The 115343-nt window shown below is 72.4% G+C and carries 103 protein-coding genes (1 of these 103 running past the window's edge); 67 read left to right on the plus strand and 36 right to left on the minus strand.

What is annotated here, in order from left to right; translation table 11 throughout:
* Positions 1–311 precede the first annotated feature (311 nt).
* Both AC4IJH_RS05585 and AC4IJH_RS05590 read right to left on the minus strand, forming a co-directional pair.
* Complete coding sequence (locus tag AC4IJH_RS05585; protein WP_490850387.1) at positions 312–1535, minus strand: MFS transporter; 1224 nt, start codon at positions 1533–1535, stop codon at positions 312–314.
* 126 nt (positions 1536–1661) lie between these two features.
* Positions 1662–2150, minus strand: coding sequence for an RrF2 family transcriptional regulator (locus AC4IJH_RS05590; RefSeq protein ID WP_490850388.1), 489 nt, complete (start codon positions 2148–2150; stop codon positions 1662–1664).
* A 163-nt stretch (positions 2151–2313) separates the two neighbouring features.
* On the opposite strand from AC4IJH_RS05590, the gene ftsY reads away from it, so the two are divergent.
* On the plus strand, positions 2314–3549 hold the full coding sequence (ftsY, locus tag AC4IJH_RS05595) for a signal recognition particle-docking protein FtsY (protein ID WP_490850389.1): 1236 nt from the start codon (positions 2314–2316) through the stop codon (positions 3547–3549).
* Positions 3550–3662: 113 nt separating this feature from the next.
* Here the strand turns inward: ftsY and AC4IJH_RS05600 are convergent, their stop codons facing one another.
* Positions 3663–4364, minus strand: a complete 702-nt coding sequence (locus AC4IJH_RS05600; RefSeq protein WP_490850390.1) for a bifunctional DNA primase/polymerase — start codon at positions 4362–4364, stop codon at positions 3663–3665.
* A gap of 459 nt (positions 4365–4823) precedes the next feature.
* On the opposite strand from AC4IJH_RS05600, the gene nsdA reads away from it, so the two are divergent.
* The 5 genes from nsdA (at position 4824) to ffh (ending at position 12469) form a co-directional block, all read left to right on the plus strand.
* On the plus strand, positions 4824–6299 hold the full coding sequence (nsdA, locus tag AC4IJH_RS05605) for a transcriptional repressor NsdA (RefSeq protein ID WP_490850391.1): 1476 nt from the start codon (positions 4824–4826) through the stop codon (positions 6297–6299).
* Between the two features lie 297 nt (positions 6300–6596).
* On the plus strand, positions 6597–7973 hold the full coding sequence (locus tag AC4IJH_RS05610) for an ammonium transporter (protein WP_490850392.1): 1377 nt from the start codon (positions 6597–6599) through the stop codon (positions 7971–7973).
* Positions 7970–8308 carry a P-II family nitrogen regulator gene (locus AC4IJH_RS05615; RefSeq protein ID WP_490850393.1) on the plus strand — a complete coding sequence of 113 codons (339 nt, stop codon included), beginning with the start codon at positions 7970–7972 and terminating at the stop codon, positions 8306–8308. The genes AC4IJH_RS05610 and AC4IJH_RS05615 overlap by 4 nt, the downstream gene beginning before the upstream one ends.
* A 46-nt stretch (positions 8309–8354) precedes the next feature.
* Positions 8355–10799, plus strand: a complete 2445-nt coding sequence (locus tag AC4IJH_RS05620; protein WP_490850394.1) for a [protein-PII] uridylyltransferase — start codon at positions 8355–8357, stop codon at positions 10797–10799.
* Between the two features lie 116 nt (positions 10800–10915).
* The gene (ffh, locus tag AC4IJH_RS05625; RefSeq protein ID WP_490850395.1) at positions 10916–12469 is read left to right on the plus strand and encodes a signal recognition particle protein; all 1554 of its coding nucleotides are present in this window, start codon (positions 10916–10918) and stop codon (positions 12467–12469) included.
* 178 nt (positions 12470–12647) lie between these two features.
* Here ffh and AC4IJH_RS05630 read toward each other — a convergent pair whose 3' ends face one another.
* The 9 genes from AC4IJH_RS05630 to AC4IJH_RS05670 form a co-directional block, all read right to left on the minus strand.
* Complete coding sequence (locus tag AC4IJH_RS05630; protein WP_490850396.1) at positions 12648–13181, minus strand: hypothetical protein; 534 nt, start codon at positions 13179–13181, stop codon at positions 12648–12650.
* Between the two features lie 146 nt (positions 13182–13327).
* The gene (locus tag AC4IJH_RS05635) at positions 13328–14479 is read right to left on the minus strand and encodes an alanine racemase (RefSeq protein WP_490850397.1); all 1152 of its coding nucleotides are present in this window, start codon (positions 14477–14479) and stop codon (positions 13328–13330) included.
* Positions 14480–14481: 2 nt separating this feature from the next.
* Complete coding sequence (locus AC4IJH_RS05640; RefSeq protein WP_490850398.1) at positions 14482–15795, minus strand: aminotransferase class V-fold PLP-dependent enzyme; 1314 nt, start codon at positions 15793–15795, stop codon at positions 14482–14484.
* The gene (locus AC4IJH_RS05645) at positions 15776–16735 is read right to left on the minus strand and encodes a phosphotriesterase family protein (protein ID WP_490850399.1); all 960 of its coding nucleotides are present in this window, start codon (positions 16733–16735) and stop codon (positions 15776–15778) included. Before AC4IJH_RS05645 ends, AC4IJH_RS05640 begins: the two co-directional genes overlap by 20 nt.
* Positions 16736–16741: 6 nt before the next feature.
* Entirely contained in the window at positions 16742–18130 is a 1389-nt protein-coding gene (locus AC4IJH_RS05650) for a YhfT family protein (RefSeq protein WP_490850400.1), read from the minus strand.
* 4 nt (positions 18131–18134) lie between these two features.
* A complete protein-coding gene (locus AC4IJH_RS05655) occupies positions 18135–18491 on the minus strand; it encodes a DUF2620 family protein (RefSeq protein WP_490850401.1) in 357 nt (118 codons plus the stop codon).
* Complete coding sequence (locus tag AC4IJH_RS05660) at positions 18488–18895, minus strand: transcriptional antiterminator (protein WP_490850402.1); 408 nt, start codon at positions 18893–18895, stop codon at positions 18488–18490. Before AC4IJH_RS05660 ends, AC4IJH_RS05655 begins: the two co-directional genes overlap by 4 nt.
* A gap of 130 nt (positions 18896–19025) precedes the next feature.
* On the minus strand, positions 19026–20015 hold the full coding sequence (gene yhfZ, locus AC4IJH_RS05665) for a GntR family transcriptional regulator YhfZ (protein ID WP_490850403.1): 990 nt from the start codon (positions 20013–20015) through the stop codon (positions 19026–19028).
* A 138-nt stretch (positions 20016–20153) separates the two neighbouring features.
* Entirely contained in the window at positions 20154–21026 is an 873-nt protein-coding gene (locus AC4IJH_RS05670; protein WP_490850404.1) for a class I SAM-dependent methyltransferase, read from the minus strand.
* A gap of 221 nt (positions 21027–21247) precedes the next feature.
* Here AC4IJH_RS05670 and proS point away from each other — a divergent pair, with 221 nt between their 5' ends.
* From proS to AC4IJH_RS05760, 18 genes are all read left to right on the plus strand, one after another.
* Positions 21248–22660 (plus strand): proline--tRNA ligase, encoded by a 1413-nt coding sequence (gene proS, locus AC4IJH_RS05675; RefSeq protein WP_490850405.1) that lies wholly within the window; start codon positions 21248–21250, stop codon positions 22658–22660.
* 253 nt (positions 22661–22913) lie between these two features.
* Positions 22914–23504, plus strand: coding sequence for a hypothetical protein (locus tag AC4IJH_RS05680; protein ID WP_490850406.1), 591 nt, complete (start codon positions 22914–22916; stop codon positions 23502–23504).
* 155 nt (positions 23505–23659) lie between these two features.
* The gene (gene rpsP, locus AC4IJH_RS05685; RefSeq protein ID WP_490850407.1) at positions 23660–24103 is read left to right on the plus strand and encodes a 30S ribosomal protein S16; all 444 of its coding nucleotides are present in this window, start codon (positions 23660–23662) and stop codon (positions 24101–24103) included.
* Positions 24104–24105: 2 nt separating this feature from the next.
* Positions 24106–24345, plus strand: a complete 240-nt coding sequence (locus AC4IJH_RS05690) for an RNA-binding protein (protein ID WP_005311361.1) — start codon at positions 24106–24108, stop codon at positions 24343–24345.
* Positions 24346–24438: 93 nt separating this feature from the next.
* A complete protein-coding gene (gene rimM / locus AC4IJH_RS05695) occupies positions 24439–25014 on the plus strand; it encodes a ribosome maturation factor RimM (protein WP_490850408.1) in 576 nt (191 codons plus the stop codon).
* Positions 25014–25862, plus strand: a complete 849-nt coding sequence (gene trmD / locus AC4IJH_RS05700; RefSeq protein WP_490850409.1) for a tRNA (guanosine(37)-N1)-methyltransferase TrmD — start codon at positions 25014–25016, stop codon at positions 25860–25862. Before rimM ends, trmD begins: the two co-directional genes overlap by 1 nt.
* Positions 25863–25992: 130 nt before the next feature.
* Positions 25993–26340, plus strand: coding sequence for a 50S ribosomal protein L19 (gene rplS / locus AC4IJH_RS05705; RefSeq protein ID WP_490850410.1), 348 nt, complete (start codon positions 25993–25995; stop codon positions 26338–26340).
* Between the two features lie 96 nt (positions 26341–26436).
* Complete coding sequence (gene lepB, locus AC4IJH_RS05710; protein ID WP_490850411.1) at positions 26437–27210, plus strand: signal peptidase I; 774 nt, start codon at positions 26437–26439, stop codon at positions 27208–27210.
* Positions 27203–28240 (plus strand): signal peptidase I, encoded by a 1038-nt coding sequence (gene lepB, locus AC4IJH_RS05715; RefSeq protein WP_490850412.1) that lies wholly within the window; start codon positions 27203–27205, stop codon positions 28238–28240. Before lepB (AC4IJH_RS05710) ends, lepB (AC4IJH_RS05715) begins: the two co-directional genes overlap by 8 nt.
* Positions 28182–29114 carry a signal peptidase I gene (lepB, locus tag AC4IJH_RS05720; RefSeq protein ID WP_490850523.1) on the plus strand — a complete coding sequence of 311 codons (933 nt, stop codon included), beginning with the start codon at positions 28182–28184 and terminating at the stop codon, positions 29112–29114. The genes lepB (AC4IJH_RS05715) and lepB (AC4IJH_RS05720) overlap by 59 nt, the downstream gene beginning before the upstream one ends.
* Positions 29115–29433: 319 nt before the next feature.
* Positions 29434–30192 (plus strand): signal peptidase I, encoded by a 759-nt coding sequence (gene lepB, locus AC4IJH_RS05725; RefSeq protein WP_490850413.1) that lies wholly within the window; start codon positions 29434–29436, stop codon positions 30190–30192.
* A gap of 203 nt (positions 30193–30395) precedes the next feature.
* Positions 30396–30872: an NUDIX hydrolase gene (locus AC4IJH_RS05730; protein ID WP_490850524.1), complete on the plus strand. Its 477-nt coding sequence runs from the start codon at positions 30396–30398 to the stop codon at positions 30870–30872.
* Between the two features lie 38 nt (positions 30873–30910).
* On the plus strand, positions 30911–31219 hold the full coding sequence (locus AC4IJH_RS05735) for a DUF2469 domain-containing protein (RefSeq protein WP_003965949.1): 309 nt from the start codon (positions 30911–30913) through the stop codon (positions 31217–31219).
* A gap of 296 nt (positions 31220–31515) precedes the next feature.
* Complete coding sequence (locus AC4IJH_RS05740; protein WP_490850525.1) at positions 31516–31962, plus strand: YraN family protein; 447 nt, start codon at positions 31516–31518, stop codon at positions 31960–31962.
* Positions 31962–33572: a YifB family Mg chelatase-like AAA ATPase gene (locus AC4IJH_RS05745; protein WP_490850414.1), complete on the plus strand. Its 1611-nt coding sequence runs from the start codon at positions 31962–31964 to the stop codon at positions 33570–33572. Before AC4IJH_RS05740 ends, AC4IJH_RS05745 begins: the two co-directional genes overlap by 1 nt.
* A 377-nt stretch (positions 33573–33949) precedes the next feature.
* Positions 33950–35116, plus strand: coding sequence for a DNA-processing protein DprA (gene dprA, locus AC4IJH_RS05750; RefSeq protein WP_490850415.1), 1167 nt, complete (start codon positions 33950–33952; stop codon positions 35114–35116).
* Between the two features lie 342 nt (positions 35117–35458).
* Positions 35459–36295, plus strand: coding sequence for an RNA polymerase sigma factor WhiG (whiG, locus tag AC4IJH_RS05755; protein WP_490850416.1), 837 nt, complete (start codon positions 35459–35461; stop codon positions 36293–36295).
* A 251-nt stretch (positions 36296–36546) separates the two neighbouring features.
* Positions 36547–37086 (plus strand): TetR/AcrR family transcriptional regulator, encoded by a 540-nt coding sequence (locus AC4IJH_RS05760; RefSeq protein WP_490850526.1) that lies wholly within the window; start codon positions 36547–36549, stop codon positions 37084–37086.
* A gap of 260 nt (positions 37087–37346) precedes the next feature.
* On the opposite strand, the gene AC4IJH_RS05765 is transcribed toward AC4IJH_RS05760, so the two are convergent.
* The gene (locus tag AC4IJH_RS05765) at positions 37347–38141 is read right to left on the minus strand and encodes a M23 family metallopeptidase (RefSeq protein ID WP_490850417.1); all 795 of its coding nucleotides are present in this window, start codon (positions 38139–38141) and stop codon (positions 37347–37349) included.
* 896 nt (positions 38142–39037) lie between these two features.
* Here AC4IJH_RS05765 and rpsB point away from each other — a divergent pair.
* The 9 genes from rpsB (at position 39038) to AC4IJH_RS05810 (ending at position 49025) form a co-directional block, all read left to right on the plus strand.
* Entirely contained in the window at positions 39038–39910 is an 873-nt protein-coding gene (rpsB, locus tag AC4IJH_RS05770; protein WP_490850418.1) for a 30S ribosomal protein S2, read from the plus strand.
* A gap of 109 nt (positions 39911–40019) precedes the next feature.
* The gene (gene tsf, locus AC4IJH_RS05775; protein ID WP_490850419.1) at positions 40020–40856 is read left to right on the plus strand and encodes a translation elongation factor Ts; all 837 of its coding nucleotides are present in this window, start codon (positions 40020–40022) and stop codon (positions 40854–40856) included.
* 163 nt (positions 40857–41019) lie between these two features.
* Positions 41020–41793, plus strand: a complete 774-nt coding sequence (gene pyrH, locus AC4IJH_RS05780) for a UMP kinase (protein ID WP_490850420.1) — start codon at positions 41020–41022, stop codon at positions 41791–41793.
* Between the two features lie 175 nt (positions 41794–41968).
* Positions 41969–42526: a ribosome recycling factor gene (gene frr / locus AC4IJH_RS05785; RefSeq protein ID WP_490850421.1), complete on the plus strand. Its 558-nt coding sequence runs from the start codon at positions 41969–41971 to the stop codon at positions 42524–42526.
* On the plus strand, positions 42526–43674 hold the full coding sequence (locus tag AC4IJH_RS05790) for a phosphatidate cytidylyltransferase (protein ID WP_490850422.1): 1149 nt from the start codon (positions 42526–42528) through the stop codon (positions 43672–43674). Before frr ends, AC4IJH_RS05790 begins: the two co-directional genes overlap by 1 nt.
* Before the next feature lie 79 nt (positions 43675–43753).
* Positions 43754–44860, plus strand: coding sequence for a dual-specificity RNA methyltransferase RlmN (gene rlmN, locus AC4IJH_RS05795; RefSeq protein ID WP_490850423.1), 1107 nt, complete (start codon positions 43754–43756; stop codon positions 44858–44860).
* Positions 44861–45150: 290 nt separating this feature from the next.
* Positions 45151–46242 (plus strand): thiamine ABC transporter substrate-binding protein, encoded by a 1092-nt coding sequence (locus AC4IJH_RS05800; RefSeq protein ID WP_490850424.1) that lies wholly within the window; start codon positions 45151–45153, stop codon positions 46240–46242.
* A 53-nt stretch (positions 46243–46295) separates the two neighbouring features.
* Positions 46296–47924 carry an ABC transporter permease gene (locus AC4IJH_RS05805; RefSeq protein WP_490850527.1) on the plus strand — a complete coding sequence of 543 codons (1629 nt, stop codon included), beginning with the start codon at positions 46296–46298 and terminating at the stop codon, positions 47922–47924.
* A gap of 36 nt (positions 47925–47960) precedes the next feature.
* On the plus strand, positions 47961–49025 hold the full coding sequence (locus AC4IJH_RS05810) for an ABC transporter ATP-binding protein (RefSeq protein WP_490850528.1): 1065 nt from the start codon (positions 47961–47963) through the stop codon (positions 49023–49025).
* On the opposite strand, the gene AC4IJH_RS05815 is transcribed toward AC4IJH_RS05810, so the two are convergent.
* Positions 49015–49695, minus strand: coding sequence for a response regulator (locus tag AC4IJH_RS05815; RefSeq protein ID WP_490850529.1), 681 nt, complete (start codon positions 49693–49695; stop codon positions 49015–49017). The genes AC4IJH_RS05810 and AC4IJH_RS05815 overlap by 11 nt on opposite strands.
* Positions 49696–49757: 62 nt before the next feature.
* The gene (locus tag AC4IJH_RS05820) at positions 49758–50945 is read right to left on the minus strand and encodes a sensor histidine kinase (RefSeq protein ID WP_490850425.1); all 1188 of its coding nucleotides are present in this window, start codon (positions 50943–50945) and stop codon (positions 49758–49760) included.
* 253 nt (positions 50946–51198) lie between these two features.
* On the opposite strand from AC4IJH_RS05820, the gene AC4IJH_RS05825 reads away from it, so the two are divergent.
* Both AC4IJH_RS05825 and AC4IJH_RS05830 read left to right on the plus strand, forming a co-directional pair.
* Complete coding sequence (locus AC4IJH_RS05825) at positions 51199–52512, plus strand: glycosyltransferase 87 family protein (RefSeq protein WP_490850426.1); 1314 nt, start codon at positions 51199–51201, stop codon at positions 52510–52512.
* A complete protein-coding gene (locus AC4IJH_RS05830) occupies positions 52509–53645 on the plus strand; it encodes a glycosyltransferase family 4 protein (RefSeq protein WP_490850427.1) in 1137 nt (378 codons plus the stop codon). The genes AC4IJH_RS05825 and AC4IJH_RS05830 overlap by 4 nt, the downstream gene beginning before the upstream one ends.
* A gap of 151 nt (positions 53646–53796) precedes the next feature.
* On the opposite strand, the gene AC4IJH_RS05835 is transcribed toward AC4IJH_RS05830, so the two are convergent.
* The 6 genes from AC4IJH_RS05835 to AC4IJH_RS05860 all read right to left on the minus strand — a co-directional run bounded on the left by AC4IJH_RS05835 (position 53797) and on the right by AC4IJH_RS05860 (position 60115).
* Positions 53797–54753, minus strand: a complete 957-nt coding sequence (locus tag AC4IJH_RS05835) for a DMT family protein (RefSeq protein WP_490850428.1) — start codon at positions 54751–54753, stop codon at positions 53797–53799.
* 133 nt (positions 54754–54886) lie between these two features.
* Positions 54887–56080, minus strand: a complete 1194-nt coding sequence (locus AC4IJH_RS05840; protein ID WP_490850429.1) for an LOG family protein — start codon at positions 56078–56080, stop codon at positions 54887–54889.
* A 63-nt stretch (positions 56081–56143) separates the two neighbouring features.
* The gene (locus AC4IJH_RS05845) at positions 56144–57316 is read right to left on the minus strand and encodes a hypothetical protein (protein WP_490850430.1); all 1173 of its coding nucleotides are present in this window, start codon (positions 57314–57316) and stop codon (positions 56144–56146) included.
* Positions 57298–58035, minus strand: coding sequence for an ABC transporter ATP-binding protein (locus tag AC4IJH_RS05850; RefSeq protein WP_490850431.1), 738 nt, complete (start codon positions 58033–58035; stop codon positions 57298–57300). Before AC4IJH_RS05850 ends, AC4IJH_RS05845 begins: the two co-directional genes overlap by 19 nt.
* A 224-nt stretch (positions 58036–58259) precedes the next feature.
* Complete coding sequence (locus AC4IJH_RS05855) at positions 58260–59621, minus strand: aspartate aminotransferase family protein (protein ID WP_490850432.1); 1362 nt, start codon at positions 59619–59621, stop codon at positions 58260–58262.
* Between the two features lie 2 nt (positions 59622–59623).
* On the minus strand, positions 59624–60115 hold the full coding sequence (locus AC4IJH_RS05860) for an Lrp/AsnC family transcriptional regulator (RefSeq protein WP_490850433.1): 492 nt from the start codon (positions 60113–60115) through the stop codon (positions 59624–59626).
* A 171-nt stretch (positions 60116–60286) separates the two neighbouring features.
* Between AC4IJH_RS05860 and AC4IJH_RS05865 the strand changes: the two genes are divergently transcribed.
* Both AC4IJH_RS05865 and AC4IJH_RS05870 read left to right on the plus strand, forming a co-directional pair.
* Positions 60287–61741, plus strand: coding sequence for a gamma-aminobutyraldehyde dehydrogenase (locus AC4IJH_RS05865; RefSeq protein ID WP_490850434.1), 1455 nt, complete (start codon positions 60287–60289; stop codon positions 61739–61741).
* Positions 61742–61829: 88 nt separating this feature from the next.
* Positions 61830–63020 (plus strand): polyamine ABC transporter substrate-binding protein, encoded by a 1191-nt coding sequence (locus AC4IJH_RS05870; protein WP_490850435.1) that lies wholly within the window; start codon positions 61830–61832, stop codon positions 63018–63020.
* 39 nt (positions 63021–63059) lie between these two features.
* Here the strand turns inward: AC4IJH_RS05870 and AC4IJH_RS05875 are convergent, their stop codons facing one another.
* A complete protein-coding gene (locus AC4IJH_RS05875) occupies positions 63060–64640 on the minus strand; it encodes a M4 family metallopeptidase (protein ID WP_490850436.1) in 1581 nt (526 codons plus the stop codon).
* 374 nt (positions 64641–65014) lie between these two features.
* Here AC4IJH_RS05875 and AC4IJH_RS05880 point away from each other — a divergent pair, with 374 nt between their 5' ends.
* Entirely contained in the window at positions 65015–66277 is a 1263-nt protein-coding gene (locus AC4IJH_RS05880; protein ID WP_490850437.1) for a beta propeller repeat protein, read from the plus strand.
* 45 nt (positions 66278–66322) lie between these two features.
* On the opposite strand, the gene AC4IJH_RS05885 is transcribed toward AC4IJH_RS05880, so the two are convergent.
* On the minus strand, positions 66323–67024 hold the full coding sequence (locus AC4IJH_RS05885; RefSeq protein WP_490850438.1) for a glycerophosphodiester phosphodiesterase: 702 nt from the start codon (positions 67022–67024) through the stop codon (positions 66323–66325).
* A gap of 20 nt (positions 67025–67044) precedes the next feature.
* Complete coding sequence (locus AC4IJH_RS05890; RefSeq protein ID WP_490850439.1) at positions 67045–68067, minus strand: adenosine deaminase; 1023 nt, start codon at positions 68065–68067, stop codon at positions 67045–67047.
* Between the two features lie 132 nt (positions 68068–68199).
* Between AC4IJH_RS05890 and AC4IJH_RS05895 the strand changes: the two genes are divergently transcribed.
* Complete coding sequence (locus AC4IJH_RS05895; protein ID WP_490850440.1) at positions 68200–69387, plus strand: DUF4190 domain-containing protein; 1188 nt, start codon at positions 68200–68202, stop codon at positions 69385–69387.
* Here AC4IJH_RS05895 and ybiA read toward each other — a convergent pair.
* Positions 69363–70061, minus strand: a complete 699-nt coding sequence (gene ybiA, locus AC4IJH_RS05900) for a riboflavin biosynthesis intermediates N-glycosidase (RefSeq protein ID WP_490850441.1) — start codon at positions 70059–70061, stop codon at positions 69363–69365. The two genes, AC4IJH_RS05895 and ybiA, sit on opposite strands and share 25 nt — an antisense overlap.
* A 205-nt stretch (positions 70062–70266) precedes the next feature.
* Here ybiA and AC4IJH_RS05905 point away from each other — a divergent pair, with 205 nt between their 5' ends.
* The 7 genes from AC4IJH_RS05905 to AC4IJH_RS05935 all read left to right on the plus strand — a co-directional run bounded on the left by AC4IJH_RS05905 (position 70267) and on the right by AC4IJH_RS05935 (position 78182).
* Entirely contained in the window at positions 70267–71811 is a 1545-nt protein-coding gene (locus AC4IJH_RS05905; RefSeq protein WP_490850442.1) for a gamma-aminobutyraldehyde dehydrogenase, read from the plus strand.
* A 48-nt stretch (positions 71812–71859) separates the two neighbouring features.
* Entirely contained in the window at positions 71860–73107 is a 1248-nt protein-coding gene (locus AC4IJH_RS05910) for a polyamine ABC transporter substrate-binding protein (protein ID WP_490850443.1), read from the plus strand.
* Between the two features lie 88 nt (positions 73108–73195).
* Positions 73196–74347, plus strand: a complete 1152-nt coding sequence (locus AC4IJH_RS05915) for an ABC transporter ATP-binding protein (protein WP_490850444.1) — start codon at positions 73196–73198, stop codon at positions 74345–74347.
* Positions 74344–75264, plus strand: coding sequence for an ABC transporter permease (locus AC4IJH_RS05920; protein ID WP_490850445.1), 921 nt, complete (start codon positions 74344–74346; stop codon positions 75262–75264). Before AC4IJH_RS05915 ends, AC4IJH_RS05920 begins: the two co-directional genes overlap by 4 nt.
* Positions 75261–76058: an ABC transporter permease gene (locus AC4IJH_RS05925; protein ID WP_490850446.1), complete on the plus strand. Its 798-nt coding sequence runs from the start codon at positions 75261–75263 to the stop codon at positions 76056–76058. The genes AC4IJH_RS05920 and AC4IJH_RS05925 overlap by 4 nt, the downstream gene beginning before the upstream one ends.
* Before the next feature lie 5 nt (positions 76059–76063).
* On the plus strand, positions 76064–77479 hold the full coding sequence (locus AC4IJH_RS05930; protein WP_490850447.1) for an NAD(P)/FAD-dependent oxidoreductase: 1416 nt from the start codon (positions 76064–76066) through the stop codon (positions 77477–77479).
* 250 nt (positions 77480–77729) lie between these two features.
* Positions 77730–78182 carry a hypothetical protein gene (locus tag AC4IJH_RS05935; protein WP_490850448.1) on the plus strand — a complete coding sequence of 151 codons (453 nt, stop codon included), beginning with the start codon at positions 77730–77732 and terminating at the stop codon, positions 78180–78182.
* Between the two features lie 185 nt (positions 78183–78367).
* On the opposite strand, the gene AC4IJH_RS05940 is transcribed toward AC4IJH_RS05935, so the two are convergent.
* Entirely contained in the window at positions 78368–79219 is an 852-nt protein-coding gene (locus tag AC4IJH_RS05940; RefSeq protein ID WP_490850449.1) for a phosphatase PAP2 family protein, read from the minus strand.
* 131 nt (positions 79220–79350) lie between these two features.
* Positions 79351–80700 (minus strand): 4-aminobutyrate--2-oxoglutarate transaminase, encoded by a 1350-nt coding sequence (gabT, locus tag AC4IJH_RS05945; RefSeq protein WP_490850450.1) that lies wholly within the window; start codon positions 80698–80700, stop codon positions 79351–79353.
* Positions 80701–80943: 243 nt separating this feature from the next.
* On the opposite strand from gabT, the gene AC4IJH_RS05950 reads away from it, so the two are divergent.
* From AC4IJH_RS05950 to AC4IJH_RS05975, 6 genes are all read left to right on the plus strand, one after another.
* Positions 80944–83187 carry a type IV secretory system conjugative DNA transfer family protein gene (locus tag AC4IJH_RS05950; RefSeq protein WP_490850451.1) on the plus strand — a complete coding sequence of 748 codons (2244 nt, stop codon included), beginning with the start codon at positions 80944–80946 and terminating at the stop codon, positions 83185–83187.
* Between the two features lie 334 nt (positions 83188–83521).
* Positions 83522–85165 carry a PucR family transcriptional regulator gene (locus AC4IJH_RS05955; RefSeq protein ID WP_490850452.1) on the plus strand — a complete coding sequence of 548 codons (1644 nt, stop codon included), beginning with the start codon at positions 83522–83524 and terminating at the stop codon, positions 85163–85165.
* Between the two features lie 173 nt (positions 85166–85338).
* Positions 85339–86784: an aldehyde dehydrogenase family protein gene (locus AC4IJH_RS05960; RefSeq protein ID WP_490850453.1), complete on the plus strand. Its 1446-nt coding sequence runs from the start codon at positions 85339–85341 to the stop codon at positions 86782–86784.
* A gap of 143 nt (positions 86785–86927) precedes the next feature.
* The gene (gene rpmF / locus AC4IJH_RS05965) at positions 86928–87098 is read left to right on the plus strand and encodes a 50S ribosomal protein L32 (protein WP_490850454.1); all 171 of its coding nucleotides are present in this window, start codon (positions 86928–86930) and stop codon (positions 87096–87098) included.
* 291 nt (positions 87099–87389) lie between these two features.
* Positions 87390–88727 carry a sensor histidine kinase gene (locus AC4IJH_RS05970; RefSeq protein WP_490850455.1) on the plus strand — a complete coding sequence of 446 codons (1338 nt, stop codon included), beginning with the start codon at positions 87390–87392 and terminating at the stop codon, positions 88725–88727.
* Positions 88702–89385 carry a response regulator gene (locus tag AC4IJH_RS05975; RefSeq protein WP_490850456.1) on the plus strand — a complete coding sequence of 228 codons (684 nt, stop codon included), beginning with the start codon at positions 88702–88704 and terminating at the stop codon, positions 89383–89385. Before AC4IJH_RS05970 ends, AC4IJH_RS05975 begins: the two co-directional genes overlap by 26 nt.
* A 72-nt stretch (positions 89386–89457) precedes the next feature.
* Here AC4IJH_RS05975 and AC4IJH_RS05980 read toward each other — a convergent pair whose 3' ends face one another.
* Both AC4IJH_RS05980 and AC4IJH_RS05985 read right to left on the minus strand, forming a co-directional pair.
* The gene (locus AC4IJH_RS05980) at positions 89458–90699 is read right to left on the minus strand and encodes an MFS transporter (RefSeq protein WP_490850457.1); all 1242 of its coding nucleotides are present in this window, start codon (positions 90697–90699) and stop codon (positions 89458–89460) included.
* A 150-nt stretch (positions 90700–90849) separates the two neighbouring features.
* Complete coding sequence (locus AC4IJH_RS05985) at positions 90850–91275, minus strand: Rrf2 family transcriptional regulator (protein WP_490850458.1); 426 nt, start codon at positions 91273–91275, stop codon at positions 90850–90852.
* Positions 91276–91515: 240 nt separating this feature from the next.
* Between AC4IJH_RS05985 and AC4IJH_RS05990 the strand changes: the two genes are divergently transcribed.
* The 7 genes from AC4IJH_RS05990 (at position 91516) to AC4IJH_RS06020 (ending at position 101145) form a co-directional block, all read left to right on the plus strand.
* A complete protein-coding gene (locus tag AC4IJH_RS05990; protein WP_490850459.1) occupies positions 91516–93441 on the plus strand; it encodes an acyl-CoA dehydrogenase family protein in 1926 nt (641 codons plus the stop codon).
* A gap of 154 nt (positions 93442–93595) precedes the next feature.
* Entirely contained in the window at positions 93596–94873 is a 1278-nt protein-coding gene (gene dxr / locus AC4IJH_RS05995; RefSeq protein ID WP_490850460.1) for a 1-deoxy-D-xylulose-5-phosphate reductoisomerase, read from the plus strand.
* Positions 94870–96174, plus strand: a complete 1305-nt coding sequence (locus tag AC4IJH_RS06000) for a M50 family metallopeptidase (protein ID WP_490850461.1) — start codon at positions 94870–94872, stop codon at positions 96172–96174. The genes dxr and AC4IJH_RS06000 overlap by 4 nt, the downstream gene beginning before the upstream one ends.
* A 252-nt stretch (positions 96175–96426) precedes the next feature.
* Complete coding sequence (ispG, locus tag AC4IJH_RS06005) at positions 96427–97581, plus strand: flavodoxin-dependent (E)-4-hydroxy-3-methylbut-2-enyl-diphosphate synthase (RefSeq protein WP_490850462.1); 1155 nt, start codon at positions 96427–96429, stop codon at positions 97579–97581.
* Between the two features lie 255 nt (positions 97582–97836).
* A complete protein-coding gene (locus tag AC4IJH_RS06010) occupies positions 97837–98682 on the plus strand; it encodes a GNAT family N-acetyltransferase (protein ID WP_490850463.1) in 846 nt (281 codons plus the stop codon).
* A gap of 122 nt (positions 98683–98804) precedes the next feature.
* Complete coding sequence (locus tag AC4IJH_RS06015) at positions 98805–99338, plus strand: GNAT family N-acetyltransferase (protein WP_490850464.1); 534 nt, start codon at positions 98805–98807, stop codon at positions 99336–99338.
* A 97-nt stretch (positions 99339–99435) separates the two neighbouring features.
* Positions 99436–101145, plus strand: a complete 1710-nt coding sequence (locus AC4IJH_RS06020; RefSeq protein WP_490850465.1) for a proline--tRNA ligase — start codon at positions 99436–99438, stop codon at positions 101143–101145.
* A 301-nt stretch (positions 101146–101446) separates the two neighbouring features.
* On the opposite strand, the gene AC4IJH_RS06025 is transcribed toward AC4IJH_RS06020, so the two are convergent.
* The 3 genes from AC4IJH_RS06025 to AC4IJH_RS06035 form a co-directional block, all read right to left on the minus strand.
* Positions 101447–102358, minus strand: coding sequence for an aminoglycoside phosphotransferase family protein (locus AC4IJH_RS06025; protein WP_490850466.1), 912 nt, complete (start codon positions 102356–102358; stop codon positions 101447–101449).
* Between the two features lie 120 nt (positions 102359–102478).
* A complete protein-coding gene (locus AC4IJH_RS06030) occupies positions 102479–102982 on the minus strand; it encodes a ferritin-like domain-containing protein (RefSeq protein WP_490850467.1) in 504 nt (167 codons plus the stop codon).
* Positions 102983–103167: 185 nt separating this feature from the next.
* Positions 103168–103692 (minus strand): hypothetical protein, encoded by a 525-nt coding sequence (locus AC4IJH_RS06035; protein ID WP_490850468.1) that lies wholly within the window; start codon positions 103690–103692, stop codon positions 103168–103170.
* A 269-nt stretch (positions 103693–103961) separates the two neighbouring features.
* On the opposite strand from AC4IJH_RS06035, the gene rimP reads away from it, so the two are divergent.
* From rimP to AC4IJH_RS06075, 8 genes are all read left to right on the plus strand, one after another.
* On the plus strand, positions 103962–104519 hold the full coding sequence (rimP, locus tag AC4IJH_RS06040) for a ribosome maturation factor RimP (RefSeq protein ID WP_490850469.1): 558 nt from the start codon (positions 103962–103964) through the stop codon (positions 104517–104519).
* 2 nt (positions 104520–104521) lie between these two features.
* On the plus strand, positions 104522–105514 hold the full coding sequence (gene nusA, locus AC4IJH_RS06045) for a transcription termination factor NusA (protein WP_490850470.1): 993 nt from the start codon (positions 104522–104524) through the stop codon (positions 105512–105514).
* A 121-nt stretch (positions 105515–105635) separates the two neighbouring features.
* Positions 105636–105932 (plus strand): YlxR family protein, encoded by a 297-nt coding sequence (locus AC4IJH_RS06050; protein WP_490850471.1) that lies wholly within the window; start codon positions 105636–105638, stop codon positions 105930–105932.
* A 159-nt stretch (positions 105933–106091) separates the two neighbouring features.
* Positions 106092–109205: a translation initiation factor IF-2 gene (gene infB / locus AC4IJH_RS06055; RefSeq protein WP_490850472.1), complete on the plus strand. Its 3114-nt coding sequence runs from the start codon at positions 106092–106094 to the stop codon at positions 109203–109205.
* A gap of 135 nt (positions 109206–109340) precedes the next feature.
* Complete coding sequence (locus AC4IJH_RS06060; RefSeq protein WP_490850473.1) at positions 109341–109634, plus strand: DUF503 domain-containing protein; 294 nt, start codon at positions 109341–109343, stop codon at positions 109632–109634.
* A gap of 66 nt (positions 109635–109700) precedes the next feature.
* Positions 109701–110156, plus strand: coding sequence for a 30S ribosome-binding factor RbfA (gene rbfA / locus AC4IJH_RS06065; protein ID WP_490850474.1), 456 nt, complete (start codon positions 109701–109703; stop codon positions 110154–110156).
* A complete protein-coding gene (gene truB, locus AC4IJH_RS06070; protein ID WP_490850475.1) occupies positions 110153–111082 on the plus strand; it encodes a tRNA pseudouridine(55) synthase TruB in 930 nt (309 codons plus the stop codon). Before rbfA ends, truB begins: the two co-directional genes overlap by 4 nt.
* Before the next feature lie 85 nt (positions 111083–111167).
* The gene (locus AC4IJH_RS06075) at positions 111168–111563 is read left to right on the plus strand and encodes a hypothetical protein (protein ID WP_490850476.1); all 396 of its coding nucleotides are present in this window, start codon (positions 111168–111170) and stop codon (positions 111561–111563) included.
* 85 nt (positions 111564–111648) lie between these two features.
* On the opposite strand, the gene AC4IJH_RS06080 is transcribed toward AC4IJH_RS06075, so the two are convergent.
* The 4 genes in view from AC4IJH_RS06080 to AC4IJH_RS06095 are tightly spaced (at most 23 nt apart) and all read right to left on the minus strand, a layout consistent with a single transcriptional unit that may run on beyond the window.
* The gene (locus tag AC4IJH_RS06080) at positions 111649–112839 is read right to left on the minus strand and encodes a hypothetical protein (RefSeq protein WP_490850477.1); all 1191 of its coding nucleotides are present in this window, start codon (positions 112837–112839) and stop codon (positions 111649–111651) included.
* A gap of 20 nt (positions 112840–112859) precedes the next feature.
* Positions 112860–113465, minus strand: a complete 606-nt coding sequence (locus AC4IJH_RS06085) for a hypothetical protein (RefSeq protein WP_490850478.1) — start codon at positions 113463–113465, stop codon at positions 112860–112862.
* Between the two features lie 23 nt (positions 113466–113488).
* On the minus strand, positions 113489–114208 hold the full coding sequence (locus tag AC4IJH_RS06090) for a hypothetical protein (RefSeq protein WP_490850479.1): 720 nt from the start codon (positions 114206–114208) through the stop codon (positions 113489–113491).
* Positions 114205–115343: the 3' portion of a hypothetical protein gene (locus AC4IJH_RS06095; RefSeq protein ID WP_490850480.1), read on the minus strand. Its footprint extends 157 nt past the window's final position; the window shows 1139 of its 1296 coding nt (coding positions 158–1296); the start codon falls outside the window, past its right edge; the stop codon is at positions 114205–114207. Before AC4IJH_RS06095 ends, AC4IJH_RS06090 begins: the two co-directional genes overlap by 4 nt.

Here is a 115343-nt window from a genome sequence, read left to right on the forward strand (position 1 = left end):
ATCGCACCGCCGGGAATACCGAAGACCACCTCCGCCCCGACCTCCTCCAACGAACGAATAAGCGACTGCGCACCCGTCATGGTGATTTCTTGGGAGTGCGGGGAGAGTTTTTGCTGATGCATGGGTTTGCCTTTTCTCGTTCGGTCGGTGAGGTCTTTTGCTGAGCGGGAAAACCGACCCCCGGGTCGGGGCCGGTTTTCCCGCTGTGCGGGCCGCGGAGGGGTGTCGCCGCGGGCCTCGCCGCCGTGCCGAGCGGTGTTTCAGCGGGCGGATCTCCGGCGGATGCCGGGAATTGGGGCGGGTTTCGGCCGCTATTTGCGCCGGGCGCCGGCCCGCCGGGTCACCAGGAGGAACAGCAGGGCGACCACGGCGATGGCGGTGCCCAGGAAGTACGTCGTGTCCACGCCCGACGGGAGCGTGATGCCGCCGAGGACGGTGCCGAGCCCGATGCCCAGGTAGATGGCGGAGGAGTTCAGCGACACCACCAGGGGAGCCTCCTGCGGCGCCGCGGCGATCAGCCGGTGCTGCTGCGGCGGCGTCTGGCACCAGCTGCCCGCACCCCAGCCGATCGCCAGGACGCCGACGAGCACCGCGAGGGACATGTGGGCGTTGGCCACCCAGCCCAGCAGGCCGAGCGAGGCCGCCATGACGATGTAGCCGATGGTCAGCACCCGCACCGAGCCCCAGCGGTCGGTCGCCCAGCCGGCCAGGAAGTTGCCGATGACCGCGCCCAGCCCGTACAGGAAGAGCATGAGCACGGAGCCGGACTCGGAGATGCCCACGGCCTCCAGGGCCGGGACGCTGTAGGCGTAGACGGTGTAGCTGGCGCCCATGCCGAGCACGGTCAGCGGCAGGACGCTGAGCACGGCGGGGCGGCGCAGCACGGCGAGGCGGGTGCGCAGCGCGACCCGGGGGTTGCCGGGCAGCTTCGGCATGATCAGTGCCACGCCGACGGCGATCACCAGGCACAGCAGGGCGACCAGGCCCAGGGCGTAGCGCCAGCCCAGGTAGTTGCTGGCGACGTTGCCGAGCGGGACGCCGAGCGCGGTGGCGATGGTGAGCCCGCCGATGACCACGGCGAGCGCTTTGGCGCGCTGGGCGGGTTTGACCAGCGCGGCGCTGACCGCGCCGGCGTTGGGGGTGAAGGCGGCGGCGCCGGCCGCGGCGATGACGCGGGTGATGATCAGGATGGCGAAGTTCGGCGCGAGGGCGGAGCCCAGGTTGGCCAGGCCCAGCACGATCAGCGCGATCACCAGCAGCATCCGGCGGGGCAGGCGCGCGGTGAGGGTGGCCAGGATCGGCGAGAGCACGGCGTAGGCCGCGGCGAAGACCGTGACCGACTGGCCCGCGGTGGCGGCGGAGACGTGCAGGGACTCGGCCATGGAGGGGAGGAATCCCGCGACGACGAAGGCGTCCGTACCCACGGCGAAGGTGCCCAGGGCCAGTACGAGCGTCGAGGCGAGACCGCGCGCGGGCTGCTCGGCCGGTTTGGTGGCCGGTGCCGACCTGTCGACTGAAATCGAGATATTTGACATCCAGGTTCTCCTCGGACTTCGGCGCTGGTACGGAGAAAGCGTTCGGTCAGCCCGGTGCGACGGCCGGCGGGTCGGGTGGACCGGCCGCCCGGGCGGGCGGGTCGTCGTACGGCGGGTGGGGCCGGGTCAGACGACCTTTGAAGCCAGGCGTGCGAAGAAGCGGCGGGTGCGCTCCACGGTGGCGACAGGGGTGGTGGCCATGACGTCGGCCAGGGTCTGTGCGGCGAGCTGGCGCCGCCAGGCCAGCTCGGCCTTGCGCATCGCGCCGGCGATGCCGCAGGGCTGGTGGAACTCGGCCGCCACCCCCTCCTCGCCCGCGCCGCGCCTGCGTATCTCGGTGCAGGCGAAGGCGTTGCCGGGGCCCTCGATCGCGACCATGACGTCCATGAACGTGATCTTCTCGGGCGGCCGGGCCAGCCGGAATCCGCCGCGGGCGCCGGGTGTCGAGGTCAGGATGCCGCCCCGGGTCAGCGCCTGCAGGTGCTTGTTCAAGTACGTCTGCGAGACGTCGAAGCACGCGGCCAGTCTGGCGGTCGGCACCGGTTCCTCGTTGCCGAGCCATGCCAGCACCAGACAGCAGTGCAAGCCCGTCTCAACCCCTGCGGCCATTCGCATAATCTAGATAGTACACATCCAGGTTAGGGGCGGCCCGATCTGCCGCCGGATATGTCAAGTCGCCGGGCGGCGGCTCCCCTTGGGAAGGGGGGCGCCGCCCGCACGCCACGGTTCGGCGGTGCCCACCCCGCACGGCGGGCGCGTGACCGATACTGGTCGGGTTATGGACATCGTCATCCTTGCTGTAGTCATCGCTGTGGTCGCGCTCGGCGCGATCAGCGGGCTCGTCGTCAGCAGCCGCAAGAAGAAGCAGCTGCCGCCGGCCCCGCCGACCACCCCGTCTGTCACCGCGCCCCCCGCCGAACCACAGGTCGGCGAGGACGCCGAGACTCCCCGCGACGAACCCCGTCGCACCATCGAAGAGGTGGACCTCCCCGCCGCCGAGGCCCCGGTGGCCGAGGCCCCCGTCGCGGAGCCGGAGGCGCCCGCCGCCCCGGCCGAGCCCGAGATCGAGGTCCCGGAGCCGACCGCAGGACGGCTCGTACGGCTCCGCGCCCGCCTCTCCCGCTCCCAGAACTCGCTCGGCAAGGGCCTGCTGACCCTGCTGTCCCGCGAGCACCTGGACGAGGACACCTGGGAGGAGATCGAGGACACCCTGCTGACCGCCGACGTCGGCGTGGCCCCGACCCAGGAGCTGGTCGAGCGGCTGCGCGAGCGCGTGAAGGTGCTCGGCACCCGTACCCCCGACGAGCTGCGCGCCCTGCTGCGCGAGGAGCTGCTGCGGGTCATCGGCACGGACATGGACCGCGAGGTCAAGACCGAGAACGCCATCGGCAAGGACGGCCAGGAGATCCCGGGCGTCGTCATGGTCGTCGGCGTCAACGGCACCGGCAAGACCACCACCACCGGCAAGCTGGCCCGCGTCCTGGTCGCCGACGGCAAGTCCGTCGTGCTGGGCGCGGCGGACACCTTCCGTGCCGCCGCCGCCGACCAGCTGCAGACCTGGGGCGAGCGGGTCGGTGCCCGTACCGTCCGCGGCCCCGAGGGCGGCGACCCGGCCTCCATCGCGTTCGACGCGGTGAAGGAAGGTATCGCCGAGTCCGCCGATGTCGTCCTGATCGACACCGCGGGCCGGCTGCACACCAAGGCCGGTCTGATGGACGAGCTGGGCAAGGTCAAGCGGGTCGTGGAGAAGCACGGCCCGGTCGGCGAGGTGCTGCTGGTCCTGGACTCCACCACAGGCCAGAACGGCCTGGTCCAGGCGCGGGTCTTCGCCGAGGTCGTGGACATCACCGGTGTCGTCCTGACCAAGCTGGACGGTACGGCCAAGGGCGGCATCATCGTCGCCGTCCAGCGCGAGCTGGGCGTACCGGTCAAGCTGGTCGGCCTGGGCGAGGGCGCGGACGACCTCGCGCCGTTCGAGCCGGAGGCGTTCGTCGACGCGCTGATCGGCGACTAGCCCGCCGAGTCACCGGCCCCCGCCGGGGGAGCCCGCCCGTGCCCCGCCGCATCCACTGCGGCGGGGCACTGTGCGTCCGGCGCCCCGTTGTCCGGGCCGGGGCGCCGGGGCGGTCAGAGGGGGAAGGCCTGCGGGGCCGGGGGGAGTGCGCCGCCGGCCGCGCGGTGGCAGACGTAGGCGAGGGTGCCCAGCAGGAGGCGGGCCTGGGGCGGGCAGCAGGCCGACTCCAGGGCCGGCGGGCGCAGCCAGCGCATCGGGCCCAGGCCGCCGAAGTCGCAGGGCGGCGCGGTGATGTGGTCGCCGGGCCCCAGCGGGCGCAGGTCGAGGTCGGCGTCGTCCCAGCCCATGCGGTAGAGCAGGTCGGGGAGGTCGGCGGCGGCGCCGGGGGCGACGAAGAACTGCGCGCGGCCCGTCGGGGTGGCCGCCACCGGGCCCAGCGGCAGACCCATCCGCTCCAGCCGGATCAGTGCGAAGCGCCCGGCCGGCTCCGGGACCTCCAGGACGTCGAAGGACCGGCCCACGGGGAGCAGCACGGCCGCGCCCGGGGTCTGCGCCCACGCGGCGGTGGTCTCCTCGAGGGTGGCGCCGGCGGGTACCACCGGCGCGAAGCCCAGCGGGTGTGCGCCGGGCGCGGGGCAGTCGGCCGCCCCGCAGGAGCAGTCCGTACGGCCGCCGATGCGCAGTGCGCGGGCGCCGGGGACGACGTCCCAGCCCCACAGTCCGGTGTATTCCGCGGCGGTCGTGCCCTCCGCGGAACGGGAGCGGCGCCGGGAGCCGGACCGCATGTCCCGGATGCCGCCGATCGTGAAGCCCATGCCCCCTCCAACGGGATGTGGATGCCGGTGGTTACGAGTCGGAACGCTGCCGTCACGCTCCGTCGGCCGGCGGTGCTCTCGGTGGTGCGGCGTAGCGCGCCGGGTGGTGCGGTGCGGCGTATGCGCCCACGCGCGCTTCGCTCCGCCCAACGCTTCTCGACCTGTGTCAAGTCAATCGCGAGGAGTGGCAGAGGAGTTCATTCGAAGGGGTGGCGAATGGTGGCGTTTCCTGGATCGCCCTCGCCGGAGGCGTGATCGTAGGATTACTTTCGGTGCACGGACCCCGTAGAGGCAGTACTCACACGGGTATGCCGGAGGCATGGCACCGACCGCGCCCGGTCGGTTTCGGTTGGCCGGTTTACGTGATCGGGTAGATGCTCCTGCGGACAGGTGACCTCAACACGCGGCATCCTGTTGTTGGTTCAGGAGCACAGCGGAAATCGGAATGGGGGCGTTCCAGTGGGCGGCAACGGCAGCACCGGCGTTGACAAACGCCCCAACGAGCAGTTGGGATCATGGTTCGTACGCAGCGGCTGGTCCAAGGGCGAGCTGGCGCGGCAAGTGAACCGGCGGGCCCGCCAGATGGGCGCGCACCACATCAGCACCGACACCTCGCGGGTCCGCCGCTGGCTGGACGGCGAGCAGCCGCGCGAGCCCATCCCGCGGATCCTGTCCGAGCTGTTCTCCGAGCGCTTCGGATGCGTGGTCGGCATCGAGGACCTCGGACTGCGGCCGGCCCACCAGTCACCGTCCGTCTCGGGTGTCGACCTGCCCTGGGCCGGACCCCAAACGGTCTCCCTCATCAGCGAGTTCTCGCGCAGCGACCTGATGCTGGCCCGGCGCGGCTTCCTGGGCACCTCGCTCGCGCTGGCCGCGGGCCCCGCCCTCATCGAGCCCATGCAGCGCTGGCTGGTGCCGGTTCCCGTGGGCCAGGGCGGCGAGATGCAGCCCGTGGCGGCCGACCGCACCCGGCGCGGCACCCGGCTGTCCAAGCCGGAGCTGGACCTCCTGGAGTCCACGACCATGATGTTCCGGCAGTGGGACGCCCAGTGCGGCGGCGGACTGCGCCGCAAGGCGGTGGTCGGCCAACTGCACGAGGTCACCGACCTGCTCCAGGAGCCGCACCCCGAAGAGGTCTCCCGGCGGCTGTTCAAGGTCGCCGCCGAACTCGCCGAGCTCGCGGGCTGGATGAGCTACGACGTCGGCCTCCAGCCCACCGCCCAGAAGTACTTCGTCCTCGCGCTGCACGCCGCCAAGGAGGCCGGCGACCGTCCGCTGGGCTCCTACGTCCTGTCCAGCATGAGCCGCCAGATGATCCACCTGGGCCGCCCCGACGACGCCCTGGAACTCATCCACCTCGCCCAGTACGGCAGCCGCGAAACGGCCACCCCCCGCACCCAGTCGATGCTGTATGCGATGGAGGCGCGGGCGTACGCGAGCATGGGCCAGCCCAGCAAGGTCAAACGGGCGGTGAGGATGGCCGAGGACACCTTCGCCGACGTGCTGCCCGGCGAGGGCGACCCGGACTGGATCCGCTTCTTCTCCGAGGCGGAGCTGAACGCGGAGAACGCCCATTCCTACCGCGATCTCGCCTACGTGGCCGGGCGCAGCCCGACGTACGCCTCGCTGGCCAACCCCGTCATGGAGCGCGCCGTCGAGCTCTTCGGCAAGGACGAGGAGCACCAGCGTTCCTACGCCCTCAACCTCATCGGCATGGCCACCGTCCACCTCCTGCAGAACGAGCCCGAGCAGAGCGCGGCGGTCGCGCGCCTGGCGCTCCCCCTGGCCAAGAAGGTCCGCTCCGAGCGGGTGAACACCCGGCTGCGCAAGACCGTCGACACCGCGGCACGCGACTACGCCACCGTCGCCGAAGTGGTCCAGCTCAGCGACGAACTCGCCGAGCACCTGCCGGAATCCGCCGCGGAGGCCGTCTGAGACGGCGCCCGTTGACTCCGGCCGCGGCCTCCACCCCGTACAGCCCGACTCGGCTCCCCCACGCCAGGTCATACGGGTGGTCGTCGCGGTCGGGCTTGCGGTGTGCGCGGGACGATAACGGGCCGGGGAGCGCTCCGTAGCGCAGTTCATGTCCGCGTAACACGGCAGGCGGGTTCGTCACTGGGGTGAAACACCTACGGGCGCTGGGCGAAACGGCGCTGCGACAAGGTCTTGGCGAAAGTCGGCCCTTCACAGCACCACGCCCGCACGGGCCGCATCGACGACGAGGAGACGCCGATGCCCCCAGGCATCCTGACGCTCGCGGCGGAAAAGGCGGAGCTCAGCCCGGCCAACACCGGGTTCATGCTGCTCGCCTCCGCACTGGTGATGATCATGACGCCCGGCCTGGCCTTCTTCTACGGAGGCATGGTCCGGGTCAAGAGCGTGCTCAACATGCTGATGATGAGCTTCATCAGTCTGGGCATCGTCACCCTCCTGTGGGTCCTGTACGGATTCGGGCTCGCCTTCGGCGACGACAGCGGCGGCGTCATCGGCTGGAGCGGTGACTTCGCGGGCCTGAGCGGCATCGGGCTGACCGAGCTGTGGGGCACCAGCACCGTGCCGGTCTACGTCTTCGCCGTCTTCCAGCTGATGTTCGCGATCATCACACCCGCGCTGATCAGCGGTGCGCTCGCGGACCGCGTGAAGTTCACCGCCTGGGCGCTGTTCATCGCGCTGTGGGCCACCGTGGTCTACTTCCCCGTCGCCCACTGGGTCTGGGCCGAGGGCGGCTGGCTCTTCGACCTGGGCGTCATCGACTTCGCCGGCGGCACCGCCGTCCACATCAACGCCGGCGCCGCGGCGCTCGGCGTGATCCTCGTCGTCGGAAAGCGCATCGGCTTCAAGAAGGACCCCATGCGGCCGCACAGCCTGCCGCTGGTGATGCTGGGCGCGGCCCTGCTGTGGTTCGGCTGGTTCGGCTTCAACGCCGGTTCCTGGCTGGGCAACGACGACGGGGTGGGCGCGGTCGCCTTCGTCAACACCCAGGTGGCCACCGCCGCCGCGATGCTGGGCTGGCTCGCGTACGAGAAGCTGCGGCACGGCTCGTTCACCACCCTGGGCGCGGCCTCCGGCGCGGTGGCCGGACTGGTCGCCATCACCCCGGCGTGCGGCGCGGTCAGCCCGCTGGGCGCGATCGCCGTCGGCGTCATCGCGGGCGTGCTGTGCGCCATGGCCGTCGGCCTGAAGTACCGCTTCGGCTACGACGACTCCCTCGACGTCATCGGCGTCCACCTCGTCGGCGGTATCGCCGGATCGCTGCTGGTCGGCCTGTTCGCCACCGGCGGCGTGCAGAGCGAGGCCAAGGGGCTGCTGTACGGCGGCGGCTTCGAGCAGCTGGGCAAGCAGGCCGTCGGCGTGGTGTGCGTCCTGCTGTACTCCCTCGTCGTCTCCTACCTCCTTGCCAAGGCCATCGACTCGGTGATGGGCTTCCGGGTCGGCGAGGACGAAGAGGTCTCCGGCATCGACCAGGCCGCGCACGCCGAGACGGCGTACGACTTCAGCGGCGTGGGCAGCGCGGGCGCCCGTACGACCCCGCCCGCCACCCCCGTACGCGCCGAGCCCGGCACCAGCGCCGCCGCACCGGCGGCCCCCGCGAAGAAGGTTGAGGCATGAAGCTCATCACGGCAGTCATCAAGCCGCACCGGCTCGACGAGGTGAAGGAGGCACTGCGCGACTTCGGCGTCCAGGGCCTGACCGTCACCGAGGCCAGCGGATACGGGCGCCAGCGCGGCCACACCGAGGTCTACCGGGGCGCGGAGTACACCGTCGACCTGGTGCCCAAGGTCCGCATCGAGGTCCTGGTGGACGACGCGGAGGCCGAACGCCTGGTGGAGGTCGTGGTCAAGGCGGCCCGCACCGGCAAGATCGGCGACGGCAAGGTGTGGAGCGTGACGGTGGACGAGGCGGTACGGGTGCGGACGGGAGAGCGGGGCCCCGACGCGCTGTGACGCCGCGGAGCGCCCGGCGGGCCGAGACGACCGAGGAGCAGCTGACGTGACGCAGACGGTGCGGGACGAGGGCGAGGCCGCGAGCGAGGGCGGATACGCCGCCGCGCGGGTGCGGCTGCTGCAGGGGGACGGGCCGGCCGGGCCGCCACGGCGCGCGGCGCTGGCACGGCTGACCGACGAGTGGCTGGCCGCACTGCTGGGGCAGGCGGCCGCTGCCACCGGAGTGCGGGGGGCCGCGCTGGTGGCCGTCGGCGGCTACGGGCGCGGCGAGCTGTCCCCACGCAGCGACCTGGACCTGCTCCTGCTGCACGACGGCCGGGCCGCCCCGGCCGCCGTCGCGGCCCTCGCCGACCGCCTGTGGTACCCCGTGTGGGACCTCGGCGTGGCCCTGGACCACTCCGTACGCACCCCCGCCGAGGCCCGCAAGGCCGCCCGCGCGGACCTCAAGGTCCACCTGGGCCTGCTGGACGCCCGCCACCTGGCGGGCGACGAAGGGCTCACCGCCGCGCTGCGCACCACCGCCTTCACCGACTGGCGCGAACAGGCCCCCAAGCGCCTGCCCGAACTCCACGAGATGTGCCTCGAACGCGCCGAAAAACAGGGCGAGTTGCGCCATCTGCTGGAGCCGGACCTCAAGGAGGCGCGCGGCGGCCTGCGGGACGCCGCCGCCCTGCGCGCCATCGCCGCGTCCTGGCTCGCCGACGCCCCCCGCGAGGGCCTGGCCGGGGCCCGCTCCCACCTGCTGGACGTACGCGATGTGCTGCACCTGCTCACCGGCCGCGCCTCGGACCGCCTCTCCCTGCAGGAACAGGACCAAGTGGCCGACACCCTGGGCCTGTTGGACGCCGACGCGCTGCTGCGCCAGGTGTACGAGTCGGCGCGCACCATCTCCTACGCCGCCGATGTGACCTGGCGCGAGGTCGGCCGGGTGCTGCGCGCGCGGTCGGTACGGCCCGTCCTGCGCGGACTGCTGGGCGGGCGCGGCGCGGCCCGCGGCGAGCGCTCACCGCTGGCCGAGGGCGTCGTCGAGCACGACGGCGAGGTGGTGCTGGCGCGCACCGCACGCCCCGAGCGCGACCCCGTACTGCCGCTGCGGGCCGCCGCTGCCGCCGCCCAGGCCGCACTGCCGCTGTCCACCCACGCCGTGCGGCGGCTGGCCGCCACCGCGCCCGCGCTGCCCCTCCCCTGGCCGCCCGAGGCCCGCGAAGAGCTGATCACGCTGCTGGGCGCGGGCGCGCACACCGTCCCCGTCTGGGAGGCGCTGGAGGCCGAGGGGCTGATCGCGCGGCTGCTGCCCGACTGGGAGCGGGTCAGCTGCCGCCCGCAGCGCAACCCCGTGCACCTCTACACCGTCGACCGCCACCTGGTGGAGTGCGCGGTGCGCGCGGCCGCCCTGACCCGCCGGGTGCACCGCCCCGACCTGCTGCTCGTCGCCGCGCTGCTGCACGACATCGGCAAGGGGTGGCCCGGCGACCACTCGGTGACGGGCGAGACCATCGCCCGCGACGCGGCCGCCCGGCTGGGCTTCGAGGCCGCCGACGTGGACGTGATCGGCCGCCTCGTACGCCACCACCTCCTGCTTGTCGAGACGGCCACCCGGCGCGACCTGGACGACCCGGCGACCATCGCCACGGTGGCCGGGGCGGTCGGCTGCGCCGGGACGCTGGAGCTGCTGCACGCGCTCACCGAGGCCGACGCGCGGGCCACCGGGCCCGCCGCCTGGAGCACCTGGCGCGGCGCGCTGGTGGCCGACCTGGTCCAGCGGGTCGCGTACCGGCTGGCGGGCGAGCCGGAGAGCGCGTCCGGCGCCGGGTGGGAGCCGTCGGCAGAACAGGAACGGCTGGCGGTGGAGGCCTGCCGTACCGGCGGGCCCGTACTGGCCCTGCACGCGCAGGCCGAGCCGCGGACCGCGCAGGACGATCCGCAGCCGGTCGGCGTCGAGCTGCTGATCGCCGTCCCCGACCAGCCCGGTGTGCTGCCCGCGGCGGCCGGGGTGCTGGCCCTGCACCGCCTCACCGTGCGCGCCGCCGACCTGCGGGCGCTGGACCCGATCGGGCAGGGCACGGTGCTGCTGCTGACCTGGCGGGTGGCGGCCGAGTTCGGTTCGCTGCCGCAGGCGGTGCGGCTGCGCGAGGACCTGGTGCGGGCCCTGGACGGCTCGCTGGACATCCCCGCCCGCCTCGCCGAGCGCGAACGCGCCTACGCCCGGCGCTCCCGCGGCGCCCTCGCCCCGCCGCCCCGGGTCACCCTGGCGCCCGGCGGCTCCAAGGTGGCCACCGTCATCGAGGTACGCGCCCAGGACGCGCAGGGGCTGCTGCACCGCATCGGGCGGGCGCTGGAGGAGGCGGGCGTACGGGTACGCAGCGCACACATCAGCACCCTCGGGGCCAATGCGGTGGATGCGTTCTATGTGACCGATGCGCGGGGTGAGCCGCTGTCGCAGGAAGCGGCGCGTGAGGTGGCTGCGGTGGTCGAGAGGGGCCTGCGGTGAGCGGGCGCGGCCTGTTCACGAAGGGGTTCGGTCACGCGATTCCCGCGGACTTTCCCCGTGCGGATACCCTGGGGACTCGTATCTGACCGCCCCTGACACGAGGATTCGCGACCGCCGTGTTCGACACACTTTCCGACCGCCTCGCAGCGACGTTCAAGAACCTCCGGGGCAAGGGCCGCCTTTCCGAGGCGGACATCGACGCCACGGCGCGCGAGATCCGTATCGCCCTGCTGGAGGCCGACGTCGCGCTGCCCGTCGTACGGGCCTTCATCAAGCAGGTCAAGGAGCGCGCTCTTGGCTCCGAGGTCTCCCAGGCGCTGAACCCCGCCCAGCAGGTCATCAAGATCGTCAACGAGGAGCTCGTCGGCATCCTCGGCGGCGAGACCCGCCGGCTGCGCTTTGCCAAGACCCCGCCGACGGTCATCATGCTCGCCGGTCTGCAGGGTGCCGGTAAGACCACCCTGGCCGGAAAGCTCGGCCGCTGGCTCAAGGGGCAGGGCCACGCCCCGCTGCTGGTGGCCTGTGACCTCCAGCGCCCCAACGCCGTCAACCAGCTGAGCGTGGTCGCCGAGCGCGCGGGAGTGGCGATCTACGCCCCCGAGCCGGGCAACGGCGTCGGCGACCCGGTCAAGGTCGCCAAGGACTCCGTCGAGTTCGCGCGCTCCAAGCAGCACGATGTCGTCATCGTCGACACCGCGGGCCGCCTGGGCATCGACCAGGAGCTGATGCAGCAGGCCGCGGACATCCGCGACGCGGTCAGCCCCGACGAGGTCCTCTTCGTCGTCGACGCGATGATCGGCCAGGACGCGGTCAACACCGCCGAGGCCTTCCGCGACGGCGTCGGCTTCGACGGCGTGGTCCTGTCCAAGCTGGACGGCGACGCCCGCGGTGGTGCCGCGCTCTCCATCGCGCACGTCACCGGCAAGCAGATCATGTTCGCCTCCAACGGCGAGAAGCTGGACGACTTCGACGCGTTCCACCCGGACCGCATGGCGTCCCGCATCCTGGGCATGGGCGACATGCTCAGCCTGATCGAGAAGGCCGAGCAGACCTTCAGCCAGGCCGAGGCCGAGAAGATGGCGGCCAAGCTGGCGAAGGGCCCCAAGGAATTCACGCTCGATGACTTCCTGGCACAGATGGAGCAGGTCCGCAAGATGGGCTCCATCTCCAAGCTGCTGGGCATGCTGCCGGGCATGGGCCAGATGAAGGACCAGATCAACAACCTGGACGAGCGGGACGTGGACCGCACCGCCGCGATCATCAAGTCGATGACGCCGGGCGAGCGCCAGGACCCCACCATCATCAACGGCTCGCGCCGGGCCCGTATCGCCCGTGGTTCCGGTGTCGAGGTCAGCGCGGTCAAGAACCTCGTCGAGCGGTTCTTCGACGCCCGCAAGATGATGTCGAAGATGGCCCAGGGCGGCGGCATGCCGGGGATGCCCGGGATGCCGGGCATGCCGGGCATGGGCGGCGGAAAGAAGAAGAAGCAGCAGCCCAAGAAGGTCAAGGGCAAGCAGCGCAGCGGCAACCCCATGAAGCGCAAGGCCGAGGAGGAGGCCGCGGCGGCCCGCCGTGAGCAGGCCCAGACCGGCGGCGCGTTCGGCCTCCCGGCAGGCCAGGACGCCAAGGACTTCGAACTCCCCGACGAGTTCAAGAAGTTCATGGGCTGAGCGCCCCGCGCGCATCCCCGGCACGGCCGAGCGAGCCCCCGTCCCGAATCCCGGGCGGGGGCTCGCCGCCGTCACGGAGCCCGCAGCGCTCCACTGGAAGCGGTCACGAGGCCGCAGGCCGGTGAGGGGCGGTCGCACAGCTCCCCGGGGGAAGGGCGCCGGACGTCGGCAAGGCCGCCTAGCGGGCGTCCCGCACCCCGGCGGCCCGCTGCCCCAGGAACCGCTCGACCGTCTCGCGGTGCCTGCGCTGCCTGCGCCGCGTCACCAGCGGCGCCAGCACGGCCCCCGCCGCCAGGAGCACGGCCGCGCACAGCGCAGCGGCCGTCGCCGCGGACGAGACGTCGGCCAGCCGCCAGCCCAGCGCCGCCAGTGCGGCCGCCGCCAGGGCGCACACGAGCACCAGGGGTACGGGAGAGGAGTGCGCGGCCTCCGCGATACGCCGCTGCGCCGAGGCGACCTCCCAGGGAAGCGGCGGATACTGCCAGCCGCCGTCCGCGGTCGGCTCCAGCCGCAGCCCTTCGTGCAGCGAGTCGTCCCGCGCGAACACCATCCGGTACGTGCCCCGGCCGACGCTCTCGGCCTCGCGCAGCGCATAGCCGAACTGATAGCCGATCAAGGTCGCCCGGTCGGCCTGGCACCCGTCGGAGCGGCTGAGGACCAGCTCGGCCCGGCCGCGCCCGTCGAAGTGCGCCGCTATCTCACCGTCCCGCACCGCTGACCACTCTCCTTCCCCGTGGCCGCAAATCTACCGGCGGGACACCACGCCGGGCCGCCGCCGGTGCCCCGCCTGCGCGAATGTGTCCAAAGGGTTGTCCCGGAAGGGCAGACCCGGGGCCGGCGGGGGCATCGCGGCCCCGCTCACAGTGCCCGACCCCGTGCGTCGTACAGCCCGGACAGACACGGGGCGCCCGTGGAGAGGCCGGTGACCACGGCGACGTTGCTGCGGGTGACGAAGATCTGGGTGCGAAAGGCGAGGACGACGGTGTCGCCGGGGCGGGCGTCGCCGGGGGACAGGAGGCGGTAGTAGTCGATGTTCGCGGCGGGGGCGGCGGCGACGGACAGGCGGGCGCCGGTGCGCGGGACGAGGGCGGAGACGATGGCCGCGCGGGGGTAGAAGCCGCCGCCGTGCACGGCCGGGCGGCCGTCGGCGAGGGTGTGGGCGACCTCGGTGACGTAGACGTAGGCGGGGCGTTCGGGCTGATGGGGGTCGGCGGCGTGCAGCGGGGTGGTGCCGGTGAGGGCATGGCCCGGCTCTCCGTGGGTGGCGCCCAGGCGGTGCAGCAGGGGGAGGGTGGCGGCGCAGGTGACACCGGGGGCGCTGAGAAGGGGCGAGGGGATTCCGCGCCCGATGAGCAACCGGCGGGCCGCGCGGGCCAGTTGAAAGGTCTCGGTGGGGCCGGGGCGGCCGGTGGCGGGGTCGCACGCGAGGCACGGGAAGGCGGTGACGCCCGCGAGAGCGATGCCGGGGAGGCGTTCGGCGGCCGCGGCGAAGGCGTCCAGAGCGGCGAGGGGCACACCGCCCTCCTGGCCCGGGTGGACGTCGCCCGGCGCGCCTTCGATGCGTACGAGCACGTCCTGTACGCGGCCGAGCCGGGCGGCCGCCTGCGCTACGGCACGGGCGTTGGCCAGGTCGTAGACGGTGACCGCCCGCGGGCGCCAGGACAGCATCCGGGGCAGCTCCCGCACCGGGATCTGCACCAGGTGGCCCAGGTTCCCCGGCCGCGCGCCCGCCGCGTACAGCGCACGGGCCTCGGGCGAATCGATCGCCGCGAAGCGCGGGATGTGCCGCGTGATGGCCCGGATCAGCTCCGGGTTGCGGCCGAGCTGCTTGACCACGAACCACAGGCCCAGGCCCAGGCGGCCGGCCGCGCGCGCCAGCAGCGCCGCATTGGCCGCGACCGCGTCGGCGTCCATGACGTAGGTGTCCGGCGGCACGGCGCCCTCGTGGTGCAAGGCGGCCGCGCAGTCGGCCAGTTGGGGATTGCGGGCGAGCACGGTGTCCAGGAACACGCTCAGTCCCCAAGATCGCCCGGAGGGGGAGCGGGTACCTCGCGCACGGCCCGCAGGAAGGGCGGGTCGTGGTCGGCGTACGGCCGCTGCCCGCCGCACGGCAGCAGCCCGTCGCGGCCGTCCCGCAGCTCGCGCAGGTCGTGCAGCGCCCGCCGCAGGATGTCCAGCACGAGATTGGCGCCGGCCCGCATGGGGTTGATCCGTACCGTCCAGTCGGCGAGCTGCGGGGCGTCCTCCAGGCAGGAGGCGGACATCCGGTAGAAGAGCGGGGCGATCTCGTAACGGGAGTTGGCGCCGACGGGATAGGGGGCGGCGCCGTGCCGCGCGGCGGCGGCCGGCAGCGCGCGGGCGACCGGCCGGTCCAGCCTCAGCAGCAGACACCGGTCCTGGAGGTTGGCGATGCGCACCTCGGCCACCCCGGGCACCTCGCCCGCCGTCAGCCGCTCGGCGATCTCGGTGCCCACCCGCGACTGCACCGACCACATCACCGGCACATGGGTCAGCGCGCGCAGCGCGTCCAGCGCCTGGTGACCCTGGACCTGGCCGCCGCCGGAGTAGTTGTCGGCGCGCACCCGCTCCACCAGGTCGGCGGCGCCCGCGACGACCCCCACGCCCTCCGGGCCGTGCAGCTTGAACAGCGAGAAGCAGGAGGCGTCGGCGCCCAGCTCCACCCCGCAGGAGGGCACCCTCAGCACCGCGTAGTTGTCGTCCACCACGGTCCGCACCCCCGCCGCCCGGCAGGCCGCCAGCACCTCGCCCACGTCGTAGGAGTCCGCCAGCCGCTGCCGGCTGTGCTGGACATAGGCCCACCCGAAACGCCCGCCGGCCAGCGTACGGGCCAGCTCCGCACGGTCGTTGAAGTCCGCGGTGACCACCTTGACGCCCAGGGTCCGCAGGGTGACCGCGGTGGTGCGGTACGCGGGAGCGCGGTGCACCAGCAGCGGATCGCCCACCGTCAGTACGGCGCCGAGCGCGGCCCGGATCGCACCGGTGCCCGCGCCCTGCACCAGCGCCGCGTCCTCGGCCCCGAAGAAGTCCGCGAGCACCGCCTCGGCGCGCGCGGTGGTCCGCGGCCGCCCCAGGCCCGGCACCACGCCGCTGTCCGCGGCGAAGAGCTGGTGCCCCTCGAAGTGCCGGGCGGTGCACTCCAGCAGCCGGAACTGCTTGCGTACGGCCTCCTCCAGCGGCACGGTCGGCAGCGGGTGGGTACGCGGCAGCCGCACCCGAGCCCCGCCCGCTTCTCCTGTCGCGCTCTCCTCGATTTCCCCTTCCACCTCGTCCACCCCGCCCGCCCCGTCATCGGTGCTGTGTGCCATCCCCGTACTCCTCACTGTCCGCGCCGGTCAGAAAACGCACTGGATTGCGGCGCGTCAACAGGTCGATCAGGCCGTCGTCCGCGCCCGCCGCCCGCAGGCGGGGCAGGAAGGCGCGGAAGAGGTGTCCGTAGCCGCCCCCGCCCTCGGCGCGCAGATAGCCGTGGCGCGAGATGTCGCAGCTGAGCAGGGCCCGCTCGGCGTACCCGGCCTCCAGCAGCGCCAGCAGCAGCCGCAGCCGGTCCGCGTCGCCGGCGTAGCGCTCCTTGCCGATCGTGTCGAAGGCGACGTACGCCCCCGAGGCCGCCAACTCCCGGTGTACGTACGGGTCGTCGAGCAGGTCCTGATGGCCGATGCACACCCGGTGCGCGGGCAGCCCGGCGGCGGTGACCAGCTCCAGCTGGGCCGGGCCGCCCCGCCCCAGCTGGGCGTGGGTGGCCAGGGACAGCCCGGTGGCGCGCGCGGCGCGGGCGGCGGCGCGCAGCGCGCGGGCCTCGGGGGCGCTGGGGCGCTCGCCGTGGCTGCCGACCTCGCCGATCAGGCCGGGGCGCACCCGGGTGCCGTCCGCCGCACCGGCGATCTCGCCGAGCAGGGCCTCGGTCAGCCGCTCCTCGCTCGCCGCGGCCAGAGCGGCCGGGTGGAAGTCCTCGTAGTACCAGCCGGTGGACACGACCACCGCGACGCCGGACGCCCGCGCGAGACGGGAGGCCGCCAGCGGGTCGCGCCCCATGCCGCGACAGGTCTGGTCGACCAGCAGCGAAAGGCCGAACTCCGCGCGTAGAGCGGACAGTTCAGCGGCGACGGCAGCCTCGTGCGCGGGGCCCAGGACGGCCTCGCGGTCGGTGTCCCGGCGCAGGTCCAGGGCCAGGTGCTCATGGGGCAGCACCGGGCCCCGTACGGCGTGCGCGGGCAGTGGCCCGGCGGTGGTGTGAACGACGGGCACGTCGGCTCAGCCCGCCTTGACGGGGGTGAACAGGCCGAGCCAGTACAGGAGGTTCAGGGCGACACCGCCGACGATCACCGCGGCCGGCGCCGCCGCCATCCGCACCACGATGCGCCCCATCGCCTCGTTGAGCAGGTACAGCCCGCCCACCAGGAGGATGCCCAGCCCGCCGCCCATGGCCTCGGCCGCCATCAGCGACCCGAAGAGGATGGCCAGCTGGAGGGTGTCGCCGATCGCGCCGCGCAGGTGCTCGGAGCAGTCGCGTACGGACGGCAGCCGGCCCAGCACCCGGCCGATCCACGACAGCGCCAGCACCTCGCAGGCGAAGACCAGCGCGCCGCACAGCAGCGCGAGCCAGGGGCTGGGCAGCAGATAGCCGAGGGGGAAGACCAGGGTGAAGCCGACGATGCCGTACGCGCCCGAGGCCAGCGCGGTGGTGGCGATCAGCGGGATGAAGCCCAGCGCCCGGTAGAGGTCCACCTGCGCGGCCTCGGCGTACTGCCCCTTGGCGATCAGGAAGCTGGTGGCCTCGCCGCCGCCGAAGGCGTGCGTCTGCGCCAGCAGGCACACCCCCGCGCCCAGCAGCATGAACAGCGGCAGATGGCGGCGCAGCCGGGCCGCGCTCGCGCCGAACAGCGAGGCGACCGGGTCCGGCGCCGCTGCGGCGCCCGCCGCATTTGGGGGAGGGGCCGCCTCGGCAGGCGCCGCCCGCCGCTCCCGTACGTCCTTGGCCACCGCGAAGCCGATGAGCAGCAGCACCCCCACCGCCATCGCCGGAGCACCCGCGAACACCTCGGGCCACAGCTTCATCGTCAGCACCACGAGCGCCACTTCCACCACGGCGGTCAGCGCACCGCGCGCCCTGCCGAACTGCCGGGTGACCGCCAGCACAGGGAACAGCGCGAACAGATACAGGATCGGCGTGGACATGCGCTGCATCGCCGTCAGGAAATCGACCGGCAGCTCGTGCGCCAGATCGTTGGCGCCGCTCAGCCCGAAGACCACCACCGCGCCCCAGGCCCCGCCCAGCAGCGGCGCCAGCCACTTCTTGGGGGCGAGCAGGCCCAGCACGTCCGTGGGCAGGAACAGCAGCCAGGGGTTGAGGACCCCGGAGGCCAGCGCCATCGGGGCGCCCAGCCCGAAGACGAACCCGGCGCTGAGCCCGAAGGACACCGCCGCCGGGGCGCCGCGGGTGCTGCGCCCCTGGACGAAGTCCAGCAGGAAGGGCCGTACGCCGTCGTTGAAGACGGCCAGCGCCAGATGCGCCAGGAGCGCGGTCAGCGCGCACAGGCCGATGACGGTCAGCTGCTGCGCGAGCGGGAGGTCGAGGCCCGCGCCCGCGGCGAGGTGGGGGAGCGGGGCCGTGGGGCCGGCGAGCAGGGCGGCGCCGGGCACCGGGTCAGCCGCGGGCCGCGATGGCGCGGGCGATACGGGCGGCCACCGGGTCGATCTGGTCGACGGCGAAGCCCAGCACCCGCTTGCCCTGCTCCAGAACGGAGTTGATCTCCTCCTCGGTGGGCACGGACCGCCCGAAGGTGTGGCAGGCGGGCTGCCCCATCAGGGCCACCAGGACACCGAGCGAGGCGCCGGCGCCGGTGTGGCAGGTGCCCAGGAAGTAGTCGGCCTGCCCGGCGCGCAGCATCCCCGCCGCGTCCATGTCGTTGCTGGGCCGTACCCTCACCCCGGCCAGCCCCAGCTCGCGCACGGCCCGTTCGACCTCGGCCCTGCCCACTCCGCCGGTGAGGATGGTGGTCATGGTGTGTCCTTTCCCCGCACGCCCCGACCGAGCGCGGCCGTGCCCAGTACCGCCAGGTGCATCGCCAGGAAGTTGATCTCGGATACGGGGAGCGGTGCGCCCAGCTCCTGTTCGGCGCGTACGGACACGGCGTGCGCGCGCACCAGGGCCCGGGGCTGCTCCGCCGCCTGGTCGGCCACAGTTTCCTCCGCGCCCGTCCCCGCGCCGGGGACCGCCGCGCCGTCCTGCACCCGGGTCAGCGCCATCAGCAGATGGCTGGTGAGCATGCCCGCGGTGGCGTCGGTGACGGTGTGGCCCTCCGCGGCCAGCGTGCGCAGCTCGTCGGCGACGAACTCGGCGACCGCGGGGGTGACCCGGCCGCTGTCGCGAAAGATCCGGATGCGCTGGGCGAGCTGGGACTCCATGGGCTTCCTTTCCCGGGACCCCGCGGGGCGACAGTAACCAGGATTCTGGATTCTGGCCCCGGCCGGAAGCCCTGTACGGCACTTCTCTCGTGGCGCGCGTGTCCCTGGCGCGGGGCCGGTCCACGCGGCCTCAGTACGAGGGAACCCGTTCCCCGCGCAGCACTTGGGCCTGCAGCGCCGTGACGGAGGCGAGGTCCAGCGCGCCGAACACCGCGGCCAGCGCCCTGCTCCCGAAGGCGCCGGGGCTCCCCGGGCCGCCCGGCCCCTCGGCCTCCCCCGCGCGTCCCACGAGCGCGGCGCTGGAGTTGCGCAGCGACAGTTGCCGGGTGACCGCGTCGCCCAGCGGCAGCACCTCCACCACGCCGCCGAGCCGCCCCTGCACCTCGTCCAGGTTCCACACCGTGGCATCCGCCCGTCCGCTGCGGAACAGCTCACGCAGCCGCAGGTACGAGCCGTGGACCCACTCCACGTCCGCGCGGCCCGCGAACACCCGCTCGGCCAGGGCGCGTTGGTCCTGCGAGGAGCGGTCGACGGCGACCCGCAGACCGGGGGAGGCCAGCGGGATTCCGCGGCGCAGCAGCAGCCCGTGCCCGCCGACGTAGGTGGCCGGGCCCAGGTCGGCCAGGAGCTGAAGGCGCTGCCCGGCCATCAGCCGGTCCGCGGCGAAGCGGGAGAGCACGACCAGGTCGGCCCGGCCCTCCAGCAGAGCGGCGACCCGGGCGGCGGACCCGCGCAGGAAGGTGATCGCGAAGGGGGCCCCGGCCTCCTCGAAGGCGGCCCGCAGCCCCGTGGCCAGGCCCTCGTAACGGCGGGAGTGGGGCAGCGGCATCGCGGCCCGCAGCGTGCCGAACCCGGACAGCCGCCACAGCAGGCCCCGGTCGGTCCGCAGGAGGAAGGTGCCCAGATGGCCGCGGGCCACGGTCTGGATCGCGCCCGACTCCTCCAGCAGGCGCAGCGCCGCCTGCACGGTGCCGTTGCCGACGCCCAGGCGCTCGGCGAAGTCCCGCACCCGGGGCAGCCGTCCGGCACCCTCACCGGCGCTCCGGCCGATCATCAGGACGGCGAGCTCCCTGGCCGCCAGGCCGTTACGCGTCAGGAACCGCTCGTCGAAGCCGTTCACGCGGCTGACAGTAAACAGAATCCTGGATACTCACAACCGCCGCCAACTCGCCGACCGGGCGGGGACGTTCACCACGGCGCACGTGCGCGCACCGCGCCTCGCGTATGCGCACCACGGCTCACGTACGCGCATCGCGACTCACGTACGCGCGATCAGATACCGGAAGACATTCGCCATCCAGACCGTGCCGTCCGGCCGCTGATGGGGGTGCAGCGCCTCGCACAGCTCCTTGTCCACCTGCGCCGGGTCGGCGACCTGAAGCGCGTCGTCGAACAGCCCCGTGGACAGCAGCCCGCGCACCGCGCTCGGCAGGTCGGCGTACCCGAACGGGCAGGCCACCCGGCCCGAGCCGTCCGGCCGCAGCCCCACCCGCTCCGCCAGCTCCTCCAGGTCGTCCCGGCCACTGGGCCGCCAGCCGCCCGCCGTACGCAAGGGATCGGCCAGCCTCTGCGCCACCCGCAGCACACCGGCCGAGGCGCACCGCTCCACCGGCCCCCACCCGCCCAGCACCACCGCGCTGCCGCGCTCGGCCAGGCCCGCCGCCGCCGTCAAGGCGGCCGTCAGCCCCTCGATACTGCTGACACAGCCCACCGGGTGAAAGGCCGTCACCACAGTGAAGGGCCCGCCCTCCGGACCGGCCACCCGCTCCGGCCCGCCGCAGGACAGCCGCGCGGGCGCGGCCCGGCCGCCGCTCCCGCCGGGCCCTTCGGGCACCAGCCGCCGCCGCGCCAGGTCCAGCCGCGCCGGATCCGCGTCCACGCCGCACACCTGCGCGCCGCGCGCCGCGGCGATCAGCAGCGCGAGCCCGGAACCACAGCCCAGCCCGAGCATGCGCGTGCCGGGGCCCACGTCCAGGCGGTCGTACACGGCCTCGTACAGCGGCACCAGCATCCGTTCCTGGATCTCCGCCCAGTCACGGGCGCGCGCACCGGGATCCATCGGTGCCGCAAGGACACGGGAGCCGGGAGAGCCGGAGTGGTGGAGGTGCTGCCGTACGAGCGTGGGTGTCATCGAAAGCGCCCCAATCCGCCGAGATCCCTTGGGTGTCCAGTGGTCGATCGCCCCCGTGTCCCGCCCCGTGTATGTGCGTGTGCGCCCCCGCATTCCAGACAACTCCGCATCCGTCCCCGAGTCCAGGGGTTGCGCCGGGTTGTCTCCCGCGCGCCCCCGAATGCGCCGGGGCCGCCTCCCTGATTGCCGTTACCGCCGGGCGCCGCCGTACCATGCGCGCCATGGCAAAGACTCCCGTTCTCACCCCGCAGGCGGACGACTTCCCGCGCTGGTACCAGGACCTCGTCAGCAAGGCCGAGCTCGCCGACAACGGTCCGGTGCGCGGCACCATGGTCATCCGGCCGTACGGCTACGGGCTGTGGGAGCGGATGCAGCAGGAGATGGACGCGCGCATCAAGGAAGCGGGCGCGCAGAACGCCTACTTCCCGCTCTTCATCCCGCAGTCCTACCTCACCAAGGAGGCCGAGCACGTCGAGGGCTTCGCCCCCGAGTTGGCGGTGGTCACCCACGGCGGCGGCAAGGAGCTGGAGGAGCCGGTCGTCGTCCGCCCCACCTCCGAGACGATCATCAACGACTACTTCTCGAAGTGGGTGCAGAGCTACCGCGACCTGCCGCTGCTGATCAACCAGTGGGCCAACGTGGTCCGTTGGGAGATGCGCCCCAGGGTCTTCCTGCGCACCGCCGAGTTCCTCTGGCAGGAGGGCCACACCGCCCACGCCGGTTACGAGGACGCCCGCGACTACGCCGCGCGCATCCACCGCGACGTCTACGCCGACTTCATGGTCAACGTGCTCGGCATCGACGTCGTGCTCGGTCGCAAGACCGCCAAGGAGCGCTTCGCGGGCGCCATCAACACCCTCACGCTCGAAGCGATGATGCGCGACGGCAAGGCCCTCCAGATGGGTACGAGCCACGAACTGGGCACCAACTTCGCCAAGGCCTTCAACACCTCCTACCTCTCCAAGGAGGGGCAGCAGGAACTGGTCTGGCAGACCTCCTGGGGCGTCTCCACCCGCATGGTCGGCGGCCTGATCATGTCCCACGGCGACGACAACGGCCTGCGCGTCCCGCCGCGCCTGGCGCACATCCAGGTGGTCGTCATGGCCATCAAGGGCGACGAGGCGGTCGCCAAGGTCCGCGAGATCGGCGACGTACTGCGCCGGGCGGGCCTGCGCGTCCACGTGGACGACCGCACCGACACCCCCTTCGGGCGCCGCGCGGTGGACTGGGAGCTCAAGGGCGTCCCCGTCCGCATCGAGATCGGCCCGCGCGACCTGGAGCAGGACTCCGCGATGCTGGCCCGCCGCATCCCCGGCGGCAAGGAGCCGGTACGCCTGGCGGACCTGGAGGCGCTGCTGCCCAAGATCCTGGAGGAGGACCAGGCGCTGCTGCTGCGCCAGTCCCGCGAGCGCCGCGAGTCGCGCACCTCGGACGTACGCACCGTCCAGGAGGCCGCCGAGGCCGCGGCCGCCGGCGGCTGGGCCCGCATCCCGTGGGACGTACTGGGCGAAGAGGGCGAGGCCGCGCTCGCCGAGCAGTCCGTGACCGTACGGTGCCTGGTCGCCGAGGACGGGTCGGTGCCGGCCGACGGCGATACCCCCGGTAACATCGCCGTCGTCGCGCGTTCCTACTGAGCGCCACACTGCTGCACGTGCTCAACTGCCGCCCCGGCGCACGGACTTGGTCCACGCGCCGGGGCGCATGCCCGGCGGCGGTACCGTGTAGACGCGCGGGTACGCCCCGGCTTGGCCCGCACTGCGTGCCTTCTCCGCAGTTCAGCGCACCCGCCCTCCTCGGAACGCATGACCAGAAACTGACTGGTACGTGCAAATTATTTGGGATGCCCCGGAATCGGAACACTGGGCGGTCCCGGCTCGTTGTCACGACGTGAGCACGACACCGCCTGTTCTCGCCGCCGAGCTGGCGCTCGCCTGGGCCGACATTCAACGGCACCACCCCGAGCTGCCGGACCTGGCCGCGCCCGAGTCCCTGATCGGAGAGTCCTCGTCCGCCTGCGGATCAGAGCTCTCCTTCGAACGGCTGCTGCATGAGGCAGTCCACGGCATCGCCGCCGCCCGCGGCGTCCGAGACACCTCGCGCGCCGGCCGCTACCACAACCGCCGATTCCTGGCGATCGCCGAGGAGCTGGGCCTGGACCACGCCGAGGAGCCGCATCCGAGCAGCGGCTTCTCCCTGGTCACGCTCAACCCCGAGGCCAGGAGGCGCTACCGCCCCACCATCGAGCGACTGCAAAGAGCCCTCAAGGCGCACAGCGCAGCCACCGCCGCCGACACCGCCCGCAGCTTCCGCGGCCCCGCGGCCCGGCACGGCTCCTCCGGCGGCGGCGTACGGGTCAAGGCGGTGTGTGACTGCGGGCGCAACGTCCGCGTCGTGCCCTCCGTGCTGGCCCAGGCGCCTATCGTCTGCGGCGGCTGCGGCAAGCCCTTCCGTATCCCCGAGGTGGCCGCGGTCGGCTGACCTGGCGTGGTGTGGCACAATGGCTAGCTGTACTCGACAGCCGACCGGGACCCCTCTCTCCTCCGGCTGACGCGTCCATCGGGCACCCGAGTACCGCAACCCCACGTGGCATCTCGTTGTGCCCAACCACGTCAAGACCAGGAGACACCACTCCCGTGGCAGTCAAGATCAAGCTGAAGCGTCTGGGCAAGATCCGTTCGCCTCACTACCGCATCGTCATCGCCGACTCCCGCACCCGTCGTGACGGCCGTGCGATCGAGGAGATCGGTCTGTACCACCCGGTGCAGAACCCCTCGCGCATCGAGGTCGACTCCGAGCGTGTCCAGTACTGGCTGGGTGTCGGCGCGCAGCCGACCGAGCCCGTCATGGCCATCCTCAAGGTCACCGGCGACTGGCAGAAGTTCAAGGGTCTGCCGGCCCCGGCGCCCATGAAGGTCGCCGAGCCCAAGCCCGACAAGCGCGCCCTCTTCGAGGCCGCCTTCAAGGACAACGGTGACGAGCCGAAGGGTGAGGCCATCACCCCGAAGGCGAAGAAGGCTGACAAGAAGGCGGACGAGGCTGCCGAGGCCGAGTCCACCTCCGAGTCGACCGAGGCCTGAGCATGCTCGAGGAGGCCCTCGAGCACCTCGTGAAGGGCATCGTCGACAACCCCGACGACGTGCAGGTCGCCTCCCGCAACCTGCGCCGCGGGCGCGTTCTGGAGGTCCGGGTGCACCCCGACGACCTCGGCAAGGTGATCGGCCGCAACGGCCGCACCGCGCGTGCCCTGCGCACGGTCGTGGGCGCCATCGGCGGCCGGGGCATCCGCGTCGACCTCGTCGATGTGGACCAGGTCCGCTGAGCATCACAGCACCGGCACGGGCCGGAGGCGGCAGCAGCCGCCTCCGGCCCGTCGTCGTTGTCGCAGACGCATGAGAAAACGAAAGGCACGGATGTGCAGCTGGTAGTTGCGCGGATCGGACGCGCCCACGGAATCAAGGGCGAGGTCACGGTGGAGGTGCGTACGGACGAGCCCGAGCTGCGGCTCGCGCCCGGCGCCGTCCTGGCCACCGAACCGGCCTCCACCGGGCCGCTGACCATCGAGACCGGCCGGGTGCACAGCGGCCGCCTGCTGCTGCGCTTCGAGGGAGTCAAGGACCGCACCGGCGCCGAGGCGCTGCGCAACACCCTCCTGATCGCGGAGATCGACCCCGAGGAACTCCCCGAGGACCCCGAGGAGTTCTACGACCACCAGCTCATCGACCTCGACGTCGTCACCCAGGACGGCACCGAGGTCGGCCGGATCACCGAGATCTCCCATCTGCCCCACCACGACCTCTTGATCGTCGAGCGCCCCGACGGCTCCGAGGTCATGATCCCCTTCGTCTCCGAGATCGTCCCCGAGATCGACCTGGAGGAGCAGAAGGCGGTCATCACCCCGCCCCCTGGCCTCCTGGACGACTCCCAGGCCGAGATCGCCTCCACCCGCGACGCCGAGGCGGCGGAGCAGTCCCGCGGTGAGGACTCGTAATGCGCCTGGACATCGTCACGATCTTCCCCGAGTACCTCGAACCGCTGAACGTCTCCCTGGTCGGCAAGGCCCGCGCCCGCGGACAGCTCGATGTCCGCATCCACGACCTGCGGGAATGGACGCACGACAAGCACAACACCGTCGACGACACCCCCTACGGCGGCGGCCCCGGCATGGTCATGAAGCCCGACCCCTGGGGCGAGGCGCTGGACTCGGTCATCGACTCCGGCAGCGGCTCCGACAGCGGCTCCGACGGCGACTGCGGCGGCGACGAGAAGCCCGTACTGGTCGTGCCCACCCCCAGCGGCAAGCCCTTCACCCAGCAGCTCGCCGTCGAGCTCTCCCAAAAGCCCTGGCTGGTCTTCACCCCGGCCCGCTACGAAGGCATCGACCGCCGCGTCATCGAGGAGTACGGCGACCGCCTGGACGTACGCGAGGTCTCCATCGGCGACTACGTGCTGGCCGGCGGCGAGGCCCCCGTACTCGTCATGGTCGAGGCCATCGCCCGCCTGCTGCCCGGCGTCCTGGGCAACGCCGCCTCCCACCAGGACGACTCCTTCGCCCCCGGCGCGATGGCCGACCTCCTGGAGGGACCCGTCTACACCAAGCCCCCCGAGTGGCGCGGCCGCGGCATCCCCGAGGTGCTGCTCAGCGGACACCACGGCAAGATCGCCCGCTGGCGCCGCGACGAGGCCTTCCGCCGTACGGTCGCCAACCGCCCCGACCTCATCGAGCGCGCCGACCCCGCCTCCTTCGACAAGAAGGACCGCGAAATGCTCTCCATCCTGGGCTGGGGACCGGGCCCGGACGGCCGATTTGGGCGTATGAGCGACGCCGTGGAAGAATAGGCAGCTGCTGTGCGTCCGGCGCGCGCCCCTGCCACAGGGGGAACGACGCCCGCCCGACGGAACGGCACCCCATCACCGTATTCCGATTCCCGCTGATGACCTGTGGCATCAGCGAAGAAAGCAGTAGGTCATGCACCTTCTCGACTCCGTCGACGCCGCGTCGCTGCGCAGCGACGTCCCCGCGTTCCGCCCGGGTGACACCGTCAACGTCCACGTCCGCGTCATCGAGGGCAACCGCTCCCGTGTGCAGCAGTTCAAGGGCGTAGTCATCCGCCGCCAGGGCTCCGGCGTCCGCGAGACCTTCACCGTCCGCAAGGTCTCCTTCTCCGTCGGCGTCGAGCGCACCTTCCCGGTCCACACCCCGATCGTCGAGAAGATCGAGCTCGTGACCCGCGGTGACGTCCGTCGCGCCAAGCTGTACTACCTCCGTGACCTGCGCGGCAAGGCCGCCAAGATCAAGGAGAAGCGCGAGCGCTGAGCCGCTGCCCGCGCGCCCATGGCCCACGGGCCACAGGTGCCGCGCGGTGGAGCGGGCGTTCGGTGCTCCGGCCCGGCCGGATAGGCTCAGGGCCCGATGGACACCGACGCACAGCCTTCAACGCTTCCGGAGCGCGACCGCGGCCCCGCCCCCGAAAAGGGGCCGGAGCCGCGGTCGCGCTCCGCGCGTTTTACGGGGCGCATATCCCGGCTCTGGCGCCGCCCGGTGGCGCTGCTCGCCGCCTGCCTCGTCTTCGTCGTACTGCTCAGCACCTTCGTCGTACAGCCCTTCCTGATCCCCAGCGCCTCCATGGAGAACACCCTGCGCGTCGGGGACCGGGTGCTGGTGAACAAGCTGGCGTACCGATTCGGCGGCGAGGTGCGCCGCGGCGACGTCGTCGTCTTCGACGGCACCGGCTCCTTCGCCCAGAGCGAGCCCGCGGAGAACCCCGTACGGGCCCTGCTGCGCAAGGCCGGGGCGGCCGTCGGCCTGGCCGAGCCCGACAGCACCGACTACATCAAGCGCGTGATCGGCGTCGGCGGGGACCGGGTGACCTGCTGCGACAAACGGGGGCGGATCGAAGTGAACGGCGAGCCCCTGAGCGAGGGCTATCTGCATCCGGGGGACGCCCCCTCCACGGTCGAGTTCGACGTCGCGGTGCCCCAGGGAAAGCTGTGGATGATGGGCGACCACCGCTCCCGGTCCCGGGACTCCCGCGACCACCTGGGCGGACCGGGCGGCGGCATGGTCCCCCTCGACAAGGTCGTGGGGCGGGCCGACTGGATCGCCTGGCCCATGAGCCGCTGGACCTCCCTGGAGCGGCCCGCCTCCTTCGACGGCGTGCCGGCCCCGGCAGGGCCCCATGGGTAGCAGGGGCCGCTCCCGCCAGGGGCAGCGCCGTACGCAGACGCAGGAGGCGCAGGCCCCCTCGGGCCCGACCCGTACGACCCGGCCCGCGACCGGGGGACGCGCCGAGCGGCGGCGCCAGGCACGGCGCATCAAGCGCCGCCGGCGCCGCTCGTACCTGAAGGAAATACCGATCCTCATAGGCGTGGCACTGGCCATCGCGCTGGTGCTCAAGACCTTCCTCGTCCAGGCCTTCGTGATCCCCTCCGGCTCGATGGAGCAGACCATCAAGATCGGGGACCGGGTGCTGGTCGACAAGCTCACCCCGTGGTTCGGCACCAAATCCGAGCGCGGGGACGTCGTCGTCTTCAAGGACCCCGGCACCTGGCTCCAGGGCGAGCAGAACAAGCCCGGCCCCGACCCGGCCGGGATCAAGCAGTTCAAAGAGGTCCTGACCTTCATCGGACTGCTGCCCTCGGCCGACGAACAGGACCTGATCAAGCGCGTGGTGGGGGTCGGCGGGGACACCGTGAAGTGCTGCGACAAGAGCGGCCGGGTCACCGTCAACGGCACGCCCCTGACCGAGCCCTACGTCCACCCCGACAACCCGCCCTCCCAGATCACGTTCTCGGTGCAGGTCCCGGCCGGGCGGATCTTCGTGATGGGCGACCACCGCTCCAACTCCGCGGACTCGCGCTTCCACCTCGACGAGCCGTACCGTGGGACGATCTCGGAGGAGAACGTCGTCGGCAGGGCCGTGGTGATCGCCTGGCCCTTCAAGCACTGGCGCCGTCTGGAGGAGCCGGACACCTTCGCATCGGTGCACGACGCGCCGGGCGCGGCGGCGACCGGGGCCCAAACGCCGCATAGTGTGTCCTTCGAGAGTTTGACCGTACTCCCGACCCCTGCGGAACTCCCGCTCGTTATGGGAGTGGTGGGCCTGCACCGGCTATCGGGCGGGCGGCAGCGTGGAGTGAGGAGTGGATGTGGGGGACTTGGCGGTCGGCGCACGGTCCGGAACCGGAGAGCCCGAAGAGCCGGAGGGGCGCGGTGAGTCCTCGAATCCCTCGACGGACGCCGCGCACCCGGCCGGTGCGACGGGCCCGGCGGACGCTACGGACAGCAAGGAGAGCGGCGGCGTGAAGAAGGCCAAGAAGCCGCGTTCCTTCTGGAAGGAGCTGCCGATCCTCATCGGCATCGCGCTGCTCCTCGCGCTGCTGATCAAGACGTTCCTGGTCCAGGCGTTCTCCATCCCCTCGGACTCGATGCAGGACACCCTGCAGCGCGGCGACCGGGTGCTGGTGGACAAGCTCACCCCCTGGTTCGGCTCCGAGCCCGAGCGCGGCGAGGTCGTCGTCTTCCACGACCCGGGCGGCTGGCTGGACGACACCGTCACCCCCGAGCCCAACCCCGTCCAGAAGGTGCTCAGCTTCATCGGCCTGATGCCCTCGGCCGAGGAGAAGGACCTGATCAAGCGGGTCATCGCGGTCGGCGGCGACACCGTGGAGTGCCAGGGCACCGGCCCGGTCAAGGTCAACGGCAAGGTGCTGGACGAGAAGGATTACCTCTTCCCCGACAACACCCCCTGCGGTGACATGCCGTTCGGCCCGATCAAGGTCCCCAAGGACCGTATCTGGGTCATGGGCGACCACCGCCAGGACTCCCGCGACTCCCGCTACCACCAGGACCTGGAGGGCGAGGGCACGGTCTCGGTCAACGAGGTCGTGGGCCGCGCCTTCACCATCGCCTGGCCGATCAACCGCTGGTCCTTCCTGTCCGTGCCGGACACCTTCGACCAGCCCGGACTGGCGGGCAAGGCCATGGCGGCGGCCCCGGCGGCGGCGGGCCTGGCCGGCGCGGTGCCGATCGTGCTGTGGCGCCGCAGGCGGCTGGTCCGCAAGGCGGCGGAGCGGGTGGCCAAGGGCTGATCAGCCGGGTTCTCCGGTGAGCTTGTGACATGACGGCGGGGCCGTGTTCCGGGTGCGGAACGCGGCCCCGCTTCTGTGTGGCGGCGACTGTGCTGCCTGGTGGCTTCTGCGTGGCTTTTGCAGAGCTTCGTCACGGTTCTCTGTGGTCTCACTGTGATCTTTCGGTGGTCTCTCCGCGGCGGTGACTGTTGTCGACCGCCGGTGATCCCTTCTGGTTCCCGCTGATCGCTGCAAGGCTTACTCGGCGGCGCCCGCCCCGGATAGGGTGCCGTCCCAGATCTTCGACGCGGGTCGGACCCGCGGGGCGGGAGCGGCCGGGATGGGCAGCAGCAGGGGACGCGGGGGCGAGGACCGCGGCCGGACCACGGGCAGTGTGCTGTCCGGGCTGGCGGTGGCCGTCGGCTGTGTGCTGTTCCTGGGGGGCTTCGTATGGGGCGCGCTCATCTATCGCCCGTACACCGTGCCGACCGACTCGATGGCACCGACGATCGGCACCGGGGACCGGGTGCTGGCCGAGCGGATGGACGGCGCGGACATACGGCGCGGTGACGTCGTCGTCTTCGAGGACAAGGCGTGGGGCGATCTGCCGATGGTCAAACGGGTCGTCGGCGTCGGCGGCGACAAGGTCGCCTGCTGCGACAAGGGCCGACTGACGATCAACGACAAACCCGTCGAAGAACCGTATCTTCAGGCCAAGGGACCGGCCTCGCCGACCGGATTCAGCGCCACCGTCCCCAAGGGCCAGCTCTTCCTCCTCGGCGACCACCGCAGCGACTCGCTGGACTCCCGCACCCACCTGACCGACGGCACCCAGGGAGCCGTGTCGCGCAGCGCCGTACGGGCGCGGGTGGACGCGCGCGCCTGGCCGCTGGGCAGCATGGGGATGCTGACGCGCCCCTCGGCCTTCGCCGCGCTGCCCGGCGGGACCTCGACACCTGGACCGCTGCGGCCCATCGCCGTCTCGGTGGTCGTGGGAGCGGTGCTGATCCTGGGGGGAGCGGCGTACGGTCCGATAGCGCGGCTCAGGGGCCGCAAGGAGCGAGGGCCCGGGGACCGGAAGGAGCGGGTGAGCGGCTGAGCGGGACGGGGCGGGGGCGCCGGAGGGCGGGGCGGCGCGGTACGGGGCGAAGGTGCGGCGAAGGAGCGCGGATGACGGAGTGCGGGATGGCGGAGCGCGGTGTGGCTCGAGAAACGGTCGAGGCCGACGAGAATTTCGCGGACGACGGTCCTGGCGGTGCTGGTGCGGGTGTCGCTTCTGGCGGTACGGGTGATGCCGACGGTGTGCGGCAGGCCTCCCGGGTCGTGCTGCTCGACCCGGAGGACCGGATTCTGCTGCTGCACGGCTACGAACCGGACAACCCCTCCGACACCTGGTGGTTCACCCCCGGCGGAGGGGTGGAGGGCACCGAGAGCAGGGAAGAGGCGGCACGCCGGGAGCTGGCGGAGGAGACCGGGATCACAGACGTGGAACTCGGGCCAGTACTGTGGCGCCGCCGCTGCTCCTTCCTCTTCGACGGGCGGCGCTGGGACCAGGAGGAGTGGTACTACCTGGCCCGTACGAGCCGCACCGAGACCGAAATGGGCGGGCAGACGGATCTGGAACGACGCAGTGTCGCGGGCCTGAGGTGGTGGACTTCGGCGGAACTCTCCGCTTCGCATGAGACGGTGTACCCGACCAGACTCGCCGAGCTGCTGCGCACGCTGCTCGACGACGGGCCCCCTAGTGCGCCGGTGGTCCTGGAGACCGAAAGGGTCTGACGCACAATAGGGGGACGCACGGCTGAAGGGGATCTGCCATGAGCGCCGAGGACCTCGAGAAGTACGAGACCGAGATGGAGCTGAAGCTCTACCGGGAGTACCGAGATGTCGTCGGGCTGTTCAAATACGTGATCGAGACCGAGCGCCGCTTCTATCTCACCAATGACTACGAGATGCAGGTGCACTCCGTTCAGGGAGAGGTCTTCTTCGAGGTCTCGATGGCGGACGCGTGGGTCTGGGACATGTACCGGCCGGCCCGCTTCGTGAAGCAGGTACGCGTACTGACCTTCAAGGACGTGAACATCGAGGAGCTCAACAAGAGCGACCTCGAACTTCCGGGTGGCTGAGTTGTCCACAACCGGCGAGTTATCCACCAAGATCCAATAGGTGGGGGCGGAGGCGTCACAGTCGGTGCCGGAGGTGGTGCCGGATGGACGCCGGGAACGCGAAGAACGCCGGGAACGCTGAGAGCATCGAGAAGGCCGGAAGGGCCGCACAGGCTGCGGGGGACGCAGGGGGAGTGGGGCCCGCAGGGCCCTCGGGCGGTGGAGCGGCCTCAGGCTGTGAAGTGGCCTCGGGCTGTGAAGTGGCCTCGGACGCCGGGGCGGTGGCGGACACCGGGGCGACTGCCGGCGTCGGGGCGGTGGTGAAGCGCAGGAGGGCCGGACGGCGGGGCGGGACTGCCTCGGGGGCCTCGGCACCCTCAGTCGCCTCAGCCCCTTCCTGCCGTGAAGACTCCCGGCGGGTGCTGGGCCGCTATGGGGAGCGGCTGGCCGCACGGAGGCTGACGGCGGCCGGAATAAGAATCCTGGACCGCAACTGGCGCTGCCGGGACGGCGAGATCGACCTCGTGGCGGCCGACGGCGACGCACTGGTGATCTGCGAGGTCAAGACCCGTCGCGCCGCTTCGTACGAACACCCGATGGCCGCCGTACGAGCCGAGAAGTGCGAACGACTGCGCCTGCTGGCCGAACGCTGGATGGAGCGCAACGGCGGACCGCCGCCCGGCGGAGTGCGCATCGATGTGATCGGCGTGCTGCTGCCCTCCCGGGGCGCGCCCATCGTCGAGCACGTCAGGGGGGTGGCCTGATGGGATTCGCCCGCACCTGCTCGGTGGCGCTGATCGGCGTCGAGGGCGTGGTGGTCGAGGTCCAGGCCGACCTGGAGCCGGGGGTGGCGGCCTTCACCCTGGTCGGACTGCCCGACAAGAGCCTGTCGGAGTCCAGGGACCGGGTACGCGCCGCGGTGGTCAACTCCGGGGCGGAATGGCCGCAGAAGAAGCTGACCGTAGGGCTCAGCCCGGCCTCCGTACCCAAGGGCGGCAGCGGATTCGACCTGGCCGTGGCCTGCGCCGTCCTCGGCGCGGCCGAGCGCATCGACCCGCGCGAACTCACCGACCTGGTCATGATCGGCGAACTGGGCCTGGACGGCCGGGTGCGGCCGGTGCGCGGGGTTCTCCCCGCGGTCCTGGCCGCGGCCGACGCCGGATACCGCCAGGTCGTCGTGCCGGAGCGGACCGCGGCCGAGGCCTCCCTGGTCCCCGGGGTCTCCGTGCTCGGCGTACGGAGCCTGCGCCAGCTCATCGCCGTCCTCACCGACGAACCGGTGCCCGAAGAGGAGGAACCACCCGAGGAAGGACGGCCGGACCCGCTGCTGGCCGGACTGGTGCTGCCCGGCGCCGGACTCGGCGCGGGACTGCCCGTGGGCGACCGGGCCCCCGACCTGGTGGATGTCGCGGGACAGCACGGAGCCCGCAGAGCACTGGAAGTGGCGGCGGCCGGACGCCACCACATCTTCTTCAAAGGCCCTCCGGGGGCGGGCAAGACCATGCTCGCCGAGCGCCTGCCGGGGCTGCTGCCCGCACTGACACCCAAGGAGTCCCTGGAGGTCACGGTCGTGCACTCGGTGGCCGGGGCGCTGCCACCGGGACAGCCCCTGGTGGACCGGCCGCCCTACTGCTCCCCGCACCACTCCGCGACGATGGCCTCCCTGGTGGGCGGCGGCAGCGGACTGCCCCGCCCGGGAGCCGTATCGCTGGCACACCATGGAGTGCTGTTCGTCGACGAGGCCGCAGAGTGCAGCGCCCGGGTGCTGGACGCACTGCGCCAGCCCCTGGAATCGGGGCATGTGATCGTCGCGAGGGCCGCCGGGATGATGCGGCTCCCGGCGAAATTCCTGCTCGTCCTCGCGGCGAATCCCTGTCCTTGCGGCAGGCACGGCACCGCCGGGGGCGGCTGTGAGTGCAGGCCGTCCACGATCAAGCGATACCGCGCCCGGCTGTCCGGGCCGCTGATGGACCGGGTGGACCTGCGGGTCGCGGTGGAACCGGTGGCGCGCAGCGAACTGCTCTCGCTCGCCCAGAAACCCGAATCCACAGCCACCGTGGCCGACCGCGTCCGGGCCGCCCGCGAGCGCGCCGCGGCCCGCTTGGACGGCACCCCCTGGCACACCAACAGCGAGGTGCCCGGCCACGAACTGCGCACCAGATGGCAGACCGCCCCAGGGGCACTGCGACAGGCCGAGCGCGACCTGGAGTGCGGCCTGCTCACGGCCCGCGGCCTGGACCGCGTACTCCGCGTCGCCTGGACCGCCGCAGACCTCGCAGGCCGCGACCGCCCCACAGCCACCGACGTCGACTGGGCCCTGGAACTCCGCACAGGCATCAGACGAGGCACGGCAATGACCCCGACCCCGGCGTGAACGCCCCCGCCCCGCCCGCAGCGTGAACGACTCCGTCCCGCGGCGGCACGCTGCCGGGCTGTGCTGTGGGCCGTGGGCCGTGGGCCGTGGGCCGTGGGCCGTGGGCCGGAGGCTGCGGGCTGCGGGTTGTGGAGCCATGGCTCGGAGGCCAGGGGCCAGGGGCCGGGGTGGCCCGGCGGCTCCGGCGTGACTGGTTCCGCCCTGCGGCGGCGAGCTGCCGGGCTGGCCTGCGGGCCGTGGGCCATGGAGTCATGGCCCGGGGTCTACGGGCCGAGGTGGTCCGGCAGGACGTGCCAGGTGGGGTTTTGGGGAGAGGGGTGGTCTGGCGGGGGGCTTCGGGGGCGGGAAGGCGTAAGCAGGCAGGTGAGGGCGGGGATATGGGGGAGGGGTCGGTCGGTATGGGGGACAGGGAGCGGTTGGCGCGGGCGGCGTTGACGCGGATCGCCGAACCGGGTGATGAGGCGGTCGGGCGCTGGCTGCGCGAGATGGGCCCGGTGGAGCTCGTACGGGCGCTCACGGGGGAAGGGGAGGCGCCGAGAGGGGCGAGCGAGGCGAAGATCGCGGGGCTGCGGCTGCGGACGGCCAGGCTGGACCCGGCCGCGGACCTGGCGACCGTCGCGGCCCTCGGCGGCCGCTTCGTGTGCCCCGGCGACGAGGAGTGGCCCGGTCAACTGGACGACCTCGGGGACGGGCGCCCGATCGGACTGTGGGTGCGGGGGCGAGCGAACCTGCGGCTGTGGGCGCTGCGTTCGGTCGCCGTGGTCGGAGCGCGGGCCTGTACGGAGTATGGCGCGCACATGGCGGGCACGCTCAGCGCCGGGCTGGCCGACCGGGGCTGGACCGTGGTGTCCGGCGCCGCCTACGGCGTGGACGGCGCCGCGCACCGGGGCGCCCTGGCCGCGGACGGCGCCACCATCGCCGTGCTGGCCTCCGGGGTCGACCGCCCCTATCCGCGCGGACACACCGAGTTGATCGGACGACTCGCGGAACAGGGCCTGGTCATCGCCGAGTTGCCGCCGGGCGATCACCCCACCCGCGGCCGCTTCGTCCTGCGCAACCGCGTCATCGCGGCCCTCACCAGGGGCACGGTCGTCGTCGAGGCCGAGCTGCGCAGCGGATCGCTGGTCACGGCGCGGCGGGCGCTGGAGTTGGGCCGGTTCACCATGGGGATGCCGGGGCCCGTCACCAGTGGACTCTCGGCCGGTGTGCACCAACTCCTGCGCGGCGAGGGCATGGTGGTCACCGACGCCGCCGAGGTCGTCGAACTGGTCGGCAGCATCGGTGACCTCGCTCCCCGCCTGCGTGGTCCCGTCCTGGCGCGGGACCTGCTGGACCCCGTGGCCGCCCGGGTGCTCGATGCCCTGCCCGCCCGCGAAGCGGCGGACGCGCCGCGCGTGGCACGGGACTCGGGCACCGACCACGAGGTGGCACGGGGAAAGCTCATCGAGCTGCAGTCACTTGGCTTCGTTCAAAGGTGCGGTGGCGGCTGGCAGTTGGCGCGTCGGACCGAGTCGGCGGCGGGTTCCCGGCGAGGCGGTCCTTGACCTGAGGCGAACGGGTGAAAGGGTGAGGGCGAGAACCGCAGAATCCAGTCTTTCCGTGCTTCAGTGCGCGGTATCGGTACATGGGAGACGGTGAGATGACATATAGGTCTAACGCCGGGTGTCCCAGCACGGGCGAGTGCGGTGCGCGGCATGCGAGCGGGAGTGCGGTGCAACCCGCCATAACCCTGGGGTGCGGGCAGCGGAACGTATCTGCGCACCCCGCTACCCCCCTTGCTCGCGCACCGCGACGCTGTAGTCACGCTACGCTCACAAGGAATCCTCCCCCCACCCACGAACTCATCAGCTCCCACAGCGTCTCGGCAGAACGGCTCAAGGCGACGAATGCCCCAGCACACCTCCGGGTCTGACCGCGCGGCGGCTCCCCCCGCCGCGCGCGGCAGCGTGCGCCCCGCCGCGCCCACCTCGCTCCAGGAGCTGTGGCGCTCCTACAAGACGTCGGGCGACGGGCGGTTGCGCGAGCAGCTGATCCTGCACTACTCGCCGCTGGTGAAGTACGTCGCGGGCCGGGTCAGCGTCGGCCTGCCGCCCAACGTCGAGCAGGCGGACTTCGTCTCCTCCGGGGTCTTCGGCCTCATCGACGCCATCGAGAAGTTCGAGCCCGAGCGCTCCATCAAGTTCGAGACGTACGCGATCACCCGTATCCGGGGCGCGATGATCGACGAACTGCGGGCACTGGACTGGATTCCCCGGTCGGTACGGCAGAAGGCCAGAGCGGTCGAGCGCGCCTACGCGACGCTGGAGGCACAGCTGCGGCGTACCCCCTCCGAAGCGGAGGTCGCCGCGGAGATGGGCATCGCCCTGGAGGAACTGCACGGCGTCTTCAGCCAGTTGTCGCTGGCCAACGTCGTCGCGCTGGAAGAACTCCTGCACGCCGGCGGCGAGGGCGGCGACCGGCTGAGCCTGATGGACACCCTGGAGGACACCGCCGCGGAGAACCCGGTGGAGATCGCCGAGGACCGCGAACTGCGACGGCTCCTGGCGCGCGCCATCAACACGCTCCCCGAACGCGAGAAAACCGTGGTCACCCTCTACTACTACGAGGGCCTCACACTCGCCGAGATCGGCAATGTGCTGGGCGTCACCGAGAGCCGGGTGAGCCAGATCCACACCAAGTCGGTGCTCCAGCTGCGCGCCAAGCTGGCCGATGTCGGCCGCTGAGGCCCGTACTTCGAGGCCCCCGGGCCGTACCGGAATTCCGCCGCCACATCCCCGCCCGCCCAGCGGCGCTCCGGTTCCTGCTGCCGCAGGGAAGTGCCCTGTGGGGGACCGCCGCACGGGCGGGCGGCGGGAGTTCGGCGACAGGCCGCTGAGCAAACGCTTCGTGGTGCGGAGTGCCGCCGCGGGCATGCCATCCGTACAGTGGTGCCGTGCCCAGGATTCGAGCGGCCTCTGTGGCCGAGCACCGGACAATGCAGCGCGACGCCCTGTTGGACGCCGCCCGCACCCTGCTGTCCGAAGGCGGAACGGAAGCGTTGACCTTCCCCGCCCTCGCCGAGCGCACGGGACTCGCCCGCTCCTCCGTCTATGAGTACTTCCGCTCCCGCGCGGCCGTCGTCGAGGAGCTGTGCGCCGTCGACTTCCCCGTATGGGCGGCGGAGGTCGAGGCCGCGATGGAACGGGTCGAGGCGCCCGAGGCCAAGATCGAGGCGTACGTACGCAGCCAGCTGGCCCTGGTCGGCGACCGCCGGCACCGGGCCGTCGTGGCGATCTCGGCAGGCGAGCTGGACGCGGGCGCGCGGGAGAAGATCCGCGCCGCGCACGGCGGGCTGGTCGCGATGATCGTCGAGGCCCTGGCCGGCCTCGGCCACGAACAGCCCAGGCTCGCCGCGATGCTCCTCCAGGGCGTCGTGGACGCCGCCGTCCGCCGCATCGAACTGGGCGCGGCGGAACACCCCGAGCAGATCACGGAGGCGGCGGTGGCCATGGCCCTCCGCGGCGTCCAAGGCTGACCCTCTTCGTCCCCGGGGGGCCTCCCCCCCCGCCCCCACCCCACCCACCCCCTCCGCGCCCCAGCTCAGGCTGGCTCGCCCCAGCTCAGGCTGGCTCGGCCGGGCTCAGGCCAGCCGGGCTCAGGCCAGCCGGGCTCAGGCCAGCCGGGCTCAGGCCGGACTGGCTCCCCTCCCAACCCCGCCCCACTCCCGCCCACCCCCCGATGGGCTCTATTCGGGCCGTCCGTCCCGGCTCTCGTGGTGTTCCCGGCTGTTCGGGGCTATCTGGAGCGAGGCGAGCCCCGCAGTCGGCCGATGGACCAGACGGCGGCGACGGCCAGGGCCGCAGTGCAGGCCAGCGCCGTGAGGGTGCTCGGCGGCACGTGATGGGCGGCCGCGTGTGCTGCTGGAGCCGGTGCCTGCGCGGCGTCGGGAAAGGGCTGAGGCCGTGCCCGTGGTTCCGGCCGTGGCTCCGGGACGCCGAACACCGGGAGCAGGCGGGACGGGCCCGTGCGCAGGAGTGACGAGGGGAGCAGCGAGAGCGGGTCGAGGTACTGCTTGCCGCGGAGCAGGCCCCAGTGGAGACAGGCTCTGGGGCAGTGGTACGGCCCGGTGGCCAGGCGCGCGACCGGCTGACCTGCGGTGACGCGGTCGCCCTTTCGGGCGGTTGGGCGTACGGGTTCGTAGGTGGTGCGCAGGGGCGGGTCTCCCGTGCCTGCCAGTTCGACGGACAGGACGCCCCGGCCCGCGACCGTTCCCACGAAGGAGACCCGGCCGGGTGCGGCGGCCCGTACGGCCGCGCCCGTCGGCGCTGCCAGGTCCACGCCCCGGTGGCCCGCCGCCCAGGGAGACGGCGGAGGGTCCCAGGGCCGTACGACCACGGGGCGGGAGCCGGACGGGCCGGACACCGGCCAGGCACGGTCCGCGCCCGGAGGCGCCGGAGCGGGGTGGGGGCGTGCGGGGTGAGCTGAGGCAGTGGCCGGCGCGTACAGCAGGAGGGCGTACGCGGAGCAGAGCAGCAGGAGCACGGTCAGGGGCAGGGCCACGGTTCGGGACAGGGCAGCCGTCGCAGCCATCCGGGACGGAAGCCGGGGTGCGATCCGTGGCGTCGGCGGCGGCAGAAGCCGGAGCGGAAGCCATGGCACAGACCGTGACGGCGGCCGGGGCACGAGCCGCGACGCAGACCGTGATGGCGGCCGTGGCAGGGGCCATGGCGGCAGCGGAGTGCGGGCCGGGCAGGTCCGTGGTCTGGCCCGGGTGGCGCGGTCGGCGCCGGGCCGCGGTGTCAGCAGCGGCAGCGCGCGCAGTGGAGGCGGTGCGGGCAGCGGTAGCCGGGCGGGTAGGGGTGACAGCGCGGGCAGTGGCCGCCGTGCGGGCAGTGATGACAGTGCGGGCTGCGCGGGCAGTGGCCGCCACACGGTCAGTGGTGACAGTGCGGGCAGCGGCCGCCACACGGTCAGTGCAGGCAGTGCAGCCAGTGCAGGCAGTCCGGGCAGTGGTGACAGAGTCGGCTGGAGTTTGCGCATGGGTCGACCATGGCGGTCCGCAGGCCGGGCGGGGGGATCTTGGTGTGGATCTGTGGAGTACCGGCCGGTTGTGGACAACCGCGTCACCCGAAGGGGCGGTGCGGTGGGCTGCCTTTTCGTGCGTGACGTCCGCATGGGGCATCTGGACGTGACTTCCGTACGTCACGTCCGAACGCGCCCCAAACATGTACTCCCGTACTTGGCCGAAAGGAGCGTGTCGCCCGGCGCGTCAGCCGTCCCGTACACTTCTTGTGGCGATCCGGGTCACCGGGTCGACTTCGCACGTCCCGCCACCTGCGCGACAGTCCCTCTCGGGCAGCGCGGTGGCCGCGCCCCTCGGTCCTCGAAGGGTTCCCGCAAGGTTCCTTTCCCGGCAGGCGCGTCGGGGCGTCAGGCACAGCGGCCGCCCGGTCGCAGTGAAACCGAGTAAATCAAGGAGCGCGGCCATGGCCGTCGTCACGATGCGGGAGCTGCTGGAGAGCGGCGTCCACTTCGGTCACCAGACCCGTCGTTGGAACCCGAAGATGAAGCGCTTCATCTTCACCGAGCGCAACGGCATCTACATCATCGACCTGCTCCAGTCGCTGTCGTACATCGACCGCGCCTACGAGTTCGTCAAGGAGACCGTCGCCCACGGCGGCTCGGTCATGTTCGTCGGCACCAAGAAGCAGGCCCAGGAGGCCATCGCGGAGCAGGCGACTCGCGTGGGCATGCCCTACGTGAACCAGCGCTGGCTCGGCGGCATGCTGACCAACTTCTCGACCGTCTACAAGCGCCTGCAGCGCCTGAAGGAGCTCGAGCAGATCGACTTCGAGGATGTGGCCGCCTCCGGTCTCACCAAGAAGGAGCTGCTGGTTCTCTCCCGCGAGAAGGCCAAGCTGGAGAAGACCCTCGGCGGTATCCGCGAGATGCAGAAGGTGCCCAGCGCCGTCTGGATCGTGGACACCAAGAAGGAGCACATCGCCGTCGGCGAGGCGCGCAAGCTCAACATCCCGGTCGTCGCGATCCTCGACACCAACTGCGACCCGGACGAGGTCGACTACAAGATCCCGGGCAACGACGACGCCATCCGCTCCGTCACCCTGCTCACCCGCGTGATCGCCGACGCCGTCGCCGAGGGCCTCATCGCCCGCTCCGGTGCCGCCACCGGTGACCAGAAGCCGGGCGAGAAGGCCGGCGAGCCGCTCGCCGAGTGGGAGCGCGACCTGCTCGAGGGCGAGAAGAAGGCTGACGACGAGGCCCCCAAGGCCGAGGACAAGCCCGCCGAGGCCCCCGCCGCCGAGGCCGAGAAGCCGGCCGCGGACGCCGAGCAGGCCTGACACTTCAGGACCGGTTGGTGACGGCGGGGGAGGGCGCGAAAAGCGCCTCCCCCGCCGTCCACCCGTAGATCTTTCGACCTTCGAGATTTCGAGAAGAGACTCACCGATCATGGCGAACTACACCGCCGCTGACGTCAAGAAGCTCCGCGAGCTCACCGGCGCCGGCATGATGGACTGCAAGAAGGCGCTGGACGAGGCCGAGGGCAACGTCGAGAAGGCCGTCGAGATCCTCCGTATCAAGGGCCAGAAGGGCGTCGCCAAGCGCGAGTCCCGTACGGCCGAGAACGGCGCCGTCGTCTCCCTCATCGCCGACGACAACACCTCCGGTGTGCTGGTCGAGCTCAAGTGCGAGACCGACTTCGTCGCCAAGGGCGAGAAGTTCATCGCCGTCGCCGACGCCGTCGTGGCCCACGCCGCCGCGACCAAGCCGGCCGACCTCGCCGCGCTGCTCGCCTCCGAGATCGAGGCCGGCAAGACCGTTCAGGCCTTCATCGACGAGGCGAACGCCACCCTCGGCGAGAAGATCGTCCTGGACCGCTTCGCGCTGTTCGCCGACGGCTTCGTCGCCGCGTACATGCACCGCACGATGCCCGACCTCCCGCCGCAGGTCGGCGTCCTGGTCGAGTTCGACAAGGCCGACGCGGACATCGCCAAGGACATCGCGCAGCACATCGCCGCCTTCGCGCCGAAGTTCCTCTCCGAGGACGAGATCCCGGCCGACGTCGTCGAGAACGAGCGCCGTGTCGCCGAGGCGACCGCGAAGGAGGAGGGCAAGCCCGAGGCCGCCCTTCCCAAGATCATCGAGGGTCGCGTCAAGGGCTTCTTCAAGGAGAACACGCTGCTGGCGCAGCCGTTCGCCAAGGACAACAAGAAGACCGTCCAGAAGGTTCTGGACGAGGCCGGCGTCACGCTGAAGCGCTTCGTGCGCATCCGCGTCGGTGCCTGAGCCTGCCATCAAGGCAGCGAATGACCCGCGGCCCCGCTAGGGTCGTACGCAGCCGGCCGCTCACCGGCCGGCCGCAGATGTGACGAGGAGGCCATTGCCGCACCGGGATCTGATGAGGACCCACCGGCAATGGCCTTCTTCGTATGTGCACGAGGAGAGCGCAATGAATCACGGTGCCGACGGCGCGGACAGTACCCACAACGGCGACGAGGGCGGGAAAGGCCGCTTCCTGCTGAAGCTGTCAGGCGAAGCGTTCGCCGGCGGCGGGGGCCTGGGGGTCGACCCCGATGTCGTGCACGCCATCGCCCGCGAGATCGCCGCCGTGGTCCGTGACGGCTACGAGATCGCCATCGTGATCGGCGGCGGCAACTTCTTCCGCGGCGCCGAACTCCAGCAGCGCGGCATGGACCGGGCCCGCTCGGACTACATGGGCATGCTCGGTACGGTCATGAACTGCCTGGCCCTCCAGGACTTCCTGGAGAAGGAGGGCATCGACAGCCGCGTGCAGACCGCCATCACCATGGGCCAGGTCGCCGAGCCCTACATCCCGCTGCGCGCCGTGCGCCACCTGGAGAAGGGCCGGGTCGTCATCTTCGGCGCCGGTATGGGCATGCCGTACTTCTCCACGGACACCACCGCGGCCCAGCGCGCCCTGGAGATCGACGCCGAGGCCATGCTGATGGGCAAGAACGGCGTGGACGGCGTCTACGACTCCGACCCCAAGAAGAACCCCGACGCGGTGAAGTTCGACGCCCTCGAATACGGCGAGGTCATCACCCGCGACCTGAAGGTCGCCGATGCCACCGCCATCACCCTGTGCCGGGACAACAAGCTTCCGATCCTCGTCTTCGAGCTGCTCGCGGAGGGCAACATCGCCCGCGCGGTGAAGGGTGAGAAGATCGGCACGCTCGTCAGCGATCAGGGCACCCGGGCCTGACGGCCCCAACTGCCGCATCGCGTACGGTCGGCGAATCCGTACGGGCGGCAACCCCCGGCCTTGGGAAGACCTCGGCACGGGGATGGACAACGGCCTGCCGGTCGGACACCGTGCAGGAGAAGACGCGCGGCAGGGGCGAGGCTCTGCTTCTTACCGAAAAGACCAGGAGCAAGTGGTGATCGAAGAGATCCTCCTCGAGGCCGAGGAGAAGATGGAGAAGGCCGTCGTGGTCGCCAAGGAGGACTTCGCCGCGATCCGCACCGGGCGTGCGCACCCGGCGATGTTCAACAAGATCGTGGCGGACTACTACGGCGCGATGACGCCGATCAACCAGCTGGCGTCGTTCGCGGTGCCCGAGCCGCGGATGGCCGTGGTGACCCCGTTCGACAAGAGCGCGCTGCGCAACATCGAACAGGCCATCCGGGACTCGGACCTGGGCGTCAACCCGAGCAACGACGGCAGCATCATCCGCGTGAACTTCCCCGAGCTCACCGAGGAGCGTCGCAGGGAGTTCATCAAGGTCGCCAAGAACAAGGCCGAGGACTCCAAGATCTCGATCCGCAGTGTGCGGCGCAAGGCCAAGGAGTCCCTGGACAAGCTCGTCAAGGACAAGGAGTCCGGCGAGGACGAGGTGCGCCGCGCCGAGAAGGAGCTCGACGACACCACCGCGAAGTACGTCGCGCAGGTGGACGAGCTGCTCAAGCACAAGGAATCCGAGCTCCTCGAGGTCTGATGAACGAGTCATCCTGGGGTGCTCCGCCTGGAGCCGGCCGTGCCGGCCAGTGGGGACCACCCGACCAGGGGCCCTCTCCCGGCTACCGCTGGGAGGAACCCCCCTCCTCGGCGGGTCCCGCGCACGACTGGGCAGCGGCGGCGCAGACTCGGCCTATGCCCACCGTGCCCACCACAGGCGGAGACCAGGACGACGACCGGGACAACCGGAACGATGGGGGGGCCGCTCGGCTGAGCGGCCCCCTGTTCCGCGATGAACAGCCGCAGGAGCCCATGCCCACACCGCCGTCCGCGCCGGACACTCCGCAGGACCCGGGCACACCGCAGAAGAAGAGCGCGGGGCGCAACCTGCGGGCCGCGATAGGGGTCGGGGTCGGCCTGGGCGCGGTCATCCTCGTCTCGCTCTTCGTCTACAAGCACCTCTTCATCGGCGTGATAGCGATCGCGGTCGTCGTCGGCCTGTGGGAGCTGACCTCGCGCCTCGAAGAGCGCAAGGACATCCGCGTACCGCTGGTGCCGCTGGCGGTCGGCGGTACGGCCATGGTCGTGGCCGGGTACGTCCGCGGCGCCGAGGGCGCGTGGGTGGCGATGGCACTGACGGCGCTCGCCGTCCTGGTGTGGCGCATGACAGAGGCCCCGGAGAACTATCTGCGGGACGTCACCGCCGGTGTGTTCGCGGCGTTCTACGTCCCCTTCCTGGCGACCTTCGTGGCGCTGATGCTCGCCGCGCAGGACGACGGCCCCGAGCGGGTGCTGTCCTTCCTGATCCTGACGGTGGTCAGCGACACCGGCGCGTACGCGGTGGGCTGGCGCTTCGGCAAGCACAAGCTCGCCCCCCGCATCAGCCCCGGCAAGACCCGCGAGGGCCTGGTCGGCGCCGTGCTGTTCGCGATGGTCGCGGGCGCCCTGTGCATGCAGTTCCTGATCAAGGACGGCGTCTGGTGGCAGGGTCTGCTGCTGGGCCTGGCAGTCGCGGCCAGCGCGACCCTCGGCGACCTCGGCGAGTCCATGATCAAGCGGGATCTCGGCATCAAGGACATGGGCACCCTGCTGCCCGGCCACGGCGGCATCATGGACCGCCTGGACTCCCTGCTGCCCACGGCCCCCGTGGTCTGGCTGCTGCTGGTGGTCTTTGTGGGAGCCGGCTGACCAGCGGTTTTACGGTGATGAACAGGGGCCTGCCGCGATGGCGGGCCCCTGTTCGTACTTCTGCGACACTGGTAGGACCATGCCTGCACCCGGAGAACTCACTTTCGTCGCGCCGCGCGGGGCCAAGAAGCCGCCGCGGCACCTCGCCGACCTCAGCCCCACCGAGCGCCGTGAGGCCGTCGCCGCCATCGGCGAGAAGCCCTTCCGCGCCAAGCAGCTCTCGCAGCACTACTTCGCCCGGTACGCCCACGACCCCGAGCAGTGGACGGACATCCCGGCGGCGGCGCGCGAGAAGCTGGCGGCCGAGCTGCTGCCGGAGCTGATGAGCGTGGTGCGGCACATCTCGTGCGACAACGACACCACCCGCAAGACGCTGTGGAAGCTGCACGACGGCACGCTCGTGGAGTCCGTGCTGATGCGCTACCCGGACCGGGTCACGATGTGCATCTCCTCGCAGGCCGGATGCGGGATGAACTGCCCGTTCTGCGCCACGGGGCAGGCGGGTCTGGACCGCAATCTGTCCACCGCCGAGATCGTCCACCAGATCGTGGACGGCATGCGGGCGCTGCGGGACGGCGAGGTGCCGGGCGGACCGGCGCGGCTGTCCAACATCGTCTTCATGGGCATGGGCGAGCCGCTGGCCAACTACAAGCGCGTCGTGGGCGCCATCCGGCGGCTGACCGACCCCGAGCCGGACGGGCTGGGGATCTCCCAGCGCGGCATCACCGTCTCCACGGTCGGCCTGGTCCCAGCGATGCTCCGGTTCGCCGACGAGGGCTTCAAGTGCCGGCTCGCGGTGTCCCTGCACGCGCCCGACGACGAGCTGCGCGACACCCTCGTACCGGTCAACACGCGCTGGAAGGTGCGCGAGGTCCTGGACGCGGCCTGGGAGTACGCCGAGAAGTCCGGGCGCCGGGTCTCGATCGAGTACGCGCTGATCCGGGACATCAACGACCAGGCGTGGCGCGGTGACCTGCTCGGCCGTCTCCTCAAGGGCAAGCGGGTGCACGTCAACCTGATCCCGCTCAACCCCACGCCCGGCTCGAAGTGGACCGCCTCGCGGCCCGAGGACGAGAAGGCGTTCGTGCAGGCCATCGAGGCCCACGGGGTGCCGGTGACCGTACGGGACACCCGCGGCCAGGAGATCGACGGGGCCTGCGGGCAGCTCGCCGCCTCGGAGCGCTGAACGCGCGCTGGTACCGTAGCGGCGGAACCGTAGGGTTTCGAACAAATGCACATTCCGACAGGGGAGCGCCACAGCGCTGAGAGTGCGGTACCTGCCGTCGATTGATTGATGGATTGATCGATCGGGGCACGGGGGCCGCAGACCCTTGAACCTCGCCCGGGTCATTCCGGGTAGGAAGTTCGGTCGTCACTCATGCTGTTGCGCCCTGTCCGGCGCCCGAGGTCCTGCGGCCTGGGTGCCGGGCGGGGCCGCGTCTCTTCCTGGTCAGCCCGTCAGCCAGGAGGAATCCGTTGAGCACCATCAGCAGCACAGCCGGCAGAGTCGCGGCCGCGGTGGTTGCCGCCGCGGTCGGCGCCGCAGCGCTGGCCGCCTGCGGCAATGACAGTGGTTCGCGGGCCGCGGACGCCAAGACGGTCACGCTGGTCAGCCACAACTCCTTCAACGTCTCCAAGAGCCTGCTCAAGGAGTTCGAGAAGACGAGCGGCTACAAGGTCCAGCAGCTCAAGGGCGGGGATGCGGGCAAGGCCGTCAACCAGGCCATCCTGTCCAAGGGCAACCCGCAGGGCGACGTCCTCTTCGGCATCGACAACACCCTGCTCTCGCGCGGTCTGAACGAGGGGCTGTTCACCCCCTACAAGGCCAAGGGCCTGGAGAAGGTTCCCGGTCAGCTTCAGCTCGACAAGGACCAGAACCGGGTGACTCCGGTCGACTTCGGCGACATCTGCGTCAACTACGACCGCAAGTACTTCGCCGACCACAAGATCGAACCGCCGAAGACCTTCGACGACCTGATCAAGCCGCAGTACAAGAACCTGCTGATCACCGAGAACTCCGCGACCTCCTCCCCGGGCCTGGCCTTCCAGCTCGGCACCATCGCCCAGTACGGCGAGGACGGCTGGCAGGACTACTGGAAGAAGCTCAAGGACAACGGTGTCGAGGTCGTCGACGGCTGGGAGCAGGCCTACAACGACCGCTTCTCCGGCTCGGCGGCCGGCAAGGGCAAGGGCGACAAGCCGCTGGTGGTCTCCTACGCCTCCAGCCCGCCGGCCGAGGTGATGGGCAAGGACCCGCGGCCCAAGGAAGCGCCCACCGGGGTCGCGAGCGGCACCTGCTTCCGCCAGGTGGAGTTCGCCGGGCTCCTCAAGGGCGCCAAGAACGAGAAGGGCGGCAAGGCGCTGCTGGACTTCCTGCTGAGCAAGAAGTTCCAGGAGGACGTACCGCTGCAGATGTTCGTGAACCCGGCGCGCAGTGACGCGGCGCTGCCGGAGCTGTTCACCCAGTACGGCGAGAAGATCGATGAGCCGCACACGCTGGCGCCGCAGACCATCACCGGCCACCGCGAACAGTGGATCAAGCAGTGGTCCTCGCTGATCCGGAAGTAGAGCCCGGCCGCCGGGACAGGCCTCGCACGGCCGGCGGCGCGCGCGGGACGGCGGTGCGGCTGGGGCTGATGGCCCTGCCGCTCGCCTTCTTCGCCCTCTTCTTCGCCTACCCCGTCACCGCGATCGTGGGGCGGGGCCTGCGCGAGGACGGGCGCTGGCAGCTCGGCCGGATCGGCGAGGTGCTGAGCGACCCGGACGTGCTGCACGTCCTGTGGTTCACCCTGTGGCAGGCGGCGGCCTCCACGGCGCTGACCCTGCTGATCGCGCTGCCGGGCGCGTATGTCTTCGCGCGCTTCTCCTTCCCCGGAAAGCAGCTGCTGCGGGCGGTGGTGGCGGTGCCGTTCGTGCTGCCCACCGTCGTCGTCGGCTCCGCCTTCCTGGCGCTCCTCGGGCGCGGCGGCGTACTGGACGACCTGTGGGGGGTGCGGCTGGACACCTCGGTGTGGGCGATCCTGCTCGCGCACGTCTTCTTCAACTACGCGGTGGTCGTACGCACCGTCGGCGGGCTGTGGGGGCAGCTGGACCCGCGGCAGGAGGAGGCCGCGCGGGTGCTGGGCGCCGGGCGCTTCACGGCCTGGCGGCGGGTGACGCTGCCCGCGCTGGCGCCCGCCGTGGCGGCGGCCACGCTGATGGTCTTCCTGTTCACCTTCACCTCCTTCGGAGTGGTGCAGATCCTGGGCGGGCCCGCCTTCTCCACGCTGGAGGTGGAGATCTACCGGCAGACCGCCGACTTCCTGGCGCTGCCGACCGCCGCCGTACTGACGATGGTCCAGTTCGCGGCGGTGCTGGCCCTGCTGGGACTGCACGCCTGGACCGTGCGGCGCCGTGAGACGGCGCTCAGGCTCGTGGACGCCTCCCGGACCGCGCGCCGGCCGCGGGGCGCGGGCCAGTGGGCGCTGCTGTGGGGCAACCTCCTGGTCATCGCGGTGCTGCTGATCGTGCCGCTGGTCGTGCTGGTGGAACGGTCCTTCGCCGCTCCCGACGGCTACGGCCTGGACTTCTACCGGGCCCTCGGCTCGGCCGCCGCGGCCGACAGCACCTTCGCCGTCGCACCGCTGAACGCCCTGGGGAACTCCCTGGCCTACGGAGCGGTGGCCACCGTGATCTCGCTGGTGATCGGCGGTCTGGCGGCGGCCGCGCTGACCCGGCGCGGCGGGCGGCTGGTACGGGGCTTCGACGCGCTGCTGATGCTGCCGCTGGGGGTTTCGGCGGTGACCGTCGGCTTCGGTTTTCTGATCACTCTCGACAAGCCGCCGCTGGATCTGCGCTCCTCCTGGTGGCTGGTGCCGCTGGCCCAGGCGCTGGTGGGCGTGCCCTTCGTCGTACGGACCATGCTGCCCGTACTGCGGGCGGTGGACGGGCGGCTGCGGGAGGCCGCGGCCGTGCTCGGGGCCTCGCCGTGGCGGGTGTGGCGCGAGGTGGACCTGCCGATGGTGCGCCGCGCGCTGCTGATCGCCGCGGGCTTCGCCTTCGCCGTCTCGCTGGGCGAGTTCGGGGCGACGATCTTCATCGCCCGCCCGGACAACCCCACGCTCCCGGTGGCCGTGGCCCGGCTGCTGGGGCGCGCGGGCGAGCTCAACTACGGGCAGGCGATGGCCCTGTCGACGATTTTGATGGTGGTGTGCGCGGGCGCGCTGCTGGCGCTGGAGCGCATGCGTACCGATCAGTCCGGGGAGTTCTAGGTGGCTGCTGACCGCTCGGCGACGAAGGCCGACCGCATCGTGGACAAGAGGGCCGCGGGCGGTGATCCATTGCTGCGGCTGGACGGGGTGACGGTGCGCTTCGGCGGGCGGGCCGAGGGGCCGGCCGCGCTGGACGCGGTGGACCTGGAGGTCGCCGAGCACGAGATCGTATGCGTCCTCGGGCCCAGCGGCAGCGGGAAGTCCACGCTGCTGCGGGTCGTGGCCGGGCTCCAGCAGGCCGAAGCGGGACGGGTGTTCCTCCAGGGCAGGGACCAGGCGGGGGTGCCCACGCACCGGCGCGGGGTCGGGCTGATGTTCCAGGACCACCAGCTCTTCCCGCAGCGCGACGTGGGCGGCAATGTCGCCTTCGGGCTGCGGATGCGCAAGGCCGCGCGCGCCGAACAGGAGCGCACGGTCGGCGAACTGCTGGAGCTGGTGGGGCTGCCGGGAGCGCAGCGGCGGTCCGTTGCGGCGCTGTCCGGGGGCGAGCAGCAGCGGGTCGCGCTCGCCCGCGCGCTGGCCCCCAGCCCCCGGCTGCTGATGCTGGACGAACCGCTCGGCCAGCTCGACCGCGGGCTGCGCGAGCGCCTGGTCGTCGAACTGCGGCGGCTCTTCGGCGAGTTGGGCACCACCGTACTGGCCGTCACGCACGACCAGGGCGAGGCGTTCGCGCTCGCCGACCGCGTCGTGGTCATGCAGGACGGGCGCATCGCCCAGAGCGGCACCCCGCTTCAGGTGTGGCAGCGGCCGGCGAGCGAGTTCGTGGCGCGCTTCCTCGGCTTCGACAACGTCGTGGCGGCCACGGTGCGCGGCGGGTCGGCGGACACCCCCTGGGGCAAGGTGCCCGTACCGGACGGCACGCAGGAGGGGCCCTGCCGGCTGCTCGTACGGCCCGCCGGGGTGCGGCTGACCGCGCCCGAGGACGGCCTGCCGTGCACGGTGGCGGCCCGGACCTTCCGCGGCACCCATGTCGCCCTGCTGCTCCAGCCCTCCACGGGGCCGCAGTTGGAGGCGGCCTGCGCGCTGCGGGACGCCCCCGAGGCGGGCGAGAGCGTGGGCATCGGCTTCGCCGCGCCAGATGTGGTGGTGCTCAGCTCCTGACGGCCCCCTTCGCCGCTGCATTGGGGACGACCAGGCCCAGCTCGTAGGCGAGGATCACGGCCTGGGCGCGGTCGCGCAGGCCCATCTTCGTGAACAGCCGGTTGATATGGGTCTTGACCGTGTGGTCGGTGATCGACAGCTGCTGGGCGATCTCCGCATTCGACAGGCCCTGCGCGATCAGCACCAGGACCTCCACCTCGCGGGCGGTGAGCTCCTCGACCGTGGCGACCGGGACCGGGGTGGCACGGCTGCGGACGAACTCCGCCACCAGGCGCTTGGTCACCTCGGGCGCCAGCAGGGCATTGCCCCTGGCCACGACCCGGACGGCGTGCAGGAGTTCGGGAAAGGTGGCGTCCTTGAGGAGAAAGCCGCTGGCCCCGGCGGCGAGCGCGTCGAAGACGTACTCGTCCAGGTCGAAGGTGGTCAGCATCAGCGCCTTGGTGGCGCCGTCGGAGGCGGCGACGATCTCACGGGCGGCCTCGATGCCGTTCTTGTGCGGCATACGGATGTCCAGCAGCACTACATCGGGGCGCCGCTCGGCCGCCATACGGACCGCCTGCGCCCCGTCCTCGGCCTCGCCCAGCACCTCGATGTCGTCCTGGGTGTTCAGGAGATTGGCGAAGGCGGTGCGGACGACGGCCTGGTCGTCTGCGACGATCGCCCGGATCACCCGGTCGGGCGCGGCCGAGGGCGAAGTCGTGGAGGGAGCCGGGGGCGTGGAAGGTGCCGGTGTCACAGGGGAAGATCCGCTTCTACGAGAAAACCGCCGTCGGGGCCGCGTCCCGCGGTGAGCGCACCGCCGAGCAGCACGGCCCGTTCCCGCATGCCCACCAGTCCGTGGCCGGTGTGTATCCCATCGGCAGGGCCCGGGCCGTCATCGGCGATACGCAGCCTCAGACGGTCGGGCAGATAGCCGATGTCGACCACCGTACGGGCACCGGGGGCATGCCGGCGCGCATTGGTCAGCGCCTCCTGGACGATGCGGTAGGCGGAGAGCTCCCAGGACGTGGGCAGGGTGACCCGCTCGCCGTCGATGCGCAGCTCCGCCTCGCCGCCCACCGCGATGTGCTGCTCCAGCAGGTCCTCCAGGCCGTCGAGCGTGGGCTGCGGGGCCGTCTCGGCTCTGTCGCCCTCGGTGCGCAGCACGCCCAGCAGACGGCGGAGTTCGGACAGCGAGGCGCGGGCGGAGGCGGCGATCTGCTGGAAGCCCTCGCGCGCCTGCGGGGAGAGATCGGCGGTGGTGTAGGTGGCGCCCTCCGCCTGCACGGCGATCACCGATACGGAGTGCGCCACCACGTCGTGCAGCTCGCGGGCCATCGCCGCCCGCTCCGCCTCCGCGGCCTGACGCCGCTCCATCGCGATCAACCGGGCCTGCGCCGCGGCCCGTTCACGCCGCGACTCCGCGCGGGCGCGCACCGCGTCGCCCATGGAGACCGCGCCGATGATCGCCACCGTCAGGACGAACGCCTCGGTGAACAGCCCGGGCGAGAGCCAGTCCCCGCCGCGGATGGCGGGGAAGATCTCGCCGTAGGTGCTGCGCCAGCGCAGGATGTGGATGACGTTCGCGGTCAGCGCGGCCAGCGCGCCCTCAGCGACCAGCACGGCCGGATGCTGGAGGCGGTGGCGGCCCAGGGTGTAGCAGCCGACCAGCCCGCTGACGATGGTGACGATGTAGAGGTTGTCGTCGGCGGCGAAGCCGACCACGGCGGCGGCCACCGCGAGGAACGCCACGGCGGGCTGCATGCGCAGCCACATCAGCGAGGCGGCCGAGGCCAGCACGCCGATGGTGACCGTCGGTGACGCGGGCGCGAACCACTCCAGCTCGGCTATCGCGAGCGCGGTCAGCGCGCCGCCGGTGACCCAGGGAAAGGCGGGCGCGGCGATCCGTGCGCGCAGCCGCTGCTGGAGGGAAGTGCTCATGGCTCCATTGTTCGTCCCGGCGCCGGCCGTGGCGTCGCCGCACGGGTTGATCCGGCGGGCCGGTGTCATACCACGGTGTGACGCGCAGGTTCGGATCGTCGGTTGACGTCTCGCGAAGGGCCCGTCCATAGCCTCGTGATCAGGGCGAGGACATGGGGGTCCGGCGATGACGAAGAGGGTGCAACGAGCACGGTACGCACGGCAGTTGGGTGCGTGGGCGAAGGGTGGGGCCGCTCTGGTTCCGGCGATTGCCGTGGCCTTCGGAGGCTGCGCGCTCGCGCTGGGAGGCGCATCCGGACTCGCCCCGCACCGCGCGTGGGGAGCGATCGCGGCGGTCGGGTACGGCATCGCGGCACTGGCCGCGGTCGTGGGGCGGCTGCGCGGCCGGGCCGGTTTGCTGCCCGCCGCCGTCGCGGTGGCGGGAGCCGTACTGCTGCCGCTGGTGGCCCTCGTGGTCACCGGCCGTTCCCAGCTGGAGGTCGCCGTCGTCGAGCGCTCGGGCGGCCTGCTGCTGTCCACCGGCAGTCCGTATCTCGCCGAGCCGTCCGTGGTGGCGGACTACAACCCGTATCTGCCGGGCATGGCGGTCTTCGGCCTCCCGCGCGCGCTCTTCGGCGACGGTGCGCTGGGCGACGCCCGCTGGTGGATGGCGGCGGCCTTCCTCGCGGCGCTGGCGGGCGCGGCCGCCGTACTGGCCCGCCGCACCGAGCAGCCCCGGCCCGCCGGGCCCACCGCGCTTCTCGGCGGCACGCGTCTGCTGTGGCTCGTGGCCTGCCCGATCGTGGCGCTGCCGCTGGCCGTGGGCGGCATCGACCTGCCCGTGATCGGACTGATGTGCCTGGGGCTGGCGTTGGCGGGGCGGGGGCAGGCGGGCCGCGCCGGGCTGGTGCTCGGTGTGGCGGCGGCCCTGAAGTGGACGGCCTGGCCCGCGCTGCCGGTGGCCTTCGCGCTGATGGCGGTGCGCCACGGACGCCGCCCGGCGCTGCGGGCGGGCGCCGTGGCCGCGCTGACCGCGGTGGTGGCCGTCGCTCCGTTCGCCCTGGCCCAGCCCTCGGCGTTCGTCGAGAACGTCATCGCCTTCCCCCTCGGCCTCGGCGCCACGTCCTCGCCCGCGGCGAGCCCGCTTCCCGGACACCTGCTGGCCGCGTACGTACCGGGCGGCACGGTCATCGCGGGAGCGCTGCTGGCGGTGAGCGCCGTACTGATTCTGCTGTGGCTGCGCCTGCGCCCACCGCTGAGCGTGCGCGCGGCGGCCGACCGCCTCGCCCTGGGCCTGGGCCTGGCCATGGCCCTGATGCCGGCCACCCGCTTCGGCTACCTCGTCTACCCCCTCGTGCTGTGGGCCCTGCCGCGGCTGGGCACCGGCACCGCGGGAAGGGACAGCGCGCGCGGCGGGAGCACGGCAGCGGCGGTGCGAGATGCGAGGCCCGGTGCGGCCATGTCCGAGGCGGAGGCAGCGAAGAGCGTGCCGGTGAGCGGCCCTCTGCCGATACGGGACGGGCGGTTCGCCGACGGCGGGGTGCCGGGTGCGGCGGTGGCGGCCGTGCGGGAGAGGGGGACGGTGTGAACCGTACGCTCGTCGTCACCAACGACTTCCCGCCCCGGCAGGGCGGCATCGAGACCTTCGTCCATGAACTGGTGAACCGCTTCCCGCCCGACCGCGTCGTGGTCCACACCTCGGCGGAGCCCGGCGCGTGCGCACACGACGCCGCCCTGCCCTACCCCGTCGTCCGCGACACAGGGCGCATGCTGCTGCCGACCCCGCGGACCACCGCCCGGAGCGTCGCCCTCGCGCGCTACTACGGCTGCGACAGCGTGTGGTTCGGGGCCGCCGCGCCGCTCGGGCTGATGGCGGGGAGCCTGCGCAGACAGGCCGGGGTGCGGCGCGTGGTGGCCACGACCCATGGGCACGAGGTCTGGTGGGCCCGTACACCCGGCGCGCGGTCACTGCTGCGGCGCATCGGATCGGGCGCGGACGCCGTGACCCACCTCGGGGCGGCCACCCGCGCACCGATCGCCTCCGCGCTCGGCCCCGCGGCCGCCCGGCGGATGGTCCGGCTGGTCCCGGGGGTCGACGCCGCCGCCTTCCGGCCCGGACAGGACCCACGGCCCGTGCGCGAGCGCTACGGCCTCACCGGCCGCCGGGTGATTCTGTGCGCCGCCCGGCTCGTACCGCGCAAGGGCCAGGACACCCTGATACGGGCGCTGCCCCTGGTGCGGCGTCGGCTGCCCGATGCCGCGCTGCTGCTGGTCGGCGACGGCCCCGACGAACAGCGGCTGCGGCGCATGGCCCGCGCCGAGGGCGTGCCGGACGCCGTGATCTTCACCGGAGGGCGGCCGCACCACGCCATGCCGTCCTTCTACGCCGCGGCCGACGCCTTCGCGATGCCCTGCCGCAGCCGACGGGGCGGGCTGGAGGTGGAAGGGCTGGGCATCGTGTTCCTGGAGGCGGCCGCCGCCGGACTGCCGGTCCTCGTCGGCGACTCGGGCGGCGCGCCGGACACCGTACGGGACGGCGAGAGCGGCCATGTCGTCGACGGCCACAGCCCGCAGGCCGTCGCCGAACGGCTCGTGGCCATGCTCGGCGACCCGGTCGCGGCCCGGGAGATGGGGGAGAAGGGCCGGGCCTGGGTGCGCTCGCACTGGGACTGGGAGCACTCCTACGAGGAACTGGCCCGGCTGCTGTCTCCTGGCGGGTGAGCCGGACCGGCCGCGGTGGCGGCTCGGCCACCCCTGCGCCTGTGGGCGCGTCGTGGCCGGTCGCGCCCGTGCGGCAGAGCCGCACAGCGACACCGTAGAGCCGTATAGCGACACCGTCCCGCGCCCCGTCGGGGGACGGTGTGCCCGCCGACTACCTCTTTGTGGCGGCCGAGGGTTCGGGCGTCGCCGCCTCGGTGGCGGGGCCGGGCGGTGCGGCCTCGGACTGCTCCGGGGCGCCGCCCTCCGGCTCGCCGAACCAGGCCACGGCGACGGCGCCCGCCACCGCCACCACGAAGCCGAGGATGGCGACCCAGGCGAAGCCGGGGCGGGAGGAGTCGCCCAGCCACAGCACGCCGAGGATGCCGGGCACCACCGTTTCGCCCACGACCAGCGCGGCCGTGGCGCCGTTGACCGAACCGATCTGGAGGGCCACCGTGTGCAGATACATCCCGCCGATGCCCGCGACGAGGATCGCGTACAGGGCCGGGTCGCTCAGCAGGGCGCCCAGGTCGAAGGGCTGCACGCCGTTGAGGACGCGCACGCCCACGCCGAGCGCGCCGAAGCCCAGACCCGACAGCAGACCGGCCAGGATCGCGGCGCGCGAGCCCAGCAGCCGTACGGCGAGCGTGCCCAGCGCCATCAGCGCCACGGCGGCGGCCAGCAGCCACCAGTGCGAGGCGATCGGGGTGGCCCCGCTGCCCTCCGGGCCCGCCGCGGTGGCCAGCAGCACCAGGGCCGAGCAGACCACGCCGATGGAGATCCACTCGGGCCGGCTGAGCTTGATGCCGAGCATCTTGATGCTCAGCACGGCCGTGATGACCAGGTTGGCGCTGATCACCGTCTGGGACAGGAAGAGCGGCAGCATACGGGCGGCCAGCGCGCCCAGGCCGAAGCCTATGAAGTCCAGCACCGTACCGACCATGAACTCCCAGGTCACGGCGGCCTTCGCGGTGGAGGAGAGGCTGGGTCCGCCGTGCTGGGTGACACCGGTCGTGGAGGCGGCGGCCGCCTCCTGGCGAGCGGACTTGCGCGACCCCACCGCCTGCAGGACCGAACCCGTGCCGTAACAGGCCGAAGCCGCTACCGCCGTCAGAAGGCCGATGATCACCAAGTGCTCCGTTCGCGAACCGCGTGCAATACGTCCGACTGCCAGACGCGTATTCGGGCACGAGCGTTGCCTGTGGCGACCAAACGTAAGGTCGCTATCCGGTAACCGAGCGGGGAGCGGGCCGGGCGCCGGCTCAGCAGCCGGGCCCCGAGGTGAGCCGCGCGAGCGCCTCGGACGCCTCCTCCACACAGTCCACCAGCGCGATCCGGGACGCCATCGACCGGTTGGCGGCCAGCGCCTGCAGCAGCGGCCAGGCCGGCAGGTGCTCGGTCCAGTGCGCGCGGTCGACCAGCACCATCGGCGTCGGCTCGCCCCGGGACTCGTAGTAGTTCGGGGTCGCGTTGTCGAAGATCTCCTGTACGGTCCCGGCGGCGCCCGGCAGGAAGACGACCCCGGCATTCGAGCGCGCCAGCAGCCCGTCCTCGCGCACGGCATTGACGAAGTATTTGGCGATGTGCTGCGCGAAGACGTTCGGCGGCTCGTGCCCGTAGAACCAGGTGGGGATGCCGATGGAGTCCCCGCCGCCCGGCCAGCGTTCCCGCACGTCGAAGGCGGCCCGCGCCCAGTCCGTCACCGAGGGCGCGAAGTGCGGCGCCTTGGCCAGGAGTTCCAGGGCCTCCTCCAGCATCGCGTCGTCGAAGGGCGCGGCATACGCCCCCAGGTTCGCCGCCTCCATGGCGCCCGGACCGCCGCCGGTGGCCACCGTCAGCCCACTGCGGGCGAGCCCGCGGCCCAGCCGTGCGGCGCCCGCGTACGGCGCCGAGCCGCGCTCCAGGGCGTGCCCGCCCATCACCCCCACCACCCGCGCACCGGCCACCTGCTCGTCCAGCGCGTCGGAGACCGCGTCGTCGTGGATGCTGCGCAGCATCGACGCGAAGATGTCGCCGTCGGACCTGGTGCGCCCGTACCACTCGTACGCGCGGGCGTCCGGCGTCGCCCCGTAGCCCGCCGCGCTCTCAAGCCCCTCGAAGAGTTCGTCGGGCCCGTACAGCGACCCCCGGTACGGGTTGAACGCAAGATTCGGTATCGGCGGGAAGACCAGTGCCCCGGTGGCGCGCACCTGTGCCGCGGCGGCGGGCTCCATCGGGCAGCCCAGGAAGACGGCGTCGGCGGTGTTCGCGCCCAGCAGCGCGGACGTACGGCCCGTCAGATCCACGGACTGGACGCGGTGACCGGACAGATCGCCCTGGGCGATGGCCCGGTCGAACTCCTCAAGGGTTTCGATCTCGCGGTCGGGGTGCGGATCGGGGTGCTGGTCGAAGGCGGGAGTTCCAGCGGGGGTTCCAACGGACTGGGGACGCTCGGGAGTCGGCTGCACGTCCGCCATCGTAGGCACACCGCCGCGCCGCCAAGAGGGGGCACCGCAGCGGGGCGTGGATCCCGGCGGCCCTCAGGGGAGCAGGGGCAGCGCGGACAGTTCGGCGACAGCCCAGGTGAGCGGCGCCAGCACCACGACCAGGGCGGTGGCGCGCAGCGCGGCGGCCCGGTGCAGCAGCGAGGCGGGCGCGCCGAGGCGCCGCAGGGCGGCGGTGGTGTACGTGCGCGCCGAGCGCGCCTCCAGCGTGGCGGTGAGCGCGCTGGCGGTGGCGCAGGCCAGGACGAGCGCGGCGCCCAGTCCGGTGAGCGGCCCGAACGGGCGCACGGGGTAGGTCTCGTACAGCTTGGCCGCGGCGTACGCGCCGGAGGCCACCGCGCACAGCACACCCAGCGGACGGCCGATGCGGCGGGACTCCTCCTGCAGGACCCGGCCCGACAGCAGGCGCAGCGCACCGGGCCGGCCCGCGCCCAGCAGCCGCCCGCACAGATGGGTCAGCCCCGGCCCGGCCAGCACCAGCCCCAGCGCGGACAGCGTCCAGCCCAGCAGGACCCCGGGCGGGCTGCCCACGATGCGTCCCGGCAGCGGCAGCAGGCCCTCGGCGGCGGTGGCGCCCCGGCCCGCGTACGCCTCCAGGGCCAGGCCCGCCGCGGTGAGCGCGATGCCCCAGGGCAGGCCGGTGGAGGTGAGCGACCGGGGCGCGTCGGCGGTGGCGGCCGCGGGGGCGGGCGGGGCGTTCTTGCGGGGGCGCAGCGTCACGGCGGTGGCCGCGGCGGCGCAGACCGGAACGACGGCGAGCAGGATCAGTACGGCGCCGATGGGCAGCGGGTGTCCCGCGCCCAGCAGTTCGGCCGCCGCACCACCCAGTGGGCGGCCGCCCAGGCCGCCGCGCAGATGCAGGAAGGCCAGCAGCGCCAGGACGGAGCCCAGGACGCAGGACAGCGCGGTGGAGGAGGCGGCGAGCAGCGTCAGGCGTACGGGGCCCAGGCCGGCGGCGGTCATGCCCCGCTGGAGCCGGGCGGCGGGGTCCGTACGGGCCACGGACACCGACAGCTGGACGGTGGCGGCCAGCGGCACCACGCACCACACCAGGCGCAGGACGGAGTCGGCGGTCGCGGCGGGGTGGCCGCTGGCGTGCCCGAGGGAGGCCAGCAGGAGGAAGCCGGTGCCCGCGGAGGCCGCGGTGACGAACAGACGGCGGAGCAGGACCAGGGGGTGGGAGCCGCGGGCTAGACGGAGAGCGAGCACGCCGGCCTGCTTTCCGCGTCGGTGGGCCCGGCGGCCGGCATGGCGCTGGCCCGCCTGCCGTCGACGAGGGTCACGGTGCGGTCGGCGAGGGTGGCGGCCTCGGGCTCGTGCGTGGCCAGCACGACCGTGATGCGGTGCGAGCGGGCCGCGGTGGTCAGGGTGCGCAGCACCTGGGCGCCGTCGGCGCGGTGCAGCGGGGCGGTGGGCTCGTCGGCGAAGAGCACCTGCGGAGTGGTCGCCAAGGCCCGCGCCAGGGCGATCCGTTGGCGCTGGGACTGGTCGAGCCGGTCGGGGCGGCGGCGGGCGCACTGGCCCACGTCCAGGCGGTCCAGCCACTCGCAGGCGGTGTTCTTGGCGGCGCGGTGTCCCTCGCCGCGCAGCAGCAGCGGCAGCGCGGCGTTCTCCCACGCGGTCAGCTCGGGGACCAGCTGCGGCTCGGTGTCCACCCAGCCGAAGCGGTCCAGGCGCAGCCGTTCGCGGCTGAGGGCGCTGAGGGTGTGGACGGGGGCGCTGTTGAACCAGACCTCGCCGCGCTCGGCCGCCAACTGACCCGACAGGCACTTGAGCAGGGTGGTCTTCCCGCAGCCGCGGGGGCCGGTGACGGCGAGGATCTCGCCCTCGCGGACCCCGAGGGAGACGCCCGCGAGCGCGGGGGTGCCACCGTATGCGTGGTGCAGTCCACGAGCCCAGATCACATCGTTGTCGGGCGGGGCCACCATCTGCGCACCTCTTGGTAGTTCGCGTCCATTCGTTCCCCTGGCCGGGTGAACGACCATGGAGGGTATCGGTCACTGGCACGGTAAGGACTGGCGACCCTGGCATTTGCCGCTCGGCACGTGCAAGGGCCCAGGTTCACTCATATGGCTTGATACCAGTGAACCCGGGCCCGGCGATGTTCAGTTGGGCCGCCGCTACACGGTCGTAGACGGGACAAAGGGCGAGGTCAGAGCTTGGTCCAGGCCTCGGTGAGGACCGTGCGCAGGATCTGCTCGATCTCGTCGAAGACCGGCTGGTCGGCGATCAGCGGCGGCGCGAGCTGGACGACCGGGTCGCCGCGGTCGTCGGCGCGGCAGTAAAGGCCGTTGTCGTAAAGGGCCTTGGACAGGAAGCCGTACAGGACGCGTTCGGTCTCCGCCTCGTCGAAGGACTCCTTGGTGGTCTTGTCCTTGACCAGTTCGATGCCGTAGAAGTACCCGTTTCCGCGCACATCGCCGACGATCGGCAGGTCGTGCAGCTTCTCCAGCGTGGCGCGGAAGGCGCCCTCGTTGTCCAGGACGTGCTGGTTGAGGCCCTCGCGCTCGAAGATGTCCAGGTTGGCCAGGCCCACGGCGGCGGAGACCGGGTGGCCGCCGAAGGTGTAGCCGTGCAGGAAGGTGTTCTCGCCCTGGTAGAAGGGCTCGGCCAGGCGGTCGGAGATGATGCAGGCGCCGATGGGGGAGTAGCCCGAGGTCATGCCCTTGGCGCAGGTGATCATGTCCGGTACGTAGCCGAACTTGTCGCAGGCGAACATCGTGCCGAGCCGGCCGAAGGCGCAGATGACCTCGTCGGAGACGAGCAGCACGTCGTACTGGTCGCAGATCTCGCGGACCCGCTGGAAGTAGCCGGGCGGGGGCGGGAAACAGCCGCCGGCGTTCTGCACGGGCTCCAGGAAGACCGCGGCGACGGTGTCCGGGCCCTCGAAGAGGATCTGCTGCTCGATCTGGTCGGCGGCCCAGCGGCCGAAGGCCTCGGGGTCGTCGGCGTGGATCGGCGCGCGGTAGATGTTGGTGTTGGGGACCTTGTGGGCGCCGGGGACCAGCGGCTCGAAGGGGGCCTTCAGGGCGGGCAGGCCGGTGATGGACAGCGCGCCCTGCGGGGTGCCGTGGTAGGCCACCGCCCGCGATATCACCTTGTGCTTGGTGGGCTTGCCGGTGAGCTTGAAGTACTGCTTGGCCAGCTTCCAGGCGGTCTCCACCGCCTCGCCGCCGCCGGTGGTGAAGAAGACCTTGTTCAGATCGCCCGGGGCGTGGTGCGCCAGGCGCTCGGCGAGCTCCACGGCCTTGGGGTGGGCGTAGGACCACACGGGGAAGAAGGCGAGTTCCTGCGCCTGCTTGTAGGCGGTCTCGGCCAGCTCCACCCGGCCGTGGCCCGCGTTGACCACGAAGAGGCCGGCCAGGCCGTCGATGTAGCGCTTGCCCTTGTCGTCGTAGATGTTGGTGCCCTCGCCGCGCACGATCGTCGGCACGGGGGCGTTCTCGTACGACGACATGCGGGTGAAGTGCATCCACAGATGGTCGTACGCCGTCTTGGAGAGGTCGCTACCCATAGCTATCTCGTTCCCCAGGTGTAGGTCTGCTTCCGGAGCTTGAGGTAAACGAAGCTCTCGGTGGAGCGCACGCCGGGCAGCGTGCGGATCCGCTTGTTGATCATTTCCAGCAGGTGGTCGTCGTCCTCGCAGACGATCTCGATCAGCAGATCGAAGGAGCCCGCGGTCATGACGACGTACTCGACCTCTTCCATCGCCGTCAGGGCGTCGGCCACCGGGTCGAGGTCGCCCTCGACGTTGATGCCGACCATCGCCTGGCGCCGGAAGCCGACCGTGAGGGGGTCGGTGACCGCGACGATCTGCATCACGCCTTGGTCGAGCAGTTTCTGTACGCGCTGGCGTACCGCCGCCTCGGACAGGCCCACGGCCTTGCCGATCGCGGCATACGGACGGCGCCCGTCCTCCTGGAGCTGCTCGATGATCGCCAGGGAGACGGAGTCGATCGACGGGGTGCCGGTTCGCTCGGCGCTGTTACGGGGGGCCACGTCCCTCACTGTGCACGAGGGTCGACAGTCCCGCAACCCCGATTCAATGAAATCAGTTGGCAAAGAGATCCAGGGCCACGGATTTCGTTGTCTATGGGTTGTGGGTATGTCGAAAGCGTGGCCCTACTGACTAGTGTGGGTGTCTCATCCATCGGACATCCGAACAGGAGGAGCCGCAACGTGACCATCGAACTGCGTCGTCTGCGCAACTACATCGACGGGGAGTTCCGGGACGCCGCCGACGGCCGGACAACGGACGTGGTCAACCCGGCGACGGGTGAGGCGTATGCCACCGCTCCGCTGTCGGCCGCCGCCGATGTGGACGCTGCGATGACGGCCGCCGAGGCGGCCTTCCCCGCCTGGCGCGACCTGGTCCCCGCCGAGCGCCAGAAGGTCCTCCTCAAGGTCGCCGACCGCTTCGAGGAGCGGGCCGAGGAACTGATCGCCGCCGAGTCGGAGAACTGCGGCAAGCCGATCGCGCTCGTACGCTCCGAAGAGATCCCGCCGATGGTCGACCAGATCCGCTTCTTCGCGGGCGCGGCCCGGCTGCTGGAGGGGCGCGCGGCCGGCGAGTACATGGACGGCTTCACCTCCATCATCCGCCGTGAGCCGGTCGGGGTGTGCGCGCAGGTCGCGCCGTGGAACTACCCGATGATGATGGCCGTGTGGAAGTTCGCCCCGGCGCTGGCCGCGGGCAACACCGTCGTCCTCAAGCCCTCGGACACCACCCCCGCCTCCACCGTCCTGATCGCCGAGATCATCGGCGGCGTACTGGAGGAACTGGGCCACCCCAAGGGCGTGTTCAACGTCGTGTGCGGCGACCGCGACACCGGCCGCCTCATGGTCGAGCACGACATCCCGGCGATGGCCTCGATCACCGGCTCCGTACGGGCCGGCATGCAGGTCGCCGAGTCCGCGTCCAAGGACCTCAAGCGGGTCCACCTGGAGCTGGGCGGCAAGGCGCCGGTCGTGGTCTTCGAGGACACCGACATCGCCAAGGCGGTGGAGGACATCTCGGTGGCGGGCTACTTCAACGCCGGCCAGGACTGTACGGCCGCGACCCGGGTGCTGGTGCACGAGTCGATCCACGACGAGTTCGTCACCGCGCTGTCCAAGGCCGCCGCCGACACCAAGACCGGCGCCGTCGACGACGAGGACGTGCTGTACGGGCCGCTGAACAACGCCCGTCAGCTCGCGCAGGTCAAGGGCTTCATCGAGCGGCTGCCCGCGCACGCCAAGGTCGAGACCGGCGGCCAGCAGGTCGGCGAGAAGGGCTACTTCTTCGCGCCGACCGTCATCTCCGGCCTCAAGCAGGACGACGAGATCGTCCAGCAGGAGGTCTTCGGACCGGTCATCACCGTGCAGTCCTTCCAGGACGAGGACCAGGCCGTGACCTGGGCCAACGGTGTGGAGTACGCGCTGGCCTCCTCGGTGTGGACCAAGGACCACGCGCGCGCCATGCGGATGTCCAAGAAGCTCGACTTCGGCTGCGTATGGATCAACACCCACATCCCGCTGGTCGCGGAGATGCCGCACGGCGGCTTCAAGAAGTCCGGCTACGGCAAGGACCTCTCGGCGTACGGCTTCGAGGACTACACCCGCGTCAAGCACGTGATGACCTCGCTGGACGGCTGAGCGGCCGACACACCGTCGCGGGCGCGGGCCCGGCAGTGGACGTACTGTCCCTTGCCGCCCGCGCCCGCCACACGTGAGAGTGCTCGCCATGGCTGATCACTGGGGTTTCGCGCGCCCGACACGGCGTTCACTGCTGCTCGGTACGGCGGGCGCGCTCGCGGCCGGGGCGCTCGCCGGGTGCGGGGTGCCCGCCGCGTACGTCGAGCCGGGCGACCGCGGCGCCCGTGACCTGTCCGAGCGCGACAAGGCGCTGCACTTCGCCAACTGGCCGCTCTACATCGACGTCGACGACCACGACAAGACCAAGCGGCCCACTCTGGACGCCTTCCGGCGGCGCACCGGCATCGACGTCACCTACACCGAAGAGATCAACGACAACGACGAGTTCTTCGGGAAGATCAGCCCCGCGCTGATGAACCACCAGCCCACGGGCCGCGACCTGATCGTCATCAGCGACTGGATGTGCGCCCGCTTCGTACGGCTGGGGTGGGTGCAGGAGATGGACCGCGCCCGCCAGCCCCACGTCGCCCGCCATCTGGACCCGCTGCTGCGCGGGCCGCACTTCGACCCCGGGCGCAGGCACAGCGTGCCCTGGCAGTCCGGCATCACCGGCATCGCGTACAACCGCAGAAAGCTCGGCCGGGAGATCCGGCACACCGCCGACCTGTGGAAGGACGATCTGCGCGGCCGGGTCACCCTGCTGGCCGGGCTGGACGAGGCCTTCGCGATGCTCATGCAGGGCAACGGAGTGGACATCGGCCGCTGGAAGGCGGACGACTTCTACCGGATGACCGATCAAATCCGCTCGCTGGTGCGCAAGAAGCACATCCGCCGCTTCACCGGCAACGACTACATCAAGGACCTCGCCTCGGGCGACGTGCTCGCCGCCCAGGCCTACTCCGGCGATGTGATCCAGCTCAAGGCCGACAACCCGGACATCGAGTTCGTGGTGCCCCAAGAGGGCGCCGAGCTGTGGGCGGAGAGCCTGATGATCCCCGACCGCGCCGCCCACAAGAAGAACGCGGAACGCCTCATCGACTACTACTACGAGCCCGAGGTGGCCGCCGAACTGGCGCTGTGGGTCAGCTATGTGTGCCCCGTACCGGCCGCGCGCGAGGTACTGGCCTCCGCCAAGGACAAGGAGCGCGCCGAACTCGCCGAGGACCCGCTGGTCTTCCCCGACAAGGAGATGCGCGCCCGGCTGGCGATCGCCCGGGACATCACCCCCAAGGAGCGCCCCGCCTTCGCCAAGGAGTGGAACGCGCTCGCCGGGCTGTGAGACCGGTGCGGGCCGGGCGGCCCGCACCGGTGCGGTGGCTCAGGTGACGTTCACCCCGGTCCAGGCGGCGGCGGTCGCGTTGTAGTTGGCGCTGCCCTGGCCGTACAGGTCGCGTGCCGCGTTCAGCGTCGCGGTGCGCGCGGCCTTGTAGTTGGTGTTGGAGGTCATGTAGACGGTCAGCGCCCGGTACCAGATCTTCTCGGCCGCGGCCCGGCCGATCCCGGTGACCGGCTGGTTGTTGTACGTGGGGCTGTCGTAGCTGACGCCGTTGATGACCTTGGGTCCGCTGCCCTCGGACAGCAGGTAGAAGAAGTGGTTGGCCACGCCCGAGGAGTAGTGGACGTCGATGCTGCCGATGCCGGAGTACCAGCTGTCCTTGGAGCGGCCGTCCTTGCTGGGCTTGTCCATGTAGCGCAGCGGCCTGCCGTTGCCGAACAGGTCGACCTTCTCGCCCACCAGGTAGTCGCCCACGTCGTTGGGGTTGTTGGTGTAGAACTCCGTGGTCGCCGCGAAGATGTCGGAGGTGCCCTCGTTGAGGCCGCCGGACTCACCGCTGTAGACCAGCTTGGCGGTGGCGGAGGTGACGCCGTGCGTCATCTCGTGAGCGGCGACGTCGATCGAGGTCAGCGGCTTGGCGTTGCCCTGCCCGTCCCCGTAGGTCATGCAGAAACAGGAGTCCTGCCAGAACGCGTTGGCGTAGTTGTTGCCGTAGTGCACCCGGCTGGTGCTGCCCCTGCCGTCCCCGCGGATGCCGTTGCGCCCGTGCACGGCCTTGTAGTAGTCCCAGGTCATCGCGTGCCCGTAGTGCGCGTCCACCCCCGCCCGCTGGCGCTGGTCGTCCCAGCTGTCGTCGGGGTCGGTGAAGGTGGCGCAGCTGCCGCTCGTGGCGCCGCGCATGTCACAGGTGCGGTGGTTGCCGCGCTTGGGGTCGATCAGCTCGTACAGCCTGGTGGAGGCGTTCTGCGTGGTGTCGACGGTGACCCGCCCGCTGTAGTTGCTGTTGCCGCTGCCGTGCCGCACCGCCTGATAGCGGAACAGCTCCGTGCCGCGGTTCGCATCGGAGATCACATGCAACTCACTGGGCGAACCGTCCCGTTGGAGCCCGGTGGCCACCGCTTCCCAGGCCAGCACCGGCCTGCCGGAAGCGGCCCAGACCACCAGCCGGGGGGCCTTCGCCGTGGACCGGCTGTCGCCCGCCGCCGACGCCGCCTTGAGCGCGTGCGTACGCGCGAACGCGGCGCCCTTCTCGGGAGTAGTGGACGGCACACTGATCGTCGCTCCAGTGGCCTTGGTGACGGACGAGGATTGCCGGCCGGATCTCTGATGGGTGATCAGGTCGCCGCCCAGTACCGGGAGTCCGGCGAACGTCCGCTCGTACCGCGTGTGCACCGTACCGTCGGTGTCCTTGACGACGTCGGCGACCAGCAGCTTCTCGCGGTCCCCGAGCCCGAGCGAGCCGGCGGTCGCGCCCGCGTCGGCCTGTGCGGCCTTGATCAATGCGACGCGCTGCTGTGGCGAGAGCGGGGCCGAAGCGTCGTCCTGCGCGCCGGCCGTGCCGGTCTGCAGCCCTGCGACCAGGGCGGCGGCAGCTATCAATGGGAGGGAGGAGGAGAGTTTCACTGCGTCTGACTCCTTTTGGCGGGGCCGCAGCCGTGCGGCCTGGGGGGTGTGCCGGGGAGCAGTGGGACGGGTCGCGGGCCGGGGCGATCGGCTCCCGTCGGGTCAAAGGGGCGTCCAGGCCCGCGAGTTGAGGCTGAGCATCCCACCGGCACAGCACGCTGTCAGGTCCCCGACAACACCCCCGTGGCAAGTCGTCCGAAATCCAGCCCCTGTGGTCCGCCAATCGGACACCGCGGTCGGCCGTGCGGCGAAAAGCGCTGTTCGGTGAAGCGCTCGCCGTCCCGGCGGCGGTGGAATCCCGCCGTTGCCTCTGGGGTGGCGGTGCGGTCGGGGGCGGGGGAGGGGCAGGCCCGGTGGGCGGCTGCGGGCCGCCGGTGGCCGTTCGCGCAGTTCCCCGCGCCCCTGACTGCTCGCAGTCCCAGCAGCCGGCCGGAGGCGCCGCCGCCAACGGCCGCTCGCCCCAGAGCCTCGGCTTTCGGCACCATCCCGCCGCCGTCCAGTACCCCGCCCACGAGGAGGACAGCGGCGGCGAGCCGGGCCTGAACGCCCTGGTCCCGTACGGACAGTGCGTCCTGGGCGTGGGCAAGTACGCCAACGGATTCCGCGACGTCACCGCCAACTGGATGGGCAACGCCGACTGCACCCGGCTGCGCCTGGACCCCGCGCCCTCCTCGGCCCGCGAGGACGTACCCCAGGACTGGGCCCCCAACCAGGGCCAGGGCGGCTGGTCCGGCGGCGGGGTCGGCGGGCAGGCGGTGCTGGCCGGGCCGGACGGCTCGGTGCTCGGCGCCGACACCCACCTCGTGCGGCGCACGGCCGACGGAGAGGTGGAGACCCTCGCGGACCTCGAGGTCCCCACCGGCGACCGCAAGCCGGGCGTGGACCCCGCAACCGCCGACGGCGGCGGCGCCCGCGCCATGGTCCGCGGCGGAAAGCGGCTGCTGATCGGCGGCGGAGTGAGCGTGCGGCGCCGCAACAGCCCCGTGCTGCGCCGCAACAGCCCCGTGCTGTGGGTCTCCACGGACGGCGGGCGCAGCGTGGAGCGGACCACGCTGCCGCGGCCGCCCGGCTTCGCGGCGGACGGCAGCGGCCCGTGGCTCTCCGGCGTCACCGCGATGGCCGCCGACGGCGAACGCGTGGTGGCGCTGGGCTCGGCGCCCGACGACGGGCCGCGGCGGGTGCCGGTGTGGACCTCCACCGACGGCGGCAGGACCTGGCAGGCCTCCACCGCCGGCCCGATCGCCAAGGGGGCGACGATCAGTGGCGTACTGCGCGACGGCAACCGCTGTCTCGCCTACGGCGGACGGCTGCGGTACGGCGCGAGGGACCTCCCGTTCGCGATGACCAGCGCGGATGGGCGCACCCGGAAGACCGAGGACGTCTCGGCGATGGGCGAGGGCTGGATCGCGGGCGCGGTGGTGGACGGCGGCGGGCAGCTGGTCCTGCTCGGCCGCGTCATGAAGGACCGCGAGTGGTGCGGCACGGTGTGGACGGGCGGCATCGGCAAGCGGGCCGAACGCGCCGCGCTGGGCTGCGGCAGGGCGCACCCCACGGCCGTCGGAACGCGCGCCGACGGGGTGGCCGTCATCGCGGGCGGCAAGGACCTGTGGGTCCGCGACGGCAAGCGGACGGGGTGAGCGGGGCGCCGTCCCGGCGCCCCGCGCCACGGACCGGCGCCCGCCTCAGCGCCCGACCAGTTCCCGCACCGCCCCCACCCGGTTGGTGGTGACCGCGTCCACCCCGGCCCGCAGCAGCCGCCGCACCGAACGCGGCGTGTCCACCGTCCACGCGGCGACCAAGTAGCCCTCCTCGTGGGCGCGTTGGACCAGCGACCGGCTCACCAGCCCGAAGTGGTAGTTGAGCCAGCGCGGCCGGACGCGGGCCAGCAGCTCGGGGCGCGGCGGGGCCGTACGCGCCCAGGAGAAGGCGATCTCGGCGTCCGGGTCCGCGGCGCGCACGGCCAGCATCGCGGTGCCGCCGCCGCTGTAGTAGGCGCCCTGGGCCGCGCCGGACTCGTGCACCTCGGTGACGGCGCAGGCCGCGGCCGCGGGGTCGGGAAGGTCGACCAGGGCCCGCGTGCCGGGGTACTTGGCGATCAGCGCGAGGGCGTCGCGCAGCGTCGGCAGGCCGCCCGCCGTCAGCTCGTGCACCTGGGCGAAGGTGAGCGCGGCGAGCGGGCGGTCATGGCCCCACAGGCGCTCCAGCGTCGCGTCGTGGAGCAGCACCGGTACGCCGTCGCGGGTAGGGCGCACATCGATCTCCACGGCGTCGGCACCGGCCTCCAGCGCCGCCCTGATGGCGGCGAGGGTGTTCTCGCGGCGGATGTACGGGTCGCCGCGGTGGCCGATGACCGCGGGCCGCCGGGCGGCGGGGGCGGCGGTCACCGGGCGAGGGCCTGGAGCCGTCACCGCGGCCACGAGGCGGTGTAGGTGTCGATCTCGGCCGCGAGGCGCGCCTTGGCGGGGGCGTCCATGAAGGACGCCTCGACGGCGTTCTTGGCGAGCGCCGCCACCCCTGCCGCGTCCAGGTCCAACAGCCGTGCGGCGACGCCGTATTCGAGGTTCAGGTCGGTGCCGAACATGGGCGGGTCGTCGCTGTTGACGGTGACCAGCACGCCCGCGTCGACCATGTCCTTGATCGGGTGCTCGTCGAGCGTGCGGACGGCCCGGGTCGCGATGTTGGAGGTGGGGCAGACCTCCAGCGGGATACGGCGCTCGGCGAGGTGGGCCAGCAGCTTCGGGTCCTGGGGGGCGCTGGTGCCGTGGCCGATGCGCTCGGCGCGCAGGTCGGTGAGCGCGTCCCAGATGGTCTGCGGTCCCGTGGTCTCGCCCGCGTGCGGTACGGAGCGCAGCCCGGCCGCGATGGCGCGGTCGAAGAACGGCTTGAACTGCGGGCGCGGGACGCCGATCTCGGGCCCGCCGAGCCCGAAGGAGACCAGGCCCTCGGGCTGCAGCTCGGTGGCGATGCGGGTGGTCTCCTCGGCTGCGGGCAGGCCGGCCTCGCCGGGGATGTCGAAGCACCAGCGCAGGACGACGCCCAGCTCGGACTCCGCGGACTTGCGGGCGTCCTCGATGGCCTCGACGAAGGCCGCGTCGGGGATGCCGCGGCTGGTGGAGCTGAAGGGGGTGACGGTCAGCTCGGCGTAGCGGATGTTCTGCCGCTGCATGTCGCGGGCGACCTCGTACGTCAGCAGCCGGACGTCCTCGGCGTCGCGGATCAGGTCCACGACGGAGAGGTAGACCTGGATGAAGTGCGCGAAGTCCCGGAAGGTGAAGAAGTCGGCCAGCGCCTCGGGGTCGGTGGGGACCGGGGAGTCCGGGTGCCGGGCGGCCAGCGCGGAGACGATGCGCGGGGACGCCGACCCCACGTGGTGGACGTGAAGTTCCGCCTTGGGCAGGCCCGCGATGAATGCGTCGAGGTCGGACAACGGTTCCTCCAGGTCGGGGGCGCGGGTCGGCGAGGTCGCAAGGGGTGCCGCAGGTCCCGGTCATCGTATGTGTGCCCTGCACGTGGCCGCGGCGGGGGTCATAGCATGGCAGGACAGTGAATGGGGAGTGCCATGTCCGACAGCCAGCAGCAGCGGCCCGAGCCGCATGATCCGTGGGCCCCGCCCGAGGACCGCGCCAGGGCCGAGGGGCCACAGCACCCCACGGCAGGGCCCGAGGACTCCGTACCACCGGCGGGCCGGGTCCCCCTGACCAAGCGGGAGGGCGCGGGGCGCCCGGAGGCCGACGGGCAGGCCGACGCGGACGGGCGGTCCGATACGGACGGGCAGTCCGGCTCCGGCGGGCAGTCCGGCGCCTCAGGACGCCCCTGCACCCCCGGCGCCCAGGCCTCCGACGGCCGGGCCTCGGCTCCCACCCCCGCCCCGGCTCCCGCCCCCGAGCTGGACCCCTGGCGGGCCCCCGATCCGGACCGCGCCGACAGTCCGCGCGACCGGCGGCGCTGGGGCGCACCGGGCCCGCACCAGCCCCCCGGAGCCGCGGCGCCGTACCAGGCCCCCGGAGCCGCGTCGCCGTACCCGCCTCCTGGGTCCCAGGCAGGCCCCGGCCACCGGATACCGCAGGGCCCGGCACCGTGGGCGCAGCCGCAGGCCGGCGCGGCGCCGCACGGGCCGGCCGGAGCGATGCCGCCCCCGCCGCCCGAGAACCTGGGCCCCTACGACGTGCCCCCGCCGCCGCCCGCGCCGGGCAGGCAGGGCGGCGGCGGGGGACAGGGCGGCCCTGGCACGGCACCCGGGCCCTACGGGGCACAGCCCTACGCGGGCCAGGCCCCGTCATCGCCGTACGCACCGCACCCGTACGGCGCCCAGGGCGGCTACCCCTACGGCCCGGGCTATCCGGCGGCGCCGGGGTACCAGACCTCGTGGGTGCCCGCCCACCCCAGCAACGGGCTGGGTATCGCGGCCCTGGTCGTCGGGATCGTCGGCACGGTGCTGGGCTTCACGGTCATCTTCGGCATCCTGCTGGGGGTCCTCGCGATCGTCTTCGGCGCGGTCGGCCGCGGCAAGGCCTCCAGGGGCGAGGCGACCAACGGCGGTATGGCGCTGGCCGGGCTCATTCTGGGCGGCGTCGCGCTGCTGATCAGCGCCCTCATGATCGTTCTGCTGGCGACCACCGGCTACGAGAGCGACGGCTCCGAACCCGACCGGGGCCGCCCCTCCGACGTCTATGAGGCCGCGCTCCCGCCACCCCTTCCCTCCCCGCTGCGGGCTCCCCCGCTTCAGACCCCCTCGGCCAGCTCCTGACGGGCCGCCATCAGCGCGAAGCCCAGCAGGTTCGGGCCGAGCCAGCGGGCCGGGTCCTGGGCCCGCTCGTCGTCGGCGGCCAGGCCGATCCCCCAGATCCGGTCCAGCGGGCTGGCCTCCACCAGCACCCGCGAGCCCGTACCCAGGAGGTACGCGCGCAGCGCGGCGTCCTGGCCGAACTTGTGGACGCTGCCCTCGCGGACCAGGGCGAAGCGGTGCGCCCGCCATATCTCCTCGTCGAAGCCGCGCACCGCACGGCCCGCGTCCTTGGCCTGCTTGGGGTGCGTGGCCGCGAGGACCTGCTGCTCCGCCTCCCGGTCACCGAAGAGCCGTGCCTTTGCGGCCATCATCCAGTGCTCGGCGGTGGCGTAGGTGACGCCGTCGACCGTGAACGGCGAGGGCCACCACTGGCTGAAGCAGCTCGCGCCCAGCGAGCCGTCGCGCCGCGGGGTGTGCCCCCAGAAGTAGACGTACTTGTACGCTCGCCCCTCGGCGATCCCGGCCAGCAGCTCCTGGACCGAGCGCGGCCCGTCCGGCTCCCCGTGAGCCCGCGCCCCGCCCGGCTCCACGGCCCCGGCAGCCCCCGCGGCCGCCGAGGCCCCGCCGATTTCCGCCCCTGCTTCCCCTGACGTCTTCGTCGTCATTTCCGCGCCCCCCGTTTCGTCGTGCATCATGCCGAGATTGTGTCAGCGGGCACTGACAACGTGTCGGGGCGTGCGCAACGAAAATCGCAGAATCCGTCGCGTAACCAAAAGGCAACAACGGAATCACTTGTTGGAGGCAGTCTCCTCTGTCAAGATCGGCCATCGATTCCGGAACCAGCTACGCCAGGCACCGCAGCGGGGCGGACCGCCCCGCGTCCCGGCGGAGGAGAGCACCATGGACCAGCGACGCGATGTGCGCGATGTGACGGAGCGGTTCGCCAAGGGCGCGCAGTACATCGGAGGGACGCTCGCACACGGCACTTCGGGCCGCACGCAGACGGTTGTCGACCCGGCCACGGGCGAGGCGGTGTTCCGCTACGAACTGGCCTCCACCGCCGAGGTGGACGCGGCCGTTGAGGCCGCCGAGCGGGCCCTGCCGCAGTGGGCGGGCGCCACCCCCGGCGAGCGCTCGGACGCGATGCACCGCTTCGCCGCTCTCTTGGCCGAAGGGGCCGAGGACCTGGCCCGGGCCGAGTCCCTGCAGTGCGGCAAACCGATCAAGCTCAGCCGGGAGTTCGACGTCCCCGGCTCCATCGACAACACCGCCTTCTTCGCGGGCGCCGCCCGCCACCTCCAGGGCAGCTCGGCGGGGGAGTACAGCGGCGACCACACCTCCTGCGTACGCCGCGAGCCCATCGGCGTCGTCGGCTCCATCGCCCCCTGGAACTACCCGCTGCAGATGGCCGCCTGGAAGGTGCTGCCGGCCATCGCGGCGGGCAACACCATCGTGCTCAAGCCCGCCGAGAACACCCCGCTGACCTCGCTGATGTTCGCGCAGGCGGCGAGCGCGGCCGGTATCCCCGACGGCGTGCTCAACATCGTCGCGGGCGCGGGCCGGGACGCCGGCGAACACCTGGTCGGCCACCCGTCCGTCGCCATGACCTCCTTCACCGGGTCCACCGAAGTCGGCAGGCGGGTCGCCGAGATCGCCACCACCGCCTCCCCGTGGCCCAAGCGCCTGCACCTCGAACTGGGCGGCAAGGCCCCCTTCGTGGTCTTCGACGACGCCGATCTGGAGGCCGCCGTGCACGGCGCGGTCGCCGGCGCGCTGATCAACACTGGCCAGGACTGCACCGCCGCCACCCGCGCCTACGTCCAACGCCCCCTGTACGACGCCTTCGTGAGCGGTGTCGCCGACCTGATGGCCACCGTACGGCTGGGCGACCCCTTCGATACGGCCACCGACCTCGGCCCGCTGATCTCGCACGCCCAGCGCGACCGCGTCGCCGGATTCGTGGACCGGGCGCGCGCGTACGCCACCGTCGTCACCGGCGGCGAGGCGCCCGCTTTCGGCAAGAACAGCGCCCTGGCCGACGGCGCGTACTACCGCCCGACGCTGATCACCGGTGCCGCCCAGGACAGCGAGATCGTGCAGCGCGAGATCTTCGGCCCCGTCCTGGTCGTCCTGCCCTTCGACAGCGACGACGAGGGCCTGGCGCTGGCCAACGACACCCCCTACGGGCTCGCGGCCTCCGCCTGGAGCCGCGATGTCTACCGTACGAACCGCGCCACCCGCGAGATCAAGGCGGGCTGTGTGTGGGTCAACGACCACATCCCGATCATCAGCGAGATGCCGCACGGCGGGTACAAGGCCTCCGGCTTCGGCAAGGACATGTCCGCCTACTCCTTCGAGGAGTACACCCAGGTCAAGCACGTCATGATCGACAACACCGCGCTCGCCAGGAAGGACTGGCACCGCACCGTCTTCGGGGACAGGTGACGGCCGCCGGCCGACCACCGGGCCCGACTCCTTGAAGGGGCAGTGCGCATGGAGCACCACGAGCAGCCCGATCCACCCTCCGCGCCCGAACTCGCCGCCGTGCGCCGCAGTCTGGCCGACGGCCGTCTGGCCATGACCCGCCGGTCGCTGCTGCGCGCGAGCGGCGCCGGCGCGCTCGCCCTGGGCGGGCTCGGCGCCCTGGCGGCCTGCGGCATCCCGCCCGCGGGCCGCCAGGGCGCGGAGCCCGCGCGCGATCACTCCGCGCAGGAGAAGCGCGTCAGCTTCTCCAACTGGACCGAGTACATGGACGCCGACGAGGACGGCGGCGGCCGCCCGACGCTGGACGCCTTCACCCGGCGTACCGGCATCACGGTCAAGTACACCGAGGACATCAACGACAACGACGAGTTCTTCGGCAAGGTCAAGGCCCAGCTCGCGGCCCGCCAGGACACCGGAAGGGACCTGATCGTCCTCACCGACTGGATGTGCGCGCGGATGATCTCGCTCGGCTGGATCCAGAAGCTGGACGCCGCGAGCCTGCCGCACGCCCGCGCCAACCTCTCCCCGCAGTTCCGCGACCCCGACTGGGACCCGGGCCGGGTCCACTCCTACCCCTGGACGGGCATCCCCGCCGTCATCGCCTACAACGCGAAGGCGACGCGGGGACGGACGGTCGACTCCGTCGGCCAGCTCCTGGAAGACCCCGCGCTCAAGGGGCGCGTCGGCTTCCTCTCCGAGATGCGCGACAGCGTCGGACTGACCCTGCTGGACATGGGCAAGCGCCCCGAGGACGTCACCTCCGGCGACTTCGACGCGGCCCTGGCCCGGCTCCAGAAGGGCGTCGACAGCGGCCAGATCCGCCGCTTCACCGGCAACGACTACATCAACGACCTCAGCAAGGGCGATCTGGCGGCGTGTGTGGCCTGGGCGGGCGACGTCGTCCAGCTCCAGCGCGACAACCCGGACATCAAGTACGCCATCCCGCGCGCCGGTTACATGACCTCGACGGACAACCTGATGGTGCCCGACACCGCGCGCCACAAGAAGAACGCCGAGCGGCTGATCGACTACTACTACGAGCCCAAGGTGGCGGCGCGCATCGCGGCCCACATCACCTACGTCTGCCCGGTCGAGGGCGTACGCGAGGAACTGGCGAAGATCGACAAGGAGCTGGCGGCCCACCCGCTGATCCTCCCGGACCGGGAGATGGCCGCCAGGTCGCACGCCTTCCGGGCGCTGACGAGCCAGGAGAACGAGGAGTTCGCCAGGAAGTTCTCCGACCTCACCGGCGCCTGACCCACCCTTCTCCTCCCTGCGCCCGACCCACCCTCCCCCTCCCGGCGCCCGACCCACCCCCTCCTCCACTCTCCAGGGGACCCCTGACATGACACAGACCTCGGGCGGCGATGTCCGCCTCACCGGCATCAGCAAGACCTACGGCAGCTTCACCGCCGTCCACCCCCTGGACCTCACGGTCCCCGCGGGCTCCTTCTTCGCGCTGCTGGGCGCCTCCGGCTGCGGCAAGACCACCACCCTGCGCATGATCGCGGGACTGGAGGACCCCACCACGGGCACCGTCGAACTCGCGGGCAAGGACGTCACCGCGCTGCCTCCCTACAAGCGCCCGGTCAACACCGTCTTCCAGAACTACGCGCTCTTCCCGCACCTGGACATCTACGAGAACGTCGCCTTCGGACTGCGCCGCCGCGGCATCAAGTCCGTGAAGAAACAGGTCGAGGCGATGCTGGAGCTCGTACAGCTGGGCCCGATGGCGCGCCGCAAGCCGCAGCAGCTCTCCGGCGGCCAGCAGCAGCGCGTCGCCGTCGCCCGCGCGCTGATCAACCACCCCCAAGTGCTGCTCCTGGACGAGCCGCTGGGCGCCCTCGACCTCAAACTGCGCCGCCAGATGCAGCTGGAGCTCAAGCGCATCCAGACCGAGGTGGGCATCACCTTCGTGCACGTCACCCACGACCAGGAGGAGGCCATGACGATGGCCGACACCGTCGCGGTGATGAACGGCGGCCGCGTCGAGCAACTGGGCGCCCCCGCCGACCTGTACGAGAACCCCGCCACCACCTTCGTCGCCAACTTCCTGGGCACCTCCAACCTCATCGAGGCACAGATCACCGAGGCGGGCGGCAGCGACCTGCTGCTGAGCGTGGGGGAGGTGAAGCTGCGGCTGCCCGCGAAGCGCTGCAGCGCCGCCTCGGCCAAGGCGGGCGAGAAGGTCCTGGCGGGCGTACGGCCCGAGAAGATGGCCCTGGCGCACACCGACGACGCCGCCTCCGTCGCCGAGGGCCACAACCGCATCGCCGGCCGCATCAAGGACGCCAGCTTCATCGGGGTCTCCACCCAGTACGTCATCGACACCCGCGGCGCGGGCGAACTGGCCGTCTACGAGCAGAACATCGAGCGCGACACCCGGCTCGTCCCCGGCGCCGACGTGGTCCTGCACTGGAACCCGGCGCACACCTTCGGGCTGGACGCCGACCAGGACATCCAGGCCGGCACCGACCGGGACGAGGAGGCCGCGTGACGCTCACCGAGGCGCCGCCCGCCGAGCCGGGGCCACTCGTGCGCAAGCCCCCCGCCCGCAGACGCGTGGTCCCCTACTGGCTGCTGCTGCCCGGCATCCTGTGGCTGCTGGTCTTCTTCGCCGCCCCGCTCGTCTACCAGGCCTCGACCTCCGTACAGACCGGCTCCCTGGAAGAGGGCTTCAAGGTCACCTGGCACTTCGCCACCTACTGGGAGGCGATCGGCGAGTACTGGCCGCAGTTCTTGCGCTCGGTGGGCTACGCCGCCACCGCCACCGTGCTGTGCCTGGTGCTCGGCTACCCCCTGGCGTACCTGATCGCCTTCAAGGCGGGCCGCTGGCGCAACCTGGTGATGATCCTGGTCATCGCGCCGTTCTTCACCAGCTTCCTGATCCGCACCCTCGCTTGGAAGACGATCCTGGCCGACGGCGGCCCCGTCGTCGGCGCCCTGAACACCCTGCACATCCTGGACGTCACCAGCTGGCTGGGCCTGACCGAGGGCGAACGCGTACTGGCCACACCGCTGGCGGTGGTCTGCGGCCTGACGTACAACTTCCTGCCCTTCATGATCCTTCCGCTGTACGGCTCGCTGGAGCGCATCGACCCCCGGCTGCACGAAGCCGCGGGCGACCTGTACGCGCGCCCCGCCACCACCTTCCGCAAGGTCACCTTCCCGCTGTCCATGCCGGGCGTGGTCGCCGGGACCCTGCTCACCTTCATCCCGGCCGCCGGCGACTACATCAACGCCGAACTGCTGGGCTCCACGGACCAGAAGATGATCGGCAACGTCATCCAGTCCCAGTTCCTGCGGGTCCTGGACTACCCGACCGCCGCCGCGCTCTCCTTCCTCCTCATGGCGGCCATCCTCGCCATGGTCACGCTCTACATCCGCAAGTCCGGGACGGAGGATCTGGTGTGAGGGCCGCTCTTCGATGGGTACGGCGCCATCTCGTCGTCTTCGCCGGCCTGTTGACGCTGGCGTATCTGATCCTGCCCAACGTCATCGTGCTGGTCTTCTCCTTCAACAAGCCCAACGGCCGCTTCAACTACGAGTGGCAGCGCTTCTCCACCGACGCCTGGGCCGACCCGTGCGGCGTCGCCGACCTGTGCGGATCGCTCGGACTGAGCCTCAGGATCGCGCTGTGGGCGACGCTCGGCGCCACCGTCCTCGGCACCATGATCGCGTTCGCGCTGGCCCGCTACCGCTTCCGCGCGCGCTCCTGCGTCAACACCCTGATCTTCCTGCCGATGGCCATGCCCGAGGTCGTCATGGCCGCCTCCCTGGCCACCCTCTTCCTCAACATGGGCATCGAGTTCGGCTTCTGGACGATCCTGATCGCGCACATCATGTTCTGCCTGAGCTTCGTGGTCACCGCCGTCAAGGCGCGCGTGATGAGCATGGACCCACGCCTGGAACAGGCCGCCCAGGACCTCTACGCGACCCCCACGCAGACCTTCCTGAGGGTCACGCTGCCCATCGCGGCCCCCGGCATCGCGGCCGGCGCGCTGCTCTCCTTCGCCCTGTCCTTCGACGACTTCATCATCACCAACTTCAACGCGGGCTCCACCGTGACCTTCCCCATGTTCGTCTGGGGTTCGGCACAGCGGGGCACGCCCGTTCAGATCAATGTCATCGGAACGGCGATGTTCCTGCTCGCCGTGGTCTGTGTCCTGGGCGGGCAACTGCTGACCGGACGCCGTAAAAGGAGCTGAGAACCATGGCACGAGCTGCCATGACCACCCCCCTGCGCGCCCTCGCGGACGCCCGACCCACCCCCTTCTGGCTGGACGACGAGGACCGCCCGGCCGCCTGCCCGGCCCTCGTGGGCGACGAGCACGGCGACCTGCTCGTCGTCGGCGGCGGCTACAGCGGCCTGTGGACCGCGCTGATCGCCAAGGAGCGCGACCCGCAGCGCGATGTCGTCCTGATCGAGGGCCAGGAGATCGCCTGGGCCGCCTCCGGCCGCAACGGCGGCTTCTGCGCCGCCTCCCTGACCCACGGCCTGGGCAACGGACTCGCCCGCTGGCCACAGGAGTTGGCGCAGCTCGAAGCCCTCGGCTCCGCCAACCTGGACGCGATCGAGTCCGCCGTCGCCCGCTACGGCATCGACTGCGCCTTCGAGCGCACCGGCGAGATCGACATCGCCACCGAGCCGCACCAGATCGCCGAGCTGCACGAGAGCGCCGAGGACGCCGCCCGCCTGGGCCTGAGCGGATACCGGTTCCTGGACCGCGACGAGCTGCGCGCCGAAGTGGACTCCCCGACGTTCCTGGCCGGGCTGTGGGACCGGCGCGGCGTGGCCATGCTCAACCCGGCCAGGCTGGCCTGGGGCCTCAAGCGCGCCTGCCTGGAGGCGGGTGTACGCATCTACGAGCACACCCCCGCCACCGCCCTGGCCGCCGAGGGCCCGGGCATGGCAGCCCGCACCCCCTACGGGCGCGTCTTCGCCCGCCGTATCGCGCTGGGCACCAACGCCTTCCCGTCCCTGATCCGCAGGGTGCGCCCGTACATCGTCCCGGTCTACGACCACGCGCTGATGACCGAACCGCTCACCGCCGACCAGCTCGCCGCCATCGGCTGGAAGAGGCGCCAGGGCCTGTCCGACTCCAACAACCACTTCCACTACTTCCGCCTCACCGCCGACCACCGCATCCTGTGGGGCGGCTACGACATCGTCTACCGCTACGGCGGCGGGGTACGCGCCGAGTACGACCACCACCCGGCCACCTACGAAAAGCTCGCCCGGCACTTCTTCCGCTGCTTCCCGCAGCTGGCGGGCCTGCGCTTCACCCACACCTGGGGCGGCGCCATCGACACCTGCTCCCGCTTCTCCGCCTTCTTCGGCACCGCGCACTCCGGCCGGGTCGCCTACGCCGCCGGCTACACGGGCCTGGGCGTGGGCGCCACCCGCTTCGGCGCCGAGGTCATGCTCGACCTGCTCAGCGGCGAACGCACCGAACGCACCCGCCTGTCGATGGTCCGCTCCAAGCCCCTGCCCTTCCCGCCCGAACCGCTGCGCTGGGCGGGCATCGGCATCACCCAGTGGTCGATGACCCGCGCCGACACCCACGGCGGCCGCCGCAACCTGTGGCTGCGCGGCATGGACCGCGTCGGCCTGGGCTTCGACAGCTGAGCGGTGCGCTGCGCCGCGCCGGAAGCGTGGACCTGACACCGCGGGCCGGTGAGGGCTGGTCGCACAGTTCCCCGCACCCCTTTCGGGGGCCCGCCTTGCGCCCTCCGGATACGCCCGCGCACCACTCGCGGGCCATTTGTAACCCCTGTCACCGAAAAGTCACCCGCCAACCCGTGTAAGGATCCCCGGCGCGCCGTCTCTTCCCCCGTAGGACATACGGCCCGAGGGGGCCGGGGAAGCGAGGGCAGACATGAATGCCGCGGGGGCCAAAGGCGCAGTGGAATGGCTGGTATCGGTGGCACCGGACCCGGAGGCCTGCCGCTGGGAATGGGAGCGCAACCCCCTGGGGGTGGCGCTCCTCCCGGCCGGCATGCTCTGGGACGTACTGATCGTGCCGGGCGAACTCGGCTGCCCCACACTCGACGTGCTGGCCCGCTTCATCGACCGTCCCGGCCCCGTACTCACCGACTTCGGCGACTGCCGCACCGGCTTCTTCGTACCCCCCGGCACCGCCACCCGCTGGCTGGGCACCGGCGTACGCGGCGCCGGCCGCGGCACCTGGATCGTCGTCCCCTACCCCGGCCGCGCCACCGGCGGCGTCCGCTGGGTCGTCCCCCCGGACGGCACCGGCCTGCTCACCGACCCCGCCGTCCTCGAACTGGCCATGCACGAAGCAGCGGCGGGCCTGAGCCGTGAACGGTGAGGCGACGCCCGCACGGGGGCGGACGGGGATCGAGGAGGACCGGAGGAGGACCGCGGTCAGGCACGCGCCGGCGACGGCCGCCCGGTGGGACGTGGTACGCCGGGCCCGGCACGCCAGCTCCCGTCCACCGCCCCTGCTCCGGGCCCTGTACGGCACTGCTCCCTACCGCTGTGCAGGGGGCGGGCTCAGGTCCCTGGGCGGTCTCGCCGGGGAGGCCGGCACCGCCCGGCCACGCACGCCACGGCGCACAACAGCACCCCGCACAGGCACCAGCTGCCCACGGTGTCCAGGGGCCAGTGGTAGCCGCGCAGGACGAGGCCGGTGGCGACTGCGAGGTTGATGAGGGCGGCGGTGGGGGTGAGGAGGCGGCGGGGGAGTGGGGGGAGGTGGGGGGAGAGGAGGAGGGCGGTGGCGCCGTAGGCGAGGGTGGCGGTGGCGGCGTGGCCGGAGGGGTAGAAGCCGGTGGTTCCCTCCAGGAGGGCGGGCGGGGCGGGGCGGGCGACGGCCGCTTTGAGAGGGGCGACGAGGGCGGGCAGGAGGGCCATGGCCGCGGTGGCAGTCAGCGGGGGGAGCCACCAGTGGGGGGTGGTGGTGCGGCGGGCCCGCCAGGCGGTGAAGACGAGGGCGAGGGCCAGGACGGGGAGGGCGACCTGGAGGTTGCCGAGGTCGGCGAGGAATTCGGTCAGGGGCGCGGGGCCGCGGCCCACTACGGCGCGGTCCAGGCGTTCGTCGAGGGTGCGCAGCGGGCCGTGCGAGAGGACCTGCCAGGTGATGGCCGCGAAGAGCAGCGCGCACAGCAGCGCGAGAAGGGCCGGCCGCCCCGGAACAGGGGGGGTGGTTCCGGGGCGGCCGAGGGGATCGGTGTGCCGCGCGCCCCGGGGGGTTTGGGGCGGGCGGCCATCCGATCGGTGAGGATTTCCGGCGCCCGGTGTGACGGGGGCCCCGGAGTCGTGCGCGAGGGCACGGCCGACACGGAGCTGGGGCAGCGCCGGCCGGGCGTCGTCCGCAGTCCCCTGCGGACGGGGTGTTTCTCTCATCTGCAGAAACCGTACGGCAGAGGGGCGGGGCCCGACAGCCGGATCACCCAGCCGCCATGGCCCCCGCACATCTTCTTCACGCCGTCCCGCCGGTTGTGTGTGATCGGACCGTGCAGGTCACACCGCAGGGATCACACCGTGGCCAGGGCGGCTTCGAGGATGTCCAGGCCCTCGGTGAGCAGGCCCTCGCCGATGACCAGCGGCGGCAGGAAGCGCAGCACATTGCCGTAGGTGCCGGTGGTCAGCACCAGCAGGCCCTCCTGGTGGCAGGCCTTGGCGAGGGCCGCGGTGGCCTCGGGGTTGGGGTCCTTCGTACCGGACCTGACCAGCTCGATGGCGATCATCGCGCCGCGCCCGCGGACCTCGCCGATGATGTCGAACTTCTCCGCCATCGCCTCCAGGCGCGGCTTCATGATCTCGCCGATGCGCCGTGCCCTGGCGTTGAGGTCGAGCTCCTTCATCGTCTCGATGGAGCCGAGGGCCGCGGCGCAGGCCACCGGGTTGCCGCCGTAGGTGCCGCCCAGGCCGCCCGCGTGCGCGGCGTCCATGATCTCGGCGCGGCCGGTGACCGCGGCCAGCGGCAGGCCGCCCGCGATGCCCTTCGCGGTGGTGATGAGGTCGGGCACGATGCCCTCGTCCTCGCAGGCGAACCACTGGCCGGTGCGGCAGAAGCCGGACTGGATCTCGTCCGCGACGAAGACGATGCCGTTCTCCTTCGCGAAGTTCGCGATGGCGGGCAGGAAGCCCTTGGCCGGCTCGATGAAGCCGCCCTCGCCGAGCACCGGCTCGATGATGATCGCGGCCACGTTGTCCGCGCCGATCTGCTTGGTGATCTGCGAGATGGCCTGCTCGGCGGCCTCCTGCGCGCAGTTCTCCGGGCCGGTCAGCCAGCGGTAGGGGTAGGCCAGCGGCACCCGGTAGACCTCGGGCGCGAAGGGGCCGAAGCCGTTCTTGTAGGGCATGTTCTTGGCGGTGAGCGCCATCGTGAGGTTCGTACGGCCGTGGTAGCCGTGGTCGAAGACGACGACCGCCTGGCGCTTGGTGTAGGCGCGGGCGATCTTCACGGCGTTCTCCACCGCCTCCGCGCCGGAGTTGAACAGCGCGGACTTCTTGGCGAACTCGCCCGGGGTCAGCTCGGCGAGCCGCTCACAGACCTCGACGTAGGGCTCGTACGGCGTGACCATCACACAGGTGTGGGTGAAGTCGGCCAGCTGGGCGCTCGCGCGGCGCACCACGGCCTCGGCGCTGTTGCCGACCGAGGTCACCGCGATGCCCGAGCCGAAGTCGATGAAGGAGTTGCCGTCCACGTCCTGAAGCACACCGCCGCCCGCGCGCTGGGCGAACACGGGCAGCACGGCACCGACACCGGAGGCGACGGTGGCCTGCTTGCGCGCCCACAGCTCCTGGGACTTGGGGCCGGGGATCGCGGTGACGACGCGACGCTCCTGGGGGAGGGCGGGGCCTCCGGACAGTTCGGTCATGGCAGTCTCCTGGAGTGGAACGGGCACGTACGTAGCGACTTGCTGCTCGGCTTGTTCTCGCAGGCTAGGGGCGGGCCGCCGGGTGCGGCATGTTCCGTTCGGGAGAAGTGCGCGTGTTGCGTTGTCCGCACCGGACATAGCGACGGGGCGCGGCCACTAGATTGAGCGGCGCTCCTCGCGCGACCATCGGGCGACGAGTGCAGGCACGACGCTGGTCAGGGCTCTGGGGGACGAGGGGCACGGATGGACACCGAGGGCACGTACAACGCACGGCAGGGCCGGCCGCAGGGGGGCTCTCCCGGCGCGGGCGCGGGATGGGAGGCGGGCGGCGGGCAGGTACCGCGGCCCGCGGCCCCGCCCGCAGCGCCCCTGGCGCCCACGGGGGCGCCGCTCAAGCCCGCCGCGCCGCCCCCGCCGCCCGCGGCCCCGCCCACCGTCCACCAGCGGCAGGCCGCGGCCCCCGCGGCACAAGGGCCGCAGCAGGCACCGCCGTCCCCCTTCGTGCAGTGGCTGCGCACCCCCCGCCCGGCCGCGGCCCCCGGCATCTGGACGCTCGGCCACCGGCCCCGGACCGCCGAGGACACCGAGCGGGTCCCCGGGCGGCAGCTGATCAGCGGCGCGGTGATCTCGCTGCTGTGCGGCTGGCTGATCTGGTCGCTGCTGTGGAACGGCTACCTGGGCGGCTGGTGGCTCCTCCCGCTGGAGCTGCTGACCCCCGACTCCTGGCGGTTCAGCGGCGACCGCGTCTCCAACGCCGTGGTCTATTACGCCTATTACGCCCTCATCATCGCCGGGCTGCTGGTCTTCTTCGGGCGCATCGGCCGCTGGCCCGAGGTGTGGCGGCGCTACGTACGGCCCCTGGTGCGCAAGGCCAAGGAGCAGCGGCCGCAGGCGCCGCCGCAGCCCGCCGCCGACCGCGCCCAGTGGCCCGAACTGCGGGCGGCGGGCGCGGTGGACGCGGCCGAGCGGCTCGCCGCCGAGGCCGGTGCGGGCCTGATGAACGACGTCGACGCGGCCCGTATCGAGCGCGCCTGGCACTCGGTGCGCGCCGGGCGCAACTCCCTGGCCTCCTTCACCGACACCGTGCTGCGGCACGGCGCCGCCGCCTGCGCGCACTTCTCCGGGCAGCGCGATGTGCCCCACCGCAGCGCCGAGCACGATCTGCTGGCCGGCCAGGTGCGCATCGGCACCGCCGCCGACCTGGACCGCAACCCCCACCAGCACCGCGGCACCGGCTGCGCGCTGGACCCGGCGCTGCTGGGCACCTCCCTGCTCGCCGTCGGGCCCGCGGGCTGCGGCAAGACCACCCGCCTGGTGCGGCCCGTAGTGGAGTCGATGTGCCTGCAGGCGCTGGCCGGGCACGCCACCGTGGTGGCGGTGGGCGCGGCCGGCTCGGGGCTCGGCCCGGACGAGGCCTTCGACGAGGTCGTACGCCTCGGCCGTCCGGGGCCGGGTGCCGACCTCGATCTGTACGGCGGCACCGGCGACCCCGACGAGGCGGCGGGCATCCTCGCCGAGGCGCTGGTCGGCGACCTCGCCCCGACGCTGCCCGGCGGTGACAGCAGGCGCGCCGCCACCGCGCTGGCCCAGCTGCTGGGCCCCTTCAGGGCCGCGCACGGCCGCTTCCCCTCCGTACCGGAGCTGCGCGAGCTGCTGGACGGCTCGGCCGAGGCGCTGGCCGCGCTGCGCACCGCTCTGGAGGTGGCGCGGGAGCACACCCTGCTGCGCGAACTGGACGCCCGCGCACGGCAGTCGGGCCGCGCCGAGGACCCCGGCACGCTGCTCGCCGACCGGCTCGCGCTGCTGGACCGCCCCGCCTTCGCGGAGTTCTTCGACCCCAGGGGCGGCAGCCGGCAGGTCTCGCTGCGGGCCCTGGACCGCCCGCTGCGCATCCGTGTCGACCTGCCCGAGCGCGGCCACGCGGAGGCCTCGCGGATGCTGGCGCGGCTGGTGCTGGCCCAGTTCACGGCCGGTGCGGCGGCCCGCGGCGACCGCTCGCTGTTCGCCTGCCTGGTGATCGACGACGCGGCGCGCACCGTCACCCCCGAGTCGCTGCGCGGCCTGCAGCGGCTGCGCTCGGCGCACGCGGGCGCGGTGCTCACCCTGAGCGGGCTGGACGACGTCCCCGAGTCGCTGCGCGGCGCGCTGCTGGGGGCGGTCGGCTGCCGGATGGCGTTCGCGGGCGTGACGACCTGGGACGGCGCGCGCTTCGCCGAGGTGTGGGGCAAGGAGTGGGTGCAGACCAAGGATGTGACGGACCGTCAAATCATTGCGGAGGGCGCCGCGATGAAGGCGCTGCACATGATCCGCCACCTGGTGACCGGCAAGATGGTCACCGCCAAGGCCGTCACCGTACGCACCGTCGAGCGCGAGCGCTGGTCCGCCTCGGACCTGGCCAACGCGCTGCCCGCCGGGCACGCGGTGCTCTCGGTGACCTCGGTGCGCGGCGAGCACACACCGCCGGTGCTGGTGGATCTGGGGCGGTAGGCGCTGCGCTGGATGTGCGGTGTGCCGTCCGCGGGTACGTCGTGGCTGGTCGCGCAGTTCCCCGCGCCCTTTTGGGGCGCGGCCCGCACCGCACCGGACTGCGACAGGGCCGCTCGGGTGACCCCTCGGCGTACGGGGCGTTCCCGTACGGGTCAACCGCGGACCCGGCGGCCCGTGACAACCCGTGCCGAAGGCATGCCCCGCATTCCTCCGCTGAGGCAGAATCGAGAGTGGCCGTCATACGGGACGGCGTATTCACCAGCCCTCCACCAGCCCGCTCACCGTTCACACCGGCCCCGCCACCGCGCAGCATCGACGCCGCATCGAAGGTCCCATGCCTCACACGCTCGCCTCCCTGGTCAACCACTCCGCGCTCAAGCTGACCGTGCTCGCGGGCGAGGACCGGCTGAGCACCCCGGTGCGCTGGGCCCACGCCAGCGAGCTGATCGACCCGGTGCCGTACATGGAGGGCGGGGAGCTGCTGCTGATCACCGCCCTGAAACTGGACGCCGAGGACCCCGAGGCCACCCGCAGATATGTGCGGCGCATCGCGCAGGCGGGCGTGGTGGGCCTGGGCTTCGCGGCCGGCGTCAACTACGACGAGGTGCCCGAGGCGCTGGTCGCGGCCGCCAAGGAGGAGGGGCTGCCGCTGCTGGACGTCCCCCGCCGCACCCCCTTCATCGCCATCAGCAAGGCCGTCTCCGCCGCCGTAGCCGCCGACCAGTACCGCGCGGTGACCGCCGGATTCGAGGCGCAGCGCGAGCTGACCCGGGCCGCGCTGAGCGCCGAGGGCCCCGAAGGGCTGCTGGCCCGTCTCGCCGCCCATCTGGACGGCTGGGTCGCGCTGTACGACGCCTCCGGCGCGGTGGCCGCCGCGGCCCCCGAGTGGGCGGCCCGCCGCGCCGCCCGCCTCACCGACGACGCCGCCCGGCTGCGCGAGCGCCCGGCCCCGGCCAGCGCGGTGGTCGCCGACGCGGACGGCGAGGACCGCGTCGAGCTGCAGTCCCTGGGCACGGGCCGCCGGGCGCGCGGGGTCCTCGCGGTCGGTACGGGCGCCCCGCTGGGCACCGCCGAGCGCTATGCCGTGCACTCCGCGGTGGCCCTGCTCACCCTCACCACCGAGCGCTCCCGCTCCCTGCAGGCCGCCGAACAGCGCCTGGGCGCCGCGGTGTTGAGGATGCTGCTGGCCAACGAACCCGACCACGCCAGGGCGGTGGCGGGCCCGCTGTACGGCTCCCTGCTGGACGCGCCCTTCCGCGTGGTGGTGGCCGAGCCCGCCGCCGTCGACGCCGAGGCGCCCGAGCAGAGCCCGGCGGCGCTGGAGGCGCTCGCCGACGCCATGGAGTCGGCGGCGGCCCGTACCGGCGAGGCGGTGCTCGCCGTCCCGGACGGCCCCCGGCTGATCGTGCTGGCCGTGGACGGCGGCGCGGCGGTCCGGGCCTGCGCCGAACACGCCGCGGCCGTCCAGGCCCGTACGGGCGCAGGGCCCCGCTCCCGGGGGCGCGCCGCGCGTACGGAGGCGGCCGAGGAGGGACTGGCCGTGGGTCTGTCGGCGCCGGCCGGGCCGATGGCCGCCGCCCACGCCTACCGCCAGGCCGAACAGGCCCTCTCCGTCGCCCGCCGCCGCGGCCGCACCCTCGTCGAGCACGAGGACGTCGCGGCCGGCTCGGTGCTGCCGCTGCTGGCCGACGACGCCGTGCGCGCCTTCGCCGACGGCATGCTGCGCGCCCTGCGCGACCACGACGCCACCGGCCGCGGCGACCTGGTCGCCTCGCTGCGCGCCTGGCTCTCCCGGCACGGTCAGTGGGACGCGGCGGCCGCCGACCTCGGCGTGCACCGCCACACCCTGCGCTACCGGATGCGGCGGGTGGAGGAGATCCTCGGCCGCTCCCTGGACGACCCGGACGTCCGCATGGAGCTGTGGCTGGCGCTGAAGGCGACCTCGGTGCCCGCGGAGCCCGGCGCGCCCGGGGAGTGAGACCGGGCCGCGCCGCCGAAGGCGCTTGCCCCCCGCCAAAGCGGCACAGCGCGCCGCCGCAGTACTCCGCGCCGGACAAACGACCGCGCCGCCGTGCCCCCCTACGGTGGGGGAAAGCCTGCAAGTACGGCCCAGGCCGGGCCGCCCACCACTTCGGAAGGGCCGGGATCCACGTGACCTCCACCCATGCCTTCTGGCTCGCCGGTCGCCGGGCGACCGGCGCGGACACCTTCGACGTCACCTCTCCCTGGGACGGCCGGCTGGTCGGCACGGTCAGCGTGCCCACCGAGGCCCAGGTCGAGGAGGCCGTCGCGGCCTCCGTCGCCGTGCAGGCCGAGCTGGCCGCCACCCCCGCCCACGTACGCGCCGCGGCCCTGGACCATGTGCACCGGCGCCTGCTGGAGCGTACGGAGGAGATCGCGCGGCTGATCTCCGCCGAGAACGGCAAGCCCATGAAGTGGGCCCGCGGCGAGGTCGGCCGGGCCGTGTCCGTCTTCCGCTTCGCGGCCGAGGAGGCCCGCCGCTTCAACGGCGGCGAGGCCCAGCGCCTGGACACCGACGCGGGCGGCGCGGGCCGCCTGGCCCTGACCCGCCGCTTCCCGCGCGGCACGGTCCTGGGCATCGCGCCCTTCAACTTCCCGCTCAACCTGTGCGCCCACAAGGTCGCCCCGGCCATCGCGGCCGGTGTGCCGATCATCCTCAAGCCGGCCCCGGCCACCCCGCTCTCCGGCCTGCTCATCGGCGAACTGCTGGCCGAGACCGATCTGCCGGCCGGCTCCTGGTCCATCCTCCCGGTCCCCAACGACCGTATGGAGGCGCTGGTCCAGGACGAGCGGCTGCCGGTGGTCTCCTTCACCGGCTCGGAGAAGGTCGGCTACGCCATCCTGGACTCCGCGCCGCGCAAGCACATCACCCTGGAGCTCGGCGGCAACGGCGCCGCCGTCGTCCTGCCCGACTTCTCCAGCGAGGCGGACCTGGACTGGGCGGCGCAGCGCATCGCCACCTTCTCCAACTACCAGGGCGGCCAGTCCTGCATCTCCGTCCAGCGGGTCATCGCAGACGCCTCCGTCCACGACCGGCTGCTGCCCAAGATCGTCGCTGCCGTCGAGGCGCAGGTCACCGGCGACCCGTCCGAGGACGCCACCGAGGTCGGCCCGCTGGTGAGCGAGGACGCGGCCCGGCGCGTGGAGTCCTGGGTGGAGGAGGCGGTGGGCGCCGGCGCCCGGCTGCTGGCCGGCGGCAAGCGTGAGGGCGCCTCGTACGCCCCGACCGTGCTCGCCGACGTCCCGGCCGGTGCCACCCTCGCCCGCGAGGAGGTCTTCGGGCCGGTCCTGACGGTGCAGAAGGTGGACGGCGAGGCCGCGGCGTTCGCGGCGGTCAACGACTCCAAGTACGGCCTGCAGGCAGGGGTGTTCACCCACGACCTGCAGGCGGCCTTCCGCGCGCACCGCGCGCTGGAGGTGGGCGGCGTGGTCATCGGCGACGTGCCCTCCTACCGCGCGGACCAGATGCCCTACGGCGGCGTCAAGCAGTCCGGCGTGGGCCGCGAGGGCGTGCGTTTCGCGATGGAGGACTACACCTACGAGCGCGTGATGGTGCTCACGGGCCTGGACCTGTAGAGGAGCCTGCAGGGGAGAGAGGCCTGACGACGGCCGGGGCGCGCGGTGGCGCACCCCGGCCGTCGTGCGTGCGGCCCCGACACCCTTGGCGCATGAAAATCATTTTCATGTAGGCTGGCGGTCGCCCCGACCGAAGGAAGGCCATGGCTGTCCCCAAGCGCAAGATGTCCCGCTCCAACACCCGGCACCGCCGCTCCCATTGGAAGGCGGCCGCCCCCGGTCTCGTACCCGTCACCATCGACGGCAGGCAGCACATGGTCCCCATCCGGCTCGTGCGCGCCTACCAGCGCGGGCTGCTCACCCCCGAGGACTGACCGGCCGGACGGGGAGCGGCGGGCTCCGGCACCCTGTTTCCGGAGCCCGCCGCCTTCCCCCGTAACCCGGTTCCCCCGTTCCCCGTCCGGCCGTCCCCCGCCGGTGCCGTCTCCCCGCGTGCACCGGACTTCGACCGTACGGTCCCGGCGCACCCGCGGTCGTCCCGTCAGAGGTGGAATCGCGGCCGCTACTTACGGGGTAGCCGCACGGGCGGCTGCGACTTCGGCGGTATGCCGGGGCCGGCGGCCGGTTCGGTGCCCCGGCGCCCGGACCGGAGATACGCTGCGGCGATGCTGATGGCTGGGGCGGCGCGAGAGCTGCGGGGGCGGCTGGGCAAGGTCCCGCCGCTCCTGGTCGACTCGGTGATCGCGCTGGCGTTCACCACCGTCGCGCTGCTGCTCGCCGCCGAACGCCCGCCCGAGGGCCGCTACTGGGACCGCCCCGACGCCCTGGGCTACGCGCTGATCTGCGCCGTCAACCTCACCCTCGCCGCCCGCCGCCGCGCCCCGCGCGCGGTCTTCGCCGCCACCACCCTGCTGTGGCTGGCCTATATCGCGGCCGGTTTCTGGCCGGTGGTCAACAGCGGGGCGCTGATGCTGGCGCTCTACACCGTCGCCGTCGCCTGCCGTACGCTCCACGCCCTGGTCTGCGCCGCCACCATGACCCTGGTCTGGACTGCGGCGGGACTGGCCACCCCCTACAGCGACATGGCCACCGTCGTCGCCCAGGCGCTGGTGGTGCCCGCCTTGATGTGGAGATTCGGCGACAACGCCCGCCAACTGGCCGCGCGCAACCGGAGGTTGTCCGAGCTGACCGGGCAGCTGCGCCGCGAGCGCGAGGAGAACGCGCGCCGCGCGGTCGCCGAGGAGCGGGTGCGCATCGCCCGCGAACTGCACGACGTCGTCGCCCACCACATGTCCGTCATCTCCGTCCAGGCGGGCCTGGCCGACTATGTCTTCGCCTCCGACCCGGACACCGCGCGGCGCGCGCTGGCCACCATCGCGGGCACCAGCGGCGAGGCGCTGGAGGAGATGCGGCGGCTGCTGGCGGTGCTGCGGGTGGACCCCCAGCAGATGTCCGGCGAGCGGGAGTCGGACCGCGACGGCACCGGCGCGCGGGCCGAGGGGGAGGAGGCGCAGCCCTGCCGGCCGACGCCCGGGCTGGACCGCATCGAGGAGGTCGTCCAGCGGGTGCGCGGCGCCGGGCTGCCGGTCGAGCTGCGCACGACGGGCGAGCGGCGCACCCTGGCTCCCGGCGTGGAGCTGTGCGCCTACCGCGTCGTACAGGAAGCCCTCACCAACGTCCTCAAGCACGCGGGCGGCGAGCGGGCCGAGGTGTGCCTCGCCTACGCCCCCGACCGTCTCACCGTCGAGGTGACCAACGGCCCGGCGGCGCCCGGGTCCAGGGCCCACACCCACCCCAAAGCGGCCAAAGCACACGGCTCTTCGGGGCACGGCTTGATAGGGATGCGCGAGCGGGCCAGGATTTACGGCGGCACCCTGGCCGCGGGACCGCTGGCGGACGGCGGCTTCCGGGTGTCGCTCACCCTCCCTGTCCACACCGCGGCGGGATCGGGTCCGCCGGGGGAAGGGACGACAGAGCGTGATCCGGGTGCTCGTGGTCGATGACCAGATACTCATCCGCGCGGGCGTCGCCGCGCTGCTGCGCGCCGCCCCCGGCATGGAGGTGGTGGCGGAGGCCTGCGACGGCGAGGAGGCGATCGCCCTCGCCGCCGAACACCGCCCCGACGTCGTCCTGATGGACATCCGGATGCCCGGCCTCAGCGGCATCGCGGCCACCGAGCGGATCCTTGACGACGCCGCGAAGAGCGGCCACCGGCCCCCGCAGATCGTCGTGCTGACCACCTTCGACCTGGACGAGTACGTCTACGCGGCACTGCGCGCCGGCGCCTGCGGATTCCTGCTCAAGGACACCCCGCCGCAGCGGCTGCTGGCCGCCATAGCCACCGTCGCGGGCGGCGACATGCTCTTCGCGCCGAGCGTCACCCGCCGTCTGATCGAGGCCTACGCCCAGCAGCACGACCTCGACGGCGCCACCGCGAGCGCCCCCGGGGCCCTCCAGGCGCTCACCGCCCGGGAGTTGGAGGTGCTGCGGCTGACCGCCAGGGGCCTGTCCAACCCCGAGATAGCCGACCGCCTGGTCATCAGCGAGGCCACGGTCAAGACCCATCTGAACCGCACCATGGCCAAGCTCGACCTGTGCAGCCGCGCCCAGGCGGTCGTCCTGGCGTACGAGACGGGGCTGGTCACGCCGGGCGGCGGCTGACCGGGCCCGGGTGCCTCCCTCTGCCGCCGCGCCGGGCATCGGGCGCGGCGCTCCCTCCCCTCGCGCCGGATATCAGGCGCGGCTGTCCGCCGTGCCCGGCGCCGTCTCCGTAACGGCCGTGTCCGGCGCTGTCTCCGTAACAGCTGTGCCCGGAGCCGGAGTTGAGGCCCGCGCCCGTATGGCCCGGTGCGTCGCCTCCGCCGCGGCCAGGCCGACGGCGATCAGGACGGCGCCGAGCGGGCCCAGGCCGTGCGCGCCGAAGGCCGCGATGCCCGCGGCGCCGACCACCGGGGCCGCCGAGACCGCCACGTACACCGTGGCCGAGCCCAGGCTCGTCAGCAGCGGCGCCGCGTCCGGCAGTGCGCTGATCAGGCGGTGGGTGTGCGGGGCCAGCGCGCCCCAGCCGCACACGCCCCACACCGCCAGGGCCACCGCGGAGCCCGCCACGGTCCGACTGGTCCACGGCAGCAGGGCGAAGTCCACCGCGGCCACCGCCACCGCCGTGTTGATCACCGGCCGGCTGCCGAAGCGGTCGGTGAGCGAGCCGGAGGACAGCGTGCCGATCGTCGCCGCCACGCCCCAGACCACCTGGAGCGCGGCCAGGGTGGTGGCGCTGTTGCCGGTGGCCCGGTCGAAGGCCTCGCCGATGTAGGAGTAGACGGTGTAAAGGCCGGTGAAGACCAGCAGCAGGGTGCTCAGCGTCAGCGCGATACGGGTGTCGCGCAGCGGGGCCAGCCGCGCGCGCAGCCCGACGGCGGGCGGCACGGGTACGGCGGGCAGCAGCACCGCCACCCCCACCGCGGCCAGCGCGCCCAGTGCGGCGACGAAGTACATCGTCACCCGCCAGCCGCCGCCGGCCCCGGCGATCACCGTGCCGATCGGCGCGCCCAGCGCGGTCGCCGCGCTCAGCCCGGTCATCACGATCGCGATCGCCCGCCCCCGCCGGTGCGCCGGCGCCAGCATCGCGCCGGTGGCGGTCGCCGCCGGAGTGACCATGGCCGCCCCCGCGCCCGCCAGCACCCGGGCGGCGAGCACCAGCGGGTAGGAGGGCAGCAGCGCGGTGGCGAGGTTGGCGACGACGAAGGCGGCCAGGCCGGTGAGCAGCACCCGGCGGCGCGGCCAGGCGGCGGTGAGGGCGGCCGTCACGGGGGAGAGCAGCGCGTACGGCAGCGCGTAAGCGGTGATCAGCTGGGCGGCGGCGGCCGTGGAGATACCCAGGTCATGGGAGATCCCGGGCAGGATGCCCGCGATCACGAAGCTGTCGGTGCCGATGGCGAAGACGCCGGCGGCGAGCACGAGCAGGGGGGCGTACACGGATCCTCCGTGGGTGAGGGCGACGGAAAGCGTCGAACGTCGCCGGGGTACGTGACAGAAATCGGCGTAACGGACATTGACGTAACAGAAGCGGTTACAACAAAGGGCGGAAAAGAAGCCGGCCACTCGGGCCGGCGCTCGTGGGCCGGGTCAGGCCAGGGTCTCCTTCAGGACGTCCGCGACGGTCCGCCCGGCCAGGGCCTTCTTCATCGCCTCCTCGGCCTGCGCGTAGGCGTCCAGCAGTGCGGGCTGGATGCCGCGGCCGACCGGGCAGGCCTGGTTGGGCGTCCCGGCGTGCAGCGCGAACAGCGGTTCGTGGCTCACCGCCTCGTACACGTCCAGCAGCGTCACCTTTGACGGCGCCCTGGTCGAGCGCCACCCGGCGCCCTGGCCGCGCTGTACGGACACCAGGCCCGCGTCGCGCAGCTGGCCCAGGGTGCGCCGGACCACGACCGGGTTGGTGTTCAGGCTGCCCGCGATCTCCTCGGAGGTGACCACGTCGTGCCGCTTGGGCTCGACCAGGGCCATCCAGGTCAGGACGTGTACGGCCACGGTCAGCCGGCTGTTGGCGCTCATCGTTCCCCGTTCGGTCCCGGTCCGCCGCTGTCGAAACCAATCCTGTTACGACAGTGCCCGCTTTGGCAACCCCCGCCCGCGCCGCCGTGCTCCTCCCGTGCGCGAGGGCTGGTGCAAGTCGTACGGATCGGGTACAGACTCACAAGTAGCACCGGCGAGTAGCTACCCGGGCTACCCGGGCGGCCCGGAGCCCCGGGCGGTCCGGCACACGACCCGACTCCGCGGCGAGGTGAGCCCCTCATGACCGCACCATCCACCCCCACCCGCTCCGTCTCCGAACGTGAGGCGCGGCAGGTCGCCGAGGCGGCCCGCGAACAGGACTGGCGCAAGCCCAGCTTCGCCAAGGAGCTGTTCCTGGGGCGCTTCCGGCTCGATCTGATCCACCCGCACCCCACCCCCGCCACCCAGGACGCCGAGCGCGGTGAGGAATTCCTCGCCAAGCTCCGCGACTTCTGCGAGACGAAGATCGACAGCGCGCGCATCGAGCGCGAGTCGCAGATCCCCGACGAGACCGTCACCGGCCTCAAGGAGATCGGCGCCTTCGGCATGAAGATCGACACGAAGTACGGCGGCCTCGGGCTCACCCAGGTCTACTACAACAAGGCCCTCGCCCTGGTGGGCACCGCCAGCCCCGCCATCAGCGCGCTGCTCTCGGCCCACCAGTCCATCGGCGTACCCCAGCCGCTGAAGATCTTCGGTACCCAGGAGCAGAAGGACACCTTCCTGCCGCGCTGTGCCCGTACCGACATCTCGGCCTTCCTGCTCACCGAGCCCGACGTCGGCTCCGACCCCGCGCGGCTGGCCACCTCCGCCGTCCCCGACGGGGACGACTACATCCTGGACGGCGTCAAGCTGTGGACCACCAACGGCGTCGTCGCCGACCTGCTGGTCGTCATGGCCAGGGTGCCCCGCTCCGAGGGCCACAAGGGCGGCATCACCGCCTTCGTCGTCGAGGCCGCGGCCCCCGGCATCACCGTGGAGAACCGCAACGCCTTCATGGGCCTGCGCGGCATCGAGAACGGCGTCACCCGCTTCCACCAGGTACGGGTCCCCGCCGCCCACCGCATCGGCCCCGAGGGCGCGGGCCTCAAGATCGCCCTGACCACCCTCAACACCGGGCGCCTGTCGCTGCCCGCGGTGTGCACCGGCGCCGGGAAGTGGTGTCTGAAGATCGCCCGCGAGTGGTCGGCGGCCCGCGAACAGTGGGGCAAGCCCATCGCGCGGCACGAAGCGGTCGGCGCCAAGATCTCCTTCATCGCCGCGACCACCTTCGCCCTCGAATCCGTCCTGGACCTCTCCTCCCAGATGGCCGACGAGGACCGCAACGACATCCGCATCGAGGCCGCGCTCGCCAAGCTCTTCGGCTCGGAGGCCGCCTGGCTGATGGCCGACGAGCTCATCCAGATCCGCGGCGGCCGGGGCTTCGAGACCGCCGCCTCCCTCGCCGCCCGCGGCGAGCGCGCCGTCCCCGCCGAACAGGTCCTGCGCGACCTGCGCATCAACCGCATCTTCGAGGGCTCCACGGAGATCATGCACCTCCTGATCGCCCGCGAGGCGGTGGACGCCCACCTCTCCGTCGCCGGCGACCTCATCGACCCCGACAAGTCACTCGCCGACAAGGGCAGGGCGGCCGCCAAGGCAGGCGGCTTCTACGCCCGCTGGCTGCCCAAACTCGTCGCGGGACCCGGCCAACTCCCGCACACCTACCAGGAGTTCGGCGACCTCGCCGGGCATCTGCGCTATGTCGAACGCGCCGCCCGCAAACTGGCCCGCTCCACCTTCTACGCCATGTCGCGCTGGCAGGGACGGATGGAGACCAAGCAGGGCTTCCTGGCCCGCATCGTCGACATCGGCGCCGAACTCTTCGCCATGAGCGCCTCCTGCGTACGCGCCGAGCACCTGCGCGCCACCGACGAGCACGGCCGCGAGGCACACCAGCTCGCCGACGCCTTCTGCCGCCAGTCCCGCATCCGCGTGGACGAGCTCTTCGACCGCCTGTGGACCAACACCGACGCCATCGACCGCAAGGTCACCGCCGGCGTCCTGACCGGCACCTACCAGTGGCTGGAGGAGGGCATCGTCGACCCCAGCGGCGACGGCCCCTGGATCGCGGACGCCGCCCCGGGCCCCGCCGGGAAGGACAACGTCCACCGCCCCATCCGCTGACCGCGCGCGGGTCCGGGAGGGCCACCGGCCCTTCCCGGCCCGCACGTTCACCGCCCGGAGTTCACTCGTCCGGGTAGCACCACAGGAGCCCCACCGGCCACCGTGATCGGAGTCCCTGTCCGGCACGGGGACCCGACCGGCCACAATGGAGTCCATGACGGACTCCCTCGCTCATCCGCACCTGCGTTTCGACGCGCCCGCCACCGCCCCGGGAACGCCCCGGGACATCGTGATCCTCGGCTCGACCGGATCCATCGGTACGCAGGCCATCGACCTCGTGCTGCGCAACCCCGACCGGTTCCGCGTCACCGCGCTCTCGGCCGCGGGCGGCCGGGTCGACCTGCTCGCCGAGCAGGCCGGGCAGCTGCGGGTGCGTACGGTCGCGGTGGCCCGCGAGGACGCGGTGCCCGCCCTGCGCGAGGCGCTGCGCGCGCGGTACGGCACGGGGGAGCCGCTGCCCGAGATCCTCGCCGGGCCCGACGCGGCCACCGAGCTGGCCGCCTCCGAGTGCCACACGGTCCTCAACGGCATCACCGGCTCCATCGGCCTGGCGCCCACCCTCGCCGCCCTGAGGGCGGGCCGGGTGCTCGCCCTGGCCAACAAGGAGTCGCTGATCGTCGGTGGCCCGCTGGTCAAGGAGGTGGCCGCGCCGGGCCAGATCGTCCCGGTGGACTCCGAGCACTCCGCGCTCTTCCAGGCCCTGGCCGGCGGCGAGCGCAAGGAGGTCCGCAAGCTGGTGGTCACCGCCTCCGGCGGCCCCTTCCGCGGCCGTACGAAGAAGGAACTGGCCGGTGTGACGCCCCAGCAGGCCCTCGCCCACCCCACCTGGTCCATGGGCCCGGTCGTCACGATCAACTCCGCGACCCTGGTCAACAAGGGCCTGGAGGTCATCGAGGCGCATCTGCTCTTCGACGTCCCCTTCGAGCGGATCGAGGTCGTCGTCCACCCGCAGTCCTACATCCACTCGATGGTGGAATTCACCGACGGCTCCACCCTGGCCCAGGCCAGCCCGCCGGACATGCGGATGCCCATCGCGCTGGGCATCGGCTGGCCCGAGCGGGTGCCCGACGCCGCCCCCGGAATCGACTGGACCAGGGCGCAGACCTGGGAGTTCTTCCCGCTGGACGGCGAGGCCTTCCCCTCCGTACCCCTCGCCTGCCACGTCGGCGGCCTCGGCGGCACCGCACCCGCCGTCTTCAACGCCGCCAACGAGGAATGCGTGGACGCGTTCCTGCAGGGCGGGCTGCCGTTCACAGGGATTGTGGATACCGTCGCCGAGGTAGTCGCAGAGCACGGCGTCCCCGCCAAGGGAACCTCCCTGACCGTGGCGGACGTCTTGCAGGCGGAAACCTGGGCGCGCGCCCGCGCCCGTGAGCTCGCCGCACGGGCGGCAGGCACCACGACACCGGAAACATCGGAGGCCCGCGCATGACGACCTGGATGACCATCCTGGGCATAGTCGTCTTCGTCGTCGGCCTGCTCTTCTCCATCGCCTGGCACGAGCTGGGGCATCTGTCCACGGCCAAGATGTTCGGCATCCGCGTGCCGCAGTACATGGTCGGCTTCGGGCCGACGCTCTTCTCCCGCAAGAAGGGCGACACCGAGTACGGCATCAAGGCCATCCCGCTCGGCGGCTACATCCGCATGATCGGGATGTTCCCCCCGGGCGACGACGGGAAGCTGCAGGCCCGCTCCACCTCCCCGTGGCGCGGCATGATCGAGGACGCCCGCTCGGCGGCGTACGAAGAGCTGCAGCCCGGTGACGAGAAGCGGCTGTTCTACACGCGCAAGCCCTGGAAGCGCGTCATCGTGATGTTCGCCGGGCCGTTCATGAACCTGATCCTCGCGGTCGTGATCTTCATGAGCGTGCTGATGGGCTTCGGCATCAGCACCCAGACCACCCAGGTCAGCACGGTCTCGGACTGTGTCATCGCGGCCTCGGCCAACACCAACAAGTGCCCGGCGGGCGCCAAGGACTCCCCGGCCAAGGCCGCGGGCCTCAAGGCCGGCGACAAGATCGTGGCGTTCGACGGCGCGGCCGTCGACGACTGGGGCACCCTCCAGGGCCGTATCCGCGACACCACGGGCCCCGCCACGATCACCGTCGAGCGCGACGGCAAGCGGCTGGACCTGCGCGCCGACCTGATCGCCAACAAGGTCGCCAAGACCGACGGCCACGGCGGCTACGTCCCCGGCGAGTTCGTCACCGCGGGCTTCCTCGGCTTCACCCCGGCCAGCGGCATCGTCCCGCAGTCCTTCGGCCAGTCCGTCGACCGCATGGGCAACATGGTCCAGCAGGGCGTCGAGTCGCTGATCAACCTCCCCACCAAGATCCCCGACCTGTGGGACGCCGCCTTCAACGGCGGTGACCGCAAGCAGGACTCCCCGATGGGCGTGGTCGGCGCGGCCCGGGTGGGCGGCGAGGTCTTCTCCCTGGACATCCCGCCGGAGCAGCGGGTGGCGACCATGCTCTTCCTGGTCGCGGGCTTCAACCTGTCGCTGTTCCTGTTCAACATGCTGCCGCTGCTGCCCCTGGACGGCGGCCACATCGCGGGCGCCCTGTGGGAGTCGGTACGCCGCGCCTTCGCCAAGGTCTTCCGCCGCCCCGACCCCGGCCCCTTCGACGTGGCCAAGCTGATGCCGGTCGCCTACGTCGTCGCCGGCATCTTCATCTGCTTCACCCTGCTCGTCCTGGTCGCCGACGTCGTCAATCCGGTGAAACTGGCGGGCTAGCCGTCCTCCTCGGGCGCCGGACAGGGCAATATTCCGGCCCGTCCGGCGTTCGAGGACGAGCGGCCGCCAGGCCGCGGTACACGGCGCCGCGGCAGCCGGCCACCGCACATATGACGGACAACCGCCCGGCCGCCTGCTCCCACGGTGCGGCCGGGTATCGATGTGCTTACGGCAACGCTCGTGCCGTAACCTCGGTGGCCGGAGCCCGCCGATCTCGGGACCTAGATCAAAGACCTTGGGGTTGCTCGCCAGATGACTGCCATTTCACTGGGAATGCCGTCCGTACCGACCAAGCTCGCCGACCGCCGTGTCAGCCGCAAGATCCAGGTCGGTTCGGTCGCCGTGGGCGGGGACGCGCCGGTTTCGGTGCAGTCGATGACGACGACGCGTACGTCCGACATCGGTGCCACGCTGCAGCAGATCGCGGAGCTGACGGCGTCCGGCTGCCAGATCGTGCGGGTGGCCTGCCCGACCCAGGACGACGCCGACGCGCTGCCGATCATCGCCAGGAAGTCGCAGATCCCGGTGATCGCCGACATCCACTTCCAGCCGAAGTACGTCTTCGCCGCCATCGACGCCGGCTGCGCGGCCGTCCGCGTCAACCCCGGCAACATCAAGCAGTTCGACGACAAGGTCAAGGAGATCGCCAAGGCGGCCTCCGACGCCGGCACCCCCATCCGCATCGGTGTGAACGCCGGTTCGCTGGACAAGCGCCTGCTGCAGAAGTACGGCAAGGCCACCCCCGAGGCGCTGGTGGAGTCCGCGCTGTGGGAGGCCTCCCTCTTCGAGGAGCACGGCTTCCGCGACATCAAGATCTCGGTCAAGCACAACGACCCGGTCGTGATGGTCAACGCCTACCGCCAGCTCGCCGCGCAGAGCGACTACCCCCTCCACCTCGGCGTCACCGAGGCGGGCCCGGCCTTCCAGGGCACCATCAAGTCGGCCGTCGCCTTCGGCGCGCTGCTGAGCGAGGGCATCGGCGACACCATCCGCGTCTCCCTCTCGGCCCCGCCCGCCGAGGAGGTCAAGGTCGGTCTGCAGATCCTGGAGGCGCTCAACCTCAAGCAGCGCCGCCTGGAGATCGTCTCCTGCCCGTCCTGCGGCCGCGCCCAGGTGGACGTCTACAAGCTCGCCGACCAGGTCACCGCGGGTCTGGAGGGCATGGAGGTGCCGCTGCGCGTGGCCGTCATGGGCTGCGTCGTCAACGGCCCCGGCGAGGCCCGCGAGGCCGACCTGGGCGTCGCCTCCGGCAACGGCAAGGGCCAGATCTTCGTCAAGGGCGAGGTCATCAAGACCGTCCCCGAGTCCAAGATCGTGGAGACGCTGATCGAAGAGGCGATGAAGATCGCCGAACAGATGGAGAAGGACGGCATCCCCTCCGGCGAGCCCGAGGTCTCCGTCAGCTGACCCGCCCCCGGTGGGCCCTGCGCCCACCACCGAGAACCTTCGGGCCCCGCCCCCGTCCCGCACGACGGACCGGTGGGGCCCGCCCGTTTTTCCGTACCGCCGCTGCGCCGCCCGCCGCGCATGCCCCGCGCCGCATGTGTCGTACGCCCGCGGGCACCCGCAGCGGACCGGGTGCCCGAACGCCCGGAGAGGTACAGTTCGGTGACCTGCTCCCGCCTGGCCTCCCAGGCCCGTAACGGTGAGGCTTTCCCACACGTGCTGACGACCACGACCACCAAGGTCCTCGAGCCCGGAGAGCTAGAGGACGCCCTGGCGGTGCTGGACCGCGACCCGGTCGCCAACGCCTTCGTCGCCGCCCGCGTCCAGGTCGCAGGCCTGGACCCGTGGCGCCTGGGCGGCGAGATGTGGGGCTGGTACGTGGACGGCCGCCTGGAGTCGCTGTGCTACGCGGGCGCCAACCTCGTCCCCGTGTGCGCCACCTCCGAAGCGGTACGCGGCTTCGCCGAGCGGGCCCGCCGCCAAGGGCGGCGCTGCTCCTCCATCGTCGGCCCCGCGGGCCCCACCGCCGAGCTGTGGGCCCTGCTGGAGCCCAGCTGGGGACCGGCCCGCGAGGTCCGCGCCCGCCAGCCGCTGATGGTCACCTCCTCGCCCGCCACCGAGGTCGAGCCGGATCCCTACGTCCGCCGGGTCCGCAAGAGCGAGATGGACGTGATCATGCCCGCGTGCGTGGCCATGTTCACCGAGGAGGTCGGCATCTCGCCGCTGGCCGGTGACGGCGGGCTGCTCTACCAGGCCCGGGTGGCCGAACTCGTCGGCGCGGGGCGCTCGTTCGCCCGCGTCGAGGACGGCAAGGTCGTCTTCAAGGCCGAGATCGGCGCCGCGACCCGGCAGGCCTGCCAGGTCCAGGGCGTGTGGGTGGCCCCCGAATACCGCGGCAAGGGCCTCTCCGAGACGGGCATGGCGGCCGTGCTGCGCTACGCCCTCGCCGACGTCGCCCCCGTTGTCAGCCTCTACGTCAACGACTTCAACACCCCGGCCCGCGCCGCCTACCGCAGGGTGGGCTTCGAGGAGTCCGGCGCTTTCATGAGCGTCCTGTTCTGAGCGTCCTGTGAGCGTCCTGATCCGAGCGGGCACACCCGGCAGATCCGGCCCGGCCCCGCCGTGATCCGGCCGTCCTCGGCGACCGATCGTCTTCTTTCGCCGGGCCTTGTACGCTCCCGACCATGGATGACGTCGCGGTCGGCCCCCTGGATCTCGCTGCCCGCGTGGACGACGCGCTCGCCGTCCAGGCGCTCGCCTTCGGCCTCACCGACGACGAGATCGGCGTACGCCGCCACATCGTGCTGCGCCACCTCACCAGCCCCGGGGCGCACGCGCTGGGCGCCACCACCCCGGCGGGGCGCCTGGTCGGCTTCGTCTACGGCATGCCCAACGACCGTGCCCACTGGTGGTCCACCGTCGTCGAGCCGTACCTGCGCGACGCGGGCGCCGAGCACTGGCTCGACGACTCCTTCGTCATCACCGAGCTGCATGTCCACCCCGCCTACCAGAAGCGGCGCATCGGCCGGGAGCTGATCACCCGCATCACCGACGGGGCCCGCCAGCCGCGCAGCATCCTGTCGGCCATCGACACCGAGAGCCCGGCCCGCGGCCTGTACCGCTCGCTGGGCTACCGCGACCTGGCCCGCCGCGTCCTGTTCCCCAGCGCCCCCGCCCCGTACGCCGTCATGGGCGCTCCGCTGCCGCTGAACCGGTAGCCGGCGGGCAGCGGGCACGGCGCTATCCCATTTCCTTGTGCCGGACACCTCCGGATAACCTCCTGACAGTCCCTCTTTTCACGCAGGAGAACCCCCCATGGCCAACGCCGCCCAGGTCCAGCGCATGTCCCGGTTGATGATCAAGACGTTGCGCGACGACCCGGCCGACGCCGAGACCGCCAGCCACAAGCTGCTGGTGCGCGCCGGTTACGTCCGCCGCTCTTCCGCGGGCATCTGGACCTGGCTGCCGCTGGGCAAGAAGGTCCTGGAGAACGTCTCGCGCATCGTCCGCGAGGAGATGGACGCCATCGGCGGCCAGGAGGTCCTGCTCCCCGCCCTGCTGCCCAAGGAGCCCTACGAGGCCAGCGGCCGCTGGGAGGAGTACGGCGAGCAGCTCTTCCGCCTCAAGGACCGCAAGGGCGCCGACTACCTCCTCGGCCCCACCCACGAGGAGATCTTCACCCAGACGGTCAAGGACCAGTGCACGTCCTACAAGGACCTGCCGGTGATCCTCTACCAGATCCAGACCAAGTACCGCGACGAGGCCCGTCCCCGCTCCGGTGTGCTGCGCGGCCGTGAGTTCCAGATGAAGGACTCCTACAGCTTCGACACCACCGACGAGGGCCTGACCGAGTCCTACGGCCTGCACCGCCAGGCCTACCAGCGCATCTTCGAGCGCCTGGGCCTGGACTACCGCATCGTCTCCGCCGTCTCCGGCGCCATGGGCGGCTCGGCCTCCGAGGAGTTCCTGGCGCCCGCCGCGGCCGGCGAGGACACCTTCGTGGACTGCCCCGCCTGCGACTACGCCGCCAACACCGAGGCCGTCACCGTCAAGGTCGAGCCGGTGGACGGCGCGGCGCACGGCCCCGTCGAGGAGCTGGACACCCCCGACACCCCGACCATCGAGACCCTCGCCGAGCACCTGGGCGTGGAGGCCTCCGCCACCCTGAAGAACCTCCTGGTCAAGGTCGACGGCGAGATCGTCGCGGTCGGCGTGCCCGGCGACCGCGAGGTGGACCTGGGCAAGCTGGGCGAGCACCTGGCGCCCGCCACCGTCGAGCTGGTCACCGCCGACGACTTCACCGACCGCCCCGACCTGGTGCGCGGCTACGTCGGCCCGCAGGGCCTGGCCGGCAAGTCCTTCCGCTACCTCGCCGACCCGCGTATCGCCCCCGGCACCGCCTGGATCACCGGCGCCAACAAGGCCGACACCCACGCGCGCAACGTGGTCTGCGGCCGCGACTTCGAGGTCGACGAGTACCTCGACGTCGTCGTGGTCGAGCCGGGCGACCCCTGCCCCAAGTGCGGCACCGGCCTGCGCATCGACCGGGCGATCGAAATCGGCCACATCTTCCAGCTGGGCCGCAAGTACGCCGACGCCTTCGAGCTCGACGTGCTGGGCCAGAACGGCAAGCCGGTCCGCGTCACCATGGGCTCGTACGGCATCGGCGTCTCCCGCGCGGTGGCCGCCCTGGCCGAGCAGACCCACGACGACTCCGGCCTGTGCTGGCCGCGCGAGGTCGCCCCGGCCGATGTGCACGTCGTGGCCGCGGGCAAGGCCAAGCAGACCGAGCTCGCCCTGGAGGTCGGCGACCGCCTCGGCGCGGCCGGCCTGCGCGTCCTGGTCGACGACCGGGCCGGTGTCTCCCCGGGCGTGAAGTTCACCGACGCCGAGCTGCTGGGCGTCCCCACCATCGTCGTCGCGGGCCGCCGCGCCGCCGAGGGCATCGTCGAACTGAAGGACCGCCGCACGGGCGAGCGCGAGGAAGTGACGGTCGAGGAGGCCGTCGCGCGCCTCGGCGCCTAGCGGCGCGTTGTCCCGGGTGCCGGCCGTGGCCGGTCCGGCACCGCCGGGAAGCCTTGGTCTGACTGTTCGCCGTCGCGGCGGAAACCGTTTCGCCGCGACGGTGTGGGCCGTTGTGGCGTACCCGCGATGAGCCGTGTCCGGCCGGGCGGGGCGAGAAACAGCCCGTGCGGCGTTTGAGGACGAGCGGCCGCCAGGCCGCGACATATGGCGCCGCGGTCGAACGCGCCACGGACGGCCCGCCAGGCGGCGGCTCACTACGGCCGGGTGGAGGGCGCCCCCACGCACCCGCCGGGGCGCCCCGCTACAGCCAGGTGGCGAATTCCAGCAGGAGTTCGCCGCGGGCACGGTCCCCGCGGGCCGCTTCGGCGACCCCGGTGCGGACCGTGTGGAACAGGGTCCAGGCGCGCAGCCGCTCGCGGTCCACATCCAGGGAGTCGGCCAGCTTGGCGACCCGGCGCCGCGCCGCGGACGCCGCGCCGGAGCCCGCCGCCAGGTCCTCGAAGCGGTCCAGGACCAGGCCCGCCAGGTCGTAGGCCCGCTCGCCGACCACCGGCGAGGGACCGACCGCCAGCCACGGCACCCGCTCGCCCGCCAGCACCTTGCCCTGCCGGAAGGCGCCGTGCAGCAGCGTGTGCTCGGCCGAGTCCGCGGGCAGCGCGCCGCGCAGCTCGGCCGCCTCGTCGACCAGGGCGTCCGCGGCCCCGGCCGCCGCCCCCAGGGCCCGCAGCGAACGCACGGCCGCTTCCGTGCGGCCGGCGACCGTCTCGAAGGGGTGCCCCTCGGCGGGCGGCACCCACAGGCGCCGTACCGTCCCCGCGGCCTCCAGCAGCGCCTTCGCCTCCGGCAGCGAGCGCAGCGAGACCGCGCCCTGCAGCCGCTCCAGCAGCAGCGCGCCGCTGTCGGCGTCTTGGCGCAGCAGCCGCACCGCGCCCCAGCCGTCCCACTGCTCCAGCGCCGCCGCCTGGTGCGCGGACGCGGACCCCGGCGCCGGGAACTTCAGCGCCGCCGGCGTCCCGTCCTGCTGCCGTACGTAGGCGACCAGGCTGCTGCGCCCGCCCGGCGCGCTCACCCGCTCCAGCGTCAACTCCCATTGCGCCAGCCGCTGTTGTACGAGCTGGGGCAGCGCCGCCAGCCAGGCCCGCGCGGGGGTGTCCGCGTCGCCGCTCAGCGAGCTCACCAACCGCTGCGGCGGTTCGATGGGTGCCGTTGCCATGCTTGCGCTGTACCTTTCCCGGCCTGTCGCGGATCGTCCGGCGCTCACGGGGAGCGGGAGAACGACCGGAGTGGGAGCAGGCCTTGATCGATTTCTGGCCAGGTGCCGATCGGCGCTTGGTCAGAGTTTGTCCGTGTCGGTGCTCGGGGTGCCGGACGGGGAGCCCGGCGCGGCCCGTTCGGTGAGCCCTGGGAAGGCTACGCCGCTGCCGCGCCAGCGCACCGCCCGTACGGCTGCCTCGCGCAGCGCGGTGGCCGCTTCCCGGCGCCGACCGCCCTGCGCGGCCCGTACGAGGTCGGCGTACACGGCCGCCACCCGGTCCTCCAGCTCCGCCGCCAGCCGCACGGCCGCCGCCGGGTCCGGCACCGGGAAGGGCAGGGTGTACGCGGCGGCGGAGGCCTGCGGCTTCCCGCCCAGGTCGCGCACGGTGCGTCGCAGCGCGTCCCGGCGCGCGCGGTGCGCGTCGTGCGCCTCGCGCGCCTCGTCACGACGGCCGTTGCCGACCCGCCCGCCGACCACGCCGTAGCCGTAGACCGCCGCGTGCTCGGCGGCCAGCGCGGACTGGGTGGCCAGCAACTCGGCCGCGTGCGCGCCGCCGTCCCTGCCGGGTGTACCGCTCGCCATTCAGCGTCCCTCTCTCCTCGGCGCGGCCCCACCGCCGCGCCCGTCGTTCCCCCGCACCGGCCAACTCCCGGCTCCCGCAGGCATCCACCGCGTCCGCCGCGCCAGAAGGACGGCGCCGGCACCGGCCCGCGAGCCTTCGCCGTCCACCCGGAGGGCGGGGCCGCGCGCGCCGCGTACGGCCGGGGTCATCCGTCCTTCTCCGTCAGGAGATAGGCGTGTGCGGCGCCGGACGCCGCAACGGAGGCCAGGAGGCGGGACAGTTCCGGCGGTGCCTGCACCAGCGCGGCGGTGCGGGCGTCGGCCAGCGTGCGCTCCGCTTCGGCCAGTGCGGCGCGCGCTTTAGCGGCGTCCTGGGGGACGGCGGGCGCCGCGCCGCCCTGCGCGGCTGAGGCGGAGGGGGCGGGGGAGGCCGAGGGGGCGCGGGCGCCGAACGCCTCGGCCTGGCGGGCGACTTCGCCGCGCAGCGGGCCGATCCGGTCGCGCAGATCCGGGTGCGCGGCGAGTGTGGCGTCGTAGCGGGCGAGCAGCGCCGCGCTGTCCTTCGCGGCGCGCTCGCGCAGCCGCGCGGCGGCCGAGGAGCGCTCCTGGTCCTTGTCCCCGGACCCGCCGGAGCAGCCCGCGACCAGGGCCGAGCCGCCGAGCGCGGCGCCGGCCAGCAGCGTCCTTCTGCGCGTGATGCGTGTGAGCGCCACGTTGTGCACGTTCCTCATCCCGGGGTCGTGCGGCGGGGGCCCGCCGGGGCTGGTGTCGGATCGGTCCCGGCCGGCTGCTCGGGGTCCCGTCGGCGTCACGCCCGGCCCCCGTCGAGGGCCGCCGCCGGGCCCGCGCGGCCTCCCGCCGCGGGTCCTGCTCCGTGATCACCGCAGGCGAGCGTATCCGCGCACGGTCGCCGAATCGTCAGTACCCCGCCGGAACAGCTAGGCTTTGACCCGACACGCGACCTTCCCACAACAGCACACGCGGCCGAGGAGTCACCCGGATGAGCACCACCCAGAGCGAGAGGCTGCGCGGACTGCTAGAACCGCTCGTCGCCGCGCGAGACCTGGATCTGGAAGAGATCGAGGTGACCCCCGCGGGGAAGCGGCGTGTGCTGAGGATCGTGGTCGACTCCGACGACGGCGTCCAGCTGGACGAGTGCGCCGAGCTGAGCCGTGAGGCCTCCCAGGTGCTGGACGAGTCCGACGCCATGGGCGGCGCCCCGTACACCCTTGAGGTCACCTCTCCCGGAGCCGACCGCCCGCTGACCGAGCTGCGGCACTACCGCCGCGCCGTCGGCCGCCTCATCAAGGCGCAGCTGTCCCAGGAAGCGGGCGGCGGCGAGCTGGTGGCGCGCATCATGGCCGTCGACGAGCAGGGCCTGGACCTCGAAGTGCCGGGCGTCAAGGGCCGCAAGCCCACCGAGCGCCGTCTGGACTTCGGCCAGATCGCCAAGGCGCGGGTCGAGATCGAGTTCAACCGCAAGGCCGAGAAGGCCGAGGGGGCCGGCACGGCCTCCCGCAACACCACTGAGAACGACGAGAGCCAGGAGGAGGCGTAGCCGTGGACATCGACATGAGTGCCCTGCGGGGTTTGGTACGGGAGAAGGAGATCTCGTTCGACCTGCTGGTCGGGGCGATCGAGTCGGCCCTCCTCATCGCGTACCACCGCACCGAGGGCAGCCGCCGCAACGCACGCGTGGTGCTGGACCGTGAGAACGGCCATGTCACGGTGTGGGCCAAGGAGGACCCGGCGGACCTCGAAGAGGGCGAGGAGCCCCGCGAGTTCGACGACACCCCCTCCGGCTTCGGCCGGATCGCGGCGACCACCGCCAAGCAGGTCATCCTGCAGCGTCTGCGGGACGCCGAGGAGGAGATCACCTTCGGCGAGTACGCCGGGCGCGAGGGCGATGTCGTCACCGGCGTCGTCCAGCAGGGCAAGGACCCCAAGAACGTCCTGGTCGACATCGGCAAGCTGGAGGCCATCCTGCCGGTGCAGGAGCAGGTCCCCGGCGAGGAGTACACCCACGGCACGCGCCTGCGCTCGTACGTGGTCCGGGTCGTCAAGGGCGTCCGCGGCCCCTCGGTCACGCTGTCGCGTACGCACCCCAACCTGGTGAAGAAGCTCTTCGCCCTGGAGGTGCCGGAGATCGCGGACGGCTCGGTGGAGATCGCCGCCATCGCCCGCGAGGCCGGTCACCGCACCAAGATCGCCGTACGCTCCACGCGCAGCGGCCTGAACGCCAAGGGCGCCTGCATCGGCCCGATGGGCGGCCGGGTGCGCAACGTCATGGCCGAGCTGCACGGCGAGAAGATCGACATCGTGGACTGGTCGGACGACCCGGCCGAGCTGGTCGCCAACGCGCTGTCCCCGGCGCGGGTGAGCAAGGTCGAGGTCGTGGACCTGGCCGCGCGCTCCGCACGGGTGACGGTGCCGGACTACCAGCTGTCCCTGGCCATCGGCAAGGAAGGGCAGAATGCCCGTCTTGCGGCCCGGCTGACCGGCTGGCGGATCGACATCCGCCCGGACACCGAGCAGCCGGCGCGGCAGGACTGAGCCGCGGCGCCGCGGCACACCGGTACCACCGGTACCGAGCAGGTAACAACGGGAATCTTTGAGCGGCCGTTCGGGCATTACCCCATAGGGGTGAGGTCCGTGCGGGGAGGTAGACTTAACTGTGTCTGGCCGGACGCATGCCCGCGCGTGCCCTGAGCGAACCTGTGTGGGATGCCGGGAGCGAGCGGCCAAGGGCGATCTGCTGCGCATCGTGGCGGTCGAGGGTGAGTGTGCCCCCGACCCTCGCGGTACGCTGCCCGGCCGGGGTGCTTATGTGCACCCCACACTGGTCTGTCTCGACCTGGCGGTCCGCCGCCGGGCGTTCCCCCGGGCCTACCGGGGCCGGGGACCGTTCGACACGACGGAACTTCGTCACTACGTCGAGCGGGCGGAGCGCGGTGATCAGGCAGCGCCGTAGGAAACCGCAAGAAAGCACGTCGCACGGAAAACCGTGCGGTTCAGGTACCTCGCGAGTCGGAAGTAGGTCGAGATTGCGATGAGCACTCGATGAGTACGCGATGAGTACGCCCATGAAGTAGCGACGGTCCGGTGGACACCCGGACCTAGAAGGAGCGAAGTGGCTAAGGTCCGGGTATACGAACTCGCCAAGGAGTTCGGAGTTGAGAGCAAGGTCGTCATGGCCAAGCTCCAAGAACTTGGTGAATTCGTCCGTTCGGCGTCCTCGACGATCGAGGCGCCGGTTGTTCGCAAGCTGACCGACGCTTTCCAGGCTGGCAACGGCAATGGCCGTGCCGCCGGCAAGCCCGCGGCGCCGCGCAAGAGCGCGCCCGCCAAGCCGTCCGCGCCGTCTCCGGCCGCGGCGGCCCGTCCCGCTGCCCCGAAGCCGGGCGCCCCCAAGCCGGGAACCCCGGCGGGTAAGCCCGGTCCGGCTCCGGCCGCCCCCGAGGCGCCGAAGAGCAGCACCCCCTCCGCGGCCCCCACCCCGGGTCCGCGCCCCACCCCGGCTACGCCCGCGGCAAAGCCTGCTCCGGCCCCGAAGCCGGCCCCGGCCGCGCCCGCGCAGCCCGAGTTCCAGGCTCCGCCGTCGGCCCCCGCGCCGGCCGCGCCCAAGCCTTCCGGTGCCACCCCCGGCCCGCGTCCGGCCCGTCCGGCCGCTCCCGGCCAGGGTGGTCAGGGCGGCCAGGGACGTGGCGACCGCCAGGGCGCCCCGCGTCCGGGCGGTGACCGTCAGGGTGCTCCGCGCCCCGGTGGCAACCGTCCCTCCGGCCCGCGTCCGGGCAACAACCCCTTCACCTCCGGTGGCTCCACCGGCATGGCCCGTCCGCAGGCCCCCCGTCCCGGTGGCGCCCCGCGTCCCGGCGGCCAGGGCGGCCCCGGCGGCCCGCGTCCGCAGGGCGCAGGCCAGGGCGGTCCCCGTCCCCAGGGTCAGGGCGGTCCCCGTCCGACTCCGGGCGGCATGCCCCGTCCGCAGGGCGCCCAGGGCGGCTCCGCCGGTCCCCGTCCCGGCGGCGGTAACCGTCCGAACCCGGGCATGATGCCGCAGCGTCCGGCTGCCGGCCCGCGTCCGGGCCCCGGTGGCGGCGGTCGCGGTCCCGGCGGTGCCGGTCGTCCCGGCGGCGGCGGTCGTCCGGGCGGCGGCGGCTTCGCCGGCCGTCCCGGTGGCGGCGGCGGTGGCGGTCGTCCCGGTGGCGGCGGCGGTTTCGCCGGTCGTCCCGGTGGCGGTGGCCCCGGCGGCGGTGGCGGCGGCTTCGGCGGTCGTCCCGGCTTCGGCGGCCGTCCCGGCGGCCCCGGTGGCCGTGGTGGCACGCAGGGTGCGTTCGGCCGTCCCGGCGGTCCGGCGCGCCGTGGCCGTAAGTCGAAGCGGCAGAGGCGCCAGGAGTACGAGGCCATGCAGGCCCCGTCGGTCGGCGGCATCATGCTGCCGCGCGGCAACGGTGCGACGGTTCGCCTGTCGCGCGGTGCCTCGCTGACGGACTTCGCGGAGAAGATCGGCGCCAACCCGGCGTCCCTGGTCCAGGTCATGATGAACCTGGGCGAGATGGTCACCGCGACCCAGTCGGTCTCCGACGAGACGCTGCAGCTGCTCGCCGACGAGATGAACTACGTCGTCGAGATCGTCAGCCCGGAGGAGGAGGACCGCGAGCTTCTCGAGTCCTTCGACATCGACTTCGGCGAGAACGAGGGCGGCGAGGAAATGCTCGTCGCGCGTCCGCCGGTCGTGACCGTCATGGGTCACGTCGACCACGGTAAGACCCGACTGCTGGACGCGATCCGCAAGACGAACGTCATTGCGGGCGAGGCCGGTGGCATCACGCAGCACATCGGTGCGTACCAGGTCACGACCGAGGTCAACGACGAAGAGCGCAAGATCACCTTCATCGACACCCCGGGTCACGAGGCGTTCACCGCCATGCGTGCCCGTGGTGCGAAGTCGACCGACATCGCCATCCTGGTGGTCGCGGCCAACGACGGTGTGATGCCCCAGACGATCGAGGCGCTGAACCACGCCAAGGCGGCCGACGTGCCGATCGTGGTCGCGGTCAACAAGATCGACGTCGAGGGCGCGGACCCGACCAAGGTGCGCGGCCAGCTGACCGAGTACGGCCTGGTGGCCGAGGAGTACGGCGGCGACACCATGTTCGTCGACATCTCCGCCCGCCAGGGTCTGAACATCGACTCCCTGCTGGAGGCCGTGGTCCTGACCGCGGACGCCTCGCTCGACCTGCGCGCCAACGCGGAGCAGGACGCGCAGGGCATCGCGATCGAGGCCCACCTCGACCGTGGCCGTGGCGCCGTGGCGACCGTCCTGGTCCAGCGCGGCACCCTGCGGGTCGGCGAGACGATGGTCGTCGGCGACGCGTACGGCCGAGTCCGGGCGATGCTCGACGACAACGGCAACAACGTCGAGGAAGCGGGTCCCTCGACCCCCGTCCTGGTCCTGGGTCTGACCAACGTCCCGGGCGCCGGCGACAACTTCCTGGTCGTCGACGAGGACCGTACGGCCCGTCAGATCGCCGAGAAGCGTGCCGCCCGTGAGCGCAACGCGGCGTTCGCCAAGCGCACCCGCCGGGTGTCCCTCGAGGACCTCGACAAGGTGCTCAAGGCGGGCGAGGTGCAGCAGCTCAACCTCATCATCAAGGGCGACGCGTCCGGTTCGGTCGAGGCCCTGGAGTCCTCGCTGCTCCAGCTCGATGTGGGCGAGGAGGTCGACATCCGCGTGCTGCACCGTGGCGTGGGTGCGGTCACCGAGTCCGACATCAACCTGGCGTCCGGCTCCGACGCGATCGTGATCGGCTTCAACGTCCGCGCCGAAGGCCGCGCGACGCAGATGGCCGAGCGCGAGGGCGTCGACGTCCGCTACTACTCGGTGATCTACCAGGCCATCGAGGAGATCGAGGCGGCCCTCAAGGGCATGCTCAAGCCGGAGTACGAGGAGGTCGAGCTCGGCACCGCGGAGATCCGCGAGGTCTTCCGCTCGTCCAAGCTCGGCAACATCGCGGGTGTTCTCATCCGCTCCGGCGAGGTCAAGCGCAACACCAAGGCGCGCCTCATCCGCGACGGCAAGGTCATCGCGGAGAACCTCAACATCGAGGGTCTGCGCCGCTTCAAGGACGACGTCACCGAGATTCGCGAAGGGTTCGAGGGCGGTATCAACCTCGGCAACTTCAACGACATCAAGATCGACGACGTCATCGCGACGTACGAGATGCGCGAGAAGCCGCGCGGCTGATCTGCGCAGCACGTCTCGGGGCCGGTCGGCGGAGTGAAATTCCGTCGATCGGCCCCGGCCGTTGCGTGTACGGTTTCGCATGACTCGTACACCGAGCAGGACCTAGTGCCCCACGGGTGGCCTTACCCGCACTGCATGTACGTAGGGACGCTGTCCTTCGACCTCCTCCTCGGCGACATACATTCGCTGAAGGAGAAGCGCTCCGTCGTCCGCCCGATCGTCGCCGAGCTGCACCGCAAGTACGCGGTGAGCGTGGCGGAGGTCGGGGACCAGAACCTCCACCGCAGGGCCAGGATCGGTCTGGCGGCGGTCTCCGGGGACGCGGGGCACCTCACAGACGTACTGGACCGCTGCGAGCGCATGGTCGCCGCACGTCCCGAAGTGGAGCTGCTGTCGGTACGGCGGCGGTTCCACGGCGACGATGACTGAAGCGCCGGCTGAGCGCGTCGTCGGCGCCGCAAGCACAATGGTGGAAAACAAGAAGGAGACGGACCAGTGGCCGACAATGCGCGGGCGAAGAAGCTGGCGGACCTCATCCGGGAGGTGGTCGCCCAGAAGCTGCAGCGTGGAATCAAGGATCCCCGGCTCGGCACGCACGTGACCATCACGGACACCCGGGTCACCGGCGACCTGCGGGAGGCGACGGTCTTCTACACGGTCTACGGCGACGACGAGGACCGCGCCAGCGCGGCAGCCGGACTGGAGAGCGCCAAGGGCATCCTGCGCTCCGCGGTGGGCGCGGCGGCGGGGACCAAGTTCACGCCGACCCTGACCTTCGTGGCGGACGCGCTCCCGGAGAACGCCAAGACGATCGAGGACCTGCTCGACAAGGCGCGGGCCTCGGACGCCAAGGTGCGTCAGGCGTCCTCGGGCGCGACGTACGCCGGCGAGGCGGACCCGTACCGCAAGCCGGGCGAGGACGACGAAGAAACGGGCACGGCTGCCGAATGAAGCAGAAGAACCAGGGGCCGGACGGGCTTGTCATCGTCGACAAGCCGTCCGGCTTCACTTCGCACGACGTCGTGGCGAAGATGCGGGGCATGGCCCGTACCCGGCGCGTCGGGCACGCCGGCACGCTCGACCCGATGGCCACCGGCGTGCTCGTCCTGGGCATCGAGCGGGCGACCAAGCTGCTCGGGCACCTCGCGCTGACGGAGAAGGAGTACGTCGGCACGATCCGGCTCGGGCAGGACACCGTCACCGACGACGCCGAGGGGGAGATCATCTCCTCCAAGGGCGCCACGGGGATCGCCCGGGAGGCCATCGACGCCGGGGTCGCGGAGCTGAGCGGCGCCATCATGCAGGTGCCGTCCAAGGTCAGCGCCATCAAGATCGACGGCAAGCGGTCCTACGCGCGGGTGCGCGGCGGCGAGGACGTGGAGATCCCGGCGCGGCCGGTGACGGTCTCCTCCTTCGCCGTCCACTCCGTGCACGAGGCCGAGGCCGAGGACGGCACGCCGGTCACGGATCTGCTGGTGTCGGTGGAGTGCTCCTCCGGCACCTACATCCGGGCGCTGGCGCGTGACCTGGGCGCCGGGCTCGGCGTCGGCGGTCACCTCACCGCGCTGCGGCGCACCCGGGTCGGCCCGTACAAGCTGGACCGGGCCCGCACCCTGGAGCAGCTGCAGACCGCGGTCGACGACCCGGACAGCGAGCTGCCGGTCATGCCGATCGGCGAGGCCGCGGCGGCGGCGTTCCCGCGCTGGGACGTCAGCCCGCAGCAGGCCCGGCTGCTGGGCAACGGCGCGCGGATCACCACACCGGAGGAACTGCGCGGCACGACGGGCCCCATCGCGGTCTTCGGGCCCGAGAACCGCTTCCTGGCGCTGATCGAGGTGGCGGGCGGCAAGGCGAAGAGCCTGGCGGTCTTCGGATAGCGAACGGCCCTCTCGCGCGGGCCCCGGTTACACTCTGGGGCCCGCGCGTCCTCGCGGGGCGATGGAGCGGACACAGGGGGCTGTGATGAGTGACGAGCGGCGGATCGCGGACCAGGAACTGCTGGATGTCGCCCAGGACTTGGAGCAGGCGCGGCGGCTGCGCAGGGCGCTGAAGACGCTGGCGGACGACCCGGCGGCCGACGGCACGCTCAAGGAGATGGCGCGCCATGTGCTGGCGGGGCGGGTGGGGATGAAGGACGCCCTGGCCGACCCGGTCTACTCCGAGGCGCTCGGCGGGCGGGTCCAGCAGATCATGCGCGCCGCCCGGGAGCAGACGCCCGAGCAGCGCGAGGCGCAGCGGGAGACGGCGCACAAGTGGCTCGCCGAGCAGGCCCGCGAGGAGGCCGACGAGGACGCCGCCGTGACGGGTCCGCCCGCGCCGCAGCCAATCTTCGGCACCCGGCCGCGGCACCGTCCCTGATCCCGGCGGTACGTCCACTCAGGGGTGATGCGTGGGGCCCGTACGGTTGCGTACCGTACGGGCCCCACGCCTTGCGGTATGCGGCTCAACTCCCGTCGCGGGCGGCCTTGGTGAGGCCCGCCCGCTCGGCGAGCGCGTCCGCCTCGGGGGTGGCGCGCCGCTTCTTGCGGGCGGGCTTGCCGCTGGCGTGCAGCATCGGGACCGGGCGTGCCCCGTTTGGCCCGGAGAGCGCGCCGCCGTAGCGCAGGTCTCCGGCGAACCAGTAGCGCTCATGGGCCCCGGCGTGGCCGCCCATTCCCGCGGGCCGCAGCGGGATGTTCTGACCCTTGCCTGGGCGCAGGACGACGCGGGCCTGCCGGTCGCGCATCGCCTCGCCGGGCATCTCCTGCCACGGGTAGACCCGCAGGACCTTCCCCAGCCGGCGCGCGCTGTACAGGCCGATCCCCGCGAACAGGAGGGTGAGGGGCGCGAAGATCATGAGCGTCCCGGCGACGGGCACCAGCGGATCGGGGTCCTTCGCGAGGCTGATGGCCGTGAAGAAGACGGCGAGCACGGCGAGTTGGCCGTACAGTGCGAGACGGCGGCGCGCCATGACGCGCCGGTAGCCCGCGGCCGTCTCCGGGTGGTGCAGGGCGACCTTGGCCAGGCCGCCCGCCGGGACCGGGCCGCGCTCCAGCTCGCTCGCGGGCGTCGCCACCCGCGCGCCCACGGCGAGTGCCCGGCGCCGGGCCTCCTCGCCGAGCGGGCCGTCGTAGGCGGGCAGCCGCGGGTCGCCCGCGGAAGGCTGGGCCACGTGGGTCATCCGCCGCGGGCCGGGCAGCGCGAGGACCGCCACGAAGCGCGGGTCGCCCGCGAGCCACACCTCGCAGGGCAGCGCCTCCCGCGTCGTCGGCCGGGTTCCGGCGGACAGCCGGACGGTCCGGCGCGGGTCGTCGGGGTCGGGCAGGACGAGCTGCGGCCGCCCCGTGGAGTCCAGGCGCAGCGCGCCGTACAGCCGCTGCCAGGGGTAGGTGCGCAGTACGGTCCGCCGGTGGTGGGCCAGGCGCGCGCGGGTGGCGGCCCCCGCGCACAGGCCGCCCGCCACGGCCGCCAGGATGCTGAGCGTGGGGATGCCCCAGCTCACCATCGGTACGGGCAGCAGCGCGAAGCCGACGAAGAGCGCGGCGCACAGCGCCAGGAATGCGGCGGTGCCCGCCCACGCCACCACGACCGCGCGGCGGGCGGCGCGGGCGGTGGCGGGGTGGGCGAGCGCCGTGCTGAAGGAGGTGGGGTCCATGGAAGGCGTACCGCTGCCCGTCAGCCGACGCGCGCGCCGACGGCCCTGGCCCGCTCCCGCGCCTGGGGCCCGACGCCCTTCTTACGGGGCGACATGCGGGAGTTGAGGGCCTCGGGCTGGGCGACGTTGATCAGACGACGGGGGCCGGGGACGGCCACGACGGCCAGGAAGCGGGGGTCGCCCGCGAACCAGATCTCGTCGAGGGCCTGGGACTTGACCTGGCGGACCCAGAAGGTGAGGCCGGAGCCCAGCCATGATCCGTACGTCAACGAAACGGTCTTGTCCGGGTGTTCGGGATCGGGGACGACGAAGAGCACGGAACCGTTCTTCGCGATCCTGGCCGCGCCCGGGAAGCGCTGCCAGGGGTACGTCCGCAGGACCCTGCGCATGCGGCGGGTCTTGAGGAGCCCGCCCAGTGCGTGCACCGCGAGCAGGGCGAGGAAGCCGAGCAGGATGACGTGGAGCCACACGAGCCATACCGGTGTCATGACGGCCAGAAAGACCACGAAGACCCACAGGGCGCAGCACAGCGCCAACTGGCCGACGCGCATCAGCAGGTGAGCGCGCCAGGCGCGGGGGGTCGCCGGATCGTCGTACGCCGTCTCGTACTGGGGGAGCGTGGCCATCATCAGCTCACTTCGGGGTCGGGTCAGCCGAAGGCCGCACGCGCGGACGCGTCGGCCTCGGACTCGGGGATCTGCGCGCGGATCTCGTCGGGCAACGGGTTGTCGAAGCTGACAGTCTCGGCCACCGCCCGGTGGATGTCGCGGAAGTACGCGTGTCCGTCGCGGGCCGTGGTGGTGAGGGTGAGCACGGCCAGCGCCTTGCCGTCCGGGAAGGGGAGGTAGGCGGTGACCTCGTAGACCGAGCGCCGCTGCGGGTCCACGGTGGCCGGGTACTCGATGACCCCCTCGACGAACGCGCCGGGCCCGCACGGCAGGCTCACCATCGAGACCGGCAGCACGCTGCTGCGCGAGGTGGCGGCCTTGGCGGCGGCCAGCTTGGGCGGGGTGAAGGGGATCTCCTTGCGCGCCAGGGTCAGGACGGACTCCAGCAGCGCGCCGTCGTCGCCCTCGTGGGCGCCCAGCGCGAAGTGGATCACACCCTCCCGCGGCATGACCCGGGCCAGCGCCTGGGCGGTCTCCAGCTGTTCCTGGAGGACGGGCCGCTGCTCCTGGGGCGCCAGCTCCAGCAGTGAGGCCATCACCTCGGCCTGCCGGACGCCCTCGGGGGACTGCGGGGCGGCCAGGAAGCTGCCGAGCGGCACCTCCGTGTAGCCGGGCGGCAGCGCGAACCACAGGTCGCAGCCCAGGGCGAGGGCCGAGTCGTCGATGACGTAGGTCGGGTCCGGTACGGTCTCGATGCTCACCTGGTCACCAGTCCGATGGTCCGCATCAGGGTGCTGACGTGGGCCGCTCCGTCGAAGCTGCCGGCCCGTACGCCGTCCATGCCGGTGGCGACGTTCTCGGCGGTCGGGTGCTTGATGTCGTCCCAGGCGTTCTTGGCCACGCCGTAGGTGCCGGTCAGCGCGCCCGCGCCGCTGACACTGGTGTCGACGACCTTCGCGGCGAGTTCGGGGTTGGAGGCGCCCTTGACGAGCCAACTCGTCAGCGGGTTGGCGCCGTTGCCGATGCGCTCGGCGGCGACCATGGTGTTGCTGCCCGTACTGGCCAGCTTCTGACCGAGGCTGAGGGTCTCCGCTCCGGCGCTGGCGGCCCGGGCGGTGCCGTTGACACCGCGGGCCAGCGCGGAGGCGCCGGGGACGACGCCGAGGGTGTCGCCCACCACGCCCACCGCGTTGCTCCAGAAGTCCGAGTCGAACTCGCCCTTGGTGAAGCCGTCCTTGAGGGAGGCGCGGACGGTCGGGTTCGCGAGCCGGGTGCCCAGGGCGCCGGCGCTCGCCGCGGCGGCGGTGAGCAGGAGGATGGGGCCGACGGGGCTGGTGGCGAAGATGGCGATCAGACCCGCCACCGCCGCCACCGCGCCCAGGATGTCGGTGATGTTGTCGCCGACCCAGTCCATCGCCTTCTCGAACCAGTTCGGCTCCTCGGGCGCGAGCTTGTCGGTGGCGTCGCGGATCGTGCGGGCCTTGCCGCGGGCGTCGGAGGCGTGTTCCTCCTGGAGCTCGTGGGCCCGCTTGATGACGGCGTTGTAGGCGTTCTTGGCGTTGTTGACCGCGGTGCGGGCGTCGTTGAGCGCCTCGGTGGCCTTGTTCAGGCGCTTCTGGGCGTTCTGCAGCTCGGCGCCCTCGTTGAAGGTCTGGCCGGCGAGCTTGAGGTCGGGGTTGCCCGAGGCGGTCTTCTCCTGGCCCTCGGCGCCGGCCAGCTTCTCCTTGGCGGCCTTGGCCTCGCCGTCCAGGGTCTTGGCGCGGTCCTGGTAGCCGCTGAGCGCGGACTGCCAGGAGGAGAGCGCGGTGGCGGCCTTGGTGATGGAGGTGTGGGCGTTCTTGAGGTTGGTGGGCAGCGCGCCGTCCAGCTCCTGGCGGAAGGCGACGGCCGCATCCC

It is taken from the genome of Streptomyces sp. UF-297 (assembly GCF_058245575.1).

Bases quoted from the DNA above. Each gene is read 5' to 3' on its own strand.
- AC4IJH_RS05585 (WP_490850387.1), bottom strand. From the start codon at position 1,535: ATGTCAAATATCTCGATTTCAGTCGACAGGTCGGCACCGGCCACCAAA.
- AC4IJH_RS05590 (WP_490850388.1), bottom strand. From the start codon at position 2,150: ATGCGAATGGCCGCAGGGGTTGAGACGGGCTTGCACTGCTGTCTGGTG.
- ftsY (WP_490850389.1), top strand. From the start codon at position 2,314: ATGGACATCGTCATCCTTGCTGTAGTCATCGCTGTGGTCGCGCTCGGC.
- AC4IJH_RS05600 (WP_490850390.1), bottom strand. From the start codon at position 4,364: ATGGGCTTCACGATCGGCGGCATCCGGGACATGCGGTCCGGCTCCCGG.
- AC4IJH_RS05610 (WP_490850392.1), top strand. From the start codon at position 6,597: ATGCCCCCAGGCATCCTGACGCTCGCGGCGGAAAAGGCGGAGCTCAGC.
- AC4IJH_RS05615 (WP_490850393.1), top strand. From the start codon at position 7,970: ATGAAGCTCATCACGGCAGTCATCAAGCCGCACCGGCTCGACGAGGTG.
- AC4IJH_RS05640 (WP_490850398.1), bottom strand. From the start codon at position 15,795: ATGGCACACAGCACCGATGACGGGGCGGGCGGGGTGGACGAGGTGGAA.
- AC4IJH_RS05655 (WP_490850401.1), bottom strand. From the start codon at position 18,491: ATGACCACCATCCTCACCGGCGGAGTGGGCAGGGCCGAGGTCGAACGG.
- AC4IJH_RS05660 (WP_490850402.1), bottom strand. From the start codon at position 18,895: ATGGAGTCCCAGCTCGCCCAGCGCATCCGGATCTTTCGCGACAGCGGC.
- AC4IJH_RS05670 (WP_490850404.1), bottom strand. From the start codon at position 21,026: ATGACACCCACGCTCGTACGGCAGCACCTCCACCACTCCGGCTCTCCC.
- proS (WP_490850405.1), top strand. From the start codon at position 21,248: ATGGCAAAGACTCCCGTTCTCACCCCGCAGGCGGACGACTTCCCGCGC.
- AC4IJH_RS05690 (WP_005311361.1), top strand. From the start codon at position 24,106: ATGCTCGAGGAGGCCCTCGAGCACCTCGTGAAGGGCATCGTCGACAAC.
- trmD (WP_490850409.1), top strand. From the start codon at position 25,014: ATGCGCCTGGACATCGTCACGATCTTCCCCGAGTACCTCGAACCGCTG.
- rplS (WP_490850410.1), top strand. From the start codon at position 25,993: ATGCACCTTCTCGACTCCGTCGACGCCGCGTCGCTGCGCAGCGACGTC.
- lepB (WP_490850411.1), top strand. From the start codon at position 26,437: ATGGACACCGACGCACAGCCTTCAACGCTTCCGGAGCGCGACCGCGGC.
- lepB (WP_490850412.1), top strand. From the start codon at position 27,203: ATGGGTAGCAGGGGCCGCTCCCGCCAGGGGCAGCGCCGTACGCAGACG.
- lepB (WP_490850413.1), top strand. From the start codon at position 29,434: ATGGGCAGCAGCAGGGGACGCGGGGGCGAGGACCGCGGCCGGACCACG.
- AC4IJH_RS05735 (WP_003965949.1), top strand. From the start codon at position 30,911: ATGAGCGCCGAGGACCTCGAGAAGTACGAGACCGAGATGGAGCTGAAG.
- AC4IJH_RS05745 (WP_490850414.1), top strand. From the start codon at position 31,962: ATGGGATTCGCCCGCACCTGCTCGGTGGCGCTGATCGGCGTCGAGGGC.
- dprA (WP_490850415.1), top strand. From the start codon at position 33,950: ATGGGGGAGGGGTCGGTCGGTATGGGGGACAGGGAGCGGTTGGCGCGG.
- whiG (WP_490850416.1), top strand. From the start codon at position 35,459: ATGCCCCAGCACACCTCCGGGTCTGACCGCGCGGCGGCTCCCCCCGCC.
- AC4IJH_RS05760 (WP_490850526.1), top strand. From the start codon at position 36,547: ATGCAGCGCGACGCCCTGTTGGACGCCGCCCGCACCCTGCTGTCCGAA.
- AC4IJH_RS05765 (WP_490850417.1), bottom strand. From the start codon at position 38,141: ATGGCTGCGACGGCTGCCCTGTCCCGAACCGTGGCCCTGCCCCTGACC.
- rpsB (WP_490850418.1), top strand. From the start codon at position 39,038: ATGGCCGTCGTCACGATGCGGGAGCTGCTGGAGAGCGGCGTCCACTTC.
- tsf (WP_490850419.1), top strand. From the start codon at position 40,020: ATGGCGAACTACACCGCCGCTGACGTCAAGAAGCTCCGCGAGCTCACC.
- pyrH (WP_490850420.1), top strand. From the start codon at position 41,020: ATGAATCACGGTGCCGACGGCGCGGACAGTACCCACAACGGCGACGAG.
- AC4IJH_RS05790 (WP_490850422.1), top strand. From the start codon at position 42,526: ATGAACGAGTCATCCTGGGGTGCTCCGCCTGGAGCCGGCCGTGCCGGC.
- rlmN (WP_490850423.1), top strand. From the start codon at position 43,754: ATGCCTGCACCCGGAGAACTCACTTTCGTCGCGCCGCGCGGGGCCAAG.
- AC4IJH_RS05820 (WP_490850425.1), bottom strand. From the start codon at position 50,945: ATGAGCACTTCCCTCCAGCAGCGGCTGCGCGCACGGATCGCCGCGCCC.
- AC4IJH_RS05840 (WP_490850429.1), bottom strand. From the start codon at position 56,080: ATGGCGGACGTGCAGCCGACTCCCGAGCGTCCCCAGTCCGTTGGAACC.
- AC4IJH_RS05850 (WP_490850431.1), bottom strand. From the start codon at position 58,035: ATGGTGGCCCCGCCCGACAACGATGTGATCTGGGCTCGTGGACTGCAC.
- AC4IJH_RS05855 (WP_490850432.1), bottom strand. From the start codon at position 59,621: ATGGGTAGCGACCTCTCCAAGACGGCGTACGACCATCTGTGGATGCAC.
- AC4IJH_RS05870 (WP_490850435.1), top strand. From the start codon at position 61,830: ATGGCTGATCACTGGGGTTTCGCGCGCCCGACACGGCGTTCACTGCTG.
- AC4IJH_RS05895 (WP_490850440.1), top strand. From the start codon at position 68,200: ATGTCCGACAGCCAGCAGCAGCGGCCCGAGCCGCATGATCCGTGGGCC.
- ybiA (WP_490850441.1), bottom strand. From the start codon at position 70,061: ATGATGCACGACGAAACGGGGGGCGCGGAAATGACGACGAAGACGTCA.
- AC4IJH_RS05905 (WP_490850442.1), top strand. From the start codon at position 70,267: ATGGACCAGCGACGCGATGTGCGCGATGTGACGGAGCGGTTCGCCAAG.
- AC4IJH_RS05910 (WP_490850443.1), top strand. From the start codon at position 71,860: ATGGAGCACCACGAGCAGCCCGATCCACCCTCCGCGCCCGAACTCGCC.
- AC4IJH_RS05915 (WP_490850444.1), top strand. From the start codon at position 73,196: ATGACACAGACCTCGGGCGGCGATGTCCGCCTCACCGGCATCAGCAAG.
- AC4IJH_RS05930 (WP_490850447.1), top strand. From the start codon at position 76,064: ATGGCACGAGCTGCCATGACCACCCCCCTGCGCGCCCTCGCGGACGCC.
- AC4IJH_RS05935 (WP_490850448.1), top strand. From the start codon at position 77,730: ATGAATGCCGCGGGGGCCAAAGGCGCAGTGGAATGGCTGGTATCGGTG.
- AC4IJH_RS05940 (WP_490850449.1), bottom strand. From the start codon at position 79,219: ATGAGAGAAACACCCCGTCCGCAGGGGACTGCGGACGACGCCCGGCCG.
- gabT (WP_490850450.1), bottom strand. From the start codon at position 80,700: ATGACCGAACTGTCCGGAGGCCCCGCCCTCCCCCAGGAGCGTCGCGTC.
- AC4IJH_RS05950 (WP_490850451.1), top strand. From the start codon at position 80,944: ATGGACACCGAGGGCACGTACAACGCACGGCAGGGCCGGCCGCAGGGG.
- AC4IJH_RS05955 (WP_490850452.1), top strand. From the start codon at position 83,522: ATGCCTCACACGCTCGCCTCCCTGGTCAACCACTCCGCGCTCAAGCTG.
- rpmF (WP_490850454.1), top strand. From the start codon at position 86,928: ATGGCTGTCCCCAAGCGCAAGATGTCCCGCTCCAACACCCGGCACCGC.
- AC4IJH_RS05970 (WP_490850455.1), top strand. From the start codon at position 87,390: ATGCTGATGGCTGGGGCGGCGCGAGAGCTGCGGGGGCGGCTGGGCAAG.
- AC4IJH_RS05985 (WP_490850458.1), bottom strand. From the start codon at position 91,275: ATGAGCGCCAACAGCCGGCTGACCGTGGCCGTACACGTCCTGACCTGG.
- AC4IJH_RS05990 (WP_490850459.1), top strand. From the start codon at position 91,516: ATGACCGCACCATCCACCCCCACCCGCTCCGTCTCCGAACGTGAGGCG.
- dxr (WP_490850460.1), top strand. From the start codon at position 93,596: ATGACGGACTCCCTCGCTCATCCGCACCTGCGTTTCGACGCGCCCGCC.
- AC4IJH_RS06000 (WP_490850461.1), top strand. From the start codon at position 94,870: ATGACGACCTGGATGACCATCCTGGGCATAGTCGTCTTCGTCGTCGGC.
- ispG (WP_490850462.1), top strand. From the start codon at position 96,427: ATGACTGCCATTTCACTGGGAATGCCGTCCGTACCGACCAAGCTCGCC.
- AC4IJH_RS06015 (WP_490850464.1), top strand. From the start codon at position 98,805: ATGGATGACGTCGCGGTCGGCCCCCTGGATCTCGCTGCCCGCGTGGAC.
- AC4IJH_RS06020 (WP_490850465.1), top strand. From the start codon at position 99,436: ATGGCCAACGCCGCCCAGGTCCAGCGCATGTCCCGGTTGATGATCAAG.
- AC4IJH_RS06025 (WP_490850466.1), bottom strand. From the start codon at position 102,358: ATGGCAACGGCACCCATCGAACCGCCGCAGCGGTTGGTGAGCTCGCTG.
- AC4IJH_RS06030 (WP_490850467.1), bottom strand. From the start codon at position 102,982: ATGGCGAGCGGTACACCCGGCAGGGACGGCGGCGCGCACGCGGCCGAG.
- AC4IJH_RS06035 (WP_490850468.1), bottom strand. From the start codon at position 103,692: ATGAGGAACGTGCACAACGTGGCGCTCACACGCATCACGCGCAGAAGG.
- rimP (WP_490850469.1), top strand. From the start codon at position 103,962: ATGAGCACCACCCAGAGCGAGAGGCTGCGCGGACTGCTAGAACCGCTC.
- AC4IJH_RS06060 (WP_490850473.1), top strand. From the start codon at position 109,341: ATGTACGTAGGGACGCTGTCCTTCGACCTCCTCCTCGGCGACATACAT.
- truB (WP_490850475.1), top strand. From the start codon at position 110,153: ATGAAGCAGAAGAACCAGGGGCCGGACGGGCTTGTCATCGTCGACAAG.
- AC4IJH_RS06075 (WP_490850476.1), top strand. From the start codon at position 111,168: ATGAGTGACGAGCGGCGGATCGCGGACCAGGAACTGCTGGATGTCGCC.
- AC4IJH_RS06080 (WP_490850477.1), bottom strand. From the start codon at position 112,839: ATGGACCCCACCTCCTTCAGCACGGCGCTCGCCCACCCCGCCACCGCC.
- AC4IJH_RS06085 (WP_490850478.1), bottom strand. From the start codon at position 113,465: ATGGCCACGCTCCCCCAGTACGAGACGGCGTACGACGATCCGGCGACC.